At 56.2% G+C, this 114,602-nt stretch carries 118 protein-coding genes and 5 pseudogenes (1 of these 123 running past the window's edge); 63 read left to right on the forward strand and 60 right to left on the reverse strand.

Going from position 1 to position 114,602, the window contains the following annotated elements; translation table 11 throughout:
• Positions 1-49, forward strand: partial view of a glycoside hydrolase family 30 beta sandwich domain-containing protein gene (locus ACQ86N_RS03030; RefSeq protein WP_431213886.1) — the final stretch only. 1,781 nt of this gene lie to the left of the window's left edge; the window shows 49 of its 1,830 coding nt (coding positions 1,782-1,830); its start codon lies off the left edge, out of view; it ends in the stop codon at positions 47-49.
• Positions 50-131: 82 nt separating this feature from the next.
• Here the strand turns inward: ACQ86N_RS03030 and ACQ86N_RS03035 are convergent, their stop codons facing one another.
• From ACQ86N_RS03035 to ACQ86N_RS03045, 3 genes are read right to left on the reverse strand one after another with little or no spacing between them, the layout of a single operon-like run.
• Complete coding sequence (locus tag ACQ86N_RS03035) at positions 132-1,094, reverse strand: hypothetical protein (RefSeq protein ID WP_431213887.1); 963 nt, start codon at positions 1,092-1,094, stop codon at positions 132-134.
• A gap of 55 nt (positions 1,095-1,149) precedes the next feature.
• Positions 1,150-1,509 (reverse strand): hypothetical protein, encoded by a 360-nt coding sequence (locus ACQ86N_RS03040; protein WP_431213888.1) that lies wholly within the window; start codon positions 1,507-1,509, stop codon positions 1,150-1,152.
• Positions 1,490-2,356, reverse strand: coding sequence for a hypothetical protein (locus ACQ86N_RS03045; protein WP_431213889.1), 867 nt, complete (start codon positions 2,354-2,356; stop codon positions 1,490-1,492). The genes ACQ86N_RS03040 and ACQ86N_RS03045 overlap by 20 nt, the downstream gene beginning before the upstream one ends.
• Before the next feature lie 135 nt (positions 2,357-2,491).
• Between ACQ86N_RS03045 and ACQ86N_RS03050 the strand changes: the two genes are divergently transcribed.
• From ACQ86N_RS03050 to ACQ86N_RS03100, 11 genes and pseudogenes are all read left to right on the forward strand, one after another.
• A complete protein-coding gene (locus tag ACQ86N_RS03050; RefSeq protein ID WP_431213890.1) occupies positions 2,492-3,058 on the forward strand; it encodes an RNA polymerase sigma factor in 567 nt (188 codons plus the stop codon).
• Positions 3,059-3,101: 43 nt separating this feature from the next.
• A complete protein-coding gene (locus ACQ86N_RS03055) occupies positions 3,102-4,262 on the forward strand; it encodes a FecR family protein (protein WP_431213891.1) in 1,161 nt (386 codons plus the stop codon).
• Between the two features lie 37 nt (positions 4,263-4,299).
• Positions 4,300-6,789 carry a SusC/RagA family TonB-linked outer membrane protein gene (locus ACQ86N_RS03060; protein ID WP_431213892.1) on the forward strand — a complete coding sequence of 830 codons (2,490 nt, stop codon included), beginning with the start codon at positions 4,300-4,302 and terminating at the stop codon, positions 6,787-6,789.
• Positions 6,699-7,580 (forward strand): hypothetical protein, encoded by an 882-nt coding sequence (locus ACQ86N_RS03065; RefSeq protein WP_431213893.1) that lies wholly within the window; start codon positions 6,699-6,701, stop codon positions 7,578-7,580. The genes ACQ86N_RS03060 and ACQ86N_RS03065 overlap by 91 nt, the downstream gene beginning before the upstream one ends.
• A gap of 55 nt (positions 7,581-7,635) precedes the next feature.
• On the forward strand, positions 7,636-8,526 hold the full coding sequence (locus tag ACQ86N_RS03070) for a RagB/SusD family nutrient uptake outer membrane protein (protein ID WP_431213894.1): 891 nt from the start codon (positions 7,636-7,638) through the stop codon (positions 8,524-8,526).
• 16 nt (positions 8,527-8,542) lie between these two features.
• A complete protein-coding gene (locus ACQ86N_RS03075; protein WP_431217960.1) occupies positions 8,543-9,079 on the forward strand; it encodes a RagB/SusD family nutrient uptake outer membrane protein in 537 nt (178 codons plus the stop codon).
• A gap of 144 nt (positions 9,080-9,223) precedes the next feature.
• A pseudogene (locus ACQ86N_RS03080) lies at positions 9,224-9,865 on the forward strand (carboxypeptidase-like regulatory domain-containing protein); the annotation flags it as partial.
• Between the two features lie 191 nt (positions 9,866-10,056).
• A complete protein-coding gene (locus ACQ86N_RS03085; RefSeq protein WP_431217961.1) occupies positions 10,057-12,258 on the forward strand; it encodes a SusC/RagA family TonB-linked outer membrane protein in 2,202 nt (733 codons plus the stop codon).
• A 106-nt stretch (positions 12,259-12,364) separates the two neighbouring features.
• A complete protein-coding gene (locus ACQ86N_RS03090) occupies positions 12,365-13,846 on the forward strand; it encodes a RagB/SusD family nutrient uptake outer membrane protein (protein ID WP_431213895.1) in 1,482 nt (493 codons plus the stop codon).
• A 491-nt stretch (positions 13,847-14,337) separates the two neighbouring features.
• Positions 14,338-14,898 (forward strand): virulence RhuM family protein, encoded by a 561-nt coding sequence (locus tag ACQ86N_RS03095; protein ID WP_431213896.1) that lies wholly within the window; start codon positions 14,338-14,340, stop codon positions 14,896-14,898.
• Positions 14,846-15,112 (forward strand): type II toxin-antitoxin system death-on-curing family toxin, encoded by a 267-nt coding sequence (locus tag ACQ86N_RS03100; RefSeq protein ID WP_431217962.1) that lies wholly within the window; start codon positions 14,846-14,848, stop codon positions 15,110-15,112. Before ACQ86N_RS03095 ends, ACQ86N_RS03100 begins: the two co-directional genes overlap by 53 nt.
• A gap of 14 nt (positions 15,113-15,126) precedes the next feature.
• Here ACQ86N_RS03100 and ACQ86N_RS03105 read toward each other — a convergent pair whose 3' ends face one another.
• The gene (locus tag ACQ86N_RS03105; RefSeq protein WP_431213897.1) at positions 15,127-15,477 is read right to left on the reverse strand and encodes an energy transducer TonB; all 351 of its coding nucleotides are present in this window, start codon (positions 15,475-15,477) and stop codon (positions 15,127-15,129) included.
• 78 nt (positions 15,478-15,555) lie between these two features.
• Here ACQ86N_RS03105 and ACQ86N_RS03110 point away from each other — a divergent pair, with 78 nt between their 5' ends.
• The 5 genes and pseudogenes from ACQ86N_RS03110 (at position 15,556) to ACQ86N_RS03130 (ending at position 18,365) form a co-directional block, all read left to right on the forward strand.
• Positions 15,556-16,218, forward strand: a complete 663-nt coding sequence (locus ACQ86N_RS03110; RefSeq protein WP_431213898.1) for a hypothetical protein — start codon at positions 15,556-15,558, stop codon at positions 16,216-16,218.
• Positions 16,208-17,008, forward strand: coding sequence for a hypothetical protein (locus ACQ86N_RS03115; RefSeq protein ID WP_431213899.1), 801 nt, complete (start codon positions 16,208-16,210; stop codon positions 17,006-17,008). The genes ACQ86N_RS03110 and ACQ86N_RS03115 overlap by 11 nt, the downstream gene beginning before the upstream one ends.
• A 74-nt stretch (positions 17,009-17,082) precedes the next feature.
• A complete protein-coding gene (locus ACQ86N_RS03120; protein ID WP_431213900.1) occupies positions 17,083-17,286 on the forward strand; it encodes a hypothetical protein in 204 nt (67 codons plus the stop codon).
• A gap of 223 nt (positions 17,287-17,509) precedes the next feature.
• Positions 17,510-17,764, forward strand: a pseudogene (locus ACQ86N_RS03125) (lysophospholipid acyltransferase family protein); the annotation flags it as partial.
• 70 nt (positions 17,765-17,834) lie between these two features.
• On the forward strand, positions 17,835-18,365 hold the full coding sequence (locus ACQ86N_RS03130; RefSeq protein ID WP_431217963.1) for a lysophospholipid acyltransferase family protein: 531 nt from the start codon (positions 17,835-17,837) through the stop codon (positions 18,363-18,365).
• A 21-nt stretch (positions 18,366-18,386) separates the two neighbouring features.
• Here ACQ86N_RS03130 and ACQ86N_RS03135 read toward each other — a convergent pair whose 3' ends face one another.
• From ACQ86N_RS03135 to ACQ86N_RS03145, 3 genes and pseudogenes are all read right to left on the reverse strand, one after another.
• The gene (locus tag ACQ86N_RS03135; protein WP_431213901.1) at positions 18,387-18,815 is read right to left on the reverse strand and encodes a hypothetical protein; all 429 of its coding nucleotides are present in this window, start codon (positions 18,813-18,815) and stop codon (positions 18,387-18,389) included.
• Entirely contained in the window at positions 18,809-19,552 is a 744-nt protein-coding gene (locus ACQ86N_RS03140; RefSeq protein WP_431213902.1) for a carboxypeptidase-like regulatory domain-containing protein, read from the reverse strand. Before ACQ86N_RS03140 ends, ACQ86N_RS03135 begins: the two co-directional genes overlap by 7 nt.
• A 50-nt stretch (positions 19,553-19,602) precedes the next feature.
• Positions 19,603-20,093 (reverse strand): annotated as a pseudogene (locus ACQ86N_RS03145) (DUF3291 domain-containing protein).
• On the opposite strand from ACQ86N_RS03145, the gene ACQ86N_RS03150 reads away from it, so the two are divergent.
• Together ACQ86N_RS03150 and ACQ86N_RS03155 are read left to right on the forward strand one after the other, a co-directional pair.
• On the forward strand, positions 20,092-20,595 hold the full coding sequence (locus tag ACQ86N_RS03150) for a winged helix-turn-helix transcriptional regulator (RefSeq protein ID WP_431213903.1): 504 nt from the start codon (positions 20,092-20,094) through the stop codon (positions 20,593-20,595). The pseudogene ACQ86N_RS03145 and the gene ACQ86N_RS03150 sit on opposite strands and share 2 nt — an antisense overlap.
• A gap of 25 nt (positions 20,596-20,620) precedes the next feature.
• On the forward strand, positions 20,621-21,322 hold the full coding sequence (locus ACQ86N_RS03155) for a hypothetical protein (RefSeq protein ID WP_431213904.1): 702 nt from the start codon (positions 20,621-20,623) through the stop codon (positions 21,320-21,322).
• An 80-nt stretch (positions 21,323-21,402) separates the two neighbouring features.
• Here the strand turns inward: ACQ86N_RS03155 and ACQ86N_RS03160 are convergent, their stop codons facing one another.
• Positions 21,403-21,900 (reverse strand): hypothetical protein, encoded by a 498-nt coding sequence (locus ACQ86N_RS03160; protein WP_431213905.1) that lies wholly within the window; start codon positions 21,898-21,900, stop codon positions 21,403-21,405.
• Positions 21,901-22,056: 156 nt separating this feature from the next.
• On the opposite strand from ACQ86N_RS03160, the gene ACQ86N_RS03165 reads away from it, so the two are divergent.
• The 9 genes from ACQ86N_RS03165 (at position 22,057) to ACQ86N_RS03205 (ending at position 30,656) form a co-directional block, all read left to right on the forward strand.
• Positions 22,057-22,431 (forward strand): hypothetical protein, encoded by a 375-nt coding sequence (locus ACQ86N_RS03165; protein ID WP_431213906.1) that lies wholly within the window; start codon positions 22,057-22,059, stop codon positions 22,429-22,431.
• Entirely contained in the window at positions 22,428-23,147 is a 720-nt protein-coding gene (locus ACQ86N_RS03170; protein ID WP_431213907.1) for a hypothetical protein, read from the forward strand. The genes ACQ86N_RS03165 and ACQ86N_RS03170 overlap by 4 nt, the downstream gene beginning before the upstream one ends.
• Positions 23,148-23,434: 287 nt before the next feature.
• Entirely contained in the window at positions 23,435-24,724 is a 1,290-nt protein-coding gene (locus tag ACQ86N_RS03175; RefSeq protein ID WP_431213908.1) for a YdcF family protein, read from the forward strand.
• A gap of 85 nt (positions 24,725-24,809) precedes the next feature.
• Positions 24,810-25,046 carry a carboxypeptidase-like regulatory domain-containing protein gene (locus ACQ86N_RS03180; RefSeq protein WP_431213909.1) on the forward strand — a complete coding sequence of 79 codons (237 nt, stop codon included), beginning with the start codon at positions 24,810-24,812 and terminating at the stop codon, positions 25,044-25,046.
• Positions 25,019-26,950: a SusC/RagA family TonB-linked outer membrane protein gene (locus ACQ86N_RS03185; protein ID WP_431217964.1), complete on the forward strand. Its 1,932-nt coding sequence runs from the start codon at positions 25,019-25,021 to the stop codon at positions 26,948-26,950. The genes ACQ86N_RS03180 and ACQ86N_RS03185 overlap by 28 nt, the downstream gene beginning before the upstream one ends.
• Positions 26,951-27,065: 115 nt before the next feature.
• Positions 27,066-28,151, forward strand: coding sequence for a hypothetical protein (locus tag ACQ86N_RS03190; protein WP_431213910.1), 1,086 nt, complete (start codon positions 27,066-27,068; stop codon positions 28,149-28,151).
• A gap of 76 nt (positions 28,152-28,227) precedes the next feature.
• Entirely contained in the window at positions 28,228-29,937 is a 1,710-nt protein-coding gene (locus tag ACQ86N_RS03195; protein WP_431213911.1) for a RagB/SusD family nutrient uptake outer membrane protein, read from the forward strand.
• Between the two features lie 4 nt (positions 29,938-29,941).
• Positions 29,942-30,169 (forward strand): hypothetical protein, encoded by a 228-nt coding sequence (locus ACQ86N_RS03200; RefSeq protein ID WP_431213912.1) that lies wholly within the window; start codon positions 29,942-29,944, stop codon positions 30,167-30,169.
• Between the two features lie 22 nt (positions 30,170-30,191).
• A complete protein-coding gene (locus ACQ86N_RS03205; RefSeq protein ID WP_431213913.1) occupies positions 30,192-30,656 on the forward strand; it encodes a nuclear transport factor 2 family protein in 465 nt (154 codons plus the stop codon).
• A 26-nt stretch (positions 30,657-30,682) separates the two neighbouring features.
• Here the strand turns inward: ACQ86N_RS03205 and ACQ86N_RS03210 are convergent, their stop codons facing one another.
• Both ACQ86N_RS03210 and ACQ86N_RS03215 read right to left on the reverse strand, forming a co-directional pair.
• Complete coding sequence (locus tag ACQ86N_RS03210) at positions 30,683-31,270, reverse strand: Crp/Fnr family transcriptional regulator (protein ID WP_431213914.1); 588 nt, start codon at positions 31,268-31,270, stop codon at positions 30,683-30,685.
• A gap of 51 nt (positions 31,271-31,321) precedes the next feature.
• Complete coding sequence (locus ACQ86N_RS03215) at positions 31,322-31,669, reverse strand: nuclear transport factor 2 family protein (protein ID WP_431213915.1); 348 nt, start codon at positions 31,667-31,669, stop codon at positions 31,322-31,324.
• Between the two features lie 158 nt (positions 31,670-31,827).
• Between ACQ86N_RS03215 and ACQ86N_RS03220 the strand changes: the two genes are divergently transcribed.
• The 3 genes from ACQ86N_RS03220 (at position 31,828) to ACQ86N_RS03230 (ending at position 36,555) form a co-directional block, all read left to right on the forward strand.
• The gene (locus ACQ86N_RS03220) at positions 31,828-32,607 is read left to right on the forward strand and encodes an SDR family oxidoreductase (protein ID WP_431213916.1); all 780 of its coding nucleotides are present in this window, start codon (positions 31,828-31,830) and stop codon (positions 32,605-32,607) included.
• 320 nt (positions 32,608-32,927) lie between these two features.
• Positions 32,928-35,312, forward strand: a complete 2,385-nt coding sequence (locus ACQ86N_RS03225; protein ID WP_431213917.1) for an ABC transporter permease — start codon at positions 32,928-32,930, stop codon at positions 35,310-35,312.
• Between the two features lie 40 nt (positions 35,313-35,352).
• Positions 35,353-36,555 carry an exo-beta-N-acetylmuramidase NamZ family protein gene (locus ACQ86N_RS03230; RefSeq protein WP_431213918.1) on the forward strand — a complete coding sequence of 401 codons (1,203 nt, stop codon included), beginning with the start codon at positions 35,353-35,355 and terminating at the stop codon, positions 36,553-36,555.
• A 115-nt stretch (positions 36,556-36,670) separates the two neighbouring features.
• On the opposite strand, the gene ACQ86N_RS03235 is transcribed toward ACQ86N_RS03230, so the two are convergent.
• From ACQ86N_RS03235 to ACQ86N_RS03275, 9 genes are all read right to left on the reverse strand, one after another.
• On the reverse strand, positions 36,671-37,579 hold the full coding sequence (locus tag ACQ86N_RS03235; RefSeq protein ID WP_431217965.1) for a glycoside hydrolase family 130 protein: 909 nt from the start codon (positions 37,577-37,579) through the stop codon (positions 36,671-36,673).
• 164 nt (positions 37,580-37,743) lie between these two features.
• Positions 37,744-40,755, reverse strand: a complete 3,012-nt coding sequence (locus tag ACQ86N_RS03240; RefSeq protein ID WP_431213919.1) for a glycoside hydrolase family 9 protein — start codon at positions 40,753-40,755, stop codon at positions 37,744-37,746.
• Positions 40,756-40,789: 34 nt separating this feature from the next.
• Positions 40,790-41,257 carry a hypothetical protein gene (locus tag ACQ86N_RS03245; protein WP_431213920.1) on the reverse strand — a complete coding sequence of 156 codons (468 nt, stop codon included), beginning with the start codon at positions 41,255-41,257 and terminating at the stop codon, positions 40,790-40,792.
• A gap of 99 nt (positions 41,258-41,356) precedes the next feature.
• Positions 41,357-41,911 carry a hypothetical protein gene (locus tag ACQ86N_RS03250; RefSeq protein WP_431213921.1) on the reverse strand — a complete coding sequence of 185 codons (555 nt, stop codon included), beginning with the start codon at positions 41,909-41,911 and terminating at the stop codon, positions 41,357-41,359.
• Between the two features lie 124 nt (positions 41,912-42,035).
• Positions 42,036-43,025, reverse strand: coding sequence for a hypothetical protein (locus tag ACQ86N_RS03255; protein WP_431213922.1), 990 nt, complete (start codon positions 43,023-43,025; stop codon positions 42,036-42,038).
• Positions 43,022-43,375 carry a hypothetical protein gene (locus tag ACQ86N_RS03260; protein WP_431213923.1) on the reverse strand — a complete coding sequence of 118 codons (354 nt, stop codon included), beginning with the start codon at positions 43,373-43,375 and terminating at the stop codon, positions 43,022-43,024. The genes ACQ86N_RS03255 and ACQ86N_RS03260 overlap by 4 nt, the downstream gene beginning before the upstream one ends.
• Positions 43,321-43,629: a metallophosphoesterase gene (locus ACQ86N_RS03265; protein WP_431217966.1), complete on the reverse strand. Its 309-nt coding sequence runs from the start codon at positions 43,627-43,629 to the stop codon at positions 43,321-43,323. Before ACQ86N_RS03265 ends, ACQ86N_RS03260 begins: the two co-directional genes overlap by 55 nt.
• Positions 43,630-43,686: 57 nt before the next feature.
• Complete coding sequence (locus tag ACQ86N_RS03270) at positions 43,687-44,133, reverse strand: hypothetical protein (RefSeq protein WP_431213924.1); 447 nt, start codon at positions 44,131-44,133, stop codon at positions 43,687-43,689.
• A 73-nt stretch (positions 44,134-44,206) separates the two neighbouring features.
• Entirely contained in the window at positions 44,207-44,728 is a 522-nt protein-coding gene (locus ACQ86N_RS03275; protein WP_431213925.1) for a hypothetical protein, read from the reverse strand.
• A 271-nt stretch (positions 44,729-44,999) separates the two neighbouring features.
• Here ACQ86N_RS03275 and ACQ86N_RS03280 point away from each other — a divergent pair.
• From ACQ86N_RS03280 to ACQ86N_RS03295, 4 genes and pseudogenes are all read left to right on the forward strand, one after another.
• Positions 45,000-45,062: pseudogene (locus ACQ86N_RS03280) on the forward strand (hypothetical protein); the annotation flags it as partial.
• Between the two features lie 187 nt (positions 45,063-45,249).
• Positions 45,250-45,804, forward strand: a complete 555-nt coding sequence (locus ACQ86N_RS03285) for a helix-turn-helix domain-containing protein (RefSeq protein WP_431213926.1) — start codon at positions 45,250-45,252, stop codon at positions 45,802-45,804.
• Between the two features lie 18 nt (positions 45,805-45,822).
• The gene (locus ACQ86N_RS03290; protein WP_431213927.1) at positions 45,823-46,275 is read left to right on the forward strand and encodes a DUF4268 domain-containing protein; all 453 of its coding nucleotides are present in this window, start codon (positions 45,823-45,825) and stop codon (positions 46,273-46,275) included.
• A gap of 8 nt (positions 46,276-46,283) precedes the next feature.
• Entirely contained in the window at positions 46,284-46,580 is a 297-nt protein-coding gene (locus ACQ86N_RS03295; protein ID WP_431213928.1) for a hypothetical protein, read from the forward strand.
• A gap of 16 nt (positions 46,581-46,596) precedes the next feature.
• Here ACQ86N_RS03295 and ACQ86N_RS03300 read toward each other — a convergent pair whose 3' ends face one another.
• Positions 46,597-46,725, reverse strand: a complete 129-nt coding sequence (locus tag ACQ86N_RS03300; protein ID WP_431213929.1) for a hypothetical protein — start codon at positions 46,723-46,725, stop codon at positions 46,597-46,599.
• A 90-nt stretch (positions 46,726-46,815) separates the two neighbouring features.
• Here ACQ86N_RS03300 and ACQ86N_RS03305 point away from each other — a divergent pair, with 90 nt between their 5' ends.
• The 3 genes from ACQ86N_RS03305 (at position 46,816) to ACQ86N_RS03315 (ending at position 48,832) form a co-directional block, all read left to right on the forward strand.
• On the forward strand, positions 46,816-47,412 hold the full coding sequence (locus ACQ86N_RS03305) for a hypothetical protein (RefSeq protein WP_431213930.1): 597 nt from the start codon (positions 46,816-46,818) through the stop codon (positions 47,410-47,412).
• Positions 47,413-47,477: 65 nt separating this feature from the next.
• A complete protein-coding gene (locus ACQ86N_RS03310) occupies positions 47,478-47,867 on the forward strand; it encodes an STAS/SEC14 domain-containing protein (RefSeq protein ID WP_431213931.1) in 390 nt (129 codons plus the stop codon).
• 8 nt (positions 47,868-47,875) lie between these two features.
• Positions 47,876-48,832 carry a glycoside hydrolase family 5 protein gene (locus tag ACQ86N_RS03315; protein ID WP_431213932.1) on the forward strand — a complete coding sequence of 319 codons (957 nt, stop codon included), beginning with the start codon at positions 47,876-47,878 and terminating at the stop codon, positions 48,830-48,832.
• Here the strand turns inward: ACQ86N_RS03315 and ACQ86N_RS03320 are convergent.
• The 25 genes from ACQ86N_RS03320 to ACQ86N_RS03440 form a co-directional block, all read right to left on the reverse strand.
• Positions 48,829-49,041, reverse strand: coding sequence for a DinB family protein (locus tag ACQ86N_RS03320; RefSeq protein ID WP_431217967.1), 213 nt, complete (start codon positions 49,039-49,041; stop codon positions 48,829-48,831). The genes ACQ86N_RS03315 and ACQ86N_RS03320 overlap by 4 nt on opposite strands.
• A gap of 211 nt (positions 49,042-49,252) precedes the next feature.
• The gene (locus ACQ86N_RS03325; RefSeq protein ID WP_431213933.1) at positions 49,253-51,343 is read right to left on the reverse strand and encodes a TonB-dependent siderophore receptor; all 2,091 of its coding nucleotides are present in this window, start codon (positions 51,341-51,343) and stop codon (positions 49,253-49,255) included.
• Positions 51,344-51,566: 223 nt separating this feature from the next.
• A complete protein-coding gene (locus tag ACQ86N_RS03330; RefSeq protein ID WP_431213934.1) occupies positions 51,567-53,198 on the reverse strand; it encodes an FtsX-like permease family protein in 1,632 nt (543 codons plus the stop codon).
• The gene (locus ACQ86N_RS03335) at positions 53,171-53,983 is read right to left on the reverse strand and encodes an ABC transporter permease (RefSeq protein WP_431213935.1); all 813 of its coding nucleotides are present in this window, start codon (positions 53,981-53,983) and stop codon (positions 53,171-53,173) included. The genes ACQ86N_RS03330 and ACQ86N_RS03335 overlap by 28 nt, the downstream gene beginning before the upstream one ends.
• A gap of 50 nt (positions 53,984-54,033) precedes the next feature.
• Positions 54,034-54,687: a class I SAM-dependent methyltransferase gene (locus tag ACQ86N_RS03340; protein ID WP_431213936.1), complete on the reverse strand. Its 654-nt coding sequence runs from the start codon at positions 54,685-54,687 to the stop codon at positions 54,034-54,036.
• Between the two features lie 79 nt (positions 54,688-54,766).
• Positions 54,767-55,231 carry a hypothetical protein gene (locus ACQ86N_RS03345; RefSeq protein ID WP_431213937.1) on the reverse strand — a complete coding sequence of 155 codons (465 nt, stop codon included), beginning with the start codon at positions 55,229-55,231 and terminating at the stop codon, positions 54,767-54,769.
• Positions 55,232-55,301: 70 nt separating this feature from the next.
• Positions 55,302-55,838, reverse strand: coding sequence for a Crp/Fnr family transcriptional regulator (locus ACQ86N_RS03350; RefSeq protein ID WP_431213938.1), 537 nt, complete (start codon positions 55,836-55,838; stop codon positions 55,302-55,304).
• A gap of 23 nt (positions 55,839-55,861) precedes the next feature.
• Positions 55,862-56,299, reverse strand: coding sequence for a RagB/SusD family nutrient uptake outer membrane protein (locus tag ACQ86N_RS03355; protein ID WP_431213939.1), 438 nt, complete (start codon positions 56,297-56,299; stop codon positions 55,862-55,864).
• The gene (locus ACQ86N_RS03360) at positions 56,215-57,402 is read right to left on the reverse strand and encodes a RagB/SusD family nutrient uptake outer membrane protein (RefSeq protein WP_431213940.1); all 1,188 of its coding nucleotides are present in this window, start codon (positions 57,400-57,402) and stop codon (positions 56,215-56,217) included. Before ACQ86N_RS03360 ends, ACQ86N_RS03355 begins: the two co-directional genes overlap by 85 nt.
• Before the next feature lie 18 nt (positions 57,403-57,420).
• Positions 57,421-60,459: a SusC/RagA family TonB-linked outer membrane protein gene (locus ACQ86N_RS03365; RefSeq protein WP_431213941.1), complete on the reverse strand. Its 3,039-nt coding sequence runs from the start codon at positions 60,457-60,459 to the stop codon at positions 57,421-57,423.
• 308 nt (positions 60,460-60,767) lie between these two features.
• On the reverse strand, positions 60,768-61,034 hold the full coding sequence (locus ACQ86N_RS03370; protein ID WP_431213942.1) for an alpha/beta fold hydrolase: 267 nt from the start codon (positions 61,032-61,034) through the stop codon (positions 60,768-60,770).
• Positions 61,031-61,588 carry an alpha/beta fold hydrolase gene (locus ACQ86N_RS03375; RefSeq protein ID WP_431213943.1) on the reverse strand — a complete coding sequence of 186 codons (558 nt, stop codon included), beginning with the start codon at positions 61,586-61,588 and terminating at the stop codon, positions 61,031-61,033. Before ACQ86N_RS03375 ends, ACQ86N_RS03370 begins: the two co-directional genes overlap by 4 nt.
• Before the next feature lie 134 nt (positions 61,589-61,722).
• The gene (locus tag ACQ86N_RS03380) at positions 61,723-62,259 is read right to left on the reverse strand and encodes a DsbA family protein (RefSeq protein ID WP_431213944.1); all 537 of its coding nucleotides are present in this window, start codon (positions 62,257-62,259) and stop codon (positions 61,723-61,725) included.
• Between the two features lie 208 nt (positions 62,260-62,467).
• Complete coding sequence (locus tag ACQ86N_RS03385; protein WP_431213945.1) at positions 62,468-63,010, reverse strand: hypothetical protein; 543 nt, start codon at positions 63,008-63,010, stop codon at positions 62,468-62,470.
• Positions 63,011-63,050: 40 nt separating this feature from the next.
• The gene (locus ACQ86N_RS03390; RefSeq protein ID WP_431213946.1) at positions 63,051-63,224 is read right to left on the reverse strand and encodes a hypothetical protein; all 174 of its coding nucleotides are present in this window, start codon (positions 63,222-63,224) and stop codon (positions 63,051-63,053) included.
• A 68-nt stretch (positions 63,225-63,292) separates the two neighbouring features.
• On the reverse strand, positions 63,293-64,264 hold the full coding sequence (locus tag ACQ86N_RS03395; protein ID WP_431213947.1) for an arabinan endo-1,5-alpha-L-arabinosidase: 972 nt from the start codon (positions 64,262-64,264) through the stop codon (positions 63,293-63,295).
• Positions 64,261-65,130, reverse strand: coding sequence for an alpha-L-arabinofuranosidase C-terminal domain-containing protein (locus tag ACQ86N_RS03400; protein ID WP_431213948.1), 870 nt, complete (start codon positions 65,128-65,130; stop codon positions 64,261-64,263). The genes ACQ86N_RS03395 and ACQ86N_RS03400 overlap by 4 nt, the downstream gene beginning before the upstream one ends.
• On the reverse strand, positions 65,111-66,106 hold the full coding sequence (locus ACQ86N_RS03405) for a hypothetical protein (RefSeq protein ID WP_431213949.1): 996 nt from the start codon (positions 66,104-66,106) through the stop codon (positions 65,111-65,113). The genes ACQ86N_RS03400 and ACQ86N_RS03405 overlap by 20 nt, the downstream gene beginning before the upstream one ends.
• Positions 66,082-66,252, reverse strand: a complete 171-nt coding sequence (locus tag ACQ86N_RS03410; RefSeq protein ID WP_431213950.1) for a hypothetical protein — start codon at positions 66,250-66,252, stop codon at positions 66,082-66,084. Before ACQ86N_RS03410 ends, ACQ86N_RS03405 begins: the two co-directional genes overlap by 25 nt.
• A gap of 41 nt (positions 66,253-66,293) precedes the next feature.
• Positions 66,294-67,403, reverse strand: coding sequence for a family 43 glycosylhydrolase (locus ACQ86N_RS03415; RefSeq protein WP_431213951.1), 1,110 nt, complete (start codon positions 67,401-67,403; stop codon positions 66,294-66,296).
• Positions 67,330-67,740 (reverse strand): family 43 glycosylhydrolase, encoded by a 411-nt coding sequence (locus tag ACQ86N_RS03420; protein WP_431213952.1) that lies wholly within the window; start codon positions 67,738-67,740, stop codon positions 67,330-67,332. The genes ACQ86N_RS03415 and ACQ86N_RS03420 overlap by 74 nt, the downstream gene beginning before the upstream one ends.
• A 3-nt stretch (positions 67,741-67,743) precedes the next feature.
• Entirely contained in the window at positions 67,744-69,297 is a 1,554-nt protein-coding gene (locus tag ACQ86N_RS03425) for a RagB/SusD family nutrient uptake outer membrane protein (RefSeq protein ID WP_431213953.1), read from the reverse strand.
• Positions 69,298-69,315: 18 nt separating this feature from the next.
• Positions 69,316-70,455: a hypothetical protein gene (locus ACQ86N_RS03430; protein WP_431213954.1), complete on the reverse strand. Its 1,140-nt coding sequence runs from the start codon at positions 70,453-70,455 to the stop codon at positions 69,316-69,318.
• Complete coding sequence (locus ACQ86N_RS03435) at positions 70,445-71,353, reverse strand: hypothetical protein (RefSeq protein WP_431213955.1); 909 nt, start codon at positions 71,351-71,353, stop codon at positions 70,445-70,447. The genes ACQ86N_RS03430 and ACQ86N_RS03435 overlap by 11 nt, the downstream gene beginning before the upstream one ends.
• Positions 71,301-72,353: a TonB-dependent receptor plug domain-containing protein gene (locus tag ACQ86N_RS03440; RefSeq protein ID WP_431213956.1), complete on the reverse strand. Its 1,053-nt coding sequence runs from the start codon at positions 72,351-72,353 to the stop codon at positions 71,301-71,303. The genes ACQ86N_RS03435 and ACQ86N_RS03440 overlap by 53 nt, the downstream gene beginning before the upstream one ends.
• Positions 72,354-72,502: 149 nt before the next feature.
• Here ACQ86N_RS03440 and ACQ86N_RS03445 point away from each other — a divergent pair, with 149 nt between their 5' ends.
• Together ACQ86N_RS03445 and ACQ86N_RS03450 are read left to right on the forward strand one after the other, a co-directional pair.
• Positions 72,503-75,652, forward strand: a complete 3,150-nt coding sequence (locus tag ACQ86N_RS03445) for a ligand-binding sensor domain-containing protein (RefSeq protein WP_431213957.1) — start codon at positions 72,503-72,505, stop codon at positions 75,650-75,652.
• Positions 75,649-76,404 carry a response regulator transcription factor gene (locus ACQ86N_RS03450; protein ID WP_431213958.1) on the forward strand — a complete coding sequence of 252 codons (756 nt, stop codon included), beginning with the start codon at positions 75,649-75,651 and terminating at the stop codon, positions 76,402-76,404. The genes ACQ86N_RS03445 and ACQ86N_RS03450 overlap by 4 nt, the downstream gene beginning before the upstream one ends.
• 2 nt (positions 76,405-76,406) lie before the next feature.
• Here ACQ86N_RS03450 and ACQ86N_RS03455 read toward each other — a convergent pair whose 3' ends face one another.
• On the reverse strand, positions 76,407-77,870 hold the full coding sequence (locus tag ACQ86N_RS03455; protein ID WP_431213959.1) for a DUF6056 family protein: 1,464 nt from the start codon (positions 77,868-77,870) through the stop codon (positions 76,407-76,409).
• A gap of 224 nt (positions 77,871-78,094) precedes the next feature.
• On the opposite strand from ACQ86N_RS03455, the gene ACQ86N_RS03460 reads away from it, so the two are divergent.
• On the forward strand, positions 78,095-78,430 hold the full coding sequence (locus ACQ86N_RS03460) for a hypothetical protein (protein WP_431213960.1): 336 nt from the start codon (positions 78,095-78,097) through the stop codon (positions 78,428-78,430).
• Positions 78,431-78,892: 462 nt separating this feature from the next.
• Here ACQ86N_RS03460 and ACQ86N_RS03465 read toward each other — a convergent pair whose 3' ends face one another.
• The 7 genes from ACQ86N_RS03465 to ACQ86N_RS03495 form a co-directional block, all read right to left on the reverse strand.
• The gene (locus tag ACQ86N_RS03465; RefSeq protein ID WP_431213961.1) at positions 78,893-79,327 is read right to left on the reverse strand and encodes a helix-turn-helix domain-containing protein; all 435 of its coding nucleotides are present in this window, start codon (positions 79,325-79,327) and stop codon (positions 78,893-78,895) included.
• Between the two features lie 184 nt (positions 79,328-79,511).
• Positions 79,512-80,687 carry an epoxide hydrolase family protein gene (locus ACQ86N_RS03470; RefSeq protein WP_431213962.1) on the reverse strand — a complete coding sequence of 392 codons (1,176 nt, stop codon included), beginning with the start codon at positions 80,685-80,687 and terminating at the stop codon, positions 79,512-79,514.
• A 122-nt stretch (positions 80,688-80,809) separates the two neighbouring features.
• Positions 80,810-80,983 carry a hypothetical protein gene (locus tag ACQ86N_RS03475; protein WP_431213963.1) on the reverse strand — a complete coding sequence of 58 codons (174 nt, stop codon included), beginning with the start codon at positions 80,981-80,983 and terminating at the stop codon, positions 80,810-80,812.
• Positions 80,980-81,417 (reverse strand): hypothetical protein, encoded by a 438-nt coding sequence (locus tag ACQ86N_RS03480; RefSeq protein WP_431213964.1) that lies wholly within the window; start codon positions 81,415-81,417, stop codon positions 80,980-80,982. Before ACQ86N_RS03480 ends, ACQ86N_RS03475 begins: the two co-directional genes overlap by 4 nt.
• Before the next feature lie 154 nt (positions 81,418-81,571).
• The gene (locus ACQ86N_RS03485) at positions 81,572-81,727 is read right to left on the reverse strand and encodes a hypothetical protein (protein WP_431213965.1); all 156 of its coding nucleotides are present in this window, start codon (positions 81,725-81,727) and stop codon (positions 81,572-81,574) included.
• A gap of 45 nt (positions 81,728-81,772) precedes the next feature.
• Positions 81,773-83,023 (reverse strand): LamG-like jellyroll fold domain-containing protein, encoded by a 1,251-nt coding sequence (locus tag ACQ86N_RS03490; RefSeq protein WP_431213966.1) that lies wholly within the window; start codon positions 83,021-83,023, stop codon positions 81,773-81,775.
• Positions 83,020-83,847 carry a GlxA family transcriptional regulator gene (locus ACQ86N_RS03495; protein ID WP_431217968.1) on the reverse strand — a complete coding sequence of 276 codons (828 nt, stop codon included), beginning with the start codon at positions 83,845-83,847 and terminating at the stop codon, positions 83,020-83,022. Before ACQ86N_RS03495 ends, ACQ86N_RS03490 begins: the two co-directional genes overlap by 4 nt.
• 344 nt (positions 83,848-84,191) lie before the next feature.
• Here ACQ86N_RS03495 and ACQ86N_RS03500 point away from each other — a divergent pair, with 344 nt between their 5' ends.
• Positions 84,192-84,476 (forward strand): VOC family protein, encoded by a 285-nt coding sequence (locus ACQ86N_RS03500; RefSeq protein ID WP_431213967.1) that lies wholly within the window; start codon positions 84,192-84,194, stop codon positions 84,474-84,476.
• Between the two features lie 81 nt (positions 84,477-84,557).
• Here the strand turns inward: ACQ86N_RS03500 and ACQ86N_RS03505 are convergent, their stop codons facing one another.
• On the reverse strand, positions 84,558-85,727 hold the full coding sequence (locus ACQ86N_RS03505; protein ID WP_431213968.1) for a PQQ-binding-like beta-propeller repeat protein: 1,170 nt from the start codon (positions 85,725-85,727) through the stop codon (positions 84,558-84,560).
• A gap of 255 nt (positions 85,728-85,982) precedes the next feature.
• On the opposite strand from ACQ86N_RS03505, the gene ACQ86N_RS03510 reads away from it, so the two are divergent.
• From ACQ86N_RS03510 to ACQ86N_RS03530, 5 genes are all read left to right on the forward strand, one after another.
• Positions 85,983-86,660 (forward strand): response regulator transcription factor, encoded by a 678-nt coding sequence (locus ACQ86N_RS03510; protein WP_431213969.1) that lies wholly within the window; start codon positions 85,983-85,985, stop codon positions 86,658-86,660.
• Positions 86,660-87,919: a sensor histidine kinase gene (locus ACQ86N_RS03515; RefSeq protein WP_431213970.1), complete on the forward strand. Its 1,260-nt coding sequence runs from the start codon at positions 86,660-86,662 to the stop codon at positions 87,917-87,919. The genes ACQ86N_RS03510 and ACQ86N_RS03515 overlap by 1 nt, the downstream gene beginning before the upstream one ends.
• 108 nt (positions 87,920-88,027) lie before the next feature.
• Positions 88,028-89,482, forward strand: a complete 1,455-nt coding sequence (locus ACQ86N_RS03520) for a hypothetical protein (protein ID WP_431213971.1) — start codon at positions 88,028-88,030, stop codon at positions 89,480-89,482.
• A 195-nt stretch (positions 89,483-89,677) separates the two neighbouring features.
• Positions 89,678-90,235, forward strand: coding sequence for a nuclear transport factor 2 family protein (locus ACQ86N_RS03525; protein ID WP_431213972.1), 558 nt, complete (start codon positions 89,678-89,680; stop codon positions 90,233-90,235).
• 149 nt (positions 90,236-90,384) lie between these two features.
• Complete coding sequence (locus ACQ86N_RS03530; RefSeq protein WP_431213973.1) at positions 90,385-91,401, forward strand: TonB-dependent receptor plug domain-containing protein; 1,017 nt, start codon at positions 90,385-90,387, stop codon at positions 91,399-91,401.
• A 496-nt stretch (positions 91,402-91,897) separates the two neighbouring features.
• On the opposite strand, the gene ACQ86N_RS03535 is transcribed toward ACQ86N_RS03530, so the two are convergent.
• Positions 91,898-92,026 carry a hypothetical protein gene (locus ACQ86N_RS03535; RefSeq protein WP_431213974.1) on the reverse strand — a complete coding sequence of 43 codons (129 nt, stop codon included), beginning with the start codon at positions 92,024-92,026 and terminating at the stop codon, positions 91,898-91,900.
• 356 nt (positions 92,027-92,382) lie between these two features.
• Between ACQ86N_RS03535 and ACQ86N_RS03540 the strand changes: the two genes are divergently transcribed.
• From ACQ86N_RS03540 to ACQ86N_RS03575, 8 genes are read left to right on the forward strand one after another with little or no spacing between them, the layout of a single operon-like run.
• Entirely contained in the window at positions 92,383-93,501 is a 1,119-nt protein-coding gene (locus ACQ86N_RS03540) for a TonB-dependent receptor domain-containing protein (protein ID WP_431217969.1), read from the forward strand.
• A 54-nt stretch (positions 93,502-93,555) separates the two neighbouring features.
• Complete coding sequence (locus ACQ86N_RS03545) at positions 93,556-95,208, forward strand: RagB/SusD family nutrient uptake outer membrane protein (protein WP_431213975.1); 1,653 nt, start codon at positions 93,556-93,558, stop codon at positions 95,206-95,208.
• A 46-nt stretch (positions 95,209-95,254) separates the two neighbouring features.
• The gene (locus tag ACQ86N_RS03550; protein WP_431213976.1) at positions 95,255-96,265 is read left to right on the forward strand and encodes a GntR family transcriptional regulator; all 1,011 of its coding nucleotides are present in this window, start codon (positions 95,255-95,257) and stop codon (positions 96,263-96,265) included.
• A complete protein-coding gene (locus ACQ86N_RS03555; RefSeq protein WP_431213977.1) occupies positions 96,265-96,507 on the forward strand; it encodes a hypothetical protein in 243 nt (80 codons plus the stop codon). The genes ACQ86N_RS03550 and ACQ86N_RS03555 overlap by 1 nt, the downstream gene beginning before the upstream one ends.
• A complete protein-coding gene (locus ACQ86N_RS03560) occupies positions 96,504-97,685 on the forward strand; it encodes a solute:sodium symporter family transporter (protein WP_431213978.1) in 1,182 nt (393 codons plus the stop codon). The genes ACQ86N_RS03555 and ACQ86N_RS03560 overlap by 4 nt, the downstream gene beginning before the upstream one ends.
• Positions 97,682-97,864 carry a hypothetical protein gene (locus ACQ86N_RS03565; protein ID WP_431213979.1) on the forward strand — a complete coding sequence of 61 codons (183 nt, stop codon included), beginning with the start codon at positions 97,682-97,684 and terminating at the stop codon, positions 97,862-97,864. The genes ACQ86N_RS03560 and ACQ86N_RS03565 overlap by 4 nt, the downstream gene beginning before the upstream one ends.
• A gap of 4 nt (positions 97,865-97,868) precedes the next feature.
• Positions 97,869-100,145 carry a hypothetical protein gene (locus tag ACQ86N_RS03570; RefSeq protein WP_431213980.1) on the forward strand — a complete coding sequence of 759 codons (2,277 nt, stop codon included), beginning with the start codon at positions 97,869-97,871 and terminating at the stop codon, positions 100,143-100,145.
• The gene (locus tag ACQ86N_RS03575; protein ID WP_431213981.1) at positions 100,082-101,227 is read left to right on the forward strand and encodes a hypothetical protein; all 1,146 of its coding nucleotides are present in this window, start codon (positions 100,082-100,084) and stop codon (positions 101,225-101,227) included. The genes ACQ86N_RS03570 and ACQ86N_RS03575 overlap by 64 nt, the downstream gene beginning before the upstream one ends.
• Before the next feature lie 69 nt (positions 101,228-101,296).
• Here the strand turns inward: ACQ86N_RS03575 and ACQ86N_RS03580 are convergent, their stop codons facing one another.
• The 4 genes from ACQ86N_RS03580 to ACQ86N_RS03595 form a co-directional block, all read right to left on the reverse strand.
• On the reverse strand, positions 101,297-102,730 hold the full coding sequence (locus tag ACQ86N_RS03580) for a nucleotidyl transferase AbiEii/AbiGii toxin family protein (RefSeq protein ID WP_431213982.1): 1,434 nt from the start codon (positions 102,728-102,730) through the stop codon (positions 101,297-101,299).
• Positions 102,731-103,041: 311 nt separating this feature from the next.
• The gene (locus ACQ86N_RS03585) at positions 103,042-103,224 is read right to left on the reverse strand and encodes a DUF4884 domain-containing protein (protein WP_431213983.1); all 183 of its coding nucleotides are present in this window, start codon (positions 103,222-103,224) and stop codon (positions 103,042-103,044) included.
• Positions 103,225-103,294: 70 nt separating this feature from the next.
• Positions 103,295-104,158, reverse strand: coding sequence for an SDR family NAD(P)-dependent oxidoreductase (locus ACQ86N_RS03590; RefSeq protein WP_431213984.1), 864 nt, complete (start codon positions 104,156-104,158; stop codon positions 103,295-103,297).
• A gap of 65 nt (positions 104,159-104,223) precedes the next feature.
• Positions 104,224-104,811 carry a TetR/AcrR family transcriptional regulator gene (locus ACQ86N_RS03595; protein WP_431213985.1) on the reverse strand — a complete coding sequence of 196 codons (588 nt, stop codon included), beginning with the start codon at positions 104,809-104,811 and terminating at the stop codon, positions 104,224-104,226.
• A 105-nt stretch (positions 104,812-104,916) separates the two neighbouring features.
• Here ACQ86N_RS03595 and ACQ86N_RS03600 point away from each other — a divergent pair, with 105 nt between their 5' ends.
• The 3 genes from ACQ86N_RS03600 to ACQ86N_RS03610 are packed head-to-tail and all read left to right on the forward strand — an operon-like array spanning position 104,917 to position 107,223.
• On the forward strand, positions 104,917-105,414 hold the full coding sequence (locus ACQ86N_RS03600) for a DinB family protein (RefSeq protein WP_431213986.1): 498 nt from the start codon (positions 104,917-104,919) through the stop codon (positions 105,412-105,414).
• A 14-nt stretch (positions 105,415-105,428) separates the two neighbouring features.
• The gene (locus tag ACQ86N_RS03605; RefSeq protein ID WP_431213987.1) at positions 105,429-105,986 is read left to right on the forward strand and encodes a DMP19 family protein; all 558 of its coding nucleotides are present in this window, start codon (positions 105,429-105,431) and stop codon (positions 105,984-105,986) included.
• Positions 105,987-106,026: 40 nt separating this feature from the next.
• Entirely contained in the window at positions 106,027-107,223 is a 1,197-nt protein-coding gene (locus ACQ86N_RS03610) for a glycoside hydrolase family 76 protein (RefSeq protein WP_431213988.1), read from the forward strand.
• A gap of 297 nt (positions 107,224-107,520) precedes the next feature.
• On the opposite strand, the gene ACQ86N_RS03615 is transcribed toward ACQ86N_RS03610, so the two are convergent.
• Entirely contained in the window at positions 107,521-109,308 is a 1,788-nt protein-coding gene (locus ACQ86N_RS03615; protein ID WP_431213989.1) for a prolipoprotein diacylglyceryl transferase family protein, read from the reverse strand.
• Between the two features lie 520 nt (positions 109,309-109,828).
• Here ACQ86N_RS03615 and ACQ86N_RS03620 point away from each other — a divergent pair.
• The 5 genes and pseudogenes from ACQ86N_RS03620 to ACQ86N_RS03640 all read left to right on the forward strand — a co-directional run bounded on the left by ACQ86N_RS03620 (position 109,829) and on the right by ACQ86N_RS03640 (position 114,071).
• On the forward strand, positions 109,829-111,016 hold the full coding sequence (locus ACQ86N_RS03620; RefSeq protein WP_431213990.1) for a RagB/SusD family nutrient uptake outer membrane protein: 1,188 nt from the start codon (positions 109,829-109,831) through the stop codon (positions 111,014-111,016).
• Positions 110,992-111,407 (forward strand): annotated as a pseudogene (locus tag ACQ86N_RS03625) (RagB/SusD family nutrient uptake outer membrane protein). Before ACQ86N_RS03620 ends, ACQ86N_RS03625 begins: the two are co-directional and overlap by 25 nt.
• Positions 111,408-111,420: 13 nt before the next feature.
• Entirely contained in the window at positions 111,421-111,843 is a 423-nt protein-coding gene (locus ACQ86N_RS03630) for a DUF5004 domain-containing protein (RefSeq protein WP_431213991.1), read from the forward strand.
• Between the two features lie 334 nt (positions 111,844-112,177).
• Positions 112,178-112,813 (forward strand): DUF4961 domain-containing protein, encoded by a 636-nt coding sequence (locus ACQ86N_RS03635; RefSeq protein ID WP_431217970.1) that lies wholly within the window; start codon positions 112,178-112,180, stop codon positions 112,811-112,813.
• Positions 112,814-112,829: 16 nt separating this feature from the next.
• Positions 112,830-114,071, forward strand: coding sequence for a carboxypeptidase regulatory-like domain-containing protein (locus ACQ86N_RS03640; RefSeq protein ID WP_431213992.1), 1,242 nt, complete (start codon positions 112,830-112,832; stop codon positions 114,069-114,071).
• The last annotated feature ends 531 nt before the right edge of the window (positions 114,072-114,602 follow it).

Genomic DNA, 114,602 nt, shown 5'->3' on the forward strand with positions numbered 1-114,602 from the left:
GGCAACAACGCAAAATTTGTTTCCTCCGAAAATGGGCAGCAGGCCATGACCTGCAACCGGACCACCGCTTCGGGGTGGGAATCGTTCAAAGTAAACCAATAAGGACCGTGGGGCCCCTGTCGTGGGGCCCCCTACCTCCACTCCAGCTTCACCCCCACCCCATCCGGGCTATTGGGAAAACCAATAAAACTCGTCTTCCCAACCCCATCCCACGACGTCTTCACTTCACTCACCGGCTTACCGGCCGAGTCAGTCACCACAATCCTCCGCGGCTGGGAAGGCAGCAACACCCGCATCACATTCGTCGTATTCACCGGACCCTTCGCTACAAATGAATATGACTTCCCCGAGACCTTTTCCTCATATACCCGCGACGCCGACGCCAGCACCTGCGGCCGACCCGGGTCGGGCACCAGCGAGATATTATACAAACAGGCCTGCTGCCCGGGCGACACCGATTTCTCCGTCAACACCGGCAGTGAAGGATCAAACAGGTCGATCAGTTTCCCCCGGAGCGTATACGGCTTCTTATCCTCCCCCTCATCCAGCACCGACACGATCTCATAAGGCCCGCGCCGCAGATACAGACTATTCTTATAGTCCACAGGAATAAACTGCCCCACCCGCGCCCGCAGCACAGAATCACCGCCCGCCTCCAGCACATACTCCTTTGGATCTCTGCGAAGAACACAAACACTCCCCTTCCCAACCGTATATACCCCCTCCTTCGGCGCTCGGCCAAGACCAAGAAGAACAAACAAATCATCCGCAGGGCAGGCAAAGTCCCTGCCACCGGAATTCCACCACTCCTTCACCGTCTGAAACGGGTCGTCGTCCCGTCCCGAATAAACGATCACCCCTCCATTCTTCACCCACCGCGCCAGCGCCACATGCGCCTTGTCATCCAGCGGCTTCATATTCGAATACGACATCAGCAACAGCTTCGTATCGGCGAACGCCTTCTCATACCCCACATTTTCCAGATGAACGATATTGACCGGCACACCCCGCTTCAGGAAGGGCAACGCCTCCCCATAAAAATTGGACAGCAACGGATCGGACAATTTCGGATTGGTTGCATAACGATGAAACATCCCCGAAGTCTCATAGAAATTGGAAAAATAGGGATCCTCAAAGGCCTTCCCATTGTCATGCGTAGGCAGCCTGCTGGAACATCAGCGAATTGCCCATCAGCACGCTGATACCCTGGGTCCCCGAAGTCTTGTTCGAAGAAACGGGCATCTTGTTCAGCACATTGATCATTACCAGCAGCTGCGTCGAATACGACTTCGGCATCGGCGCCTTCTCACTACTGGTTCGATTGACAAAATACTGCCCGTCGAAAATGCGATCCGGCCAGGGCATCACCTCATAATTGTCGATATCGGGATAGAACAACTCCGCCGTAAAGGTCGTCTCATAGTTCTTTTTATAGTCACTCCAGTCGCGGCGTACGTCTTCGACCGGATCGTTCTCAAAAAACAGTTTCCTACCGGTCGGTACCGTCATCGATCGCATACAGCCATACTCCAGAAAAGCGGTTTCGAACGTCCGCTCCACTGGCAACCCCGTTGAAATAGTTCGGCTCCCGCGCCGTACCCGTCCACGACTGTACGATATATCCATCCACCACCGGCAATGAGGCGAGACTCGCCTCAGGACTCACGATCTGCCACAGCGAATAATTCAGCAGCGAATGCGTAGGCACATAACAGCGCACATTCATGCCTTTGGTTTTTCCGTAAGCCTTCGCGTAGGTAAAGGCTTCCTCCAGCGCGCGGTAATACAAATGATATTTCAGCCTGGCCGACAGCCAGGTATTCTCCGGCGACTCGTGCTGCGGACGCCAGTCCGATCCATAATAGTCCTTCCATTCCTTTTTGAACGCCTCGCTGTAACCCGCGCGTGCCCAGTATTCCGGCTCCTCGAGATAGATCGCGTCGATGCCCGCGTCGATCACGCGCCTGATGACCTTCTCCTTGAAATAACTCAAAAAATTCATCGTCGGCACAATGTAAGGCGTCAGATGACCATGCCAGATCGTATCGCCATTCTGCTCTTTCTGCCCCTCGTCAAAATGGGGTTTGCCATCCCATTTACCCGTAAAGTAGTCCTGATATCCGCCCCAGGCGATACCGGTCATAAAAGCCGCTTTATAACCCCGGTCCCGCCAGGACTGCACGCGTTGCTCAAACCTCATGCCCGGCCGGTCGGAAACACCATATACGATCGCCACGTCGGACCGCGTATCCGTAGTCGGCTTCCACGCACCACCCGTTTGAAATGTCGTCTTCTCCAGCGGCTGGCCAACGGCCGCCACCGCATACATCAAAAGAACAAAAAGAGTTATCCTCATACCAACACATGAGTCGCGCGACATCGAATTACCCTTAGTACGAAACCCTCTTTTTACAGTTTAGCAGCGTTTTAGCGAAACAGCGCCTTTTGGCGGGGCATTTTTTATTGTCTACATTTGGATAGTTTTGTAGACATGAACGATTGCACGGCATTCGACGATAATGAGCTGCTGCGCTTGCTACAGCAGGACAATGCCTCCGCTTTCCAGGAGCTGTATGACCGCTATTGGAACAAACTTTACTATATCGCGCACAAACGCCTCAAGTCTTCCCAGGCCGCCGAAGAGATCGTCCAGAACGTCTTTCTTACCATCTGGCGAAAACGCGGGACACTCCGGATCGATGAGCCCGCCCCCTATCTCGCCGCCATTACCAGATACGCCGTCTATCGCTACATGGCCAATGAAAAGCGCCGGACAAAGAAAGAAGAGATCGCCGGCAGCCGCCAGACGGAAGGCGTGGCCCTGGAGATGCTGATCGACGACAAGTTGCTGCTGGAGATCGTCAAACAACAGGCCAACGAGCTGCCCGAGAAATGCCGCCTCGTATTCATTTACAATAAATTAGAGGATCAACCAATACCCGAGGTCGCCGAGCGGCTCAATATTTCGGTCAAGACCGCGGAAGCCCACCTGACAAAGGCGCTACGCCTGATCCGCAATAGGCTGAAAGACCATGCTTTTTTTATTTTTTCTGACTAAGGGTAAAGCTTTGCTGTACAACTCAACTATAAAAAGGACCGCCGTGGATAAAACGCAATTGGCTGAACTGGCTCACCGTTTCGTTTCGGGCACTGCTACCGAAGAGGAGAAGGCGTTGTTGCACCAGTGGTTCGATTCAGCGGACAAAGACGAAGTCGAAGAGGTGCTCCTGCCCGAGCGGGCTACGGAAGACGATGTCCGGACCCGCATAAAGACCCGGCTACTGGCCGCCATCAACGAGGAGACTCAGGATCAACCCGAGGACAGATCCCGTCCCATTGGCCTATATATCCGGTGGATGGCCGCGGCAGCAGCGATCATCGCCGTCAGCATTACCGGTCTGTATCTCTGGAAAAACAACAAAGCGCAGCGCACACCCGTCGCCGCAACGCCGGTCACACACAACGACCTGCTGCCCGGCACCAATAAAGCCACGCTGACCCTTGGCGATGGCTCCACGATCAACCTTGCGGCGGCAAAGAACGGGATCATCCAGAAACTAGCCGGCACCCTTATCGCCAAACAGGATAGCCAGCTCCGCTATAATATCGCCACAGCCAACCCCGCCGCGGAAATGAATACGATCCAGACGCCCCGCGGCGGCCAGTACCAGGTCGTCCTGCCCGACGGCACCAAAGTATGGCTCAACGCGGCTTCGTCGCTGACCTACCCCACCGCATTTACAGGAGCAGAAAGAACCGTCAGGCTCAACGGCGAGGCCTATTTCGAGGTGGCCGCCAACGCCGGCAAACCCTTCAGGGTCATGGTGGGCAATATGCAGGTCAACGTTCTTGGCACGCATTTTAATGTAATGGCCTATGAAGACGAGGGCGAGATCCGGACAACCCTTCTCGAAGGCAGCGTCAGAGTGACGAACGGCGTGGTGGCACACCTGCTAAAGCCAGGACAGGCCGCGCGTCTCGACAGGTCATCGGAGTCTTTCAGACTGCTCGACGTAGACCCCAGTGAGTCGGTAGCCTGGAAGAACGGCGTTTTTCAGTTTGGAGGCGTTTCGATCGAAACCGTGATGAGAGAAATAGTCCGCTGGTATGACGTAGACGTGGAATACCAGGGAAGACCAAACGAACATTTCAGAGGAACCATATCCCGTAGCGCCAACGCGTCCGAGGTGTTCAAAATGCTCGAACTCACCGGCGCCGTTCACTTCACCATCGATAAAAAGAAGATTATTGTAAAACCATAAGCCAGTGATTCCCGTGCCGGTCAAATGATTGCTGATTATGAAACTAACTGCTTTCCTGGTCCTCGCGGCCTGCCTGCAGGTCAGCGCCAGGGTTTACGCCCAAAAGGTCTCTCTGTCTATAACAAATACACCCCTTGAAAAAGTCTTCAGGGAGATCACCCGGCAAACCGGATATTCCTTCCTGTACACGGACGAAGTGCTCAACAGCACGAAGAACGTCGATATCCGGATAAACCATCTCCCGCTGGACCAGACCCTGGAACAGGTATTCAAAAACCAGCCGCTCACCTGGTCCATCGTCGCAAAGACAGTGGTCGTGCAACGCAAACAGGATAGCCCGCCGCCGCCCACCGGCACGGACGTACACGGCCACGTGACGGACAGCAGCGGAAGACCCATGGCAGGAGTGACGGTGACGCTTGCGGGCAGCACCAGGGCAACCGCGACCGACGCCAATGGCGATTTTACCCTCAACGTGCCCGAACACGCCCGGCTTCATTTTAGCAGCGTAGGCTATGAAGGGACCGAGGTCCAGGTCGAAGGGCGCCGGGATCTCAAAATAACCCTGCATCTCACCGACACGGCCCTCGACGATATCGTCCTCATCGGCTATGGCTCCCAGCGCAGAAGAGATATCAGCTCCGCCATTTCCACCGTCGGGGTATCGGACGTAAGCGTACGCCCCGTGGTCAGCGCCGCCGAGGTCATCGCCGGCAAGGTCCCCGGCATCCAGGTGCTTCTGCCATCCGGCAAACCCGGCGCCGACTTTACCGTATTCGTCCGCGGTATCGCCTCTCTTACGGGCAACACACAGCCGCTATACGTCATCGACGGCGTCGTCTCCTACGACACGCATATGCTCGACCCCAACACGATCGCCTCGATCAGCATCCTGAAAGACGCATCGGCCGCCGGCATCTATGGCGCCGCGGGCAGCACCAACGGCGTCGTGCTCATCACGACAAAGAAAGGCATCCGCGGGAAAGCCAGGGTAACGCTGAACACCTACACCGGGGCGCAGGAGATCACAAAAAAGATCAGGCTACTCGACAGCCGCCAACTGGCCTCCCTCTTAACGGAAGAGCAGGTTAACGCCGGCAATATCAATTTTTCGATCCTCGACTCCCTGGTCGACGCCAACAACAACAACTGGCAGGACCTGGTCTACCGCCGGGCGCCGATGACGGGTATCAACGCCGGATTCTCCGGCGGAGGGGACAAGGGCACGGTCTATTTCGGACTGGGCTACACCGACCAGGACGGTATCGCCGTCACGTCCAACTACAAACGCTATTCGACCGCCCTCGATATCGGACACCAGATGACGCCCTGGCTGTCGGCCGGCGCGCATATCTCCTACAACCGGACGGGCTACCACGACGTATACGACAACCAGCGCGCGCAGTACAACGGCTTCGTCCTCTCCGCCCTGAACACGCCGCCTTTTAGCGCCGTTTACAATACCAACGGGGACGGCACATACGGTTTCAGCGCCTTTTCACAGGCCCTCCCCAATCCAATGGGCGATATCTACGGGACCAACAACTATACCATCGGCAACAACCTGCTCGGTACGGGTTATGTCCGGGCCAGACTGCCATTCGATCTCAGCTGGCGGTCGCAGCTGGGCATCACGCTGGAGAACGGCTACCAGACCGTCTATCAGGACCCCCGGCTCTCCGAGGTCGCCCGGCAACTCGGCGGTATCGCCAGCTATTATACGGCTGAGGGTTTCCGTTATATATGGGACAACACCCTGACATTCGACAGGAAGACCGGTAAACACGCGGTCAACATCATCGCCGGCACCAGCGCCTCCAAACAGCAGGACCACTCTTCCTCGCAGAGCGGCTATGGCTTCCCCAGCTACTCCATACAAGTGCTGAGCGCGGCTTCCACCTATACGCTGAACCAGACTTTTTCCGACGCCTGGACCCTCGAGTCCTTTTTCGGCCGGCTCAACTATGCCTACGACGACAAATACCTGTTCAGCGCCAGCGTCCGGAGAGACGGTTCGTCCAAACTCGGGATCCGCAATCAATGGGCGAACTTCCCCGCCTTCTCGGCCGGATGGCGGGCGTCGCAGGAGAATTTCCTCAGCGACCTGACCTGGCTCAGCGACCTCAAGATCAGGGCAGGGTGGGGGGCCACGGGCAACCTCCCCGCAGACCTGTATCCCTCGTACAGCCAGCTCAACGGCGGCAATAACTACGCTTTCAACGGCGCCAACCCCGTCACCGGGACCGTACCCAGCGGCCAGGCGGGCAATCCCGCCCTGCTATGGGAGGAGACCAAACAGCTCAACACCGGTCTGGACATCGCCGTGCTCGGCAACCGCGTCAGCCTGTCCGCGGACTATTATATCAAACGGACGCACAACCTCATCCTCAACGTACCGCAACCCCAGTCCACCGGCGTCAGCACAAAGAAGAGAATATGCCCGGCTATGTCCAGAACAGGGGTTTTGAGTTCCTGCTTTCCGCCGACGTCGTCAAAGGCAAACGATTCAAATGGACCAGCAGCCTGAACATGTCCTTCAATACGAATATCGTGAGCCTGCCGGTCGGTACTTCGCCTATCCTGACCGGTTATATCCAGGACATCGGGGGCAACGCGGGCATCGTAAAGAGCGGCCTGCCGCTGGGCTCCTTCTGGGGCTATATCAACGACGGCGTCAACCCGCAGACGGGCAACATCAATTTCAGGGACCTCAACAAGGACGGGAGGATCGACCCGGACAACGACCGCACCTTTATCGGCAGCGCCCTGCCGAAGGTTACCTACGGGCTGTCCAATATGCTCAGCTATCGCGGTTTCGAGCTGAATCTGCTCGTCGACGGCGTACACGGCAACAAGATCTTCGACGCGACACGGATGGAGACCGAGGATATGACCGATATGATCAACCAGACCACCCGGGTGCTGAGGCGCTGGAAAAAGCCTGGCGATATCACCGATATCCCGAGGGCAATGTATGGCAGCGGGGCGCCGGCCAATTCGGTGCCCAACTACAGCATCTCCTCCCGCTGGGTGGAGAGCGGGTCCTTCCTGCGTTTCAGACAGATCACGCTGGCGTATAATTTCAACAGCAAATTGGTCCGGTGCGCGGGTATGAGTGGCCTGCGCCTATACCTGACCATGCAGAATATGTGGATCATCACCGGATACAAGGGCTATTCGCCCGAGCTGAATGTGGCCACGACCCCCAACGTCGTAAGTGCGGCGACGACCGCCAACCTGGCCACGCAGCAGGGGTTCGACCATGGCACCTATCCTCAGGCGAGATCGATAACTTTTGGTTTGAATGTATCGTTATGAAAAGATATATCGTGGTGCTGATGCTGATTGGAGCCTGCGCCTGTAAAAAAAGCTTTTGGACCAGACGCCGCAGAACGCCGTCTCCTCGGGGGATTTCAAAAATGCTTCCGACGCCGAGGCGGCCATCGTAGGCGCCTATTCGCTGATGGCCAACAGCGTCTACTGGTACTATAACTGGAACTATCTCCTGGACGGCGACGTCCGGGCCGACAACTGCTATTCCGGCGGGAGCGCCCCGGATATCGACGCGATCGACAATTTCACGTCCGTAGCGACCGACAACCAGCCGATCTCCGAAGACTGGTACGAGCTATATATGGACATCGGAGCCTGCAACAGCGTCCTCGACAACGTTCCGGCGATTACCGATGCTTTGCTGACGGCAACGCGCAAGGCGCAGATCCTCGGCGAAGCGAAGTTCTTAAGAGCCTATCACTATTCGCACCTCGTTCGCAACTACGGCGCCGTCGTCCTGCAGCTGCACACCATCGTCAGCGATCAGCATACGCTGAAGGCCCGGAGCCCCGTCGACAGCGTGTACGCGCAGATCATCGCGGACCTCAAAGACGCCGAAGCCGCGCTGCCCGTGACCTATGCCGACCGGGCCTCCAGCCATAGCCGCGCGACAAAAGGCGCCGCCGAGGCGGTCCTGGCCAAGGTCTATGCGCAAACAGGCGACTATACCAATTGTCTCGACTACTGCAACCGGGTATTGCCGCCCTCTTATGGCGGCACGGGGACGGCCGGCTATCGCATCGCTCCCCAATTTCGACTGGCTATTCGACAGCCAGCACAAGAACAGCGCCGAGTCCATCTTCGAACTGCAGCATACCGCTGGCACCATTACCCACGGATACGCCGAGGGCCTGATCCTGCCACCCTCTCCACTGACCCAGTACTGGACGAAATTCGCTCCACCCACCCAGGACATCGTAAAAGCCTTTAGGGCGGCGGGCGATTCTATTCGCTTCGCCTCCTCGGTCACATGGGCCTACAACGGTCCGGGCACGGCCAACCCCGTCACGAGTCCCGCGCACTATGGAGCAACAGACACGATACCTTATATATGGAAGATCGGCCGAAATTTTACCGGAGGCTGGAGTGGCGGCAGCGGAGACAACCTCGTGCTGCTTCGTCTGGCCGATATCATCCTGCTGAAGGCCGAGGCCCTCAACGCCCTGGGACGCACCAGCGATGCCATTCCGCTGGTCAACGCCATCCGCGCCCGAGTCAGCCTGGCGCCGGTCACCGTAAGCTCGCCCTCCGACGTGGCGCTGGCCATCCTCAACGAGCGGAGACTCGAGCTGGCCTTTGAAGGCGAACGCTGGTATGACCTGTTGCGTTTTGGCGCACAGTACACGATTGACCTTATGAATGGCCAGGTCGACGGCAAAGGAGTCTCCCTCGGCTATCAGGTGACCCCGAACCGTCTTCTCTATCCCATTCCCCAGGCAGACAGGGATAACAACCCGAATCTCTCGCAAAACCCCGGATACTGAACGCTCCAGGCAGTTAAAAAAATTTACAAACCGACTAAGGGTAATTACTCTTCACGCGGCTCAAGTTAGAAATAAGCAATTTTTTTTAACCAATTGAGCTGCCATGTCAAAAAGCGATTTGCATTTTTGCCGCTACAAAGGAAGTTGTTCTTCCTTTTCTTCCTCCTTCTAAGTACATCCCATTATCTGTTTGCGCAGGACAAGCTGACCGTCAGCGGTAAGGTCCTCTCCGATAGCAGTGCGCCGCTGTCGAACGTGTCGGTAAGCATTAAGGGCGAGACGGGAGGCACCACTACGGATGCCGGCGGGGCATTCACCATCCGCGTCAACAGGGGCGCTACCATCGTTTTCTCTATTGTTGGATATGAAGACAGGGAGATGAAGATCGAAAAAGAATCGGCCGGTCTTTCAATAACCCTTAGCTCGAAAGCTACCGGGCTCAACGACGTCGTCGTCATCGGATACGGTACGCAACGGGCAAAAGACGTCACCTCCTCCATCGCCACCGTCAACCTCAGCGATACCAGAGGAAGACCCATCGTCAACGTCATGCAGGAGCTGGCAGGCAAGGCCGCCGGCGTTCAGGTCCAGCAGTTCAACGGCGCGCCGGGTCAGGATTTTCAGGTCCTCGTCCGCGGTTTTACGTCTCTCAGCGGCAACGCCAACCCGGTGTACGTCGTCGACGGCATCGTCGGATATAATATCGCTACCCTCGACGTCAACAATATCGCCAGCATATCGATCCTGAAAGACGCGTCCGCCACGGGCATCTACGGCGTCGCAGGGTCCGCCAACGGCGTCGTCCAGATCACGACAAAAAAAGGCGTAGGCGGCTCGCCGAAGATCGACGTCGACTTCTCGCAGGGCTGGCAGAGCGTCACAAAAAACTCCCAGTTCTCACGGGCGTTCAGCTGCATGACCTGCAGATCGACGAGTATACCAACGCCGGCCGCGCAAGCGATACCGCGGGAATCAGACTGCCGGCCAACTGGCAGAACATCAACAACAACTGGCAGGACCTGCTGTTCCGCACCGCTCCCATCACGAAGGCCAGCGTCAGGGTATCCGGCGGAGATGGCAAGGGCGGCAATTATGCGATCAGCATGGGTTATCTCAACCAGGACGGCATCCTGCCGACCATCGGCTCAAAGAAATATTTCGCGGGGATCACGGCCGAGCAAAAACTCAACGGCTGGCTGACCATCGGAGGCCGGGCGGACTATGTGCGGCAGATCACCAGCAATATGCCGGCCGGCACGCAAAATACGACGGGTCATGGCGGGGGCGGCTCGGGTGCTGTTACCGGCGCGGCTATTGCCTTCTCGCCATATGCGTCTCTGAAAGATCCCACCACCGGATTTTATGCGGTGGATAACAGCAATGGACAGGCGATCCCCAATCCCCTCGCCCAGTTGTACGGCACCTCGGACAAGACGACCTATAATATCATCAACGCGGAAGGGCATATCAATATCAACCTCCCCTTTGGTATACGGTACACTTCCCGGATCGCGGCCAATATTTCGGACAATTTCGAGAATATCATCCAGGACCCGACGATCACGTCCAGCGCCAATGCCGTTGGCGGATCGGCCGACTACCAGACCTTTCAGAATTTCACCTGGCTCTGGGACAATATCCTCGAATACAACAAGACATTCGGCAAACACAGTCTCAATGTCGTTGCGGGTATTACGGCCAGCAAATATTCGACGCAGTTCTCCGAGAACGGTGGCAGCGGATTCCCGATTGCGGGCATCTATTCCATCTCCAGCGCCGCCAACCGGCCTACCAACCAGGACAACGGCGGACACGACTACTGGTCGAAATACTCCCAGTACGGCCGGCTGATGTATAACTACGACTCCCGCTATCTGCTGACGGCTACGGTCAGAAGGGACGGCGCCTCGCAGCTGGGTATCAACAACCAGTATGCGACATTCCCCGCCGGTTCCGTCGGCTGGAGGATATCGAACGAAGAGTTCATGAAGGACCAGACCCTGTTCAGCGACCTGAAGATCCGCGCGGGTTACGGCGCGACCGGAAACCTGCCGTCTTCGCTGTATCCCTCCTATAATGTGCTGAACGTCGCGGGTGGTCAGTATACCTATGATCCGGGAGGCGCGGGCGTGCCGGGGCTGGGACTCAACGGGACTGCCGCCAACCCCAATATCAAATGGGAGCAGACGAACCAGCTGAACATCGGCGCGGACCTCGCGGTTTTCAGGAACAGGCTGCGCGCTACGGTAGACTACTACAGCAAGTCGACGACCAACCTCATCTACACCAGCAACCTGCCGCCTTCTTCGGGCCAGAGCAACGTCGTGATCAACCTGCCGGGCAAGGTCCTGAACCACGGCGTGGAAGTCACCCTTTCGGGTGATATCCTCACGCATACCGAGGTGAAGTGGACGAGCACGTTCAATATATCGTTCAATACGAATAAGATCAAGGCGAACATCACGCCTATCTCCGGCGGTGGCGTGCCCTCCGGCGCCGTGTCCTGGCTGAGGAATGGCTATTCCATCGGGTCCTTCTTCGGTTATATTTCACAGGGAGTCGATCCCCAGACGGGTTATATCAAGTATGCCGACCCGGACCGGACGGGAGCTGCCGAGAACAATCTCTATCTGGGCAAGGCCCTGCCTACGGGCTTTGGCGGGTTCGGCAACAACCTGAGCTACAGGAATTTTACGCTCGACGTGCTGATCGAATACGCGTTTGGCAACAAAGTTTTCAACGGCAACCGGTATGAGGCAGATGGTATGTATGATCTGACCAACCAGTTCACTTCCGTACTGCGCCGCTGGAGGAAGCCCGGCGATGTCACCGATATGCCGCTGGCGAGGCTGGGGGAGAACTCCTCGAACCAGGCGAGCAACCCTTTCGAGAACGGGAATAACAATGTATCCAGCCGATATGTTGAGAATGGCTCCTTTGCGCGGCTTCGCAATGTGACGCTGGCTTATGATCTGACAAAATTCAACATCGTCCGGACGCTGGGGCTAAAGAACCTCCGGGTCTATGCTTCAGGGGAGAACCTCGTCACCATCACCAAATACAAGGGCTATTCTCCTGACCTGAATACGGGTGGGACCTCGCCTAACACGCAGGGGCTTGACTTTGGCGTCTATCCGCTGGCACGGACGATCACCTTTGGTCTCAATGTTGGATTCTAAACTTACCTAAATTATTAATGAATATGCTTAGCAAAAATATTTCACGACTGGTGCTGGGGGTCTCGGGTCTGATCCTGGTGTCGGGTTCGGCGTGCAAAAAAGTTTTTTGACCATTACACCACCCAATCAGGTGTCGAGCGAGTCGGTCAATACGCTCGCCGGTCTTCAGTCCATTTCGAACAATACCTTCGAGCAGATGGTAGACGCCGGGGGCCATTTCTACCAGTGGTTCGACCTGACGAATGAGGACGTCCGTTCAGACAACAGTTACGACGGGCAGACCGATAACAACAGCAACGAGGCGATCACCCAGTGCGATAATTTCACGGATAACGCCACTACCTCCGAGGGAAGGGGCTGGCCGGAACTGTACGGCATGATCGGCACCTGCAATCTGCTGATCGACGTCGCCGCCACGCCCAGTAAGGATCCCAAGCTGACCGACTCGGCACGGAGTCAGCTGGTCGCTTCGGCGAAATTCCTGCGCGCCCTGCACTATTTCAATCTCGTGAAGGCCTATGGTCCCGTAATCCTGGCCCTGCATACCTATTCGGGCGATACCGCCGTCAGAAAGCCCCGCGCTGCGCTGGCAGATTGTTACAAACAGATCGTCACCGACCTGACGGATGCGATCGGCTCATTGCCGATGAGCTACCCGGGAATCACCTATCAGCATACAAGGGTCACCAAACCCGCCGCGCAGGCGCTGCTGGCAAAGGTATACGCGCAGGAAGGCGACTATGCAAACTGTCTGGCTACCTGTAACGCCGTGCTTCCCGCGGCCTATGGCGGATCGGGAACGGCGACGCAGAGTCTGGTGGCCAATTTTGCCGACCTGTTTGATGACAACAAATCCGCCAATACGACGGAGTCCTATTTTGAGATCCAGCACCTGGGCGGCACCAATGCACCCACGCGTAATTTTGCCACCTGGCTGATCGCGCCGTCGGATTTCAACCTGACGATACCCGATCCGTTCACCAAGTTTGTAACGCCGACGCAGGATCTGGTCAACGACTACAAGAATTCCGGCGACCTGATCCGTATGAACGGGGTGATGGTTTTCGAGAACAACCAGACCGACTTCAACGGCCGGACCTTCCTCGACAATCCCAATCACTATCCGACTACTCCTACTACGCAGATCCCCTACCTGATCACGCGCGGTCAGCACGTCCAGGGCGGTTCATATGCGGCCGGCGGCAGCCAGGCCATCATCATCCTTCGTCTGGCGGATATTATACTGCTGAAGGCGGAGGCGCTCAACAAGACCGGCAACACGGCTGCCGCGATCCCGCTGATCAACGCGATCCGCGCCCGGGTGAGCCTTGCGCCGACTACGGCGAGTACGCAGTCGGACGTGGCCCTGGCCATCCTGCACGAAAGAAGGCTGGAGTTTGCGGGCCAGGCGCAGCGCTGGAGCGACCTGAGAAGGTTCGGCTCCGACTATACCATCAGTCTGATGAATGGTTTTAAAGACTATCTCGGGAATAAATTGTATAACATCAATGCGAATATGCTGTTGTACGCGATTCCTATCTCGGAGTTGAATAGCAATCCGGCGTGTACGCAGAATGCAGGATACTAGGCTCGTCGCCGGCGAAATTTATGAAGCCCCTGGAGACAGGGGCTTTTTCTTTCTACAACAGTCGCGGACACCTGAGATCGTCTGTTTGGGCGACCAGGACTTGGCCACACCTAGCCCGATACTGGCCGGCGAAATCGCCCATAGGGACGGCGGGGCCTAACGTCAGGCTTAATACGCCGTGGGACTGGGCGCCGGCATGGAGGGATAGTAATGCCAGGAGGTGGCATAGGATTGGGGTCTTTTTCATAGGTTGAATTTAGTAATTATTTTATCTAACCCCTTCTCATCAACGGCGCGGCCGGGATCCACGAATTATTTGACAAACTCTCGGCCGGCGGCCGGATCCCCGATCCGGTGGAGGGGAAGTTTTTCCCTTGAAAATTTTTTGTAGCTAAAATTATTAGTAATTTAGTGTTCCCGCTCATCTGTCTCTTTTTTCATGACGGTTCATTGGTTATGGGTACCAATTGGTTAATTTTAAAAATCTAGTTATGAAAGAGAAAGGAGATATTATTTTTTATGAGTCCGGCTCCGATAGTGGACGAATTGAAGTTAAGCTTGAAAATGAAACTGTCTGGCTTTCGCTGAATCAGATAGCGGTTTTATTTGATAAAAATAAGTCGGTGATATCCAGACATTTATCTAATGTTTATCGCGATGGCGAGCTGGATAAGGCGTCAACTGTTGCAAAAAATGCAACAGTTCAAAATGAAGGCGGTCGGGAGATAACCAGAGATATTGAGTATTATAATTTAGATGCAATTCTCTCTGTCGGCTATAGGGTCAACTCTATCAGGGGGACCCAATTCCGCATTTGGGCGAATAAAGTCTTGAAAGACTACCTTACAAAAGGCTACGCCATCGATCAAAAGCGCTTCAAGGATCAATCCCGTCAACTTGATGAACTAAAACAAACAGTAAAACTACTGGGAAATCCACCACCCCAAAGGAATTTTTTCAGATCACGCCGCCATTTACCAGACTTTCGGCGAAAAGGATCTGTATCCCAGTGTCGAGGAAAAGGCCGCACACCTCTTATATTTCGTCATTAAAAACCATTCCTTTTCTGACGGGAACAAACGGATCGCCGCTTTCCTGTTCGTCTGGTTCCTCGAGAAGAACGCAATCTTATACCGCGCCGATGGATCAAAGAAAATTGCGGACAATGCCCTTGTCGCACTTACGCTGATGATCGCAGAAAGCAAACCCGAAGAAAAGGATATGATGATCAAGGTTGTGGTCAATCTGATCAATCTGAAGAATTAAATGGTCGCTACGCACTATTTCATCAATACGAATTTGATCGGCTCCTTCCTGTGAGCTTCCACCGGAGAACCATTCTTAACCGCAGGCACCCATTTGCCGCTGGCGGTAATAACGCGTATCGCTTCCTCCCGCAGGCCACCCTTTTTCGGGCCACTGACAGCGTGGATATCGCTGACGGTACTGTCCAGATGGACGATAAAGTCTACGATGACCGTGCCGGAAACGCCGTTTTCAATGGCTTCAACCGGAAAATGAAGGTTGTGATTGAGGTAGTCGGTCCAGGCCGACGGTCCGCCGGGATACCCGGGCTCGCTGGATTGTAGAGATAGCAGGAAGAACGAAGCAAGCAGGATGGTCAGTTTCATACGGAGAGTTTGTAACTGCCAAGATACGCATTTCCGATAGTGAAATATGTGTACCTTCCACCCAAATCCCTAACGACAATGAAAAAGGTAGCCGTACTGTGTACAACGATAGCCGCTTTCTTGCTGGCCGCGGCTATAACTCCCCGAAAAGCATCCCCGTCGAGAGCCAACCTAACGGCCCTGAAACTACGCTATTCATTGTCCTGCCGCGTCGCGCCAAACCTGGCCCCCGATGCAGGCGACATCCCGCCGCTGAAGGGGTGGGGGCCACACCGCTGGAAAATAACCACGAAGTCAGACAGCACCCAATTCTATTTTAACCAGGGGATCAACCTCTACTACGCCTTTCACACCCTCGAGGCCAGGGCGTCGTTCAACAAGGCGATCAGATTCGATTCGACCTGCGCGATGGCGTACTATGGAAAGGCCCTGGCGCTGGGACCCACCATCAACTATGGCAACGGATATCGCGCGGAATATGCGGCCTATGAAGCGGCGCTAAAGAGCAAAAACTTATCCGACCAGTGCACACCCGCAGAAAAAGGGCTGATAGCGGCGATAGCCAAACGCTATTCCGCAGACTCGACATTCGACCTTAAACAACTCCAGACAGACTATTCAGCCGCCATGCAATCATTGGCAGCGCAGAATCCGAATAATGCAGACATCATCACCCTCTACGCCGACGCCCTGATGCTCGAACATCCCCTGGGACCTCTACGGCATCGATATGACCCCTAAACCCTGGACGCCGCAGATAAAGGCGATCCTCCACAGGGCGCTTGCGATCGATTCCCTCCACCCCGGCGCCCTGCATTTCATGATCCACACCACGGAAGGCTCGCTCAACCCGGACGAAGGCCTGTCCAGCGCCGAGCGTCTCGCGACCCTGATGCCCGACGTAGCCCATGTAACGCATATGCCTTCGCATATCTATATCCGTACGGGCAACTACAAAAAAGGCATTATCGTCAACGACTCCGCCGTCCTGAACTATTCAAAATATCTCAAGGCTTACCAGCCTGTGGAACAGGACGCAGGACTTTACCTCCTCCACGCCATTCATCTAAAGATCACCTGCGCCATGATGGCCGGGAACTATTCGATCGCGCTGGCGGCAAGCGACACCCTGCGCAGCCTGATCCCCACCGAATTGCTGCTTGGCACGCCGGGCGGAATGGGCAACTTCTTTCAGTATGTCTACGACGCCCGCCTGTTCACGCTGATACGGTTTGGAGCCTGGGACGAGATACTGAGCGACAAAAACCCGGACACGGCCCTCTACTATTCCGGCTTTCTGCATCATTTCGCCCGGGGAATGGCATTTAGCCACCAAAAGAAGTTCGCCGAAGCCGAACGCGAGTTGGAAGCATTAAAGACAGCCCATCAAAACCCTGCCCTAAAAGCTTCCTACGACCCCTTTAGCGACGCCTACTCGGCCGGCCAGGTGGCCGAAGCGATCCTTACGGGCACACTGGCACAACGAAAAGGCGACTATGGCGCTGCGAAAAAGCATTCCAACAGGCCGTAGCCGCGGAAGATGCCCTGGTCTACGACGAACCCCGCGACTGGCTGCTGCCGGCCAGACAATATCTAGGCGATCTGTTGCTGAGGACAGGAGACAACACCGGCGCAGCAGCGGTCTTCCAGCGCGATCTGCAGATAAATCCCCTCAACGGCTGGTCACTGACCGGATTAAAACAAGCCTATACGACCCTAAAAAACAAAAAAGCACTCGAAAAGGTCAACAAAGACCTCGCCCTCGCGTGGCAGATCAAAGACAATGAAATTGGAAGGGCCGTGTACTGAAAGCAAAATAAATGCGTTATTGAGAATAATTACCTCTACCTTTAGCGCGATCGCCGGCGCCTGAAAAAAGGCGCCCCAATATACCTACAGACGAGCTTAAGTCGCCGACGAACCAAAGGCCTATTTCTTAACCAAAGATCCATGGTCCTTCCATGGAAATCCCTTAAGCTCTGCCATGTACTATATAATTTATGGGCTCTTCTATCTCGTCTCTCTCCTTCCGATGCGGGTACTTTACTTTATCTCCGATATCATTTACGGGATCGTTTATTACCTTATCGGCTATCGCAGAAAAGTCGTGATGGACAATCTAAAACAGGCCTTCCCCCAAAAGTCGGAAGCCGAACTCACCACCATCGCAAAGAAATTCTACCATAATTTCATCGATTCCTTTGTCGAAGTGATAAAATTACTATCCGCCAGTGACCGCTGGCTGCACAAACGCTTTACCGTCGACACAAAGGCGCTCGACGAAATATACGCGACCGGGAAAAGCTGCCAGATGCACCTGGGCCATACCTTCAACTGGGAATGGGGCCAGCTTCGTGATGACGGCGCTGACGCAATTCAAGATCCTGGTCGTGTACATGCCCATCGGCAGCAAAGTATTCGAACGACTGTTCTACAAGCTTCGCACCCGCAGCGGCAACGCCTTTCTGCCGGCCCCCCAGATGAAGGAAGCCATCATTCCCCATCTTCAGTCCCAATACCTGCTGGGCCTGGTGGCCGACCAATGCCCCGGCAATATGCATTCCGCCTACTGGATAGACTTTATGGGCCGCCCGACGCCTTTCGCCAGCGGTCCGGAGAAAGGGGCGCGCAACGGCGAGCTGCCCGTAGTTTTTGCTTCGATCGAGAAGCCGAAACGCGGTCACTACCACGGAAAAGTGCAGCTGGCCTGTATGAACGCAGCGGAACTCCCCGAGGGTGAGCTAACCCGTATGTATGTACGCTATCTGGAGTCCGTCATCCATGCCCGGCCGGATATGTGGCTGTGGAGCCACCGCAGATGGAAACACGCCTGGAAAGAGGACTACCAGCCGATGCGGATCGACGAGGGAGCCATGGCGCTGGCGTAAAGCCCAACTGTTGCAAAACCACTAGGGTATCGGCACATTGATGTCATAGTCCCGGGGTAATAGATTGGAGATATTCTGGGTGATGCTCCAGGTCTGGAGATTGAGGACCTCATTCTGGGGGTAGAAGCTGCCGTTCTCGTCGATGGCAATTGGCTGCTGGTTCATCAGCCGGATCGAGGATTCGGCATAGGCGACCCCTCTTTTCGGGTTGCCGTAAATAACGGTGCAGTCGTCGTAGAAGAACATGACATGCGTTTGGTCCGTTTCTATCGTCATCAGTCCGCCGGCATCTGTAGTGGGTTCCATGAAAAAATCGGGCTCGCGCAGCACTTCCCAGTAGTGGTGGAGGGTATCCATGGGAATGCTATCCGTTTTGGTGATATTGGGGCGGTAGATCGCTGCCACCCTTTTCTTTTCGATATTCGGCACCGGCGTCTTGTATTTTACCAAAAGCCTTCTTCCCTTACCCTGCTGCTATAGACGCTGCGCATGAAATGCATGATCGAACCCATATAGGCCAGCTGGCGGTTGTTCTCCCATTTCTTCTTTTTATCCGGGTCGTCGGTGGGCATATCCCGAAAGAGGGGATAGCCGTAGTAGGAGATGATATGCGAGGAAAAATCGCAGACGAAGCGCTCCAGCCGGTATTCCAGCTGATAGCCGAGCGCCTTGTTCTCGATCAGCAGCGGCTCGATCGCAGTGACGGAAAGCTGATTGCTCTTCAGATAAAAATGAAACCGGAGGACCTCTTTATTCTTGATAGTGCACGACGAGGCATTCTCCGTTGTCCCGATAAAATATTGCCAGAAGGTCCTTCCATATCTTTTCCATCCGTCTTTGAGATAGGGCTCTACGGTGACGGAAGCCAGTTCGTCCGCCTTGTTATGCAGGGTGATCTTTAAAGAGGCGGGAAGGTTGCGGCTATTGATCTCTTTCAAAAAGGTGGCGTATCCGATGGCGGACGCGATCAGCTCGTAACGGCCCGGGGGAACCGCCAGTTCAAATCTTCCGTCGTTGCGGGTGACCGTCCCCTTGCTCGTGCCATTGAGGAACAGGCTGATCCCCTGCCAGGGCTTTCCGCTGGTTGAGTCGTTGATAACACCGCTCAGTATGGTGTTTTGGGCGCCCGCCCTTTGAGCGGCAAGGCAAAACCAGAGGATCAGAAGGGGCGATAGGATCTTTTGCATTCAGCTGAATACCCGATGGGGGTGGTCGCCAAAGATAATGGATCTAAATGTTATTGTTTTGTTAGCCGGGATGCCGCGCCTCTGTCAAATCTCATGGCCTCCTCCGGACTAAACCGCTTTTTAAAGCTAAAAGCGTACGGGCTGTCGCCGTTCTGCCGCAGCCAGGTCAGGCGTTCCTCGGCTTCGGCGACACCGGGCTGGTGTCCCGCGGGTACCCACCAGAGCACCATATGCATGTCCGAGAGCCGGTCAAACCATTCTTTTTCCGCCGGAAGAAATCGGTGTGCTCGGTCCTGTAGGCAAACTGAAACAGGTCTTCGACCGATCGCCAAACGGACAAATTGACGATGATGGAATCGTCGTTGTAGATGCGTATGTCCGTGGCGTTATTGTTGTCTTCTTTGAGACGCCAGCAAAACCCCTCGCTGCTTTCCGCGAGCTGATTGATCCTGTCCAGACCATTGACAAAATCGGCCATTGAAGGATGATCCAGCGGATACAACACCCGGGCGATATTCAGTTCGGCTAAATGAAACTCCATGAATTTTGATTATTTTTATTTCCCAGGCAAAGCTATCCAACCATTCAATATGAAACAAGAAGTTACCAAAAGGTTACCGGCAGAAAATTTGGCTGAGCCGGCCCGGTGCAGCGTGGTCGCGACTTTACGACTCTTTGCGACCAAGTGGAAACCCTGCATCCTCTGTTATCTGTCCGCCGGGTCGCTGCGCTACAACGCACTGCACAAGGCGATCCCCAATATCAGCCGGAAGATGCTATCGGAGCATCTGCGCGAGCTGGAGCAGGACCAGCTCGATCATCCGGCGCCAGTACGACCCAAAGAACCAGCGGGTGGAGTATGCGCTGTCGGACCTCGGGCGTTCACTGCTGGGAATCCTTACACAACTGCAGGACTGGGGAATGGAACACCTCGCCGGCGTAACCTCGATCAGGGATATGTTGAACCTTCACCTCCAATCATAGAAAATCTCCTGCCAGTGATTGAATTGATTTTACCAAAACCTCCGCCGGACCTATCTTGACGCATCAACCAAATCTATTCCACCCATGCGATCATTGTTCGTCCTCCCGTTGCTTATCCTCACAGCCGCTTCCGTAAGAGGCCAGGAAACCGTCGAACCCGGCAGCAAAAGCATCAACCAGGCCTATTTCAAACCCGCAAGCGTTTTCCAAAAACTCAGCTGGATCGACAAATACGGCACCATCACCCGCCAGGCCACCCTCAACTGCGTCACAAAAATCGATTCTGCCAATAAGCGGCTGATCTATCTCCAGCTCCGCAATGACGGCAAGAGGGACTCCACCATCGTCGAATGGCCGTCCCTCAAACCCATCTATACCGCCACGTTCGTCGGCTCCAAAGAATTTATCTACGACTATCGCGGAGGCTCCGCCGTTAAAAACACCACCACCCAAAACGGCCACGTCGAAAAGGACACCAGCTTCACCGTGCTGTCACCCTATTTCGACAGCTACCTGACCGACTATCTCTTCGGCGCCCTGCCCCTCAAGCCGGGCTATCACGGCCAATTCCGCATCGGCTCCGGCGCCAGCGCCACGGTCTCTATCAAAGACGTTTTCACCGACGTGCTTTCCACCGGCAGCACGGCGACGCTCCAGGCCTATGTAGTCGTTGTGGATTATAATGGGTATAAGGTGACCTATTGGATCGATAAAGCCACCGCGACGATGCTGAAATCCATCTATCAGGGACCGGACGGCAGCATCTTTATGAAATCGGGGATTTAAAGGGGGCTCCGTCGCTTACCAGTTCCTTACCGTCATGCGAAGGCTCTTTGGTTTGATATTCATTTTGCGACGATGTTAAATCAATTGTTTATCTTCTTTTCAGCCTCATAAGCTGACGCCAACGCGTTGCCAAACCCGAGGGAGACTAATTGACAATATGCTGTTGTTATTTGCTTGTCCCAGTTATTCAAATCGGAGAGGTATCTGTTTGCCAGTTGTTCGTTTCCATGTGGAATGCACATATAATATGTCTTATCCCATATTTGTGAATGTGTGATTATGAGAATTCCAGCTATCTCATTACTCACATCTCTTATCAAAGCTTTAGCGGTGAATGTGTAGTTGCTGATTTTTGTATCGAATAAATTGGCAAAGTGGTACCCTTTTTTCATATCAAGTCCTTGCGATACCTGGGTTTGATATCCTCTTGTTATGTAGTTGTATTCTTCTTCTGTTGTCGGGGCAGGTAAGGCAGCAAACCGTTTAGTGCCCTGTCCGATGGCATTGGTAGTCGCGAGAGCAAAAATAGCAGTAGTGTGACTAGCTGTTTCATGGATTTGGTTTTGGGTTATGGTCATATGAACGCATGTAAATTTATTTTAGTATCAAACTGAGGGGTAAATGCAGTAGTGATCAGGTGCTGATTATCAAAGGCTCCTGCAGGACCGCTCCTTGGGGACCTTAACCTCAAAATTGAATCAAAGGGGAAACAGATAGTTCTTTTACCTTTAACCATGCCCGTCCGCAAAGACTTCCTCCTTGACCAGCTACACGAGTTCTTCGACGTCCTCCAGCAGATCGCCGCGAGGCTGATGGAGCGCAACCTCGACAAGGCCGAAGAGAAGATCAACGAACTCTGGTCCGCGGAGACGATCGCCAGGCTTACGGCGGAGGGCGATGACCCAGGTTTGCAGCAGGAAAAATTTTCGTTCCTGCGGTTTCAGACTGAACTGCTGATGCTGAAGATCAAATTGGAGGAGGCAAAAGGGCGCGACACGGCCCAACTGCGCCAGCAGGCGCGCGTCGCGGTAAACAGACTCATCCGGCTCCGCCCCAATGACTATGACCTCGAACTGCAGCAACACCTTCAAAACCTATCCTCGCCATGACTTCCAGACCTCCATCCCCCGCGTTGCAGCGCTACTACGATGTAGTCAACGCAGTGATCGAGTTCCAAATCGAAAAATTCTGCGGCCAGTTCGTATGCGACGGCTTTGACGGCGTGCTACATTTTTTCACCCAGCAGCAGGCTCAGGCGGACAGGACATTTCAACTGAGGAGGCTCAGCGCGCTAAAGTCGCAATTGGCATCGAGGCTGAAACATCTTCGGATGGACTATCAGACCCCCATGGCCGATCATGTCATGAACCGGACAGGCCATGTGCTGGAGACTTTTCCCGAATGGGAGGGTCGAATGACCCTCGAAAAGATAAAGGCAATCCGTCCCTCAAAAGGCTACACAGAAACAAAAGAAATAATCCAGCCCGACGGCACCGTTGTTCAACGCATCAGGGTCTCGACCGGTCCCCGCCCCGACTTTATGGAAGAACAGGAAGCCATATCACCCGATGGCCGACTGCGACTGCTGGTCACCCAATACCGAATAAAAGACCACTCCTCCACGAATGTCACACTGATCACCCCCACCGCCTCCGGGCCTATATATGGGGTTCAAGGTCTCCGGCCGGATATTAAGGCGGCCTGGATCGACAACCAAACCGTGCGGCTCGAAATGCAAAAGGACGACCGCAGCATTGTCCGCCACCACGAAATCCGCAGCCTCAACGATACCATCCACATCGAATACCACCAAACCGACATCTAACCCGCCGCTAACCCCTAAACCCCTCACCGCGGGCAATCCCCCCCACCCGCGGCTAACCCCCAAAAAACTACCGCCTCCAAAAATCCCCCCAACTCCCCCCAAAAAAATCCAAAAAAAATTTATCAACCCGAGTAGTTCGATCTGTTGATTTCACAGACAGTAGGAAAGATTATATTCAAAACAAATTAACAAACAGTAAAGCAAACGATAAGTAAATATTAATTCGTGTCTCAAGGGGTTAAAGGATTGTTAAACGAACGCAATTTTGCATTCGTTAATCGCCACACATGCAGAATATTCGTTTGGTTTTTGGGTTCACTCTAATTAGTCTACTAGCCGCTCCTTCACTGAGCAACGCGCAGGACAAACATCCCGATGTACACTACAAGCTGCTGAGCAGTAACAACTACGTTCAGGCAAAGAACTACTATCTCCTCACTCTTTTCCACGAGCTGCCCGACGTAAAGCAATTCCTCGCAGCCGACCCCGGGCTAAAAACCATCGGCGACAAAAAACTCGACTCCCTCAAATCCGCACTACAGACCTGCCAGCGCGACGGCGCCTGCTATATACAGGCCCTGCGTTTTAGCAACGACGAGATCACACAAGTAGCAGAAAGACTCAAGACCCTCTACAAACCCGACAACGCCCTCGGCCGCCTGGTCAAAAAACACCTCATCCCCTCCGGAGCCTATGTCCTCTTCCAGGGACAAAACGAACCCGAAATGCTCGCCAAAGCCTGGACCCAGGACGCAGAAGGCGTCAACTTCGCCATCGGCGTCTATGGCGAAGGCAAAAAACCCAATTACCCCGCCATCGACTCGATATCCTTCAATGTCCACGACCCAAAGGACAGCACGAAATATCGCCTGGGCTATATCGGCCTGCTATACAACACGGCCGAACTGATCGCGGCGGAGCCGAAAGCCGACTTCTTCGACATCCCGCTAAACGCAGCCCTCCACTTCATCGAAATGAACGAAAGAGACCAGGCCGCCGACTACGAGCCGATGCAACAAACGGAGAATAAATCCGCGTACGACCGCATTCCCACCATCAAATGGGCCGCCTACCCCTACACGGTCATCGAAATACCCGGCGCCGGACCCGATGAGCCAAACGTCGCCCTCAGCGCCGAAGGAATGATCCGCTGCCGCCTCGCCGCCATCCAATACCAGAAAGGCCTCGCGCCATTCATCGTCACGAGCGGAGGCAAAGTACATCCGTACAAAACGAAATACTGCGAGGCCATCGAAATGAAGAAATTCCTCGTTGAAAAACTACATATAGCAGCCAACGCCGTGATCATCGATCCGCACGCCAGGCATACCACCACGAATATGCGAAATACCGTTCGCCTGATCTATCGCTATGGCATGCCGTTCGACAAACCAGCCATTACCTGTACCACCCGCGGACAGAGCACCAGCATCGAAAAGAACCAGATCGACCGGTGCCTCCGCGAGCTCAACGAAGCTCCTTATGCCAACGGCAAGCGCCTCACCGACACAGAGGTGGAATTCTATCCGAAGATAGAGGCCCTGCAGATCAATCCGCGCGAGCCCATGGATCCGTAAACCGGCCCTAAAAATTTCTTAAAGCACACTGTAAAGCAACTAAAAAATGCAAAACAACATGTTTCGCACGGCCATACTTCTGGTCATGGCACTATTCTGTTATTCAATTCCGTCATTTGCGGCGGGCGATCCCGGCAAGACCGGCGATCCGGGCAAGACCGGCGCCCCCGGCAAGAACTTCGGGCGCGTTTCGGGAACCGTCACCGACTCCACCGGTAAGCCGATCGAAGGCGTAAACATCATGGTAAGAGGCGGAAAAAAGGCGTCTCCACCAACGCCAAAGGCGAGTTCGCCATCGAAGCCAACGCAGGCAGTACACTAGTCATCTCCGGCGCGGGCTACCTCGAGCAACAGATAAAGGTCACAGGCGAAGTAATGACCATCAGCCTGAGAGAAAATGCGAGAATGCTCGAAGAAGTCTATGTCGGCTACACCCGCCTCCGCAAAGCAGACGTTACCGGCGCCATTTCCAGCGTCAAGGCCAGCGAAATGAATCTGAGCACGCCAACCATCGGCCAGGCCCTCGTAGGCAAAGTAGCCGGCGTCCAGGTATCGCAGGTCAGCGGCGCGCCATACGGCGGCGTCAAGATCCGCGTACGCGGCACTGGCTCTATCAACGCCAGCTCCGAGCCCCTGTATGTCATCGACGGCTATCCCGTCGGCGGCACGATCATGTCGGGTGCCGGCAACAGCACCAACGCCACCAACGGGTACAACCCCAACCAGAGCGGCAACGACGTGTTCATCAACCCCGACGATATCGAGTCCATCGAGATCCTGAAGGACGCCGCCTCCGCCGCCATCTACGGTTCGAGGGCATCCGGCGGTGTCGTCCTCATCACTACCAAGAGGGGTCGGGCGGGGAAAGGCACACTCACCTACGACCTCCAGGTCAGCAGGCAGCAACTCGCCCACAAGGTCAAACTGCTCAATTCCTCGCAGTTCGCCGACCTCTTCGTCGACGGCCGCAACAACAACTATAAGGATATCCTCATGGCGAACGGCACCGGCTGGAACGACAGCTATCTCTCCGACGACAACGCGACGCGCGTAAAGAAATCCGGACAGACCGCTACCGGCTGCTCGGTTTGTATCATCTCGGACCTGTATGACTTCCCCACGCGCACCCTCAAGACGCCGAAATACAACACCGACTGGCAGGACGTCCTCTACAGCAACGTTACCACGCAGCGTCACAACCTGTCGTTCACCGGCGGCTCCCAGAACACCCGCTATCTCATCAGCGGCGGCTATCTCGACCAGCCCGGTATCCTGAACAGCACCTACCAGAAACGCATCAATCTGCGCGCGAATATCGACGCCGATGTGACCCCCAAACTCAAAGTCTCTTCCAGCGTCTTCGTAACTAATACGGTTAACCGCGAAGTAGAAGAAGGCCGTTTCGACCATGGCGTGATCCTCGGAGGCCTCGTCTATATGCCGATCTTCCCGGCTTTTAACCCCGACGGAACCGTGCAGACCGCGGATCAGGGCGCTTCCAAACAATTCGATGGCTACACCTATTCTTTCCAGGGTATCGAAAATCCCCTGGCCCTGGCGCAGCGGAACAAGATCACCCGCAACGGAACGAGAGCGATGTACCAGGCCAGTGCTTCCTATGAGATCATCAAGGACCTGGTCGTCAAGGCCAACCTGGGCGGCGAGACCTATCAGGAAAAATACGAATACTACTACCCGACCAATCTGAGCAACGGCATCAATCCTCCGGGATCGCCCCAGTCGATCCTGGCCGCCAACGCTTCGGCGCAGGCGCTGACCACACAGGATAAGCTGGCTGAGTTCACGCTCAACTATAAGAAGACGTTTGGAAAGCACCGGTTCGATTTCCTCGCGGGCTATACCGCACAGGAATCCAAGCAGGATATCCTCGCCGTAAATGCAAAGGATTTCACCAGCGACAATATCCCGGATATCACGGCCGTCGGATCGACCCCCGGCGACTTTACGCAGCAGAGCAATACCGGCAAAACGTCCGCGACCCTGCTTTCCTATCTGGGACGTATAGTGTACAGCTTTAATGACCGCTATTTCTTGACGGGTTCCTTCCGTGACGACGCCAGCAGCCGCTTTGGCCCGCAGAACAAATGGGGCAAGTTCGGATCCGTTGCCGCAGGATGGACCCTTTCGAACGAGTCCTTCTACCACGACTGGCTGGGCGAGAATTCCCTCCTGAAGCTGCGCGCCGCTGCAGGGCCTCACCGGTAACAACAACCTTCCCGGCAACTTCCTCTACGAGCAGGATGTTACGGGAGCCGGCGGCGTCATCATCGGCAATACCGTTAATAACAGCAACTGGGCAGGTGGTCTTGCCGATCCGAAATTGGGTTGGGAGTCTACTTCGCAGTTCAACTTCGGGCTGGATGCCGCAACCTGGCACAATCGGCTGGCCTTTAACGTTAACTATTATATCAGCCGGTCCTATAACCTGCTGATCAACCGGCCGCTCAGCGCGACGGGTAACACGAGCGGCGCTACGACCATCTGGACCAACCTCCACGACGCCAATATCCATAACGAAGGGATCGACCTGCAGGTAGACGTAAAGGCCATCCAGTCAAAGGATTTCAACCTGAGCATCGTCGGCAATATCACCCACAACCAGAACAGGGTCGTCAGCCTCGGCGGCGCGAGCCCCATACCCTACAACGGTGGAGAAAGACCCTATCAGACCCACCAGACCCAGGTAGGCAGCCCCGTCGGCTCTTTCTATGGCGTAAAAGTAGGTGGCATGGTCAGGGAGAAAGACCTTGCGGCCGTCAACTCCGACCTCGCAGTGTACAAGGCCAACAAGAACAGCTTCCCCACGGGTTACAAGCTGCAGGCCTTCCCCATCTCTTCCTACTCTTCCACGCCGCTGGAAGCCGGGGACATGTACTTCAGGGATATGAACGGCGACGGCGTGATCAACGAAGCCGACAAACGGGTCATCGGTACCCCCTATCCCGATTTCACCTACGGGTTCAGTCTCACTGCCAACTACAAGATGGTTGATTTCAGCGCTTCCTTCAACGGTTCGCACGGCAACCAGGTCCTCGACGCGCAGGACTACTATATCCGCAACATGGAAGGATCGGGCAACAACTATGTTCAGGTCGACCAGCGCTACCGCAGCGAGGCAAGACCGGGGAACGGCCATGAATACAGGGCTTCCCGCGGCGGCACGCAAAGCAACAGCACGCGTCTGTCCGACTATTATCTGCAGGATGGTTCCTACTTCCGTTGCACGAATATGACTCTGGGCCTCAATCTGAACAAGCTGGTTGACCTGAAGAAGGCCGGGCTCTCCGGACTGCGCTGGTACGTGTCCGTGGACAATGCCTTCACGATTACCAGATATCTGGGCTACAATCCTGAAGCTGGACTACGACAACGGCACCAACCTGGCGCCGGGCGTCGACTACGGTAAATATCCGCTGATGAGGTCCTTCAATACGGGTATCAAGGTTGCTTTCTAATCAATGCGTCACTCTAAAAAATTAATTATGCGAAGGAATATATCAGGAATTTTAGGGCTTGTTCTGCTGATCGGTCTCGGCGGCTGCAGCAAGACATTCATCAACCAGAGCAATCCGGAGGCCGTCGCCGTGGATGCGGGTTATAAGACCGAGGCCGACATCACGGCCGGAGTGTACAGCGTTTATCAGGCCCTCCGCAGCAGCAACTGCGTCGGCGAAGGCGCCTCGACCTGGACGGACGACCGTTCGGACGATATCAATACGACGGACAACCAGTCGAATAATGGTGAGCCGTTTCAGTTTACGGCTTTTGCCCTGGTCGCAAGCAACAGCTATCTGAAGAGCCACTGGACCGCGCTTTATACGCCGATAGGCCGTGCCAATATGATCCTTTCACTGATCGACGGGATCTCTTTCGCCAATGCCGATACGAAAAAGCAGTTCATAGGCGAAATGAAATTCGTCCGCGCGTATATGTATTTCAACCTGGTCCGCGAATTCGGCGATGTGCCGCTGGTGACCGAAAGAATAACGACCCTTTCCCAGGCGGACCAGCTGACGGCGCGCGTGAAAAGAGACACCGTTTACGCGAAGATCATCGCCGACCTGAAGGACGCCCTCAACAGCGGCCTGCCCAACGTGCAGCCTGCCGCCACCAAGGGACGGGTATCCATGCAGGCTGTCAACGCGCTGCTGGGACAGGTGTACCTGACGATGGGCGCCAACCTCGACGCCAACAAACCGGACAACCTCGCCAACGCGAAGGCCTATCTGCTGGCCGCCTATAATCTGAAGACCTTTGCCAACCTCTCAGACGTAGCCTACGCCGACGTGTTCGACGTCAACAAGAAATCGACCAACCCCGAGATCATCTGGCAGATCCCCTACAAACAGGGCGACCTCACCTATTCTTCCTCCCTCGCGAAGAACAACCAGCCCAAGGGTGAGACCCTGATCTCGACCTTCCTGTCCCAGGGCAGCGGCAATACGCTCACCAATGACCTGCTGAAGGAATACGAGACAGGCGACCTGCGCACCAATTTCTCCATCCACTTCGGCGCGTCCATCAACAAGTACTATATCTCGAAGTTCAGGGACATCAATCCCGGCACCGTGGTATCCAACCAGGGCGGCTATGGCGGCAACGACTGGATCCTGATCCGTTATGCGGATATCATCCTGAATATCGCTGAAGTGTATGACCTGCTGGGGGACGACGCCACCGCGATCACCTATATCAATATGGTTCGCGCAAGGGCGCAGCGCCCGGACTACGCCACGATGATGGCAACGGATGCGGGATACGCGTCGAAATACCCGACCGTCAAGCTGGCGATCCTCCACGAGAGAAGGGTAGAGCTGGCTTTCGAGCACCATCGCTGGTTCGACCTGATCCGCTTCTTCAACGCCCAGCAAGCTCGGTGGACTATTTCCATACGAAGAGCCAGGCCGACTACGACAACTCTCCGCTGTCGAACATTTCGACCAAGGATATTTATTACCCGATACCCCAGTTCGAGTACCTTCTCGATCCGCAGAAGATGTACCAGAATCCTGGGTACTAGTTGGCCCAAAGCCTTGACCCAAAGCCAAAGCCACGATCAAAAGGTCGTGGCCTTTTTTTATTGGTCGGCACGCGCGGCCCCTCGCGGCTCCCCGCGGCCCCTCGCGGCTCCCCGCGGCCCCTCGCGGCTCCCCGCGGCCCCGGTGGCACAGCTTTTGAACCGGGCTATCTAAAAATATGCGAAAATACCCGAACGACGGCGCCCCATCCCAGTCAACCAACGGCCACCCGGCCCCACCGATCAACGACACCGATCACCTGGTTCCCCACGCCAACCGCCTGCTGGCGTTTGCAGGCAGAGCGGCGTGGAAGGGGATCAGGCTTCTGGCGGGTATCGTCATACTGATACCGCGTTGGTTCGTCCGGGCCAACAGACGGCCGCGGCATATCGATCCAAATCGCTAACTTACCGGCCAAACCTGCATACATGCCGACCAAAGCGCTTCTTCTTGCCCTGCTTCTCCCGACCCTCGCCTTCGCCCAGAATCCGGACGTCTACACCTACAAGATCCCCTCCCAGGCCCTGTACGACACGATAGTCCATATGGACAGCGTCTATTTCAACGCCTACAACCACTGCGATATGGCTACACAGGCCGCACTATATGCGGACAGCGTCGAGTTTTACCACGACAGGGGCGGCCTCGAGACGAACAAGCAGAAACTCCTTGACGCCATCCAAAAGAATATTTGCGGTAAAGTGACCCGGGTACTCGTGAAGGGTAGCATAGAAGTGTATCCGGTTGGGGACTGGGGCGCGGTGGAGATCGGCTTACACAGATTTATCAATCACCAGGAGAGCGAGACGCCGTCCAAGCCGGACAAATTCTTCCTGATCTGGCGGCACCGGGATGGTAAATGGCAGATCACCCGCGTGATAAGTTTGCACTGAAGGCTGCGATCTGCTCCGTCAATAGGTCAGCCCTTTTTTCTGTAACTTTCCTTGCGGACCCTGCTGAGGGTTTCCGGCGTTATCCCGAGGTAGGAGGCGATCATCGACTGGGGTATCCGGGTGGTGAGCTGGGGGTACTTATCCAGGAACTGGAGATACTTCTCCTCCGCACTCAGGCTCAGAAAGTTCTGGATCCGGTTCTGAGAGGCGATAAAGCTTCTTTCCAGGATGCCGTTCACCATCGCGCCCAGCGCCGGAATGGTTTTACAAAGCAGATCGAAAGGCTCTTTCGCGATGAGCACCAGCTCCGAATCTTCCACTGCATCGATGTTGAAGCGTGACGGTTGGCCGGACAGAAGGCTTTCCCGGTCGCCCGTCCACCAGTTCTCGATCGCAAAACTCTGTATGTGCTCATTGCCCTTCTCGTCGACCGAATAGGTTCGGACACAGCCTTTTGTTACAAAAGCATTGTTTTTCCAGACGTCGCCTTCCTGCAGCAGATACTGCCGCTTACGGAGCTTTTTCATCTGGCTGACGGCCTCGACCCGGCGCAGGTCTTCATCCGAAACCTGGCTTTTCTCTTTTATATATTGCGCGAAGACCTCAAAACCCATTTGCTTCCTGGAGGGAAAGACCCTTCCTCGGCAAAAGTAGAACAATCGGGCCTAATGACCGTCGATAAAGATCAGCAGCTGGCGGATGCGGGAGTCCTGAAAGACAAAGACGTCCTGGCCGGTCTCCTGCGCGGGCTCTTCGGCGGTTCCGAATTGCCAGAACAGCCGGCCCACATTATGATGTCCCTCGATTGGCCCGCGCGGCGTAAAACGCCGGTCCGGGAACTTCGCCTGGAGGTTAGTGATCAGCTGCTGAAGACCAGCGTGACCATGAGCTACAAAATGAGGGTCCACAACCTCGACGTCCGGGGCATAGACCTCAGGTATCATGGCGGCCCTTTTTTCTGCGTCCCGTTCGGACCAGATGGCGAAATGGCGTTCCGCGAGTTGAATATCCATGGTCATGATTTTTCAGTGCAAAGATGGCACTTCATCACTCTTTCCCGATTGATAAATGATAAAAGACCGCATTGATAAATGTCAACACCATTACTTATCTGATATCAAGATCCAGGAAGTATCGCCGCACGAACTTTGTGTCATCAAATTTTTCAACAATGGCACAGACAATCGTAATTACAGGGACCAGCACCGGGTTTGGAAAACTCACGGCTACAACGCTGGCACAGGCAGGATATACCGTGATCGCGGGGATGCGCGGGGTCAACGGTAAGAACGCCGCCGCGGCGGCCGAACTCGGAAAGCTCGACAATATCGAGGTAGTGGAAATGGATATCTCCGACGACAATTCCGTCAGGGATGCATTCGACTCCATCCGGAAAAAGCACGGGCGTATCGACGTCCTCATCAACAATGCGGCCGTCAGCGGATTCGGACTGTTGGAAGCCTACTCGACCGATCAGTTCAGGCGGATGTTCGAGGTCAACGTCTACGGCGTACTGCGAACCTATCAGGCGGTGTTGCCCATCATGCGGGAACAACGCCATGGCCTCATTATCAATATTACGTCGGGCGCCAGCGGCCACACATTGCCCTTCATGGTACCCTACTTCGCGTCCAAATTCGTAGTGGAAAGCATCACCGAAGGCGCGCAGGCCGAGCTCGCGGACTTCAACATCGAGAACGTCAGTATACAGCCCGGCGTATATCCGACGGAAATGAACAATGGCTCGAAGGCAGGCGTCAATGCAGACCGCCCGGACATCGCGGAACTTTACGGGTCGCAGGCACAGGAAAGATTCAACGCTCTCGGCGCCGCTCTTTTCGGTAAAATGGCCAAATTCGAAATGAATCCGCAAACCATCGCCGACGGCATCCTTCAACTCGTAAAAATGCAGCCCGGGACAAGACCCTCCGTTACCCGCTGGACGCAATAGCACAGGGCACCGACAAAGAGTTCATCACAGCACGGGCGGAGATAAAAGCGAAATGGCTGGCTGCCTACAGCGAATAGGTCGTCTTCGGGGCCATGGGGAGCAACTGATCGCTGAATGTTCGCCGGTTGCAGGCGATCGTTGAGGCTGGGGATCCGCGCGGGGATCGTTGTATCGGAACCGTACACCTCCTGTATCGGAAACGATCCTGTCGCGCGGATTTTCCCGTGCCAGCCCTTGTAAATCAGCTGCTTTGCTTCCGGCATATTGTTCGCCATCCAAACCAGGCATCTGCAATCAGTAACCTTTTCAATCGATCCTGCATGTTGAAAAATTACTTCCTCATCGCCTGGAGGAACCTGCTGAAGAACAAACTCTACTCCCTGGTCAATATCACCGGGCTGGCAACGGGGATGGCCGTAGCCATGATCATCGGACTCTGGATCTATGATGAGGTCAGCGCGAACCGGCATTTCAAGAATTACGGCGAGTTGTACCAGGTGATGATGCACCAGACCTTCGACGAATTTCGCGGCACGCAGTCGGCCTTACCTTATTCGATCGGAGAAGAGCTGAAAAATAAATTTCCCGCCCTAAAGGCTGTGGCCATGTGCGACTGGGGGCAGCCGCGCTCGCTCGTCTACGGGGAAAAGAAGATCAGCAGATTCGGACATTTTATCGGCGAAGAGGCCGTGAGCATGTTCTCCCTCAGGATACTCGAGGGTGACAAGAATCCGTTGCACGACCCCTATTCCATCGTACTCACAGACGAGACGGCGCATATTCTTTTCGGAAATGAAAGCGCCATCGGCAAGGTTGTCCGACTGGACAATGCGACGAACCTAAAGGTTACGGCAGTCGTGGAGAGACAACCCAAAAATAGCTCTCTCAGTTATGACTACCTGATACCATTTCACCTGCAGGACCTGATCTATACCTGGGTCAAACAATACCATAAGGACAACTGGGCGAATAATTCCTGGCAGGCCTATGTCCAGCTCAATCCCAATGTCAGCCCCAAAGAAGTGAATGAGAAGATAAAGAACGTGGTGATCGCCCATTTCAGTGATGATAATATGCTGAAACATATAAAGCCCGAAGTATTCATTCATCCGATGTCGAAATGGAGACTATACAGCGATTTTGACAACGGCGTCAACACCGGAGGCTTTATCAAATACGTACGGATGTTCGGGATACTGGGCTTTATCGTGCTGCTGATCGCCTGTATCAACTTCATGAACCTGAGCACCGCGCGTTCTGAGAAACGGGCCAGAGAAGTAGGCGTCCGAAAGGCAATAGGCGCGGGGCGGGGACGTCTGATCAGCCAGTTCCTCGGCGAATCCCTGTTGATCGCCGGAATTGCCTTCCTTCTGGCGCTGGGTATCGTACTTCTCTCGCTGCACTATTTCAACAAGCTTACGGACAAGGATATGAGCCTGCAGGTCACCAACCCCCTGTTCTGGATCATCATGCTGGGCTTTACCATTGCGACCGGTCTGCTGGCCGGCAGCTATCCCGCCTTCTATCTTTCTTCCTTTAACCCCGTACGCGTGCTGAAAGGGAATCTGCGGGCGGGAAAGAGCAGTTCGCTGCCCCGTAAGATCCTGGTGGTCCTGCAGTTCGCGAGCTCGGTGGTGCTGATGATCGGCACGATCGTGGTCAACAGACAGATACAGTTCGGAAAGAATCAGCCCATCGGCTTCAACAACAAGGGTTTGATCACCGTCAACTGGTCGGACGACATCGCAAAGAATTTCGACGTGATCAGAAACGAGCTGCTCCGGACGGGAACCGTTATTTCCGTAACCCAGAGCAATTCGCCGCCCTCTCAGATATTCAGCAATAACAATGGCTGGGAATGGAAGGGGAGCACTCCCATCGAAAAGACCAATATATTCTCGACGATCGCCACGGCCTACGACTATACCAAAACAATGGGTATTAAAATGCTCGCCGGACGGGACTTCTCCAGGGATTATGCCGATAGCAACGGCGTCATCCTGAATCAGGCGGCGGTGAAAAGGATGCGTCTGAAAAACCCGGTAGGGGAGATGCTGAAATGGAACGACAAGCCGATGGTCGTCCTGGGCGTGATACCCGATATACAGATGGAGTCGCCGTATCGTCCGGTCTCCCCGCTGACGATCATTTTCAACAGGGGCTGGGCCGGCTATGTCGATATCCGCATCAACCCGAACATGCCCGTATCGAAGGCCATCGCCGCCATCAAGCCCGTCTTCGACCGCTACAATCCCGCGTATCCGTTCGAATATAAGTTTGCCGACGAGGAGTATGCCAAAAAATTCAATTATGAAGAGCTGGTGGGAAACCTTGCGGCGATCGTGGCCCTGCTGGCGATCTTTATCTCCTGTCTCGGCCTCTTCGGTCTGGCGTCCTTTACCGCGGAACAGCGCGTCAAGGAAATAGGCGTCAGGAAAGTGCTTGGCGCCAGCGTGTTCAATTTGTGGCGCCTCCAATCGAAAGAATTCGTATTCCTCGTGCTGATCTCCTGCGCTATCGCGAGCCCGGTCGCCTGGTTTGGCATGAATGAATGGCTAAAAGACTACAAGCTCAGGACGGATATAGGGATGGAGATCTTTATCGTCGTAGGCCTGGTCGCGATGGTGATCACGCTGGTGACGGTAAGTTACCAGGCGGTGAAGGCCGCGTTGACCAATCCGATCAAAAGTCTCAGGACGGAATAGCGGGTATGGGCGGACGGGATCGATTTCGTATCTTTCCAACATGCGAATCAACCGATCTGTCACTCTCGTCGCCGCCCTGCTGTTCATTACCACCGCATTTGCGCTGGGAGGCAAGCCCAAACCCATCGTTACCGGCGCCGATCAGACCGCGCTCTATCTTCCCCTGTTGAAGGGAAAGCGCGTCGGCATCCTTGGCAACCCGACAACGATCATCGGCAACCGCCCGCTCGTCGACAGCCTGCACGATCTGAAAATAGACATCAGGGAGATCTTCGGACCCGAACACGGCTTCCGCGGCAAAGCCAGCAACGGCGCCAAAGTCGCTGACGAGACCGACTCTGCCACCGGGATCCCGATCATCTCGCTCTATGGGCCCAAACGCAAGCCGTCAAAAGAAGATATGGACGCCATCGATATCATGATCTTTGACCTCCAGGACGTCGGATGCCGCTTCTATACGAATATCAACGTCCTGCGGAATATCATGGAGGCCTGCGCGGAATCCGGAAAGGAGCTGCTGATCCTCGACCGCCCCGACCCCAACGGGTACGTCGACGGGCCGATACTCGACATGTCGCTGAAATCGGGTATCGGACAATTCCCCGTCCCCATCGTTTACGGCATGACCATCGGCGAATTCGCACAAATGATCAATGGGGAAGGCTGGCTGGCCAACAAAGAACAATGCCGGCTGAAGATAATCCCCGTCAGGAACTACACTCATGACCGGTACTATCGGTTGCCGGTGAGCCCGTCTCCGAATCTCAATACCCAGCAGTCGGTCCTCCTTTATCCATCGCTCTGTCTTTTCGAGGGGACGGTCATTAGCCAGGGACGGGGGACGCATATGCCCTTCACGGTCCTCGGCAACCCCGACCTGCCGAAGTCCTATACCTTTTCTTTTACACCGGTGAGCATTCCCGGGATGTCCGAGACGCCCCTCCACCAGGACCGGGCCTGCTATGGCCTCGATCTGCGTACAGTCGACGCCGATAGCCTTCGGAGAACGGGCAGGATCAACATCAGCTGGATGATGCAATTCTACAAAGCCTACCCCTACAAAGAGAAATTCTTCGACTATCACCAAAGCAAACAGATGGGCGATATCAACAAGCTCGCAGGGACGACCGCCTTTAAAGAGCAGATCGCCGCGGGTATGAGCGAAGCGGCTATCCGCAACAGCTGGGAACCCGGCCTGAGTAACTACAAACAAATGCGGAAGAAATATCTTTTATATCCCTGAGCCCGTAATTCAATAGCCCGATTTGGAGGAATGCTGAGCGCCGCCAGGCTGCCGGATGAGGAGGCAGGCTAAAAGAAGACCTATGATCCTGGCTGGTATCGGGAGTTGACTGGCCTTAGGGTAGTGGATCGGGGCTGGTAGGATGCGCCGGGTCATAGACCGCGACCGCCACATAGCTGTCCGCACAGCCATAATAAAGGTACCATTTGTCTTTGAAGTATGCCATCCCTTCGATAAAGACCGTCCCTGCCGCGTATTGCCCCGTCTTTTCGAACGCCTCCATTGGCCTGAAGAACGGTGCGTCCAGCCGGGCGAGCAGCTTTGCGGGATCGTTGCTGTCAAAGAGCGCCTGGCCCGCGCAATAGGTATTTGCGGGATAGCGCTGGTCCGAGGCCGCGCCCGACTTGTTCTTGCCGTTATAGAAGAGCAGAATTCCTTTTTTGGTCAGTATCGCCGGCGGACCGCATTCGGTAAGGTCGCTGTCAAAATAGCCCTTTCGGGGAGACATTAATTCGAGCAGTTCGCCTTTGGCGTCGACCAACGGCGTCCAGTCAGTGAGGTTCTCCGAAGTCGCGGCGTATACATGCTGTTCGCCCCAGTACATCCAGTACTTACCCTTTACTTTGGCGATGACCTGTTTTCCGTTCCCGACCTTCGTCAGAATGCTGGCCGATTTGTGGGGCCTGTTGCAGAATTTGCCGTTATAAGCTTTTAAGAACGCGGGACCGGTCTTGGTCCAGTGTTGCAGGTCTCTGGAAGTGGCGACGCCGAGCCGGGGCACCTCCCTGTTCCATTGGGTATATAAGATAACGTAGAGGCCGTCTTCTGTGACTGCGACCCGCGGGTCTTCACATCCCCCGGGCCATTCGTATTTTTTCTGGCTGTCGTCGCCGGGGAACAGGACGGGTTGTTGGTTGCGCTGGAAATGTATCCCGTCGCTGCTGCTGGCGTATCCGATACGGGAGGTCCGGGTCCCGACTTTCGCAGTACCGGTCTTGTCTTCGGCACGATAGAGTACGACTATTTTGCCGTTGTGTACGGTCGCCGCCGGATTGAATGTAGTTCGCTTCCCATGCTACGTGCCTGTTGGTCATCGGGTCCAGGAAAGCACTGTCCGCCGCCGGCTTTATAACGGGATTCACGCCGGCGGGTCTTGCAAACCCTCCCCAGGCCCAGTCGGGCAACACGTTAGGCTTTTGCGCAATGGCCGGGGCGGCCGCGACGAATGCTGCTATGAGGGGGAGGGCAAGCTTTTTCATGGGTTAAATATAAGATTTTAAGGTGCAAGCAGGTCGGGGATAGTGACACAATGGTAGCCTTTTTCTTTAACCAGCGGATGGTCTCGTCCAGCCGGTCGTATAGCTTGTCTTTCCGCCGTGGGTCCGTACCGGCATGTATCAGGATGATGGCCCCGTTGAGACCGCCTTTCCTTGTGGCTTCATATTGCTGTACGGACTTTATTATCGCGTCGCTGGGCAGGTAGGCGCGGCCCATCTCCGGATAAGTATAGTCGGCATTGGTCCTGATGCCCGGCGTAAAATTTACCAGCTGCCAGCCCATGGACCGGCTCCATGCCGCTACGGTATCATTCCACCATTCATAGGGTGGTATAAAGTAGTGGGGTGCGTCAGGTCCCAGGGTGTGCATGGCGGAAAGGCTTTTCTGCAGGTCCGTACGGAAACTGTCGGCGCTTACAAGCGTACTATCCCTTTTCGTCCAGTCGGCGTACAGCAGGTGTTGGTCGGAATGTGGACCCAGATAATTGCCCTGGTCATGCAGTTGTCTGATCACCCGCTTAACGGCGGGATTGCGGTATAGGCGGCCGGTGAAGAAGAAAGAGCCTTTGACTTTTTGCTTGCCCAGGGCCTTCGCGATCGTGGTCAGCCCTTCGCCAAATTCATCGGCGGTAAACACCAGCGCCACGTTTTTGCGGCTGGAGTCCCCTCTGACGATCGCGCCGTGTGAAACGGTCCTTTTGTCGGCCTGTGCCTGCTGCGCCGCGAGTAAATAGACCAGCGAGGCCGTCCCGTCCATCGTAGGCTCGTTCGTGCTATAGTCGCCATAGTCGTCGTGGTAGACGGCCAGTCCGCTCTGGAATTCTTTATAGGCGTCCTCGTGGGTCAGCCGGATGCCGATCAGGTGGTCGTAGATGCTCGTATATACGGGGCCGTCTACCAGGCCGCCGTCGATGGGGTAGTTTTTCAGGTGCGTAAAGGCCGAGTGGGGATCGGATGGCGTGTCGCCGTCGGATGGAAGCCCATAGACCATGCTGGTGCCCCAGGGATTGCAGCCGAAGATCCAGTCGAAGCAGGCCTGCTCCATCGGCCGGTATGTCCGGTCGCCGCTAAGCTGGCGGTACCAGTAGCACTGGATCGCAAAACTTACGGTGAGATTGTTGCTGCACCAGATGAAGGGGATATGACGGTAGAAGGCATTGGTCTTTGCTTTTTGCCAGACCCGGTCGATGCCTTCTCTGTACCATGCGAGAATGCTATCTCTCCGAACGCCTTTCATGATCTTCGCCAGTTCGTAGTGTCCAACATTGATAAAAGGATACCACTGATAATGCCTTGCCGTATCACCGCCGAGCCAGGGCGTGATCTTCTCCTGCCGCGCATAGTCCCAGGCTTTATCCGGCTGGTTCAGGGCAGCCGCAGCCAGCTCCATATCGTCCGTCCAGTTGTCTTCGGCATAGATATAGGGGGACAGGACCGATGCGGTTTGACAGACGCCGGGTTTGTCGAGGCCCAACTGCAGGGCGGTGCGAGCCTTTTCCCCGAGCCTCCGGGCATAGGCGCTATCCACCGCCGCCAGCTCCTTATTGCCAAGCGCAAAAGCCGCGGCGAATTTTCCCGCCGTGGAGGCGACACCGGTAGTCTGGTTCATGAACCTGCCCCTCACCTGCGGCTGGCCCGTGCAGAAATAGACCGGCCGCTCGAGGCCGCGGCCATAATAGTTGGTATCTTCTTTCGGGATCCGCATCCCGCGGTGGTCGCGGTCGTCGCCGAGCTGGTTGAAAAGCCAGTCGGGTTTTGGGTGCATCTTCAGCAGCCAGTCCAGGCCCCATTTCGCTTCGTCGAGGACGTCGGGGATCTTGTTGGCGCCGTCGAGACCGTTGGCCTGCTTTTGGTCTCCAAACGCTCCAGGAAAATCTCGCCAGGCGGCCAGCAGGTGAAAGACGGCGTTCGCGGTCGTTGTGGAATACTGCAGATAGTCGCTGGCGTCATGCCATCCGCCGACTACGTCGATATGCGTGCTGTCTTTTACAGGGGCATATAGCGTATACCCATCATGGGTATGACAGGAGTCTTTTAGGAAAGGGTTGAAGCCGCTGCGCTGCTGCCGGAGATAGCGCAGACAGAAGTCGGCGGCGCCGTCATAGACCCCCGGGCCGATCAAAAATTCCGCCGATACCACGGTACCCGCGCGTATAAAATATCGGCCCGGCCTTCTCACTGCCGGGAAATCCAGGCGGCGCGTATCCGCGAAGGGACCATAGCTTCCAAAGGACCGGCCCAGCGCCGCCTTATAGACCGTCTGATGCGAGTTGGCGTCTATCACCTCAAATTCCTTCGCCCCGATCGCGTCCTTCGCCGCCAGCACGGCGGTCTTGAGGCCATCCGGCGCATAGCCCAGCTGGTTGATACGGATCCAGGCCGGGGGCTCCTGATGCAGCTTCAGCCTAACGTCAATGCGATTACCCTTACTTCGAATAATTAGATTCTTGTAAATACCGTTCCTGTTAGCAAAAACAGCCGGCGATATCTCGTAGGACATTCGTTTGTCAAACAATACGCTGTAATTATACCCCAGATACCGGACCCCTATATCGCCTTCGCTCACATGGCAGTTGCTTTTGGTGGTACCATCTGACACCAGCAGGGGGACCACAAAACAGGTCGAGTCAACCGCGGCGTCGACCGACGACAGAATGGCGAGTTCATCTCCGGTCAGCGTGTAGCGCTGGCTCACTCCAAATCCTCCTCGCTTATACTCCACGCTGAGCCCAATCGTATCGGGACTTAGCCGGTCAATAGTTGTATGATGACTGTAACCACTATCCGCGGCCAGCGACCGCCAGACGGATCCACTCTTCCACCCAGGCCCGATCGCAACCGGCTCCCGCGGCCTCAGGCTATCGGCCATGCGATAGTTCGGATGCGCGGAGAAAGGCATACCCAGCCCCAGTTCCACCGGCACACCCTTCACCTGAAACCTGCCCAGACCCGTGGCGTCATAGGTGCGGATCGGCCTCGGTATCTATCTCGATCTGGCTGCTTGCCGTAGACGCGAATACCTTGTGAAAGGCAGGAGACAACTCGAGCACATACCCGCCAGTCTCCGACGGACAGGGCGCTTCTTCGATGCTATCGTCCGCATACAGTGCCGCCAGTCCGAGCACAGACGAGCAGTATAGTGAATACACCGAATACTTGCCGTACTCGTCGATCCCATGCAGTGACCCGGGCGGGAATCCGTTCTTGATATGCCGCAGCGGCTGCATATCCATGACCCAGCGCCGGATAGACTGCGCGGAAAGGTGCGCCTGCCGCCGGAAGGCGCCGGCCAGTTGTATGTCCGTGGTTTTGTATCGTTTTGCCTCCAGCTCACACAACGCAGCGATGATCCCTTCCTGGAAATTGAACTGTGACGACCTTCCCCCAAAAGGAGCCAGCCCATCCGGGGACGTGAAGTGAAGCATCGTCAGGCCCCTTTTCTTAAAATCTCGTCCAGCCGTTCCCTCAGCGGGCCGTCATATCCGAAACTCAGGGCGTTGGCGATCTGTAGCCTTGTGGTAATATCATAGGTGATCGGGTCGTTCGGGTCCCGGTACATCCCCTCGGCAGTAAAATGGCTCAGCTGCGGCCCCATATATTTGTCGAAGAAAGCCTGCCCCTGGAGCCGAGTGGTTATTGGGGTCGGTCAGCCCAAGGGCCTGTCTTACGTATTCGCCGCCGCTGGAGTATACTGCCCAGTTATGCAGGTTCTCCATTCCCTCTCCCGACTTGCTGACCACTTTATAGACATTCTCCGGATCGACGCGCCGCAGCAAGCCCTGCCAGCGAAGCACAAGCTGTGTATCCGCAATAGGTTGCAGGCAGTAATAGGCGGTCGTCAGTTCACGCATCCAGAAGTCGGGGCTCTCCGCCATTCCGCCGGACAGCCGCGAACAGCTGTAGGTCATGGCCCGAAAGACTTTCTCCTTCAGGTCCTTTATATATCCGAATTTCAGCAGTATCGCGGCGGAAGAGACAAACCTCGGTGTCGTCTGTCCATACTCGGCCTTGTAATAAGGGTCGAGTACGGCCCCCGTACTGTCCACCCACGGCGCCGCCGCCCTCACGATCCTTTCCATCGAGCTGCAGGTAATCTCTTGACGAGGCGCCGGTCTTCTTCCAGCCCACGGGCACGGGCTGACATATTCCATGGATGCTTATGCACAGGCACAAGGCAAGGATCGTTCGTATCATGCCCGGAAATTAGCACAAAATTACCGCAGGACGGCAAGTTCCTGCTGCAGAACGTCGGACATCAGCCAGTTGGCCCAGAGGCGCGTATACCAGTTGAATGGCGTGTTGATGGCGAACCGGCTTTCGAGCGTTAGCCCCGGTGCGGCCGCCGGGCAAGGGTTCCGGGCTGTAGGCGTCACCTTCCATGTGGATATGCTCGCCGCCGATAACGATATGGTCGTCCATGATCGCTTTGGAGATCGTGGAGGGATCTGTATGGATGTCCAGTTCGAGGCGTTTGTTAGGCTCGAGCCGGGTGATGGTCTCGAAGAAGACCAGTCCTTTCTCATAGCTCGCCGTTCTGTGACCGCCGATCTCGGGGCTGCTCACGGTGGTGCTTAGGTGATTCGGGAAACCCATTGTGCTGCAGATGGTTGGCGTGTGTGGTTTTGCCGCTGTGCGGGTCGGGGCCATCAGTGCGGTCCATACCTGTTCGGGTGTGGCCGCAAGCTCGACCTGTCTCCTGATCGCCAGATGCTCATAGCTGGAACTGCGCTTCCCTTCCAGCAGACCGGTGAAGAGAGGGAGAAATAGCAGCAGTGAGACGCTCAGTCGGTCCTGGTCTTTTTTATCGAAGTCCCATTCCTCGTTCCTTTCGGCGCGTCTCTTCTTTCGGTGGAAAGCGGTGACTCCGCCAAATCCGGCGATCAGTAAAAAAACGGGGAATGCCATGAACCAGCAGACCATTCCCTCGATGTTCAGGTAGTAGGTAACGATAAACACCGTGAGACAGCTGAGCCAGGGCTTGAAAAACGCGCCTTTTGCCGTTTGACCTTCGCGGTAGGGGATCAGCAGGATGGTGAGATAACCGACCAGCCAGGGGAGGAGGAAGAAAAGGAAATGCTCATCACCTGAAGTGTCTCGCCAAAGGAGGAAAATAGCATCCGCATGCTTACTCCGTAGACTGCCGCTAGCGAAATGGATAGTAGTAGTTTCATGGTTGTTGGGTTGGTGGTTCAAGGTCGACGACGATGATGTCCCCTGGGGCAGGCGTATCTTATCGGGAGCGTGTCGCCGAGGCCCTTGCTGATAATATAGCGACAGGAGCCGTGGGTCATATCCAGCTGGTTCAGCGGGTATCGCCACTTGACGGGATAGAGTCCTTTCTCGTTTTGCCAGAGTACGATCTGGCCGCCGTGGAGATGACCGGCGAAGACGAGGTTGTACCGGTGGGCAATCGGGCTGATATCGATAGGGTGGTGCAGACAGAGGATGGAGAGATCGGCGCCAGTCGATTCGGCCGGTCGGGTGCCGTCTATCTGTATGCGCAGATCCCCCAGTGCAGCATGCCTGTCACGTTGTGGATCCATCGGGCTCCCATCTGTTCGACGATCGTCCGGATGCGGCGGATATAGGGGCTGTCGTGGTTGCCGGCGATGGCGAATACGGGCATGTCGCCGATGGAGGCCATGAAGCGCTGGAAATTTGAGAGCCCAAAAGGCGTGTCGACATAGTCTCCGCCCAGCAAAAGGAGGTCTGGCTCAAGCTGCCTGATCTGTCTGGCGTGTTGTTCGACGCGTGTGCGGCTGACCCGGTGGTAGTGCAGGTCCGATATATAGACGATGCGCTTTTCCGCGAGGGCTTCTGACGGGTAGGTGTAGTATCTGGCCTCGGGGGATTTTTATAGCCTATTTCTAATTTCATGTTTATACCAAATTATGATGGCGAGACAGCCGACATACCAGTTGGTAAGGCGGTTCTTTTTTCGTAACAGGCCGGCGAGCATATAGAACGCGATGGGGATCACGGTGACGAGGCAGCGCCACGGGCCGATTTTGTAGGTTGCTTTGAGGCTCGCCAGCAGCGGCCGGGGCGCGCCGTCGACCAGCAGGGGGAAGAGGAAAAGGAAATGGATCTCCGTCAGATAGAATGTCAGGACCGCCGCCGGAAGAACCGCCAGCCCATTTCCAGACATTCCCAACCCTGCCAGCCCTGCGGTGATCAGACAAATGCCATACTTCAGCAGCCCGTAAGCCGTATACCCCGCGTGGCTATCGAAACCACCCATCCCCGCCGGCTGCAATTCCCGCAACCGCTCGTACATCCAGCGGGCGCCAAGCGGGAACACCGTGGCGGGCCGGAGTCGGGGGCTTGCGTTTGCCCGAGATGAAGCTTACTCATTGTAATCAGTTGCCGGTAATTCATGCGCAGTAGATGAAATGGAACCAGGCGATCCAGGCCAGGCCGTTGCCGAAGACCAGCATGCGGTGGTAGGTATGCTCGAGGGGTCCGCAGCGTTTGATATGAAAGACGAACTCGTCATAGCTGATGGCTGCCACGGTATAGATCAGGACGACGAGGATGGGGAGGAGGAAATTGGAGGGCTGGTTGCTGAGCATGGCAAACCACATCAGCAGGAACATGGGAAGTCCGCCGAGCCCTAGCGCCGCGGCTTCGGCAGCGCGTTCCTTCTTCGGGAGCTTCATGCCGAGGTTATTGCGGTGGAATCGCCAGTCCAGGACCCCGCCGGCGGTGGCAATGATACCAAACAGGGCGATGGCCGGGAACTGCCAGCTGACCCACGGAAAGGACGGGCTCAGCCTTAACTTGCCGTTGTCCCGGTAGAGGACCACCAGTGCACCAAACAGGACGGCGGGCATAAAGAGCAGGGTGAGGGAGAGATAGTCTCTCCACGATGGTTGTGCGGGGATAGATCGGGTCATATATTTGTATATAAAAGTGCTTTGTGTTACAAAGTAAATTTATTGAATTTAAATTTCCAAATTTTCCGTCCCGCCAATTCCACAGGCGTCCCGTCCCCCGCGGTTCACGCGCGGTTCACGTCCGCCTCCGCGGTTCACGCCCATCCCCGCCAATTCCCGCGGTTCACATCCTGTCCGCTGCAGGACAAATTTTTACCTCTTTTGGGGGTATCTTTGCTCCATGCAAAAAGACCATCTGCGTGAACCGTTTGAACTGGTTCTCAAAGAGTTGATGGACGAATGTCCCCGCGGCCGCCACACCCATTCCTTCTTCGAGCTGATCTACATCGTCGAAGGCGAGGGCCGCCAGCGCATCAACGACAACGAGTTCGGCTACAAGCACTGGCAACCTTTTCCTCGTCGCGCCCGACGACACCCATACCTTCAAAATCGAAAAGACGTCGAGATTTTTCTTTATCCGGTTCAACCAGCTGTTTCTGCGCGCGTCCAAAAAGGATCACGTCAGGACGCAGCGGTTGGAAATGATCCTTCAAAACGCCAGGCACGAACCGGGCTGTATCCTGAAGAAGGAAGACGACAAGACGTCGGTGGTCCAGCTGATGGAGATCCTGATCCGCGAACACCTCAACCACGACCTCTACCACGAGGAGCTCATCAGCCAGCTGGTCGATACGCTGCTGACCATCGTCGCGAGAAATATCACTCAGGCCTTCCCCTCAGTCATCGACGAGACCAGCGAAGAAAAGACCGTCGACATCCTCGAATACATCCAGGCCAATATCTACTACCCCGACAAGCTGCGCGTAGAAACCATCGGCACCGCCTTCGGCCTCTCCCGCAACTACCTTGGACGATACTTCAAGAAACAAACCAATGAGACCCTGCAGGAATATATCCTGAAGTACAAGCTCCGCCTCGTCGAGAACCGGCTCCTGCACAGCAATATGCGCGTATCCGAGATCGCCGACGAGTTCGGCTTCACGGACAAGAGCCATCTCAACCGAACCTTCAAACGCTACCGCGGACTGAACCCAACCGATTTCCGCCGCTCGGCAAAACCGCAGCCGGTGGCGTAGTGGGCCGCAACCAACACCATGTACACCAAACAAGATATATCCCGCCAAAAACAAGCCTTCTGGACGGCATTCGGCCGCTACATGAAACCCGTCCTCTCCGCCGACGGCGAAGAGATCAGCTGGCTCAACTACAAGACGGGCAACAAGCACCTCGGCTTCAGAATGGACGTCGACACCCGCCGGGCCATCCTCTCCATCGTCCTCGACCACCCCGACGCAGCAACAAGAAAGACATACTATGACCGGCTACAACAACTGCGACCCATGTTCCCCGATACCCTCGAAGAATGGACCCGGCAACCCAGCACCACCGACGAACACGGCCGACCGATCAGCACGATCCACAAACAACTCGACGGCGTCAACCTCTTCCGCAACGAAGACTGGCCGGCGATCATTTCCTTCCTCAAGCCGCGGATCATCGCGCTGGACGCCTTCTGGAGTATGGTAAAATATCAGTTTCTTTTGTAGCTTGGGGCATGAAATACCTGTTCCTTATCCTCGTCGCCGTACTGCCGCAGGCAATGACCGCGCAGTCGCCCCCCGCAAAAGGGCGTCAGCCCCTCCCCATAATTAAGGCCAGCTCCAAAAAAGTATCGATAAGGGACGACGGCTTCCTCGACATCAATGCCCGGAGCCTGTCCCCATCCGCTCGTCCCGACGTCTACACCGCCGACCGGACAAGAAAGACAAAATGGGTGACCTTCTATACCGACATTGACTCCTTCCGCGTCCAACTAAAGCCGGGTCAGAAAAAGATTTCATCATCCTTCTGAATGGCAAAGACTCCTGCTACACCCAAATCGCCAGCGCAATACGATCGGAAAAACCAACAGGAACCACAGACACCATTCCCTTCACCCTCACCGAATACAACGCCATCGCCGCAACGGCCATCATCAACGACACCGACACGATCAAACTACATTTCGACGTCGGATCGTTCAGCTTTCACCTCACAAAAGATGCCCTGACCCGAAGGCCTTCCATCAAAAACCCCACACCCTGCAGATGGGCACCCGCATCTGGCGGGACCCTGAAGTAGGCGTCACGGGCCTTAGCTCCCATAATATGGACGGTCGCTTCGGCTGGGACCTCTTCGAAAGCCGGCAGGTGGAGATCGACTACGACCATCATCTGCTGATCATCCGCCCGCGACTGCCAAAACACCTCAAAGGATACGTAAAAAGGAGGCTGATATTCCAGCGGGGCTATGTATGTATGGAGGCCGCCTTCGGAAATGACGGATCCAGCTTCCTCCTCGACACCGGCTCCGACCAGGCCGCCGTCGTCGACAGCGCCTGGGCCGCAGCACACCATTTCACGACCGGCCTCAGGATCATAAAAACGTCCAGTATCCAGGACCCGCGCGGCGTGCGGTACGAGACAAAGACCGTCGAAGCCCCTGAACTCAGCCTGGGCGCCGATATCCGCCTGACCAACGTACCCGTCTTCGTACTCTCCGGCAGAAATCCCGCGGGCTTTTCACTCAATATCCTGGGCAATGACGTGCTGAAACGATTCAATATCATTCTCGATTTTCAGCATGACAATATCTATCTGAAACCCAACCAACTGATGGACGCGCCGTACAGGGCCAATTCATGAGGAGTCCCCCGAGCCGCGCGGCCCCCCGAACCCGTAAATTCATTATATTTATTACAAAAACTCTTATGACAACCCAGCAGCCGGCAGCATACAATATCTATTTCGATCAGGACGCCGACCTGGTCGTGATGGTCTGGAAGGGATATTCGACCAGCGAAGAGTTTCGGGAAGGGACCGAGCTGATGCTGAACGAACTCATCAGCAACGGTTCTTCAAAGGTCCTGGCCGACGTCCGCGAAATGATCCTGATCGGATTGGAAGACCAGCGGTGGCTCGAGGCGAGATTCCTTCCGCGCGCGATAAAATTCGGATTCAAACAGATTGCCATCATCACCCCCAATTCCTATTTCAACAAGGTAGCCATCGAAAGCATATCCTATAAGGTCGACAAGGAAAAGATCTCGATCCAATTCTTCGACACCCGCGTGGACGCCGTCGCATGGCTCAACGCATAAGCCAGCATATGAAAAAGATCCTCCTTCCCGTCTTATCCGTCGTAGCCCTGGCCACCGCCAGTGCGCAACCCGTAAAAATACACGGCCACCTGAAAGTTCAGGGCACCCGTCTGCTCGACGAACACAACCAGCCGGTGGCGCTGCACGGCATGAGCCTGGGGTGGAGCTGCTTTCACCCCCGATTTTATACGGCGGGGACGGTCGACTGGCTGTACAGGGACTGGAACTGCTCCGTGCTGCGAGCAGCCATGGGCGTCGAGCCGAAGGGTGGGTATATCGACGACCCCGCCCCGTCGACAAGACTGGTCACCACGGTTGTAGACGCCGCTATCAGGGACGGCATCTACGTGATCATCGACTGGCACAGCCATCATATCAACCTCGAACAAGCCAAATCTTTCTTCGCCGAAATGGCGGCTAAATACGGGAAACACCCCAATATCATATATGAGCTCTACAACGAGCCGGCAGGCCCGACATGGCCCGAGGTGAAAGCCTATTCCGAAGCCATCATCAAAGTGATCCGGGAAAAGGACCCCGACAATCTTATATTAGTAGGCTGCCCCAGATGGGACCAGGAGATAGAGCAACCCGCCGCCGATCCGATAAGGGGCTACAGCAATCTGATGTATACCATGCACTTTTACGCCGGCACCCATAAGAAATGGCTGCGCGACCGCACCGACTCGGCCATCAGCGCCGGCCTCCCCGTTTTCATTTCCGAGTCGGCCGGTATGGAAGCTAGCGGCAACGGCCCGATCGACTACAAGGAGTGGCAGCTCTATATCGACTGGATCAATAAGAACAATCTCAGCTGGATCACCTGGTCGGTGTCAGACAAGGACGAGACCTGCTCGGTGCTGCAACCCTCGGCGGGCTCCGACGGCCACTGGAAGGACGCCGACCTCAAGGAGTCGGGCGCCAGGACAAGGGAATATCTGAAGGCCTACCCGCCGGTAGACTAGGAAAAATTCCTATCGTCCGCCGACGGCCCATAAATAGAAGGTACCGCAATATCGTTCAACCGCATATAAACGGTCAACTGCCCCCGGTGGTGCACCCAGTGGTTGATGGTCGAACCGATCGTCTCCAGCTTGGGCGAGCTCATCAGCAACTGCTCCCCGTGTTTCAGTTCGAAGGGCCGGGCCAGCTGCTCGTCCGTGATATTGGGCAGTCAGTAAGACCCAGCGCGGGATCTCCGCCACCAGCAGGGTCAGGTAGCCCATCGCCATCGATTTTTCGTGCGGCTTGAAGTCGTATACATTCTCGGGGATCTGCCGAAAATTTTATGCCAATCTGACGTCGTCAGGGTGGGAAATCGCTGAATTTCCTCTCATTTTATGAGAATGCCCCCTCAGCTGAAGTAACGCGCCGGCGTCTCCGCCCTAGAAATGAAAAGCCGCCGTCGCGATCAGCGCCCGCGGCGCAATAGGATTAATACTGTATCTGTCATGCCCCAGATAGGCCAACGTATTGGTAATATTTGACAGCTTCACCTGCAGGCTCAGCTTGCGGTACGTGTACCCTGCGGAAAGATCGGCCGTCCAGAAACCCGGCAGCTGGATCTGGCGGTTATACGCCGGCGTTTGGCCTACCGTATTCTGGTTGCCGCCCCAGCGCTTGCCCGTGTAGAAGGCCGAGGCTCCCAGCTTAAGTCCGTGCAGAACGCCTTCCGTGAAGGTGTAAAAGACGGTTGAATTGATCGTACTCTGCGGATTGTTGTTCAGCTTTTCCCCTTCCACCGCCGTGCCCTTGCCACCGGGGGAGTGGGTGTACCGCGCGTTGTTGAGGCCATAACCCGCGATGAAATAGACGTTCTTCGAAAGGCTCCCCGAGATATCCACGTCGAAGCCGTCGCTCGTCGTCTGTCCCGTCAGCTCCTTGATCGCCGTGTTCGTATTGGGGGTCCCGTCCGCCAGGGTAACCGCCATCTGCGCGAGATTGCTGTTCCGGATGCGGTAGACGCTGAAGTTGGCGGCGACCTTCTTGTCGAAGAAATAGTTCTTCCAGCCGAACTCATAGTCGTTGATAAAAGAAGGCTTCAGCGGATTGTTATAGATATCCGTCCCCGTATTGACGGTAAAACTATTCGCGAACCCTACGTACAGCGACATATTTTCCGTCGGTTCATAGATGATCGCGCCCTTCGGAGAGAAGGCGTTGTTATACGCCGACACGCCGTATGTAACCGAATTCTTGGTATAGTTGGTGGTTGCGGGCGCCTTTGTCCTGAGATAGGACCAGCGGATCCCCGCCAGCAGTTTGAGGTGTGGAGTGATCGTGATCAGGTCCTGCACATAGTAGCCCGTATTCATGATGGGAGCGACGGTCTTTCCCGTATCCAGCGCGTTGGGGATATCCATCCGCTGCACGCGCGATCCCATGTTCAGGATATTGATGGTGTCATACGCCGTGCCGATCTTGCCGTTGCTGCTGGTGAGGCGGAAGACATCGCTGCGCGTCTTGTCCGTGAAATAACTCGCGCCGATCAGCACCTGGTGGCTGATCTTGCCCGTTGCAAACTTGCCCGTGAGGTCGGCCTGAACGGTGGAGTTGGCCTCCCATGTCCTGGTGCGGCTGAGCGCACGCGCCCAGTTGCCAGATCCGTCGATATTGTTGGGAAGACCCGCACCGTAGGAGTCGATATTGACGATCTGTCCGCCCGCGATAAAGTTCAGGTTCCAGTTGTCGGCGAACTGGTGGTTCACGATGACCGAGCCGCCGGAAGTTTTTGAATGATAGTAGGCCCAGTTCGTGTTGATATACCGGGACCTCGAGTCGGGGATCACCGCGTCCATATTGAGATTGAGGATCCCGATGCCCGCGTCGGGTGTGAAGTTCGCGTCGAGAAAATCGCCCTGCAGGCGGACCGTCGTCTTCTTTCCTATCTTGTATAACAGCGAAGGGTTGATATATTTTCTGTTGGTATGGACCACGTCGCGGTAGCTGTTGCTCGTTTCATAGCTGCCAACCACGCGGAAGGCCAGGTCTTTGCTGATCGGCCCGTAAAGGTCAACGACGGGTTTGAAAAGCCCAAAACTTCCCGCGTTCGCGGATACCTCACCGCCCCAGTCGAAGCGGGGCTTCCTCGTGACCATATTGATCAGCAGACCCGCGGAAGAGTTGCCGTAGAGCAGCGCCGTGCTTCCCTTCATCACCTCGATGGACTCCAGCGTGCCCGCTTCGGGGAAACCTGCCGTGTTGACCAGTATTCCGTCCTTGTAGATGCCGCTGATATTGCCGGCGACGCCGATGCTGTAGCCGCGTGCGCTGAACGTTTCAGCGACGCCCCCGCGCTGCTGTGTCAGAGCTACGCCGCTGACATTGCGGATGACGTCGCCCAGTCTGAGGGCCTGCTGGTCGGCTATGACCGTCCTGCTTACGATGCCTGTCTGCTGGGGATTATCGAGCGGGGCCAGATTGGCTTTTCCGAAGGAAGGGCTACGTTTGCCGGCCGTGACGATGGCTTCGGCCAATTCCCTGGCGGTGGTGTCGGTTTTGGACGATGAAGTGTCTATAAGAGTGGTCTCAGCTTTTAAATTAGTAGCTTGACCATATGTAATACCAGAAATAAAAAGGACTAAGACGGTTAGCAGTCTGTTTTTCATTTGTCAGCTTTTTGAAGCGCGACAAAATTACTCCGCCCCCGCCAGGAGGCGTCCCTCTATCGGGAAACTCAGTTTACGAGATCGGTAAAACCTACTCGGTTTTCAACACGTCTGTCGTTTTGATCCGCGCCAGATACCACACCCTCGATCCGATGACGGTGACGCTCACCGATGCGACACCTAAAAAACTGAATATCAACACATCGAGCCTGACCCCTGCGTTGATCCGGAAGATCATATTCATCAGCTGACGCGCCATCAGGAACCCCACCGACCCCCCGACAAGGGTAGAGATCGTCAGAATCTTCCAGTAACCTACTCCTACCAGCCAGAAGATATGCCTCCCCCGGGCGCCGACGATTTTCCGGATTGCGATCTCCCGCATCCGTTTCAGCACTGTCAGCGAGATCAGTGCGAACATCCCCGTCCCGGCGATAAAGATCGAGATCAGGGCAAAACCCGAGAAGATCCGGGCGACGATCGAGTTGAGCCGCATCGTGAAGACCGACACCTCGTCCTGGAAATAGCTGTTCAGCGGCGTCGCGGGATAGAGCTGGGCCCAGACGGTCCGCACCTGGTCATAGACCTCGCCAAGATGACCCGGCCTCGCCCTGATCACCCACTGCGAAGCCTGCCGGGAGCCGATCAGACACATAGCGAGTGGCTGGATGGGGTCGCTGAAGGAGTTTTGGGTAAAGTCTTTCAGGACGCCGACGACCAGACAGCTGTTGTTGGCGTCCTTGCGGATGGTGCGGCCGATGGCATCGGCGGGTTTCCAGCCCATCGCGAACGCGAGCTTTTCGTTGATCAGCATTTTTTGCTGTGAACTATGTGAACCGCCGTCCCCGGGGCCACCATCCGGTGAACCGCCATCGCCCGCGGACGCCGGCACGCCTCCGGCCACCAACCTCAACCCCATAAGTTCAGTATACCCCGTTCCAACCTCCAGATACGTACATTCCGCCTTCCGCCCCTCCGCCTCCAGCGGCCAGCTATGATAAGAGAAACCTATCTGGTCCCGCACCCCCTCCAGTTGCTGCACCCCAGGGATCCGGCTCAGCTCGTCGTGCAGCGCCTTCCCGTCTGTCCCCTGCGGCAGCCATACCCCCATGATATCCGCGCGCCGGTACCCATAGTCATAGTCCCGCTGAAAGGCCGCGTTACGGACAAACGCAAACGAAACGATCAGCGTAACAAAAGTGATCACGATCTGCAGTCCCAGCAGACAGCGGGAGAACAAATTGCTGCCACCGAAGCGTACTGCCCCGCGAAAAATGGAAGTCGCGTTGAACCGGCTCACATAAAAGGCGGGATATGCCCCCGCCACCAGGATCACCAAAAAGAACAGCGACACCAGCACCAACTGCAGCACATGATCGCTCAGATAAGGCGCCCGGACATCGGAATGGATGATCATGCCGTTGTAGAAGGGCAGCCACCAGCGGTCCAGCAGCATCGCCAGCCCGATCGCGGGTACGACGATCAAAGCGCATTCCATCAGTTGCTGCAGGATGATCTGCCGGTGACTGCTGCCCATCACCTTCCTGATGCCGATCTCCTTCAGCCTCCGGCGGCTCTGGGCCACCGTGGTATTGGCAAAGTTCAGACAGGCCGACAACAGGACCAGCATCGCCAGTATCAGCGGGGCATAGACGGCCGCGTCGCCCGGACGCTCGAGCATCGCGTTCTTGTCGATCACCGCCGACTCCGACGCAGTCTGCACCAGCGACTGAAGGGAAAAGAAGTAACACGCAGGTCCTGCCGCGCCGCCTGCTCCAGCGGAATATATTGGCTGAACGCCTTCCCCAGCTGCGCCGCCTGCCGCGGGTCGGCCAGCTTCAGAAAGATAGCGTCCGTTATATGACCCCAGTCGTCCCGCTTCAGCTGCGACCCGTCAAAGTTTAAATAATTCTCTACGGCCGTCAGCGTCTCGAACTGAAAAGAAGAATTCACCGGGGGATCTTTCAGGATACCGGTTACTGTCAGGGGCTTTTTAAAAGACTGGTCGGAATACAGCACCAACGTCTTACCAAGAGCATCGCCGGCGCCGAAGAATTTCCTGGCAGCCGTTTCCGTGATCACCACCGTCGACGGATCGGAGAGTCGCGCCTGACCCCGCGCCATTGGAAAACTAAACATGTCGAAGAATGACGCATCCGTAAAATGCACCATGCCGGATAAAGGCTCGTGACCCGCCGCCTGGATCGACAGCCCACGACCCTCCCAGCGTACGGCCTGCTTTACCACGGGATAGTCCCTCATCGCCGCCGCGCCCAGCGGACCCGGACAGGGCCCCTTGATCCCTTCCCCGCCGGCTACCGTTATCAGCACACGAAAGATCTGCTCCCGGTGGGAGTGCCAGGCGTCATAGCTCGTATTAAATCGGTATACCTGCACGCCCCAGATGATCGCGGCAATGCCGATGCCGAGGCCGAGGATATTGATAAAGGCATAGAGACTGGTCTTCCGGAGGCTTCGGACGACGATACGGCAGTAGTTGAGGAACATGGCTTGCTGTTTCCGCGTAGACGCGAACCTTTTGCAATTCCATAAAAATTCTAGACGACAGCCCGCACCAGGCTGCAGTTGCGTGGAGGAGGCAGGGCGACTCCGCCGCTGGCCCAGTACCTGTCCGCGGCCCCTTCGGCCGTCAGCCATTCGACCCGGCTAAAGCCGCAGGCTTTCAATTCCTCCTCCAGTTGCGCGGGTTTGAAATAGGTCAGCCAGGGCTCTCCGGCGGAGGCGACCCGGGCGGCGAACAGAAAGAAAAAGGGATTCCATCGTCTGACCGACGCCGTGAAAACGAATTCGCTTCCCTTTGGCAGACCACCCAGCCAGCGGAAGATGCGGCTGACCGTCGGACGTGTCAGATAGATGAGCACACCCAGACAGGAGACGAATACCGGGGCGGTCAGATCGAGCGGGCTGCGGGCGAACACCGCGGGCAGATCGTCCGTTTGCAGGTCGACCGTCATAAAGGAAAGGTTGGGTGGTTTGGAGAGACCCGCAGCCCTGAGCAGCCGCAGCTTGCCCGCCTGGCTGGCGGACTGATCGGCCTCGATGATCCGGAGGTCACCCGCCCAGGCCGGCTGACGCCACGCGAAGGTATCGACGCCGGCGCCGAGCAGCAGGTACTGACGGACCCCACGCCAGTGCGCTTCGTAGAGACAGTCCTCCGCAAAGCGGCTCCGGAGAACGATATGCGTGCGCATGGCGACGCTGCCGCGCCGGAAAAATCGTCCCGGCGTTCGTGCAGATGGTCGATGCTATCCTGTCCGAGGAGCTTTACAATCACCTCGTCGCGGAGAAGTTTCTCGCCTTCGTCGAACAGTTGGTGCGCCGCGCGGAATGCGGCGGCCCCGACGGCGGTGGCGCTGCCGGCCTGCCTATCCATTGACCGCCTGTTGGATAATCACACAGACGTCGGACGCGTCCTTTAGGGCAAACTCGCGGAGGCCCCAGTGGCTGGGTCTTGATGAGGTTGGAATTGGGATGCAGCAGCTGCGGATTCTTTGCTTTTACTTCGGCATACAGCGCCTCGATATCGTCGGTGGAGATGCGGATCTCGGGCCTGTCGAGCCTGGCGATCTCCGGCTCCTGCGAAAGTATCAGCGTCGCAGTGTCGCGCCTGAGCACATAGAACGGCGGATTCGGCTCGTGCCAGCCGACCTCGAATCCGAGGGTGTCGACAAAAAGTTCGAGCCCGTGACGGACGTCAACGTAAAAGATCTTGGGGATGACCTGTAGGAGTTTCATGTCTCAAAGGTCAGAAATGTCCGCGACATCCCACTTTACAAATGTTAAGAAATCGCGCGGCGGAGTGCCCTCACACCCTGTTCCTTATCCTGCTGAGGCTGACCGGCGTGATCCCGAGATACGACGCAATATATTGCAGCGGCACCCGCCGAACGACCTCCGGCTGATCCCTGACCAGATTCTCATACCGCTGCTGCGGGCTATCCCGCAAATAAGAAAAGAAATGGCGCAGAAAAGCCGCCTGCTTGTCCGCCGCGCCTTCGATCAGCAGCGGATAGAGTTCGAGGTCCTGCCGCACCAGCTGCATATCTTCCTGGCTCAGCCAGCGCAGCACCACCGGCTCGATCGTCTCGATGCTGTAACAACCCGGGACATTCTTCCGGAAACTCTCCGAAGAGTAAACGACGTCTCCTTCAAAACAGAACTGGAAGCTGATCTCCCTGCCGTCGTGATTGAACCAATACCGGACGCATCCTTCCGCTATCACGTACATCCTTCGGCAGATCTCGCCCTCCTTCAGCAGCAGCGTCCGCGGTCCGGCGGTCTCTGTTTTCCAGAGGTGGTGGTATTTCCGCCAGGCGGTATGTCGGTCGGTGAGTTCGGACATGCCATGAAGGTAGAGAAAAATTCTCACCACCCCGGCGTCTGATAAAATCCCCTATTATTATACCCCTTCGCAATATCCACCTCCGACTGCGGCACCGGCCACAACGTGTCCCTCAACGGAAACGTCCGGAACGCATTCGTCGGGTCCTTCACCTGCGGGATCAGCACCCTGTCCAGCCGCCAGCGCCTGAGGTCGAAAAAGCGCTGACCCTCCATAGCCAGCTCGATCCTCCTTTCATGCTGGATCCTGCTGCGCATGTCCGTCTGCGAGAGCCCGGCCGGCAACACCGGCATACCCACCCGCTGCCGCACCGAGTCGATCGCCGCATGGACGCTGGCGTCCGGACCCACCGCTTCATTCTGCGCCTCGGCGTACATCAGCAACACCTCCGCATACCGTAGAAAAACCCAGTTCTGGTCGCTCTGCGTGGCGTACGTCGTTGGGAATCTGGTCGAGTCCACCCCTTCTTCGGCAAAAACCCGCTCGGCACCGGCGGACTCGAGGTCGCCGGGTTGAAGGAAGTATTGGCCGTGACACCGCGGAGAACCCCCGGCACCAGGATCGTAGCCGCCAGACGCGGGTCGCGGTTCGCATAGGGCTTCGCGGCGTAATACAAGGGCGACGAACCGATCGGCAGCCCGTCCGTACACTCGTAGTCGTTCACCAGCGGCTGCAGCACCTGTATCGAATTCACATAGGAATACAGCCAGTCCGAGGGACTATAGAGATTCGGCGGCAGATAGTTCGCCGAGAACATGATCTCGGGATTGCCGTTCTGTCCCGCCTTGAAGAACAGATTGCGATATCCACCCGCATACAAGCCAAACCTGTGTTCGCCAACGATCGTCTGCGCCGTCGCCGCCGCCTGCTGCCACGCGCCTATCGCCAGCTGCACCTTCGCCATATACCCCAGCGCCGTCCCCCGGACGACATGCCCGTTGTAGGAAGTATTGGGGAGATGCGCCGCCGCAAAAGCCAGGTCGGACAGGATCGTATCGACCACGACCGCCTTCGCCGTTCGCGGCAGACTCGCGCTTGCATTGTCATTGGTCAGCGGCTGCGTCGTCAGCACACAGTCGCCGTACAGCTGCTCCAGCAGAAAATAATAATACGCGCGGAAGAACTTCGCCTCCCCGCGGTACCGATTCATGGTCACACTGTCGATAGGCACCGTCCCGATATTCGCCAGCAGCCTGTTGCAGGCCGCGATCGCCTGATAAGAGACGGTATAAGCCTGCGACTGCATACCTCCCGTCGTCGCCTCGATCACCCCCGTCGAGATATTGCCGAAGGACCCGCCGCTGGACTGCGTATAGGCATTGTCGGAAATGGCTTCCCAGAACATATAGCCGCCGCCCCATCCCGCGCCCGCGTTGCTCACGCTGGTCGCGTTGTTCCCGATCACCAGAAAATTATAAATGCCCGCCAGCGCCAGGTCCGCCTGCGACTGCGTCTTCCAGAAACTGCCGGAAGGTATCGTGGACAGCGGGTTCTTGTCGAGATAATTCTTGTTACAGGCCGCCAGCACCGCAACAACGAGCAGATAGATTATCGGGAGTTTCATGATGATTTCATTTGATGATTAAAAAACGGCTTTTACGCCAAAGCTGAACACCTTGTTCTGCGGATGCGCCACATACCTTGAATTGGTGACGACCCTCTCCGGATCCAGACCCGGGAATTTGGTGAAGGTGAACAGGTTGTCGGCCGCGAAATATAGTCGCAGACTGCTCATGGCCGCGTACCGCGCAAGACGCGAAGGCAGATTGTAACCCAGCTGCACATTCTTGATCCGCAGGAAGGAGGCGTCCCTCAGGTAATAGGTGGAGGGAGTGCTGATATTGCTGCTGGCATTCCCCGTACCCGTGATATAGATTAGCGGCATGGTCGTGCTGTGATTCTGAGGCGTCCAGGCATTCAGCCAGTCTTTGGTAGGGACCGAACCCTGATTGAAAGGCTGGATCCCCCAGCCCGTGACGTATTGTTTCTGCCCCTGCGAACTGTACAGATAGACGGTAAGATCGAAATTCTTCCAGCCCGCATTGAGGTTGAACGAATATTCGTATTTCGGAAAGATCCCCGACGCCACCGCCCGGTCATTCGCCGTGATGGAATCGTTTCCGTCGAGGTCCTTGAACCTGAATGTCCCAGGCACAGGTTTGTACGGCTGATAGGGCGCCTTGCTGATCTCGTCCGCAGACTGGAAAATGCCCGCGTACTGATAGAGGAAGAAGCTGCCGTAGGGCTGACCTTCTATATTGATAGTGCTGGTGCCGATATTGGGCGGACCATATTTGACCAGCATATTCTTGTTGGCCTGGAGATTCCCGCCGACAGAGTAACTGAAGTCCCCGATCTTGTCGGAGTACTGCACGGACAGCTCGATGCCGGTATTCCGCATCTTCCCGTTATTGATGATCGGCGCGACAAGCCCTACATAGGACGGCAGCACCTGCTGCGCGAGGATGCCATAGGTCAGCTTGTTATACCAGTCGAAGGTAAAGGAGAGGCGGTTATTGAGCACCGATAGATCCGTACCGAAGTCGAACACGCGCGTAGTCTCCCATTTTATACTCTGGTCCGTCAGGTTGGTCTGAACGGCGCCCGAGGTAAGGCCGGAAGAGGTATAGGGATAAGGATAGTTGGGTACATACACGTTCTGGTAGGGATAGTTGCCGATATTCTGGTTGCCCAGCTGGCCCCATGACCCGCGGAATTTCAGGTTGCTGAGCCAGTCGGCCTTGTCGAGGAAATGCTCCTTCGAGGCTACCCATCCCACCGAGACCGATGGAAAGAACGCCCACCGGTTGCCGGGTGGGAAACGGCTGGATGCATCATACCTGGCATTCGCCTCCACCAGATATTTGTCCTGATAGTCGTAGTTCAGCCGGCCATAGAACGAGAGCAGCGACCATTCCGTCGTATTGCCCGTATTGGACTGCGCGCCCGGGCTGCCGGCGTTCAGCTGCTGCAGGCTATTGTCGGGGAATACCACGCGCGCGCCGCTGAGCTGCTGTCCCCTGAAATATTCCGTCTGCGAGCCGCCCAGTAACTTGAAATGGTGCTCGCCGGTATTCCGGCTATAGGTCAGCTGCGTATACCCCACGGGGTAGAGATAGTTGCTATCCGCGACCGAGAGACCCTGACCTCCCACGTCCAGCGTCCGCACCGACGGATCGTTGGGCCCGGCAAACCAGGAATACTGTGGGATGACCGGCTTGTAGACCGAGGTCTTCAGGTAGTCGATATTGATACCCCCGCTGGTCTTCCACTCGAGACCTTTCAGGACTTTTACCGTGAGGAAGACATTGGCCTGCTCGAAGAATTCATTGACCGTCGCCGGCGAGTAGCGCGCCACGGCCACCGGGTTCTTGTTCGGCGAGATATTGGGATAGGCATAGGCGGTGACCCGACCCGATCCGTCCGGCAATACCGGTCCGTACAGCGGCGCCTGCGAGAGGGTGGACAGGAAGAGGTCCTGACTCCCGTCTTCGGGGTAGTTGCGGATGCTGTAGTTCGCGGTCAGGCTGGTACCGAAGGTGACGTTGTCGTTGAGCTTCGACGTGAGATTGAACTGCAGATTGTATTTCCTGTAGCTGAAACCGATCATGATATCGGGCTGGTCGACATAGCCGAGCCCGACATTATAGGTTGTCCCGTTGCGGCCGCCGGTGAGTCCGAGGTGGTGGGTCTGTACGTTGACGGTTTGCATCACGGCATTCAGCCAGTTATAGCTGGGGTATAGCGTCTTGCTGGTGGGGTTGGTATAGGCCGCCAGCTGCGCCGGGGTGAAGAGGGTGGCGGATCCCGAGTTGGTCGCGGCCTGGTTGTACATGGTCATGTAGTCCGGTGAGTTGTAGTCCAGGTCGGGCAGCGCGGTCGCTTTGGTGATACCGTCGTTATAGGCATAGGACAGCTGGAATCTGCCGTTGGACCCCTGCTTTGTCGTCACCAGGATGACGCCATTGGCGCTGCGGCTGCCGTAGATAGCGGCGGAGGCGGCGTCTTTCAGCAGGGTCACCGATTCGATGTTCTGCGGGTCGAGGGCGGTAAGGCTGCCGGGTAGTCCGTCGACGATCACCAGCGGCGCGTTCGACGACCCGTAGGAGCTATATCCCCTTACCAGCAGGGTGGGGCTTTCATTTCCCGCCTCGCCCGAGGCCTGGGTCAATGACAGTCCGGGTAGTTTCCCCTGCAGCAGCTGCGTCGGGTCGGTGGCGATCCGCTTGTTGAGGTCGGCCCCGCTGACCGTTGCGATGGCGCCCGTGAGGTCCGCCTTCTTCTGCGTGCCATAGCCGATGACCACGACGTCATTGAGCGCGGCGCCGCTGGGCTTTAGCGTAACGTCAATGGCTGACCGATGACCAGCCACGATCTCCGCCTTCTCATAACCCGTGTATGAGAAGACCAGCACCGACCCCGCGCCGGGCACGTTCACCACATATTTTCCGCTGCTGTCCGTCATCGCGCTGATCGCGGTCCCCCTGACGCTGACCGTGGCGCCTCTCATCGGGACACCGGCCTCGTCTTTCACGACGCCGCTGATCTTCAGATTCTGTGACCGGGCGGTCACGACGATGGTCAGTTGGAGGAAAAGAATAACCGGGAGAATTCTTGCCATAACAATCGTTTTACAGTCGTTTCGACTGCAAATTGGACGAATTGTCTTATGGCCTTCCTCTCCCGGTTGGCAATATTGTAAGCTATTTTGGCTCCCCGGCTTTTCCGTACGCTGCACGAGGTGCACGGTCTCAGCTATTCCATTAAAGCGATAAAGAGATTGCAGAGCAGCTATTTCCTGGCGTTAGGTCGGTCGAAAAAGAAGGCAGGACCTGAAAGAAAAACTGAATATCAAATCGACCGTCGGCCTCCTGAAAAAGAAGCCGTCCACTTTACTTTTGGGACGGCCTCTTCCTTTGTTTATTCCATTTAAGACCTGATAAAGGCCAACAAATCTTTATTGATCGTCGCCGCCTCAGTCGCCGGCATCCCGTGCGGGAATCCGGGATAAGAGATCAGCTTGCCGTTCTTCACCAGTTGGACCGCCTTTACGGCCGAGTTAGCGAATGGGACGATCTGGTCGTCTTCGCCGTGCAGGAACAGGACGGGGACGTCGACCGCCTTGAGGTCTTCCGTGAAATCCGTTTCCGAAAAAGCCTTGATCCCTTCATAGTGAGCTTTTACCGAGCCCATCATCCCCTGACGCCACCAGTTGTCCCTGATCCCCTGCGAGATCTTTGCGCCTTCACGGTTGTAGCCATAGAAGGGAATGGTGAAGTCCTGATAGAACTGTGCGCGGCTGAAACCGGTACCCATGCGGACCTCGTCAAAAAGGGCGAGGGGAGACCGTCGGGGTTACCCGCTGTCTTTACCATTAACGGCGGGACCGCGCTGATCAGCACTGCCTTGGCGACCCGGCCCTTGCCGTATTTGGCCGTATAGCGGATGACCTCGCCGCCTCCGGTAGAGTGGCCGACGTGGATGGCGTCCTTCAGGTCGAGCGCTTTCGTCAGCTCGGCGACGTCGGCCGCGTACGTGTCCATATTGTGGCCCTCGGACACCTGGCTCGAACGTCCATGACCCCTGCGGTCGTGCGCGATCACCCTGTAGCCCTGCTGCTGGAAGAAGATCATCTGATTATCCCAGTCGTCTCCCGATAAAGGCCAGCCGTGGTGGAAAACGATCGGTTGCCCGGTTCCCCAATCCTTGTAATAGATCTCTGTTCCGTCTTTTACTGTGATCTTGCTCATATGTTTTGTTTTTAATTGTCGTGTCTTCATTAACTGTCGTGCATTTTCAAAACTAGGCAAGTTTTTCGTCAGAAATTTGTCCTCCGGCCGTCTTCAGCGGATATCGACAACAAGTCCCATAATTCGGACAAAAATTATACGCCCACTCCCGCGCGAACTCCCCTCGGGTACTGCAGCAGATTGTCGCCGGTCCAGTCGCCGTCGAACTTCCGGCCGTTGATAAAAAAGGTCGGTGTCCCGTTGACCCCGCTGCGGAAACCGCCGTCCGTGTCTTTCCCGACCTTTTCGGAGAGCGCCTTTTGTTGTAGGTCTTTTTGAAAGCGTCCGATGTCGAGCCCGATCCTTCCCGCGAACAGAAGAAGATTCTCGATGGCCAGTATTGGCTGGAGTTCGAAAATGATATCGTGCATCTCCCAGTATTTGCCCTGCAGACCGGCCGCTTCCGTAGCGATGGCAGCCATAAAGGCGTGCGGATGGATTGTCGTAAGCGGAAAATTCCTGAAGACGAATTTGATGTCCGGGCCAAGTCGCTCAAGGATATTTTTTACGATCGGGTAGGCATGGCCGCAGTGCGGGCATTCGTAGTCGCCGTATTCGACCAGTTCGAGCGATGCGGCGGGGTTGCCGAATAGATGGTCATTGCTGCTGACTGTAGGTTTTAGCTGACTCATGAGGCGATCGATTTTACGTTATCCAATGTTTCGAGCGCGTCGAGGATTCCGTCTGCGCCGGGGTTGATGCCGACGGGTGACAGGTAGTGCCAGCGTCTGATTCGGCGTCGAGTACAGCCGGAAATCAGTCGCGCCGCCGCCGCCGTTCACCATATTTCGTGAAAGCACGAAATGTTTCACTAAAAGAAGTGCGTTGGTTCCGAGGCGTCTATTGCTTGCCCGTCCTCACGGGCGCAGCGGGATACACCGGATAGCTGCTGCGCTCCACGTGTACGCTCCCGGAGATAGAGAAGGTCTTGTCCTGATTGGTATACATCAGCCCGCCCTGGATACCCGTACTGATACCCAGTCCATAGCCGCTGCTAAAGGGAGAACCGTGGTAGTTGGGGTCGTTGATCGGAGCCGTCCACAGGCGATTGCCCTGTACGGCGACCGGAGAGATCGTCGCGGCGCCGAAGAGCGTCCAGTTCGGATTCAGCGGACGAAAAGCCGCCACGCCGAGAGGGGCGGAGAGATAGGACATACCGCCGCCATTGTAGAAGAGATAGCCCGCCGAGAGGCTCGCGAATGTTTTTAGCTGCCAGCGGTTGGGACGGCTGGCGTCGTAGGAAGGGAAGGTTACGAGCGTTGGAAGGGGAGCGAACATCGGAGAATAGGCCGGAGCGAACACCGGAGAGTACGCCGGGATGGGCGTCTGCGCCCCCGCCGCCAACCCCACCATCAGTAATATTAAAGTAAATACTCGTTTCATAGCGGAAGTTCCTCGTATAAGTTATGGATTTTTCAGCAAACTACCTCCACCAGTTCGCGGTAAAATAAAAATAGACCGACACGTACGGCCCTCCCATACGGTAAGGCGCCATATGGATATTGACCGGACCGCCGATCTTCAGGCTGTTGCCGCCCGGTGGCGTCGGTGCGGCCTCGATGCCCGAGGACATGAACGGTCTTGGTAGGGGTAGCATACCCGAAAGGTCCGCAATGCGGCGCGAATCCCATGTTTATGGCCGGTTAAGCATTAGTTGCGGAGTTGTTAAGGCCCCGCATCCACCACCGGCCAGCCATCTACCCACTTCACCTCCGCCAGTATCAGCCTCGACTGCCCCTTTGCAGAGACATCATAACCATGACAGACAAAATAGTCCTTCCCATCGGCGCTGTACACCGCATTGTGGCCCGCCGCATACCACCTGACCCCGTCCCCCTGAAGCACCAGACTGCCACCGCCCTGCACCAGCGAAACACCGGAACGATCCAGGTAAGGCCCGCGAACGTCCACACTCCTCCCTACCACCACCTTATAAGTACTTTTCTCCGCGCGGCAACAATAGTCGTAGGAAACGAACAGGTAATAATATCCACCATGACGGAAAATGAACGGGGCTTCTACCGCTGCCGTCCCCGCCGAACTATCTGGCTCATTAAAATCCCTTGGCCGACGCGCGATCGTATGCCACTCCTCAGGCCGGGCGACGGCCTCCAGTCCCGGGGCCAGCCGAACCAGCTTGATCCCATCCCAAAAAGACCCAAAAGCCAGCCAACCCACACCCGCACTATCGACAATCAGATTCGGATCGATCGCATTCCACATGTCGCGGCCCGGCACCGACTGCACTACCTTACCCTTGTCCTCCCAGTGGAAGGCAGGGTCGGCCGCATCAAGCGTTCCATTCACCGCCACCCCAATACAGGACGTATTCTTGCCAAAAGCCGATACCGCATAGTATAAATAGTATTTACCATCGTGATAACTGATATCCGGGGCCCAGATATGCCCTTTAAATCCGGGAACCGCATCCAGCGCCCACTGTGGCGGCTGGCTAAAAACAGGCCTCTCCCTGTTCCAGTGCTGCAGGTCCCCCGAAGAAAACACGGAGATCCCCATACCCGTACTAAAGAGATAAAAGGTGTTTTTTTCCTTTATCATAACGGGATCGTGTATCGGCAGCTGGGCTCGGGCGGCTACATTGGCGAAGAAGGTCAGGAATGCCAGGAGCCTTCTCATTTCCCAAGTTTTACACGAACCACACTGACAGAATACGGCTCCAGCACAACCGCCAGCCGCCGTCCATCCACCCGCAGCGCAGACTCCCGCGGCGCCACATTCGTCGGCTGATCGAAATTATTCGTCTGGCCCAGGTCTGCCCCCCGCAACACCGTCAGACGCCCCTGCGGCATCACCTTCCTGCGACCATCGAGAGCGAGGCTACAAGGCCGCGAAACACCGGAAACATTCACCAGCTTGATCACCAGCTCGTCACTTCCGTCCATACAGGAGGAAGCATAAAGACTATCCTGACCCTCGATCACCTTATCATTCATTTCGACGGGAACCACCTGCGTCCCCTTATTCGTCGAGAACAGCTGCTGCACATAATAATCCGGCGTCCCGTACGACCGCAGATTGTCCACCCAGATCAGGTCCGGCGTCCACTGCCAGCCATCGATATGCGCAAACAGCGGTGCATACGAGGCCATCGTCACCACGTCCGCATTCCGCTCGAGCCCCGTCATGAACGCGGCCTCCGCCAGCGCCGTCTGCCAGGTATTGCGGTTGTCCGGACTCGTCGTCTTCACGCCCTGCGCCGCATACTCTCCGGCAAAAATTCGGGAACCAGTCCTCGGATAATTATCGTACCGGCCCGCGTTCTTCAGGAACCAGTCCGGACTCCTATAGTAGTGCTCGTCGATAATATCCGCGTGCATGGCGCGCAAATTCGTATTCAACAGATCAAACCGCTCGCCCTCCGGGTCCGTCCCCGACGAATTGACCAGCCTGATCTCCGGATAGCGGGACTTTAGGGCAGCCGTGAACCGCCGGAGGCGCTCCAGATACTGCGGACCCCAGTTCTCATTCCCGATACCCATCATCTTTCAGTCCAAACGGCGCCGGGTGCCCCATCGACGCCCTGACCCGTCCCCATTTCGTAGTGGTATCGCCGTTGGCAAACTCGACGAGGTCGAGCGCGTCCTGGATATACGGACCCAGCTGGTCCAGCTGCACCAGCTCAGCCGAATTGAACTGACAAGCCATCCCGCAATTCAATATCGGCAGCGGCTGCGCGCCGATATCCTCGGCCAGCTGGAAATATTCGAAAAAGCCTAAACCGAAAGTCTGAAAATAGTCCGGCGTCGCCCGGTGCGGGAACTCTACGTTCCACCGGTTGATGATCAGCTGCCGGTCTTCGATAGGACCGATCGTCTTCTTCCACTGATACCGGTTGGAAAGATCCATCCCCTCCACAATACACCCGCCCGGGAATCTGATAAAGCCAGGTTTCAGATCCGCCAGCTTCTGCACCATATCCGCCCGCAGCCCGCCCGGCCTGTTCTTCCAGGTATCCGAAGGGAACAGCGAGACCATATCGAGGTCGATCACGCCCGAACCCTCGAGCCAGACCATCATCTTACCCTTTGCGTCGGTCTGCGAGGAATGAAGACTGACCCGGCCCTTATGCCAGGCCGTATCTCCACCAGCCGCCACCAGCACGGTATCGCCGATCACATCCCCGCCCGCGCCAAGCAGCTGCACGATGCAGCCGCACACGCCAGCCACGGGCTGCCGGTACATCACCGAAAAATCATATCTGAGTCCCTGTTTAAAACCCATCGCCCGAAACCCTTCATTCAACAGACCCACAGGCGTCCCCGAGAGGCTCGCGTGCAGATAACGAGGATTCGCGGCGTCAAGCCCCTTCCTGTTCACCACCAATACATCCCCTTCCTTAGCACCTTTCACCGTCCAGCCCATCAGCGGCTTATTAAATTCAAACGAACGGTTCTTCACCAGCTCGGCATAGATCCCGCCGTCGGCTCCTAAATTTATGTCCTCAAAAAAACACCCCACATCGTCGGGTCGATCTTCGGCCCCGGCTGGTCCATCCGAACCCTGATCACGTCTGCGGCCGCCACAGGCTGCCTCTTCACCAACGGCTGAGCCCCCGCTACCCCCACTAAAAAAATCATCCATACCGTACAAACCTTTCTTTTCATGCTATTTGCTTTTTTGCCCCAAACGGCAGTTCCTTTATTATTCAAACCCGTAAACACATACCCATTCCGCTGATTCTCCCAGTCCCGCCCCCGCTGTACATACACCTTATCCGTAAAACCATTGCTCCAGTTAAGCTGCAACCATCCCCCGTATAACTCCACTTACTCCCGGCGTCATTGTTGAGCGTCCCGTCCGCCGAGACCACCAGCGGCACCGCCACCTGAATATCGGGCGAAACCTGCTCCGCCTGGTATCCCGGAACAACACGATATCCCAAATTGATCTGCTCCCAGTTGCCGATCAGGCTATCACGAGGCACTGTGTCACCACCCTCCCACGCGTACCGCTCAGGCGAGGCCACAGGCCATCCATCAGCCGTCCAAAATAACTTTCTCACCTGAAGGTCCATAAAATATTTGTTCACGCCCGGCCTTCCCTGGTTTGCAATATAATACTGTCCGCCGTCATCCTGAAATACACTGCAGTGCGAGACCCCCTGCCAGCCCCCGTGCCCGCTGAACTGATAGGGAGCCACGATCATCGGCCCGTGATCCGCGTCCGTATTCGCGTCCGCCCCGTCGAAATCATAAAAAGGCCCGTCCGGTGCGTCCCCCCGCATCACCCGCGTATTGTACTTCGTCTCCAGCCAGTCATAAGCTATAAAGAGAAAATACTTCTGCAGCCCGCTATTATACACTACCTCCGCCCCCTCGATATTCCCGTTGTACTTCCCACCCGTAAACCCCCTGTTGGCGATCCGGCGGCCGCGATCCCCGCTGTTCAGAGCCAGCCCGGTCGCAGGATCCAAATGCAGCACATAGATCCCGTCCCAGGCCGAACCATAATACATCCACTGGTCGCCGCCAGGCGTAACCACCACCGTTGGGTCGATCGCGTTCGTCTGCCTGCTGCTGTCCGCCAGCGAAGCGACCACGATCCCCTTCTCCGTCCACGGCCCTTCGGGGGAATCCGCCACCGCCAGACCGATCACACTCAGCCTCCCGATATCACAGGCCAGCGAATAATACAGACGGTACTCCGAAGCAACCTTCAGAACAAACGGCGCCCACAGCGCATTATTCGGCTTCCCCGCGGGCGCTGATAAAGGCGGAACCCTGCGCCGGCAACCCACTAAACACCCATCCCACATAACTCCACTGCACGAGGTCTTTCGACTTGCGGATCTGTATCCCCGGTCTTACCGAAGCGCCGTAAGCCACGTCGGTACTGTAACAATAGTAGTAGTCTCCGAACTTCCGGATCGACGGATCGTGTACATTATAGGGCCCCCACTGCGAGACATAGTTGGGAGACGCAATATTCTCATAGGTATCCGTGATGCTGTTGATATCAAAGGCAGCCGGTGGGGGTGGGGTAGCGCTCGTATCGGAGCCTCCGCCGGGCGAACTGCCAGCGGATTTGCTGCAGGCGACGAGCCCAAGGCAGCAGCAGCCCGCCACCACAAAAAATTTCTTATACCACGCCATAGTCTAGTAGGTCGGATTTTGTTTGAAACCGGGGTTGTTGTCTATCTCGCCCTGCGGTATCGGATATAACTCCTTACCGGGTACATAGTTGTTGAACTCGGGGTCGCGCACCTTCAGCGTAGCCAGCCGGCCGGCGTCCTGCAGCCAGCCCCAGCGGCGGATATCGTCGAATCGGTGGCCCTCCAGACAGAATTCCAGCAGCCGCTCGTGCGACAGCTGATCGCGCATCTGCGCCTGCGTCATGACCGCCATCTGCGCGGTGATATCGGGCAGGCTCACCCGCGTCCTTACCTGCTGGATCAGTGGCGCCGCCTGTGCGGTCTGCCCCAGCTCGTTCAGACATTCGGCATACATCAGCAGGATATCCGAATAACGCATCAGCCTTTCGTTGATACCCGACTTCCAGTCGAATTCGTTGACCTTGTTGCCGTCGCCGTTCTCGTACTTCCGGCAAAAGATATCGTTCAGATACGAACTATTCGCATATATCGTCGAAAACGACTGGCCATAGATCGTCTCGCGAGGCTTATTGTAGAAGATCGTGGCGTCGAGGCGGGGATCGACCCGGCCACCCGTCGTCTTCTCCAGCTGAAATTCGTTGAAGACCGAGAAGGAAGGCTGCACGTCCGTCCATCCGAAATTCGGCGCGCCGTAGGTGATCGCCCTGGCCGAGGTCTTGGCCCAGGTCGATGAAGGGATGCCCTGCCAGCCGAGATCGGTACCGCCCACGGTCGTCGAGAACTGGATCTCGAAAACCGACTCTATATTGTTCTCCTTCGCCTCTGTGAAATTGTCCTTATAGTTCGGCATCAGGCCATAGACGCCGAGATTGATCACCGCCTTGAACTGCGCTGCCGCGTTGGTGAAGTCTTTAGTGAACAGATAGGCCTTGCCCAGATAGCCCAGCGCGGCGCCCTTTGTCGCGCGGCCCAGCTGGTTGGCGTCGGGGCCGCTGACCGTCGTATAGGTCACCGGCAGCAGATCCGCCGCCGCCTTAAAATCTGCGATCACCTGTTTCCATCCCTGATCCGGAGTCGTCTGCGGCGCAAAGAACTCGCTGCTGCCCTTCGGCGTCGTGGTCGGCAGCGCCACATTCCCGAACAGATTCACGAGATGAAAGAAATACAGCCCGCGGAGAAAATACGCCTGCCCCAGCACCCTGTTCTTCAGACCCGCGTCCATATTGATTTTAGGAACATTGTCGAGTACCCGGTTGCAGCGCGACACGCCCTCGTAGTATTCGTCGAAGGCCCATCCGTAGCCCGAGGGATCGGCCGTGCCCAGAGCGAATTTACCCACACCCGAGATAGCCGTCCACGGACTGTTGCTCCGGATATCGTCGCCCCGCACGTCCAGCAGGATGGGGGTGAAGCGCATATAGGCGCCGTCGAGTAAGAAAGGGGCGTAAGCCGCCGTCACGCCCTGCAGCGCGTCGCTGCTCGTCTGCCAGAACGAAGAGGCCGTCTGTGCGTTGGGGTTTATCTGTTCGAGTTTCTTATTACAGCTTGTATTGAAAAGGCTGACAGCAGCCAGAGAGAGCAAAAGGAAATTCTTCATAATGATGCATTTTATCGTTTATAATCCCAGCTGAACACCGACCATGATCGTCCTTGGATTGGGGAACGAACCGTAGTCATAGCCGCGGTTGAACAGGCCGTCACTGATAAAGTCGGGATCATAGCCCTTGTATTTAGTGATCGTCAGCAGATTGAGCCCCGAGAGATAGAATCGTAGACTCCGGATGGTCTTGGTCCTGCCCAGCGTGGATTCGGGGATCGTATAGCCGATCTGGGCGTTCTGTAGCCTGAGATACGACCCGCTCTGGATGAACCTGTCCGAGAACTTTCCGTTGTTGATATCGTTGATCAGCGGCCTCGGTACATTCGTGTGCGTATTTGCCGGCGTCCAGAAATTCAGCTCGTCGGCATGACTGTTGCCGTACTGCCCGGCCATCAGCCCCGCATAAACGCCGTTGTTCACCTTATTACCCGCATTGCCCTGCCAGAAGAAGGAGAGATCGAAATTCTTGTACGACGCCGAGAAATTCAGGCCGTAGTAAAATTTCGGGATCGTCGATCCGAGATAGGTCCTGTCCGAGTCGGTGATGGTCCCGCTGCCGTTGAGGTCCCTGTACTTCAGGTCGCCGGGTGCGATACCGCCGGCCTGCGGCTGCGTAGCGTGCTTGGCAATATCGTTGGCGTCCTGGAAGATCCCCTCCGTGACATAGCCGAACAGCTCGCCCACTTCCCTGCCTACAGCCGTCTTACTGCCTGCGCCATACACGGGGTTGTCGGTGCCGCCCAGCTTGAGCACCCTGTTCTTCAGCGTATAGGCATTCGCGGAAATATTGTAGTTGAACGCCCCGGCGCTGCCGTGGTAGTTGACGGTCAGCTCGATGCCCGTGTTCTTCAGCGAAGCGGCATTGGTCGTGATCGTCTGCGGGAAGGAACCCACGGAATAGGGGATGGGCAGGGACGTGATGATGTCCTTCGAGACGCGGTTAAAATACTCAACGGTAAAGCTCAGTTTCTCGTTGAACAGACCCATATCCATCGCTGCGTCGGAGGTCCGGGTGGTCTCCCATTTCAGCGCGGGATCTGCCACCGATACGACCGTGGAACCCAGCGCGAGCGCGTTGTTGAAGAGGTAATTGGTGGAGTTGTTGATATAGGCCTGATAGTCGTAGTATCCGAGAGAGGATTGATTACCCAGCACGCCGTACCCGCCCCTCGAGCTTGAGACTGCTGATGAGTTCGGGCAGGTGCATGAACTTCTCGTTGCCGATATTCCAGGCCGCCGCGAAGCCGGCGAAATTGCCATAGCGGTGATAGGGACTGAACCTGGACGAACCGTCACGCCGGAAATTCGCGGTCAGCAGATATCGGTCTTCGTAGTTGTAGTTGACCCTTCCCAGCAGCGAGAACAGCGTGGCCGTGCCCTTCCAGCTGGTGACACCCTTGGCGCTGGGATTGGAGACCGCGCCGAAGGTCTGATAGGGGAGGTCCGTCGTGTCCTGCGCCGTCGCAGCGATCCATTCGTTCTTGTCCTCCTGATAGGTCATACCCGCGAGAAAATCGACCTTGTGTTTCCCGGCCTTCAGCTGATACGTGAGGGTATTCTCCACCAGACCGGTGCTGTTGTGGCCGTCCTGCTCGTACATATAGTACTGCGTATTGAGATAGTAGTAACCCATATCGAACCGGGGCTCGAAATGGAAATTCTTGTAGTCGGTGCGGTCATAGCTGACGTTTAACTTGTACTTCAGATTTTTTACGATCTCCAGTTCGCCCCAGGCGTTGCCGAACATCCTGTTCCGGTTGGAATAGTCGTTGACGAGCTTGTTGATGCCGACCACATTGGCGGAGATGGCCCGGTTCTTCACCGCGTCGCTGCCCCCGTAGCCGCCCAGACGGCCCGAATCATAGACCGGCATCGTCGGGATGGCCGTCAGCATGCTCGTGACGGTGCCTCCGAATACCGCGTGTCCGTTGGTCGCGCCGTAGTTGCCCTTGTGCGACTGGGTATAGGCCGCTTTTACTCCCCAGGCAAACCGGCCCTTTTTACCCTGCACACCGCTGTTGAGCGTATACCGGTTGTAAGCCTGCGGTCCCACCTGCGTCCCCGTCTGATTGAAGTAACCCAGAGACGCATTGATAAGATACGTTCTCCGAGCCGCCGGAGATCCCGAGGTTGTGGTCCTGTATGAGCCCGCTCTTCAGCGCGGCCTTCTGCCAGTCCGTATTGATATTCGATACATAGGAGGGATTGGACGGATCGTTGGCCGGCGCCAGCGTCAGCTTTGCATTGGTCTCCGCCGCGCTGACGATCTTCTGATATCCTGCCCGGTCAGTGACAGGGATGCGTTTGGCGATATCCTGCTTTCCGATATAGTCCGTGAACGTTATCCGCGGAGGACCGGCCTTGCCCTTCTTCGTGGTGATGATGATGACCCCCGTGGCCGCGCGCGATCCGTAGATAGCCGCGGCGGACGCGTCTTTCAGGACCTGCAGGGTCTCGATATCGTCCGTCGGGAAATCATAGGGGTTGTCCACGGGGACGCCGTCGATGACGAACAGGGGACTGTTGTTTCCGAACGTACTCGTGCCCCTTATCTTGATCTGGACAAAGCCGCCGGGCTCGCCCGAGCCGTGGACGCTGATGCCCGCGGCCTGGCCCTGCAGCATCTTTGCCACGTCATAGGACGCATTCTTCTTCGCGTCGCCGACGTTGACCACCGCTACCGACCCGGTCAGGTCTTTTTTACGGACCGCGCCATAACCCACCACGACGACGTCGTCGAGGTTGCCGGCCAGCTGGTCCATCCGGATCATGAGATTCCCTTTCAGGGTCACGGTGCGGGGTTGGTAGCCAATGCTGCTGACCACGACGGTGCTGCCCTCGGGCGCTTCGATGGTAAAATTCCCCTGCGCGTCGGTGCTGACGCCCCTGCCGCTCTTCAGGGTGACGGACACGCCTTCCAGCGGGGTATGCTGGGCATTGACGACCGTTCCGCGGTACGTCACGTTTTTACGCTGTGCGAATGTGGGAAAGAACAGACAGGCGAAGAGAAGGAATAGGACGCCTCTCTGCAGGTGAATGCAAGTCAATCTCATAACTGTATTGTTGGTTAAGCAATCGAATTAACGACGGTATGAAGTTGGGAAGAATAATTTTCTTTGTAGCGCCCTTTCCTCTCATAATTTCAGCAAATCATCTCATTTTTGTAGCAATATGACCGAGGACGACCCTGCTTGCGTTGTTTTTGCTCGGCTGCGTGAAGCCGGCGCTGCCCCAGCCCTACTATTTCCGCCACTATCAGGTGGAACAGGGCCTGTCGAACAATGCGGTCATCTGCAGCATACAGGACAGAAGAGGCTTTATGTGGTTCGGTACCAAGGACGGACTCAACCGCTACGACGGCTATACCTTCAAGACCTTCCGCTACAGGCCGGACGACAGCAACAGCATCGGGAGCAATTTTATCCACGCGTTATGCGAGGACCCTTCGGGGAATATGTGGGTGGGGACGGAGAACGGGCTGTATGGATACGACACGTCTACGGAACGCTTCCGGCTGGTGGCGTCGGCTCCGGCGGGACAGATCAGGGCCGTGCAGGCGGACAAGGCGGGCAATCTCTGGTTCGTCTCGGGCTTCTCGCTTTTTAAATATACGCCTGCCAGCGGCAGACTGCAGTACTACGATATCTCACACTATTTCGAATCCAGCTCGATATGCCTCGCTTCGGACGGCAACGTGTGGATAGCTACTACCAATGGATTTTTGGAGAGATACGATTCGTATACGGATAAGTTTACACCTTTTGACGTTTTCGGGCATTCTCACAGGACGGGGTCGAGATGGATCGAGAAGATCTACGCTACTTCGGACGGACAGATCCTCGTCGGTACTTCCAATCAGGGCGCGAAGAGTTTCCGGATCGCGACCGGGGATTACACCGATATACTCACCTATAACAGCGACGGGACCGAGATCTTCGTTCGGGCCTTCCTGCAGACGCGCGACGGGGAGTATTGGATCGCGACCGAGTCGGGTATCTTTATATACAATGGGACCTCGGTGGTCAATCTCCACAAGATGTACAACGACCCATATTCCATTTCGGACAACGCCGTCTATACCTTCTGCAAGGACAGGGAGGGCGGCATCTGGGTCGGCACCTATTTTGGCGGGATCAACTACTATCCGCGGCAGTACACGCCCTTTAAGAAATATTTCCCGAGGACCGGCGAGAACTCGCTCGGCGGCAATGTCGTGAGGGAGATCCGCGAAGACCAGTACCACAATCTCTGGATCGGGACGGAAGACGCGGGCCTCAATAAATTCAACACCGCTACCCAAACCTTCACTCACTACCAGCCCGACGGGACGGCTACCGGTCTGACCTATGCGAATATACACGGGCTGCTACCCCGCGGCAACGAATTGTGGGTGGGTACATTCGAACACGGACTCGACGTACTCGACGTCCGCACGGGGAAGGTGATCCGGCGCTATAACGCCGCGTCGGGCCGATCTTCGCTGAGGAGCAATTTTATCTACTGTATCTACCAGCCGCCGGGCGGACAGCTCATGCTGGGGACAACGATCGGCGCGTATAAATATGATCCCTTAAAGGACGATTTCGACAGCCTGCCGTACCTGCCCTTACACTGCTGGTATTCCAGCCTTTTGCAGGACCGCGGCGGCACCGTCTGGGCGGCAACCTACGGCAGCGGGCTCTACAGCTACAACGGAAAGACCACCAACAATGGGCACGGTGGCGGGACCACCAACTACCGCTATAGCAGGACGGACAGCACATCCCTCTGCAGCGACCGGGTCAACAGCATCTTCGAGGACAGCCGCGGCTGGCTCTGGTTGGCCACGGAAGGCGGGCTGTGCCGGTTCAACAACGGCCGTTTCATCCGCTATACCACGGCCGACGGCCTGCCGAGCAATTTCATCCTCTGCCTGCTGGAGGACAAAAAAGGCCGTCTCTGGATCAGCACCTCGCGTGGGTTGGTCTGTTTGGATCCCCGGGACCGCGCTGTCAAGACTTTTACCCAGGCTAGCGGGCTGCTCAGCGACCAGTTCAATTTCAATTCCGCCTACGAGGATAGCGCGGGAACGATGTATTTCGGCAGCGCGCGTGGTTTTATCAGCTTTAATTCCGGGCATTTTACTGCGAACCAGCTCGCATCCAGGGTGTATATCACCGGCTTTCAGGTACACAATAAGGAGCTTCCCATCGCGGCGGCGGGCTCGCCCTTACGTCAGTCCATTACCAGTACCACGGCGATCACGCTGCCCTACAACCAGTCGAGTTTCAGCATCGACTTCGCCCTGCTCAGCTACACGGCCCCGGAGATTTCCGAGTACGCGTACCGGATGGAAGGCCTCGACAAGAACTGGACCGAGCTGAAGACCAACCGCAAGGCCTATTTCACCGAACTGGCGCCTGGCACCTATACCTTTAAGGTCAAGGCGTCCAACAGCGACGGCGTTTGGGACCAGAAAGAGACCCGGCTGACCATCGCTATACTCCCGCCCTGGTGGCGCAGCTGGTGGGCATATCTGCTGTACGCGCTCGTCGTGGGGGCCATCGTGCGGTACATCATCTACAGCTATCACGTCAGGACCGAAGAGAAGAACAGACGAAAAATGGAAATGCTCGAGGCGGCCCGCGAGAAGGAGATCTTCAAGAGCAAGATCGAATTCTTTATCAACGTGGCCCACGAGATCAAGACGCCGCTGACCCTGATAAAGGCACCGCTGGAAAAAGTGATGCGCGTCGCCGGTGGACAGGATGCCATAAAGGACAGCCTCTCCATCATGCACCGGAATACGAACCGGCTGCTGGACCTGACCAGCCAGCTGCTCGACTTCCGGCAGGCGGAGCTGCAGGGCTATTCCCTCAACTTCGTAAAGGCCAATATCACCGCGCTGGTCGGGGAGATGTGTCAGGGTTTTATCCCACTGGCAGAGCAGAGGGGCATTGCATTCGCCGTTGCGCTCCCGCCCGGGCCGCTCTACGCCTATGTCGACAAGGACGCATTCAGCAAGATCCTCAGCAACCTGCTAAGCAACGCCGTCAAATACGCGCACAGCAGGGTAGAGCTGACGCTGGTTCCGCAGGACGCAACCTTTACCATCGCCATCGCCAATGACGGCTATATCATTCCGCCCGAAATGAAGGAGAAGATCTTCGAACCCTTCTTCCGGCTGAAAGAGACGGAGAAGCAGAAGGGCGCGGGTATTGGGCTGGCGCTGTCCCGGTCGCTGGCCTCCATGCACAAGGGTAGTCTCGTATTGGAGGCGCCCGCGCCTGGCGAAAACGGCGACCGGGTTAGCGACCGCAACACATTTATACTCACCATCCCCATTCACCAGGAGATAGAATTTGATCTATGAAACCTACTTTATTACTGGTAGACGACAACGAGGACATCCTGAGTTTTCTGGGCGAAGAGCTCTCGGAGAAGTATTCGATCCTCAAGGCCCGCGACGGCGAGGAGGCGCTGCGATTGCTAAAGCAGGAAGCCGTCCATCTGGTGGTCAGCGACGTGATGATGCCGGAGATGGATGGCTTTGACTTGTGCCGGGCCATCAAGTCTTCCTTCGAGTTTTGTCATATCCCCGTGATCCTGCTGACGGCGAGAAATACCCTTCAGTCAAAGATCGAGGGGCTCGAGCTGGGTGCCGACGCCTATGTGGACAAGCCGTTCTCGACCGAGTTCCTGCAGGCGCAGATCGCCAGTCTGCTGGTCAACAGGTCGAAGCTAAAGGAATATTTTGCGCACTCACCACTGGTACATATCAAGACCATCGCCTATTCGCGCGCGGACGAGGTCTTTCTCGATCAGCTGACCGAGGTCATCCACAACAACCTCGAGGACGCCGACCTGGATATCGACAAGCTGGCCAGGTTCATGAACATGAGCCGGCCTACTCTGTACCGCAAGATCAAGTCCATCTCCGACCTCACTCCCAACGAACTCGTGACCCTAACGCGTCTGAAGAAAGCAGCCGAGCTCCTCCGCCAGGGCGGCTACAAGATCTACGAGGTCGCGGAGATGGTGGGCTATCATTCGCAGACCAATTTCGGCCGCAGCTTCCTGAAGCAGTTCGGGATGACGCCTTCGGAGTATGTGGAAGGGCGATGAGCCTATTTCATCATCCGCTGACGCAGGGTTCTGCCAATATCTCTCAGCGCCTCGATATTTCGCGCAGGCGCCGGCGCAGCCTTATCCGGCACGACAAACCCGGCATTGAGATACTTCGAATAGAAATCGTTCACCCACAGCCCCGAAGGCTCGGACAATGGATGGATATCCGTAAAAAAGATCGTGGATGGCACAACCGTCAGGGACGGAACCCGGCAGCTGTCCGAATGACACTGGGAAACGATGACTTCCCTTTCTTTCAGGTCCCGGTCGTATGCCTCGGCCTTGCCCGCGACGATATCGACATAGGCAGTGGAGACATTGTTATTGACGTCGAGCAGCAGCGCCAGCAACAGGGTCAACCCCAGCCAGCCAAGTGCGGACGAATATTGCGTTGCCGTCCTCACCAGTTGTTCGTTCCTGTTCAGCACCAGCTGCAGGATAAAAAAACAGCCCAGCAGAAAAAAGAGATAGATCACGTCGAATATCCTTCCCAGATTGCTCCCGCCCGCCGTCCAGACAACGAACAACAGCAGCAGGCCCAGCGTGCAAACAAAGAACCAGCCCCAACTCTTTACCGATGCCTCAGGGTACTGATCCGCGTTCTTTATTTTTTGGGCTATCGGTGCTCCGAACAGCGGAACGTATACGAGGAACGCGACCAGGACCGGCGCGATCCACTGACTGAAATGCACGGCGCTGATCGACAGCGCGCCGGCCACCGTCCAGCTGAGCGATTTCGAGAACTGTTCACCGCCATTGAGCCGGTTGTAATTCCCCGGGGCGGCTATTTCGGCCAGTGCGGCTACTATACAGACGATGCACAGGGCGGCAAGCCAGGGGTCCAGCCTCCTGCTCCTGAGATACTGCCCGATCGTATAGAAATGAATGAACAACACTGTAATGATCAGAGATACTTCGTTACAGCCGATGATCGCTATGCACAGTATCGCGCACAGCAGAAAACCCGGCACCGATGGCCGGCGCAGTCGCACCACGGCGACAAGCAGCAGCATCGTGAGAACATTGGCCAGCTGATAGATCGAATAGCTCGAGAACCAGTAGAATCCTTCAGAGATAGCGGGCGCCTTTGAAAAATACAGGCCAATGAGCAGGGCGCTGAGGGCGAGGGCCTGCCGGGTCGATAAAAGCCCCCGGGTCAGACCTCTTATCATTATGATCACCGAGCCCGCAAACAATAGGATCATCAGGCCCGCGGCGATCCGGTAGTCCTGTAAGGAGTGATAGCGCGTAGGCGTCAACCACCAAATGATACGGGAAAGATATCTCCCCGACCAGTTGAGATAGTCCTGTTTGACGACATACCAAATCCCGTGTTTGGAGAATTCCACGCTATATAGAAAATCCTCCGCCGAAGGGTGGTCATACCTCGCGATATAGAGGAAGGGCAGCAGGACATAACCCGCTGAGATGATCAGAATATTGTAGATGGTTTTCCTGGCCATGAGCCCAAAGATAATGGTAAAAAACTAATCGTTATACACCCGTCGTATGACTAACGGATATCCCTAGTGCTTCTCTTGCATTTGTCGCTACGGCCTGACCATGGAGTACAACGGCGTTGGCAGCATCACCCGCAAGACGCAGACCAGCGACAAGAGCCCCAACGGCAACAACAAATGGATAGCACAGCGACGGAAGATTCACGTATAATCCCGGTTCCGACTCGGTGAAGTTCATTATCAACAACCCGATCGAGCAGCAATTTCATAGATACAATTCCGAAGGCGGCGACCTTATCTACACGCTGTCCGTGGATGGTATCACCAGCATAAGTCTGACGATCCAGCCGCAGTGCAGCGTCTTTGTCAAAAACCTCGTCGTCCGCGAAATGAATACCGACTCCTATACGGTGAAAGACAAAGAGGCCAATGTCTTTGAGATCACCCTGCCGCAGCTGAGCTATGGCTTCATCAGCTGTCAGCGGCTCGAAGGGGTCTATACGAAGATACTGGACAAGGACAGGGTCGTGTGGAAAGGGAAGGAATTCGTGAAAGCGAAATAGCAGGCGTACCCGGACCCACGGGGAGGTCAGCCTGGACGAAAAAATTATCCATGTGGACTATCGGGATCACTCAGCGGGGGACCTGGATGTTCGGGTATATCCGGGTCGTGATCGGGGTTGGTGCCCGGTATTTCGGGACGTTCCGCCAGATTTGGGTCTGGTTCCGCCAGATTTGGGTTGGGTTCGGCCAGATTCTTGTCCGGTTCCCCGGCGGGACGATCGGAATGTTGGGGCGGTTGGGGTGTATCCGGCCCTAATGGCGCCGGTTTGGGGAGCTCCCCATGTCGTGGACTGCGGGATGGCGTCGGTGGGGGTGTCGTATTTGCCATCGTGTGGCTGTTTTTCTCTTACTACCGAGAATATTGTGCCAGGGCAGACCGGCAAACGATCTCCGCATCATCCGTGTCAACCAGTGTCCCGGTCCCGTCATAGACCTCCTGACGGACCCTGACGTCAATGGAATTATCTCGTTGTGTCACAATAGACAGATCGATCGTCCTCTTCCTGGAGTTGCGGTGGATGACGGTACACGAAAATATCAATGGTGGAATAAGGACCATAAAATGGAAGATTTAACGAACCCACTAAGTTATCGCTACCAGGGGACGGCACTTGTATGATCTTGCTATATTCGGAATCCTGGTACTGGCGCGGGGAAATACCCGCAATTTTCTTAAACGTCCTGGAAAAATGAGACTGATCAGAGAAGCCAAAATCGTAGGCGATACCGGTCAGCGAGCTATTCCTGTTCTGAATGGCCTGCATGGCGCGGTGTATCTTCATATGGATGGCGATACACAGCCCCAGAGACTGGTACAAAAGCCTCCCCGGTCCCGACGGCGACTGCAATTCGTGCCTGAGCCTGAGCAGCAGCTGTAACAACATCTTATCCTGCACAAAATTTTGGAACTCCGTTCATCCAAAAGTCGGGCCCGGTTGCTCAAGCCGGGCCCTGCGCTCACGCCTAGCTCTTCAGCTGGCTTCTCAGCGTCTTAAACGACTCGCGCATCTCTTCCGTAAAGACCTTCGGCTGCTCCCAGGCTGCGAAGCTGGCCGCCTTTCTCGAGCCTGTTGTAGTGGATCAGCTTTGGAAAAGCTTTCTCCGCCCAGTGCGCGGCGCCTGATAGATCTCGTCCGGGAAGGCGCTCACCGCCACCGGAATAGTGATCCCCTTGATATCGAAAAATGCCAGCTTGTTCTCCCAGTAGAGACGGGCCGAAGAGACCGCCGTATTGGTCAGCCAGTAGAGCGTGACGTTGTCGAGGACATCGTCCTTACTGAGGCCTTCGGTCTGTCCGTCGAAGACACGGGATATCATCTCGAAACTTTTTTCGTCGTGGTCGAGCATCCATGCTGCCAGACCGATGGGGGAGTCGGAAAGCCCGTACAGCGTCTGGGGACGGTTCGCCATCTCGCTGGCATAGCCGAGACCGTGCTTCCAGAAATAGTCCAGCTGCTCCCAGGCGTGCTGCTCTTCGGGCGTCGACAGTCCGGCGGGAGTGGAACCGCCCGTCGCCAGCGCCTTCGAAACTTCCGCCGGCAGCGTAGCGGCCATATTGGTATGGATCCCCAGCAGCCCCGGAGGCGCGATCAGCGCCATCTGCTCCGTCACTGCGTCGCCCCAGTCACCGCCCTGGGCTACATACTTCGTATACCCGAGGCGTTTCATCAGCGTGATCCACGCGCGTGCAACGCGCTGCGGGTCCCATCCCGTCGTCGTCGGCTTGCCCGAAAAGCCATATCCCGGTAGCGACGGTATCACCACGTCGAACGCGTCCTCCTCCGTTCCCCCATAGGCCGTCGGGTCGGTCAGCGGTCCGATCACCTTCATCTGCTCGATGATCGAGCCGGGCCAGCCGTGCGTGATGATGATCGGCATGGCGTTCTTGTGTTTCGATCGGACATGTATATAGTGTATGTCGAGACCATCGATATTGGTGATGAACTGCGGCAGCGCGTTGAGCCTGGCTTCCACCTTGCGCCAGTTATAGTCCGTCGCCCAGTAGTGCGCGAGCGCCTTCATCGTCTCCAGCCTTACGCCCTGCGTGTAGTCGTTCACCGTCTCTTTTTCCGGCCACTGGGTTGCCAGTACGCGTCTCCGTAAGTCCGCCAGCTGTGCGTCCGACACCTTTACTTGAAAAGGCCGGATCGTCTCGCTGGATTCAGCCTTCATGGTTCCACCGCTCTGCGCATTACCCTGTAGGGCAAGCGCGCCGGCTACCACGGTGCTTGCTATGATACTTTTACTCTGTTTCATGGTCAAATTTTTTAAAGATTTCTGTAAAAGTATCGAGCGTCCCAAGGCTTCTCAATGTGAAATCCCGCTGAATGGACGAAATCCGGCCCGAGACAGGCATTTTCAAAGGTGAAATTTTGGGGTTATTTGCCCCTCACCCGCGGCCCCCGCGGCCTTGCAGCCGTGACGATCAGCCCCGGCACAGCCACCAGCAACAGATAATACCATCTCTCGTCATGGACGAACCCGTTCTCGACGATCACGACATTCAGGAGGACCAGCGCCAGCACGATCACTCCGCGTAGTTGTGTTTTCATGCGACCAGAATTTTGGACAGCATCGTTTCCCAGCTGCGGACCCGGGCTTCCAGCTCCGCGATCTCGTGCACGCTGTTCTGTTCGTTGCGGTAAAAGAAGACCACGACCGGATCCTTTTGGGTCCAAAGGTCCAGCTCGAGCGCGATGGACTTCAGGTAGTCGTCGGGCCGGTTCTTTTTGTAGTCGCTGCTGTGTATCGCCGTATACACCTTCTTTATTCTGCAGGTATGGACCTCTTCCAGATCGATCACCCTCGGGTCGTAGGTCTCATTCTTTTCTTCTACTATTACCAGTTTCCTCTTCGGACCGTCGAGGCCGATCGCCAGGGCGCGTAATATCTCCTGACCGGTAAAGGACAAATTGTGTACCGCCGCGATGTCCCGGAAAAAGGAAAGCATGCTGCGCCGGCTCGATCTTATCTGATTGTTATGCATGATGACAAGAGTTAAAAGGATCCCGGCTATTGCCAGGACAATGAGTAATGCAATGAATATATGTGACATGGATCAGCTATTCATACAGGTGATGGGACAGCCAAAAGGGCTGACGCGTGAATAAGATACACTAACGGCCTTCGCCGGGGACAGGCTAAGCCTTAACCAAAGTGCTGAAGTCTTTGAAATTGGAGATAAAGTAGAGCTCTTTGCAGAAGGGTAGAAACTCCGTAAACGAATCGACATAACTATCCCTCGTGTCGAGGACCACACACCGGGAGGTGTTGCTATGATGGTAGTTGCCGTTCATGCGACAAACATAGTAAATAAAGCAAATGGATAACTTTATGTTTTGTTAAAGCTTGACAAATCGAAGCGTCGTCGCTGCCCCGTCGGACCAGACCCGTAAAAAATAATACCCCGGCTTCAACCACCCCACATTCTCACTGATAAGGCTATTCGAAGAATTACAAACCCTGTTGACCAGCACCCTTCCGGAAAGATCGGCGACCTGAAGTCCCCGGACCATCTGCTGCCGGGCATTTACAAGGGCGACTGTCGAGCCCACAGGATTACTCCGGAGAAAGAGCCCTGCGGCGGACGTTATGTCGACCTCCGCAGTAGTAGACCAGGAATACCTTCCGTCGATATCCACCTGCTTTATCCTGTAAAGAACGACGCCATGCCCGGGCGACGCATCGGTATAACTATACGAGCCGGAAACGCCGCCCTTGTCGGGCAGCGACCCGATAGAAACAAAATTGTCACCAGCCGCGGAGCGTTCAACCTCGAAATGATCGTTATTCGAAACATCCGCCGTTGTCCATTTCAGGTCGACGCCTCCATCTCTGATCTGCGCCGTAAAAGAAGCCCACCTCAGCGGCAGCGCCGTCGCACTGTAAAAATTATAAAGATTGGCCACCTCCGTACTGCTCAGCGTACGGCTATACGCGATCACATCGTCCAGACTTCCGGTATATACCCCCGTCGAAACGCAGGGGTTCCTTCCCATACCGATCAGGGTGGGGGCCGTCCTGGCCGTGGTAGCGGTCCCCGTCGTAGTTGCAACCTGTGCCCCGTCGACATATAAGGTGATAGCTCCGGCGGCTTCGTTGCGGGTCGCCGTTACAAAATGCCAGACGCCGTCATTATAGGTAGCGCTCGTCGACTTGATCGTGATATCGGGATTGCCGATTCCCATGCTTACCTTGCCACCGTCGATCAGCGCCGTGCCCCAGTCATCCGTACCGCCGCAGACCTCCGCGTCCAACAGCGCGGAACCACCGTACCACTGCGTCGAGCTCGGCGCCGTCATCGTGGTCTTGAACCAATAGGCGATCGAGAAATCGTCCTTCAGGGCCGTTACAAGCCCCGATGGGAGCGTACCAGTGGATGTGGACGCCGTAAATGAAGTAGCGTTACCCGCCGTACCAAAACGATTGGTCGTCGCCGTAGTTAGCGTCAGCGTGCCGTTGTATCCATTGCTGCTGACGTCGTTGGCGGTATTGTTCATCGGGTAAAAAGCCACGCCACCGGAAGGCAACTGGGCGGCGGCCGCAAAAGGAATGGCAAAGAGAAAGACTACAAGCATCGTTGTCCTGGTCATGGGGCTTTTATTTGGAGATACAATAATACCGGAGCACTGTTGGCTGCCGGACTGCGAAGGAAGTAGCGGGTATTATAAAGATAGTGGATTTCCGGAAGTTTTGTACTTTTTCCGGTAGTCCACGGGGAAAGGTCGGTATAGCGACGGAATACTTTCCGGAATGCGTCCACGTCATTATATCCGACCTCGTAGATCACCTCGTTGATGGTCTTGCGGTCCGACTCGAGCTGCTTCTTGACGAACTCCACCTTTACCCGCTGGACATACTCGGCGATGGAATTGCCGGTGGCGGTCCTGAATCTTCTCTCGAACGTCCTCCGCCCCACGCCCAGTTTCGTACAGATCTCTTCCACTGAGAAACTGTCGGTGGGATTCCCCTCGATCAGCTGCTGCGCGGCGAGGACCTCATTGTCTCCGTGTCGTTTTTGGCCGAGGAAGATGGCGAAAGGATTCTGACTCTTCCGCTCGATATCGATCTCGAACATCTTCGACGCCAGTACCGACATCTCTCTTCCCTGATATTTCTCGATGATATACAATAGAAGGTTCAGATACGAATATCCTCCCGCGCAGGTGTAGACGCCTGATTCGTCGGTGATGATATTTCCGTCCACGGTCGATACATCAGGGAACATAGACCTGAACTCGTCCCTGGCCGCCCAGTGGATGGCGCACTGCTTTCCGTCCAGCAAGCCGGTCGACGCAAGAAAGAAGGAGCCGACGCAAAGCGCCGCGACCTCCGCGCCCTGGCGATACTGCGCCAGTACCCATTCGCGATAGCCTTCGTTGGCCCGAATGGCTTTGGGGAAGTCCCCGCATAGCAGGGGAGGACGATCAGGTCGGTCTTTGTCACCTCGCCGATCGTCGTATTAGCGTTGATGTTATAGAGTCCGTTGTTGAGCTGGATACTTCTTTCGATACCCACGATATCCACCGTAAAATAAGGCTCCTTCTGCTGGTAACGCAGGAAGTCGTTCACCCTGGTCAGCATCCCCTGGGCGCTGTCGATAGAGTTGATCGTCGCATAATGCAGCGGAAGAATGGATACGTGTTTCATATCCTAAAGATAACCATCTCTTCTGTCGCGATCAACAGGTAAGAATGGCGTTTTTACCCGGTGTCCGGGCAGGGCTGGCTCCCTAGCTTTGTGCTATCAAAATGTAAGAATATGAAAACAGCAGAGATTATCATGATCCCCGTGACGGATCAGCAGAAGGCCAAAGAGTACTACTCCAAACTCGGCTGGCGGGTCGTAGTCGAAGCCCCCGATGGCCATGGCGGCACCTGGCTCCAGATGGCCCTTCCCGGTGAGAACACCACCCTCTCCCTGGCCAGATTTCACGGGATCATCTTCGAGACGGACGACATCGAAGGCGAAATTAAGGCACTTGCCTCCAAAGGTATCGACGCCGGCAAGATCGACGACACCCCCGGGGCCGCTTCGCCTGGCTGAAGGACCCGGACGGGAACGGTCTGTGCCTGCATCAGAAATGAGCGCCTGCCGCGGCGTCCCGCTGCGCCGTATAAACACCTTTTATGGCCGCTGCTGGTACCAGGCCTTGCCCGCACCGTCGACGACTACCGGCGCGGCGCCATGATCCGTAAATACCGGATACTGCTGTACCAGCGCGCCCGTCGCCTGGTCGAGGACGTTCATGGCCCTTGCGCCGGGTTCATCGGGGCCGTAGGTGGAGATACAATATATGAACTGGGGCGTGGTGACTATTCCTTGTCCAAACTCCCCGTCCAGGGCCTTTGACCAGAGAGTCGTCCCGTCTGTCAGTAAGTGTTTGCTGAGCCGGGTAGTTGCGCGGCCAGGGGCAGGCGATTCAAAAACATAGAAGTGCTGGTCGTGATAACCGACTGCGCGTATGGCGCAGGGATACATATATTGACTGACCAGCTGACCCGTGCGGGCGTCAAATACGAGGATCGTCATGTCGTAGTGCGCGCTCGCGTCATACTCGTGGGTGATATAGATCCTGTCGCCGTGATAGTAGGGGTTTCGGATGCAATTGATCCCGAAGAGGCTCAGGTCTGCTTTCCAGAGAAAGCCGCCGTTCTCCGCGTCAAAGGCATATAGCGAGCGCCCGGCCTTTGAAAAAAATAGCGCTCTGTTGTCTGTACAGGCCCTGTGGCAGGCGGTAAGTTTGGCGTATTCAGTAGCCGAATAATTGGTCCAGACCAGCCCGCCAGTAGCCTTTGAGAAGCAGGCGGGACCTTCGATACCGGCTACGATGATGGTCCGGCCCGTCCGGGCCGTCGTCGGAAAGAAGCCGTCGGCGTACCCGCCAAGATTGGTATTGGTCTGCCAGATGGTGTTTCCGGTGGACTTGTCGATGCAGTAGAGATCGGAGCCGCAGTAGTTGTAAAAACACTGATACAGGTGCGGGCCCTCGATAATAGGCTGGCAGGCGCTGGTGGCGCTGTAGCCGTGGGAGAAATACCTGGCGAACTGTACGTTGCCGGTAGCGAGATCCAGCGCCAGAAGGCCGTCCTCCGACGCCTGATATGCCAGACCGTTATCGATAGTTGTATTGTTCGGAGCATTCCCAAAATGGATGCCGTATGGTCCCGAATATAGGCGCAGCCGGCCATTGGCGGCGTCATAGACCCGAAAGGAGTCGGTTAGAAAGACGAGCCTTTCGTGTTCGGCGGCGCTCTTTGGCCGTTGGGGCCTGCGGAGTAGGGGTGATTTTTCCAAGGGGTAAATTAAGTATCGCCGACAAAATTAGACGAGAATCCGATTGGCCGACCCTCCATCTGACCGGCGTGCAGATTTTGCCGTTAACTGTGTCGATATGGGGGATAGGCGTGTAAGCCGCCGGGGCTCCGGGGCTCCATTTGCCGGAGCCGGCGGGCTCCGGAAGAAAACTTTATAAAAAGATAACATACCCAACCCGCGTACCCGCAAAATCCACGCTATCATTGCACGCAATTTTTCATAAACTCTACCTGCTTGAACCTGCTAATCATCGAGGACGAACCCGAGCTGTCGCGCAATATCAGCAGCTATCTCCTGCAAAGTCTCTACACCTGCGAGACCGCGGCCACATTCTCTACGGCAAAGGAAAGACTGGACAGCAACCAATATGACTGCATCATACTGGACATCAACCTGCCCGGCGGCAGCGGCCTCGAGCTGCTGAGGCAACTGAAAAACAAACAGCAGTCCGACGGCGTTCTCATCATTTCGGCGAAAAATTCGCTGAACGACAAAGTCGAGGGCCTCGAGCTCGGCGCCGACGACTACCTGGTCAAACCCTTCCACATGGCCGAACTTTCGGCCAGGGTGGGCGCCATCATCCGCCGGCGGGCCTTCGAAGGGAATAATATCCTGGTGCTGGGCCTGCTCACCGTAGACCTCGTGGCAAAGGCCGCCCGCACGGACAGCGGCGACCTCAACCTCACCAGGAAGGAATATGAGCTCCTGGTCTATTTTGCCAGCAACAAGAACCGGGTCATCACGAAGGAGTCGATCGTCGACCACCTCTGGGAGTCTTCGGTTCAGATGACCGACACCTACGATTTCATCTACTCTCATATAAAAAACCTCCGTAAGAAACTGTCGGACGCAGGTTGTCCCAGCTATATCAAATCCGTCTACGGCATGGGATATAAATTCTCCATCGGCTGATGCGGCGTAAGATAAAATTAACGACACTCTACTATCAGCATATCATTCCCGTCGTGCTGGTCCTCCTGCTCGCGGGCATCGTCAGCAGCTTTTTCCTGGTCCGACGGATCCTGCAGGGCGAGCTCGACGCCATCCTCGTCCGCAGCAAGTCGCGGGTTGCCAACTACATTCGCGTCAACAACCGCCTGCCCGAGATCAATACCTTCGACGACCAGCTGATCCTGTTCAGGAAGGCAGCCGCGCTGAAGGACAGCGTCGTCAGTGATACGATGCAATTTATCCCCGAGCAACGGAAATACCATATCTCGCGGAAACTCACGTTCACAACGATGCTCAACGGACAGCCCTGGGAAGTGACCGTCATACAGCCGCTGGAGGGCACCCGGCACCTGACCATCCTGATCGTCCAGATGGCGATCGTCACGACCTCGGTGACCCTTATTCTCTTCATGCTGATCATCCGTCGGATCCTCTCGAAGATCTGGAAACCCTTCTACCAGTCCCTGCAGCTGATCGAATACTTCAAGATCGACGACCCCAACCGGCCGGCCTTCCCCGACTCGAATATCGAGGAGTTCCGGCTGATGAACGCCCATTTTACAAAGGCGGCTGAGAACGCCAACCGCGACTACCGCAACCTGAAAGAGTTCAGCGAGAACGCGTCCCACGAGCTGCAGACGCCGCTGGCCATTATCCGGTCGAACCTCGACATGATGATGCAGGAGAGGATGACGGAACGGCAGAGCCAGCTGCTCCAGGGCATCTATGCATCCGTACGCCGCATGACCCGGCTCCAGGAATCGCTGTTGCTGCTCACGAAGATCGACAACCGCCAGTTCAGCGCTATCGACGATATCCGCGTCGACCTCGTCCTTAAAGACAAGGTCCAGCAGCTACAGGAGCTGCTCCATGCCCGCAATCTTCAGTGCCGGCTAGACCTCTCCGAGACCTCCATACCAGCCAACCGGGAGCTCGTCGATATCCTGCTCAACAACCTGTTCAGCAACGCCATCCGCCACAACGTAAAAGACGGCGAGATCCTCGCCCGGCTGCGGCCCAATCATCTGCGCGTCAGCAATACCGGCGCCGCCGAAGCCCTCGACAGCAGCCGCATCTTCCGCCGCTTCTACAAAAACCCCGACCAGCCCGGCAACCACGGACTCGGACTCTCGATCATCAGACAGATCTGCGATACGACGGCCATGCAGGTGCAATATGAGTTTACTGACGGCCGACATTCGTTTACTATTCACTGGTAGACACGACTATTGCCCAAAACGACACGGCTATATGGAATTCCTGCACGTCTAACCATTCTAATGCTAGGAGAATGGTAACCCATATATATTTACGGAAATTAAACCACAATGCTGAATTATTTTAAACCTTTCCCTGCAAGACTGCCGCAGCCGTATGTCTTTTTCCCTGCCCTTTTGTTGTTGCTCAGCCTTTCCTATTTCGCCTGCCGTAAATCGTCGGAAACTCAGCAGACATCTGCGACGACGAATATCGTTGAGTCGTACCGCAGCTATTTCGAATCGACCATCAAGTCGTCTTACAATCCCGACCAGGCTCCTCTTTCGGCAAGTTTGAAGGCCACTCTTCATAAGAGTCCTGATTGGAGCCGTGCGCACGTTCTGGACCTTAGTTTTGGAAAGACAGTCGTTGTTCCTTTAGTCTATAAAGAGAATGTATCATTTCAGACAGTAATGGGAAATATATCTCTTGACTCCACTTCAACTTTGCTGCTCTATCTTGACAAACAGGACAGCATGCACACCGAAGTAATCACCAGAATGGCCGATGAGGCGTATATGTACCGGCCCATCGGGAAATTTACCGGGGTTATCACTGTTGAGAACTGGAAAGGTCAACTCCAGGCAGCTTATAGATACGGCAGTACGTCGGCTCAGGCACTCCACCTGATCGATCAGCCGGTCATAGACCACGCGACCAGGCAGGTCACAGACAACAGGGATGCTACCTGCACGGACTATACATATTATATATGCGTGGATAACAATTGCTCGTTTATTGACACTTATGGCGACGACGGCTGTTCGGCCGGTGGGGGTACAGGCGTCCCGGGAGGGACCATTGCGCAAAAAGTCATCTACGACTACAATGACATAAGCAATACCACTGGCCTGACGCTATCACAGATACTGGCATGGGACCGCGCATTTACCTTTGCGCCACCTTCAAGTGCTATTTCCGACATTCCTGCCTATACACACTGTTTTGATGCCAACGGGAGCAGCTATTCAGTAGCCTTGCTGGTGAATTCGCCGGCGCCTGGTCAACAGGTGGCATTCACCCAGAACGCCCCCGGATCAGTTCCTCTGTACAATACCGGGCACACATTCCTGCGTTTTGCTGAAACCTTGGCTAACGGTGCCATGATCACCCGCTGTATCGGTTTTTATCCCACGTCGACTGTCTCGGCTTATACGCAGGCAACGACTTCCAGCCTTGGTAATGACGGAGGACAACACTACAATGCAGGTCTGACCATCCCCGTCACCGCAAGTCAGTTTTCTGCAATTCTCTCCTATATTACCAATGTCAGCGGAGTTAATTTTGCAGTATTTAGCGAAACCGACACGGAGAGGGCATTGGAGGCACTGCAACAAGGCGGCATTAATATAACACCACCGCAGGGAATCTATTTTGATCGGAACGCTTCCCTTGAGAACTATGAGGACTATGTATATGAGTCTGGCGACCTGGCCTGGTATATCATTAGCTCCAGCTGGCCCGCGAACTATACGGTGGTCAATGGATCGATGACGGCCGACCCCAACGTCGGAACTTGTAACTGAGCGTAAATATTGTCTATTCAAAGCCTGGCCATTAAGCCAGGCTTTTTTGTGCCATAGGCCTTGACAACCAAAAATATATTTGGCGAGCCAAAACGTATTACATACATTTAATATCCGATCCCCCCTCCGCCTTATCTCCGTGAATTAGGCCGTCGCACCGGTACTTTAATTTTTCCTAAACCAAAAAGCTTCGCCATGAAAAAATCTCTTGCATGGGCAGTTGGATACTGCCTGCTTTTCTCCTGCACAAACCCTTCCTCCGGACCCGCCGCCAAAGACACGACCGCCGCAGCAACCGCGACCCCCGCTGCCCCGCCGCAGAGCGAATTTGCCGACGCCCGGTATACGGAAATGGGCAAGAAAGTGATGTCCCGGCTGTCATCCGGAGACATCAAGGGAATGTTGGACAACTACGCCGATGACGCCGTCTACAGCTGGTCCGCCGGTGACAGCCTTGCCGGCAAGGCGGCCATAGACAACTACTGGACGATGCGTCGCAGCAAGGTCATCGACTCTCTCCAGTTCTCTATGGACATCTGGCTACCGATAAAGGTCAACCGCCCGCAACAGGGGCCGGACGTTGCCGGCATCTGGCTGCTCAACTGGTCCATGGTGCATGTGAAATACAAGAATGGTGCGAAGCTCGCGATGTGGGTCCACACCGACTATCATTTCAACCAGGCCGACAAGATCGACCGGCAAATAACATATATAGACCGCGCGCCCATTAATAAGGCGCTGGGAATGCACTGATAATCCCTACACCCCTCTATCCAAAGCGTCGGCCACCGGGCCGGCGCTTTTTTTTCACAAAACTATTGCCGGATCAAAAAAACTGTTTTACATTTGTTTTACCAGACTAGACCAGACTAGTAGGAACAAAACGCCAAAAACTAACGAATATGCTTGCAAGAATCTTCTCAAGAGTTTGCCTCCTTGTCCTCGTCGCGGGAGGCGTAGGAATTTTCACACCCGCCAGGACCCACGCCCAGGCAACAACCAAAGCCCAGACCCGCCCCGTCACCGGCCGCGTAACGGACTCCTCGGGCGCCTCCCTCGGCGGGGTCAGCGTAGGTGTCCGCGGAATGAAACACGGCGCCACCACCGACTCTTCCGGCTACTTTTCCCTCAACGTCCCCGCATCCGGGAACATCACGCTCACCTTCTCCATCATCGGCTATCAGGACCAGCAGGTCGCACTCAATGGCCGATCGCATATCGAGGTCTCGCTAAATGGCGGACAGAAAGACCTCGGCGAAGTGGTTGTCATCGGCTACGGCACGCGAAAGAAGGTCAACCTTACCGGCGCCGTCAGCGACATCTCCGGCGGCGAGATCGCCAAATCGCCGGTAGCCAATATATCCAACGCCCTCGCGGGCTCCATGCCCGGCCTCATCGTCAACACCCGCAGCGGCGAACCCGGCGCGGACGACGCAGCGTTCTTTATTCGCGGCGTAGGGACGCTCGGCAATACGGCGCCGCTGATCGTCATCGACGGCATACCCGACCGCCAGGGCGGCTTCAACCGGCTCGACCCCAACGACATCGAATCGTTCACCGTGCTGAAAGATGCCACCGGCGCCATCTACGGCGCGAGAGCCGCCAATGGCGTGGTCTTAGTCACGACCAAGAGGGGCATCAGCGGACGCCAGCAGCTGGCCTTCAACGCCAACGCATCGGTCACCCAGCCCACCCGCACGCCGAAGATGCTCAGCAGCCACGACTATGCACAGTCCGTCAATGAATACGACCAGCTGATAGGCCAGCAGCCGACCTACTCGGCCGGCCAGCTACAGAAATACCAGGACGGCTCCGACCCCTGGGCTATCCCAACACCGACTGGTGGAAGACCGTCATGCGCCCCTGGGCCTTCCAGACGAATGACGTCATGTCCCTCCGCGGCGGCTCCGACAAAATGAAATACTACCTCTCCGGCCAGTACCTGCGCCAGAACAGCATGTACAAGGGAGGCTCTGATTTTTATACCAACAAGAACGCCCGCGCCAACGTCGACATCCAGGCCTCGCCGACCCTGCGCATCGGCCTCGACGCCGTATACCGCAACGAGTACCGCCTCACCGAAGGCCCGCAGTACGGCAGCGCCGGCGACATCTTCAACGAACTCTGGAGCGCATACCCGTACCTGGTACCCCGCTATCCCAACGGACTGGTGGGTGTAGGCATCGGCGGCGGACCGCAGAACAGCATGGTCTACGTCCTCAACGGCCAGCTGGGGAATTCGACCTATAACTACGACTTCCTTCAGACCAAAACCTCGCTGAGCTGGAACCTCGACCGCATCACGCAGGGCCTGCACTTCGACGCCTACTACGCTTATGACCTCTTCTTCTACGGCTATAAGGGTTTCAACGCCCAGCCGCCACCCGCATACAGCTACAACACGACGACTAAGACCTACACCCAGATCTCGTCCACGATACCTCCGAACCTCAACGACTCCACGGCAAGGACCGAAGACCAGCTGTTCAACGCACGCATCGGCTGGCAGCGGAAATTCGGCAAGAGCTCGCTCGAAGCTTTCATCGCCTATGAGATGTCGAAGCAGACCTACACCGGCCTCGACGCCTTCAAGACGGGCTTCCTCAGCAATGGCGTACAGGAGCTCTTCGCCGGCAGCACGATCGGCGCCACCAACAACTCCGGCACCCTGCAGACGGCCCGGCAGAACTACATCGGACGTATCTCCTACAACTACGACGACCGCTATCTCCTCGACTTCAATATGCGCGAGGACGGGTCGCCCAATTTCCCGGTTGGAAAACGCTACGGCTTCTTCCCCGCCGTATCCGGCGCCCGGCGCGTCTCCAACGAGTCCTTCTTCCGGTCCAATACCATCGACGAGCTGAAGGTCCGCGGCAGCTGGGGCAAGACGGGTAATGATGCGGTCTCCCCCTTCCAGTACGTCCAGACCTACCAGCCCGCAGGCCGGTCAGATCTCCCAGTACCTCGCCGCCGGCTATTTCTACGGCGCCAGTCCCTCGCAGGTGCCCGGCTTCGTGCTCGGTCCCACCCCCAACGTAAATATAACGTGGGAGACGGCGACCACCACCGATCTTGGTCTCGACATGCGGCTCTTCAGGAATCTTACCTTCGGCCTCGACGTCTTCCGCAGCAAACGGACGCATATCCTCGTTCCGCCCAACGAGATCGTTCCGCTGTATACTGGACTCAGCCTTCCCGACGAAAATCTGGGCGAGGTTCTCAATCGCGGCATCGAATTCCAGCTCGGATGGCGCAAGACCGTCAACAAAGACTTCTCGTATTTTATCAACGGCAATTTCACCTATGCCGTCAACAAGGTGCTCTTCGAGGCGGAGCCCGCCAGCGTTCCGGCCTACCAGCGCATGACGGGCCACCCTATCGGATCTTTCCTCCTCTATCAGTCCCAGGGCCTCTATCAGGATACCGCTACCGTCAACAAGACGCCGCACCCCATCGGATCGGGCGCGGGCGATATCCGGTACAAGGACGTCAACGGCGACGGACAGATCAACGCCCTGGACAAGGTGCGAACCAATCAGTCCTCGACCCCCCAGATCATGTACGGCATGAGCCTCGGCGGCCGCTACAAGGGATTCGACGCGACGATCTTCTTCCGGGGACAGGCAGCCGCTCAGGCCCTGCTCCAACCCGGCGGTCTCAATATGGCGCAGCAGTTCTTCGACGGCCGCTGGCTCCGGTCCGGCGACAGCAAATACCCCCGCACCTTCAACGGCCCGACCAACGCGACCTACGGCTCCAATACCTATCAGTCGAACTTCTGGCTGCTCAACGACGGATTCCTGCGCCTGAAAAACGTCGAGATCGGCTATACTTTCGGTCGCGAAGGCCTGCTCCAAAAGCGAAGATCTCCTCCGCGCGCATCTATATCAGCGGGAACTGTCTGTTCTCGATCGATAAATGGGGTCCCTCCTTCGATCCCGAGTCGCCGGCTACCACCTCACCGGGTCAGGTGTCCGGTACTACCGGTCGCTACTACCCGCAACAAAGAGTGCTGAACCTCGGTCTGTCGGTCAATTTTTAATTCGCCCACCATCAAAACAAGATCAATCATGAAAAAAATAGCAATCATCATAGGGCTGGCGGTGCTGACAGGCATGTTCTCCTGTAAGAAAGTGCTGGACATCGAGCCCACCAGCAGTTTTTCCACGAACACCGTATGGAGCAGCCCCGCGCTGGTCCAGGTATTTGTCAACCAGATCTATGCCGAGGCGGTATTTGGCTTCAAGGACGCGGGCTTCGGCTGGGGCTCGCAGACGGACGAACTGCTCAGCAATTTCAACTGGTGCAACGAGAACCAGTACGTACAGGGACAGGCAACGCCCGACAACCAGAACAGCTCCTTCCCGCTGAACTATAGCTCGACCATCAATTTCTGGTCGACCCTCTACAACACAATACAAAAGACCAATACCTTCTTCGCCAGCATCGGCCAGCTGGACACGCTCGGCAACGGGGCGGCAATCAAGTCGATGACCGCTCAGGTCCACTTCCTCCGTGCGCTCTGCTATTTCGAACTGCTCAAGCGTTTCGGCGGAGTGCCCCTCATCACGAAAGTTTATACGGCTAACGACACGAAATTCAGCAACCCCCGCGCTTCATGGGACGATACCGAAGCCTTTATTCTTGCCGATATAGCGGCGGCCCTTCCGGGTCTGCAGGCGGCGGCGCCATCGGGTCAGGAAGGCGTTGCCACCACGGGCGCGGCGCTAGCGCTGAAGGCGAGACTGCTGCTCTACGCGGCAAGCCCGAGATTCAACACCGCCAACGATCAGGCCAAATGGCAGGCCGCGGCCGACGCCGCGCTGGCCGTCATCAATATGAGCCAGTACTCGCTGTACGGCACTTCTACGACCTATGGAAAGATCTTCACCGATTTCTTCAATCCGGAAGTGATCTTCGCCCGCGTGTACGGTAACGTATTCCTTGACCGGTACAATACGGTCTATCGCGACCTGAGCCCGAACGGCTACAACGGGTACAGTGCGTATAATGTCCTGGGACAAATGGTAGATGCATTTCAAATGAAGGATGGCAGCGCGTTCAGCTGGAACAACCCCTCCCAGGCCTCCAATCCCTATGCCAACCGTGACCCCAGACTATACGCCGACGTGCTGACGAATAATGCGTCCTTCCAGGGAAGGCCAGCACAGTTCTGGCTCGGCGGTCTCGATTCGAAGCTGAGCTCCCTCTCGCCATGGAACGCTTCGAAGACCGGCTACACCGTCCTCAAAATGGTCGACTCTACCTATAATTTCAACGTACAGCCCTACAGCCCCGCGCAGTGGATCGTCTTCCGCCTTTCGGAGATGTACCTCAACTACGCTGAGGCCGAGGCACAGCTGGGGCAGACGGCCACGGCGCTGACATACCTCAACAAGATCAGACAACGGGCGGGTATGCCGGACATCGTCTCGGGCGGAGGCGCGGACCTGATCGGCAAGATCATGCAGGAGCGCCGCATCGAGCTCTGCTTCGAAGGCCACCGCTTCTTCGACCTCCGCCGCTGGAATATCGCGGACCGAGGGCGCGGGCGACGCACTGGGCATCATCATCACCCCGACAAATCCGCCCCAGAATACGACGTTCATTTATCAGGTCGATACGGTCCAGAAAAGGGTATGGCTGCCGAGCTTCTACAACTATCCGATCCCGAGGTCCGAGACACAGGCCGATCCCAGCCTGACCCAAAGCCCGGGGTATAATTAAGATAAGTTAACGTATCTTAGGTCGGTTCAAACCTGCATGCGCATGAAAACTGTTTTTGGTGAAATAAGGAAGCTGGAAGCTGTCCCGTCCTTTTCAAAGCACGACCGCCTCGTCAATGGCATTATCAACGCCATCGAGGAGAAGGTGCTGATACCGGACGAGATGCTGCCCTCGCTGAACGAGATGATCCGCGAGCTCGGCTTCTCGCGCGATACCGTGGTGAAAGGATATCAGGAGCTGATCAACCGCGGCCTCGTGGGCTCGACGCGCGGACGGGGCTACTATATCACCAACGACAACACCGGCCAGACGCTGCTGGTAGCGCTGCTGATGTACAATATGGACACCTTCGAAGAGCAGTTCTACCGTAGTTTTCGGGCGGAGCTGGGACCCAATGTTCATTTGAATGTATTCTTCCATCACGGGAATATAGAAGTATTCGAGACGATCCTGACGCAGGCAAAAGGAAAATACGGCATGTACGTGGTGGCGCCGATACCGCACCCGAGGACAAAGCAATTGCTGGAGACGATACCGCGCAACCGCTTCCTCATGGTCGACCGGTACGAGCCCATCGACGGAGAGTTCAACCATATCACGCAGGAGTTCGCCAGGTCTTCCTATCAGACCTTCATGGAGCTGGCGCCCGTGATCCGGGAATACGACGAGATGATCTTCTATCACTCGGACGACTCGCTCGACCCGAAGGAGATCGTGGGCTCGTTCCGGAAGTTTTTAAAAGACGCAAAGATAAAAGGCAGGATCCTCCCGGAATACAAGCCGGGCTGTATCGAGAAAGGAAAGGTCTACTTCACCCTGGACAACTTCGCGATGTTCGCCATGCTGAAGGAGTGTCGGGAGAAGAGGCTGAAACCCGGCAAGGACGTAGGCGTCCTCTCCCACAACGACGAGCCTGCAAAGGACCTCATCGGTATCACGACCTACTCGGCGGATTTCTCGCTGATGGGGAAGAAGGCGGGAGAATTTGTCATGCGGAGGGAGATGGTCAGGGAAACGATGCCGATGGTATTGTGGAGGAGGAACACGTTGTAGTGAGCAACAATATAACCATAGCCAGTTTCCTCCTGTTCACGGGGATCATCGCTTTCGTGGCCTGGCGACAGTCGCGGAAGACGAAGATCGACACCCTTAGCGGGCTCTTCCTTGCCGGGAGGAGCCTCGGCTTCCTGGTAGTCGGCGGCGGGCTGCTGTTCGCCAATATCAACACCGCTACGATGGTGGGCGAGAACGAGCTGGTCTATACCAATAATATGACCGTCATGGCCTGGGGATGACCTCGGTGCTCGCGATGCTGGTGGTCTCCGAGTTCATCATGCCGATATACCTGCGGACCGGGATCGCGACGACGCCGGAATACCTGGCTAAGCGGTACGACAGATCGACGGGCAAACTGGTCTCGATCATTTTTTTGGTGAGTTATGTCGTGAACTTGTTGCCCACCGTACTCTACAGCGGGGCGGTGGCCTTCAACGGGCTCTTTCATTTGTCCGACACGCTGGGCATCGGCTACTGGCCGACGATATGGGTGCTCGTCTGGGTCATGGGCGCGACAGGCTGTCTGTATAGCGTGCTGGGTGGGCTAAGGGCGATCGCGGTCAGCGATACGCTGCTGGGGATGGGTATCTTTGCGGGTGGGGTGCTGCTGCCGTTCTTTGCACTCCGCTACGTCGGACACGGCGATTTAATGGCCGGCCTGCACACCGTCCTGAGCACGCACAAGGACCACCTGAACAGCATCGGCCGGCCGGCGGACGCGATACCCTTTCCGACCCTGTTCACGGGGATGATCCTGGTCAACCTCTACTACTGGGGCACCGAGCAGTATATCGTACAGCAGGTGCTGGCTTCCCGCGACCTGAAGACCTGTCAGCAGGGTATCGCCGTGGCCTGCGTGGGCAAGCTGGTGTCTCCGTTGCTGCTGAATATACCGGGCCTGATAGCGGTACACGTCTTTACACATATGAAGAATACCGCCGAGGTGTTTCCGGCCTTGTCGGCACTGGTGTCGCCGCCGTTCATATCAGGGTATTTCGCGGCGCTGATCTTCGGGGCCGGGTTGAGTACGTTCAACGCGGGGCTCAATAGTAGTAGTACACTGTTCGTATTGAATATCTACAGGCCGTGGCGGGTTTCTAAAGGACTGAGCGTGGAAGAAAAGGCGATGGTTGGCGTGGCCAAACGGTTCGAGCTGGTTATATGTTTTTTCGCGATGACGATCGGGCCCTTCCTGGTGTTTGCGCGCAGCGGATTTTACACCTATGTACAGACCGTGAATGGGTTTTTCAACGTCCCGATCTTCACGGTGATCTTTGTGGGGATGGTGACGCGGCGCGTTCCGCCTCTGGCGGCGAAGATCGGACTGGTGTTCTTTATCGTCAGCTATGGGCTCACCAGGACGCTGTTTCCGGTGCCCATGCATTTCTTGCACGTGCTCGCGATTCTTTTTTGGTGACGGCGGCGCTCATGCTCGCGATCGGACGCCTGTGGCCGATGGCGGAACCCTACCGGCAGCCGGTCAACAACAAGGTGGAACTCACGCCGTGGAAACACAGGCATATATATGCGATACTTCTGCTCGCAGCGATGACAGCCGCATTTATGCTGTTCTCGCCCGCGGGTCTTGCAAAATAGAAATATGATCAGACAATGGATAGTTGGGGGCATTGCCCTTTGTTCTTGTGTTGCCGCCCAGGCTCAGTCGCAGACGCCCCGGTGGGCCTTAGCCGGGGACGGAGGGATCAGGTGGGAGGTGCGTTCAGCCGCCCATGCAGACCATATCGAAATGGCCGGGAAGGGAATTGCCGCGATCGTGAGCTATGGGACGGATTCCCGCGGCGGGCTCGTACTGAGTCAGCATTTGGTTTTTCCCGGGTTGCGCAAGTTGCCCAATAATACGCGCGGCAGTTATACGGTGAAGATCGCCGACCACGTGGCCGATTCGATCCTTGTGGACGGCGTTGCGGCTGTCGAACGGCCCTCCGCCTTTTATATTCGCGGGTTATTGCGGGTGGAAAGCCGGACCCGGACGCCGCTGACGATGGAACGGACGATCTTTCCTTCGGTGGATAAGCGGGCTTATCTGGAGAGATATCTGTTGCGGAATAGCGGGGTTACGACGCTACATGTACACCTGCCCGTAGTTAAATCCGACAGCGTGACGAATGGCGCCCGTGAAGTGGGTGGCCCTTTCGTGGTGGTGCGGCGCTCTTATGACGGCGGGGACTTTGTACTGGCGCCCGGCAACAGCATTTCTTTTTCTTATGTCGTGGCGGTTCGCCGGGCGTCGGAAGAAGGGTATGTTTTCTCGGTCGCTTATGAGTTGCAGCGGCGGGAGGCGATGGTGAATAGTGTTTTTGGTTCGCTCGTTCTGCGGACGCCCAACGATACGATCGACCGGCTGTTCGCTTTTTGCAAGCTGCGGGCGGCCGAGAGTATTTACGATACCAAGGCGGGGCTGATGCACGGGCCGGGTGGGGGAGAGTACTATGCGGCGATATGGGCGAACGATCAGGCGGAGTACGCGAGTCCTTTCTTTCCTTTTCTGGGCAATGCGGCGGGGGACGAGGCGGCGGCAAATACGTTCCGGCTGTTTGCGTCCTATATGAATAAGGGTTTTCGGCCGATACCCAGCTCGATCGTCGCGGAAGGGGACTCGGTTTGGAACGGTGCGGGAGACAGGGGAGATCAGGCAATGATCGCCTATGGCGCGAGCCGCTATGGCCTGGCCAGCGGCGATACGATAGAGGCGCGGCGGCTCTGGCCGCTCATCGACTGGTGTCTCGAATACCTGCGGCGGAAAACAAATGCCCAGGGCGTCATCGGGAGCGACGCCGACGAGCTCGAAGGCCGCTTCCCCGCGGGAAAGATCAATCTCTCTACGAATGTGCTGGCCTATGGCGGATTTCTTTATGCTTCGCGCCTGGCGGCTTCGCTGGGAGATGGGGAGGTTTCTTTGCGACTTGCTGCCGAGGCTTCCCGGCTTCGTTCGGCGATCGAAAGCTATTTTGGCGCGCGGGTCAGCGGGTATGATACCTATAGATATTATGACGGTAATACGGTGCTTCGTTCGTGGATCTGTCTGCCGCTGGTGATGGGCATCTTCGACCGGGCGCCGGCCACCGTGAAGGCGCTGCTGTCGCCTTATCTCTGGACGAAGAACGGCATCCTGACGGCTGCGGGCGATACTACCTTCTGGGACCGTAGTACGCTGTATGCGTTTCGCGGGCTGTTCTATGCCGGTGTAACGGATACCTGTAACCGATATTTCTCGTATTATTCTCGCGTCCGGCTGCTTGGCGAGCACGTGCCCTATCCGGTGGAGGCCTGGCCCGAGGGCAACCAGCGGCATCTCTCGGCCGAGAGCGCACTTTATTGCCGGGTAGTGACCGAGGGGTTGTTTGGGATCGACCCGATGGGGCTGGGGGAATTTTCCCTGCTGCCGCGGCTGCCGGCGGGGTGGGGGTCGATGTCGCTGGAGCACATGAAGGCCTTTGGGGCGGACTGGGGGATCTCCGTGACCGGCAGGCACGTAGTCGTTTCGAGAAATGGGGTGGTGGTGAGGGATGTGGATTGGGATGGAGTGGAGCCGATCGTAGTTGGGGCTGCTGGCTCCCGGGCTGCGGGGTCTCCCCCTCCACCGGCGTCCGCTTCGGCTCCACCGACACCGCGCTGGCCCGGGCCTTCAACTGGGCAAAAGCCCAGGCGCTGGCCTACAAAGGCAAACCCTCCGATGCCGTCGGACCCTGGTACGAGTCAGCTCTACCTCCGCGCGACGCCTTCTGCATGCGGGACGTATCCCATCAGGCGATCGGCGGGGCCATTCTGGGCCTGGACGCCGAAAACAAAAACATGCTCACCCTGTTCGCGAGGAATATTTCGAAGTCGAAGGACTGGTGTTCCTACTGGGAGATGAACAAGCACGGCCAGCCCGCTCCGGAAGACTATCGTAGCGACAAGGAGTTTTGGTATAACCTCAACGCCAATTTCGACGTGCTGTCCGCGGCCTGGCGCCTTGCGGCCTGGACCGGCGACAGCAGCTATTATATGGCGCCGGCCTTCCGTGCGTTTGGTCGGGCCTCTGTCGGACCCTATATCCGGAGCTGGGTGCTTCAACCCGATGCTTTGCTGACGCGTCCCGCGCATCCCAACGCTCCAGTTCCATACAATGACCAGGACGCCTTCGATCGCTGCCGCGGCCTGCCGTCCTATTCCGAGGGGATCCCCAATATGAAGCTGGGTGTCGATCTGATCGCGGCCCTCTACCGCGGGATGATGACCTGGTCGGATATACAGCGCCGTCAGGGCAACGCGTCCTCCGCATCCGAATTCGCCCGCCGCGCGGAGCAATATCGTGTCCGTCTCGAAAAGGACTGGTGGAGCGACTCCCTCGGGCGCTACTTCACCTGGTACAGCAACGACGGCCAGTTTGGTATCAGCGAAGGCGAGACCTTTCTCCTCTGGTTCGACGCCCTTCACGACACAGCCCACGTCCGCCGCACCATCGACCACCTGGCCTCTGTCCGCTGGAACGTCGAAAACACTTCTTACCTCCCCTATATTTTTTACCGCGAAGGCTTCCCCGACACGGCCCGCCGCACCATCCTCTATCTCGCCGATCCTTCCACCGGTCGCCGCGAATATCCCGAGGTCTCCTTCGGCGTCGTTCAGGGCATCGTCCTCGGCCTCATGGGCGTCGACCCCCTGCCCGGGACCCGGACCGTCACCACCCTCCACCGCGTCACCGCCGCCCACGGCCCTGCCCACACCGCCGCCAAAGACCCTGCGCACCCCCGGGCCCTCAGAACCCGATGTTTCCTGGCTCGAAGACCTCCCCATCCTCGGCACAACCCTCACAATCAAACATACCGGTACCCTCCAATCCTCCCTCTCCAACACTGGCCCCCGCCCCATCACCTGGCGCGCCACCTTCACCGGAACCCACACCCGCGCCACCGTCGGCTCCCGCACCGTCACCTTAAAACACCAAAAAGATAAATGGGGACACACGACCTCGTTCATCGACGTACCGGTCCAGTCGGGTCAGGAAGTGGTAGTGAAAGTATTCTAACCTTCGATCTTCAATCTCTCCACCAGGTCGTGAAAATATTTCGGGGACCATATCGCAATTAGCCGTTCATCAGGTATGAATCGTCTTATATCATCCTTAACTCTTTCCATATTCACAGCATCTATTTTTTCATTCAACAGGCCGCGAAACTCTTCCTCCGTTATTGAATCCGTCTTCCAGTCACCACTTGCAATGGCCCGCTTCATAAAATGCGATAGGTTGAGCGGTACGCCCTTTTTGATATACCATTCCATATCGTACCAGTCCCGCCCCTTGACATTGTTCTGCCATTTGCGAAAGAGTAACGCATGCATCTTTCCCGCAAAAAGATCGGGAAGAGAAAAACAACGGACATAGAAAGAGAACGGCTGCGTGAGAAGCTTTTCTTCGGTGACAAAACCCGGAGGAGGCAACTTGTCCACTTCTATCTTGATCTTTATATTGGCTACCTGCCCCATCCCCTGCTGCGGCAGTATTCCATCGAGGATCAATTCCTTCCAGATAGTTTCCGACTTTAAAAAAGCCGATTCTATGCCGGATTTGATCTTCTTATCCTTTTCCCGGACGGACACCTGCATTCCCTGGGAACCAAATTCAGCGATGATCGCTTTAATATAGGGCTGAAAGGAAAAGTCCGGATCGTCAGCCAAAAGAGAAAAGTCCAGGTCCTCGGAAAAACGGTCCAGGCCATAGAATATCCGCAGCGCCGTGCCCCCATAAAAGGCCGCTTTTTCATAAAATCCGGCGCGATAAAGCCCGGCAAGCGCCACCTGTTGCATGATTTCCCGCAACGCGGCTGACGCCTGTTCCCTGTCAACGGGATTATATGACTCGAGCCATTCCCTGATCATTGCCGCCGGATGGTTTCGATCAACAAGCTTAGTGATTCCTTTTTGGGTGCAGCAGGTATCCAGCTTCTCCATTCCGGAGATATCCAACTTCCTGAGCGCATCTATATCAATGCGCAGATCGTCTTCCAGATAACTCAGGACACCGGACCTGCTCCTGAAATTGACTCCCGCAGTACTAATAATCTTGTCGAACAGCGCCTTGCCGGGAGTCGCAATGAGGAAGCGCTGCTGCTCGTCTATTTTCACACTCTGTATGCCGTAGCTATAATATGGTAAAGACAGACGAGTATAACTATAGACGCCAAGAGGAGTCGAAAATCTGCGGCTGGGCTTTGTAGTCATCGAGCTGACTTCAAATACTTTTTCGGGTATCAGGCCGTGATAAGATAGGGCACTTTCCTGCGAAACATAACTCGGCCCCAGAACATGGTTGGCTATGAGAAATGGATCAGGCCGCACCTCCGTGATCCCCGGACCCGCGATATATAACCCCCGCCTCACCTGCGCCAGTGTCCCCTCCTTGATAAGATTGTGGATCTTGTCGTTTGGTTGGCTATATTCCTTTAAAAGCCAAGTCATTACATGGTGAGGAATCGGATTGGAGGCATATTGTCGTATATTTTGATCTACTCCCACACTCCAAATGTACGATTTTCTTAGGATAATCTGAATTTATTCGGTTTTCCTCTTAAATATTCACATATCGGTGTAAAAAAATACCACATAATCTGATATTTTTCGGTTATCTTATTAGATTTTACCCCCCCTTCAACAAACAATCACACAACGCGGGGTTTTTCTTTTAAAAGATCCGGCCGGCGCCTCAATGGCGGGACAACCGCGTCTCATTCTTTACGGGGAGGCTGTCCGTTCTTGTGATTGCTTCCCCGTTACAGTTGGTAAAATAGACATAGCAGCCGTTGTCCGAGGAACCGGTAGACCTTGCAGCCTTCGTGTTCGAAGAGGTATTCTACCTTATAGTCGTGATTGTTCACTGCCGGTTGCTTCGAGATGGGGTGCTGAACGGCGCAGCCTGCAAGCAGCAGCAGCAAGAGAGGGGTCAGGTGTCTCATAATTTAATTTTTATAAAAGATACCTAACTCCCCTGCCGCGTTTAGACCTTTGGTGGATTTTAATGGGTTCTTAAATGGATTTTAACCGGCCATTAATTAGTGATTGGTACTGTTGGAAACCGCTTCCCATTCGTCCAGCTTCCTTCGTCATTTCAGCGGTCTTCTTGCGGAAGTTTTCGACCGAGTCCGGGCCGATGGGCAGGTGCAGCGGAGGGTTTTCGCTGGCGGCGAGTTTGACGATCACGTTGGCCAGCTTTGCCGGGTCGCCGGGCTGGTTGCCATGGATATGCGTGGTTGCATTTCTGATCGCACCGACGGTATCCTTATAGGCGTCGAGGATCAGCCCCGAGCTCTGGTAGCTGTCGGTCGAGACGAATTCCGTGCTGAACAGGCCGGGGGCGGCGGCTATAACGTGGATGCCCAGGGGTTTCAGTTCCAGCGCGAGTCCTTCGGTGATCCCTTCAACCGCGTACTTGGTCGAACCATACAGCCCAAATCCGGGTACGCTGTTCAGGTAGCCAAACAAAGACGAAATATTGATGATATGTCCCGAACCCTGCTTGCGCAGATGGGGGAGTACGGCCCTGGTGACGTTGAGGAGGCCGAAGACGTTGGTGTCGTATTGTTTCTTCACCTCTTCGTTGGTCGCTTCTTCGGTGGCGGCCGGGAGGCCATAGCCGGCGTTGTTGACGAGGACGTCGATGCGGCCGAAGGTGTCGATGGCTTGTTTTACCCCTGCTTTTACCTGGTCTTCATTGGTGACGTCGAGGGTTACAACGAGCGCTTTTTTGGGGTCACCGAGGCTTGCGGCCAGGTCTTCGGCGTTCCTGCGGACCGTGGCGACGACCGTGTCGCCGCTGGCGAGCGCTGCTTTGGCAATTTCAAATCCAAATCCTTTTGATGCGCCGGTGATGAACCATACTTTGTTTTTCATGACTTTTATTTTTTAATGTTGTTATTGTATATTTGACCGATCGGTCACATTTTTGATAAAAAAATTTATAGGGTTTGTTCCCCGATCATTTTTTTCAGGTTACGGCTAATGATCGCCATTTTATCACTTTTCTTCGTGTTGCGGGTGATCATTACCCCGCCTTCGATGAGTGCGAACATCAGGGTAGCGAATTCCTTGTAATTCCAGTCGGGATTGAAGACACCCCGGGTAATCCCCTGCCTGATAATATCGATCAGCAGCTGCTGGCTCTTGTCGACATTCTTTGCCACCTTGACCCTCACGGCCTCGTTCATGTCGTCGGCCTCCACCCCAAAATTCATCATGGGGCACCCGCCGGTGACGGGCGGATTCAGCGGGTCTTTATACATATCGATGAAGGCAAAGAGTTTGTCCTTTGCATTGTCATACCGCCCCAATTCCGCGGCGACCCTTTTGCTGAGGAGCTGCAGATTGTAGTCGACTACCGTTGCCGCGAGCGTGTCCTTGTTGTCGAAATGGACATAAAGGCTACCCTTGGACAACTTTGTCGCTTCCATGATATCGCTCATCGCCGTCGCCGCGATCCCCTTCATATTGAAGATGGGCGCCGACCGCTCGATGATCATCTGTCTTGTTTCTTCTCCTTTTGTCATGGTTTTTCTCCTGATTACACTCCAAAGGTAAATGACCGATCGGTCATATCCAAATTTATTTTTTGATCTTGGAAATTGCGGATATTCGTTGAAATATTATCCTCAATGGACAATCCCGGATTTTTGATCGAATACCATTTATGGGCACACAAGAAAGTATTTGGACAACTGGCCGGGCTTACGGCCGAAGACTGGAATAAGAACACCGGTGGCAGTTTTGCTTCGTTGAAGGCATTGTACCAGCACCTGCTGGAGGCGGACTACCGCTGGCTGCAGCGCTGGAAGGGCGTGCCCTTCGCCGATATCCCGCCGCATTTTGTCGTCGATGGCGCTGAGAGCCTGGAGAGGCTGTGGCTGCCGCAGCTGGACGAGATGCTGATCGTGGCCGCCGAATTTATCGCGACGGGTCCCGCGCAGCTGGTGCATTTCGTCACGGGGAAGGGGCTAAAGGTCACGCAGCCCTGGTGGCAGACCCTCTACCAGGTGGTGAATCATGGTACCTATCACCGCGGGCAGGTGACTACCGCGCTCCGCTTACTGGATAAACAACCGGTGGGGACGGATATATTTTTATTCTTTCTGGAAAAGGAGAAGGCGCAATGAGTTGGCAAAGGTTAATGGCGTCCTGCACGGTGGTCCTGCTCGTCGCCTGCGGGCAGGGCTCCTCCGACAAGGGGATCAGGATTCCGCCGCCGATCGATTCATCCGTACTGGTGGCGCGCCATGCGCTGACGGAGAAATTTATCGATACGGCCGCGGATGAAGTATTGATGCAGGCGGTGATCGACGACATGTCGAAACGACTGGGTAATTCTTCCACGGAATATGCGACCATCATGACCTGGAACAAGGCCCGCCGCTCGGTATTTGTGGCCTGGCAGCTGGACGCAGAGGTCAGCAATGGAGGGTTCAGTCAGTTCTTCTACAACCCCAGCGGGAAATTCTACCCGCTCGTGCCCGAATCGCTGAAATATGTCGGGGCCTCGCTGCTCGCCGATCTGACGAGGCGGGCAAACAAGACCTATGAGCAGCAGCTCGAGAACAGTAAATCATCCAAAGGCGATTCTCTCAACGAGTACGACAAGGCGTACCACCAATTGACAAAGAAGGAAAGCCTGGAAAAGATGCTGGTCGATTTCGTCAGGGCCCACAAATCCGCATTTGTGGAGTGGTAGACCGCGTCGGGAATAAGGCTTAAGCCTTAACTTCGCCTGCATGATAAGGCAATCTGTTCTCCTCCTCCTCTGTCTGACGCCGCGCGTGAACCAGCCCGCGCCGCGCGTGAACCAGCCCGCGTCCCACATGAACCAACCCACCCCCGGCGTGAACCAACTACGGGTAAACGGCGACGTTAGACCCGACTATAGCGCGCGGATCCAAAAGTTGTACCACGCCATCGAGACCCGATTAGCCGATAAGAAGACCGGCCTGTACATCGAGACCACCGACAACACCCACAACGAACACCCGCACTCCTATATGTGGCCGCTTTGCGCCTATATCCGGGCGGCCAACGAGATGGAGGCGGCGGAGACAAACCCGGCTCACCCAGCCAACCCGGCTCAACCCGCCAACCCGGCTCACCCCGCAAAGTCCTACATGGCTCCCGTCCTAACAGCCATCGACCAGTACTACAACGACGAACCACCAGCCCCCGGCTACGGCGCCTATGTGACGAAGGAAAAGAAAGATACCCGCTATTACGACGACAATCAGTGGATCGCCATCGCCGACCTCGACGCCTATAACCGCACGCACCAACAAAAATACCTCGACCAGGCCGAACTGATTGACCGGTTCATGATGACCGGCCTCGACACGGTCAGCGGCGGCGGATTCTACTGGAGGGAAGGGGATAAGTCGTCCAAGAATACCTGCTCCAACGGCCCCGGCATCCTCATCGCGCTTCAACTGTATAAGATCACGCACAAACAAGAATACCTGAACACGGCGCTGGCCGTCTACGCATGGACCAACAAATGGCTGGAGTCACCGGAGGGCGTTTACTATGACAATATCCGGACCCCTTCGCTGAAGATCAGCAAGGCGACCTATACCTACAATACCGGCACCATGCTGCAGGCTAACGTCCTGCTGTACGGGATAACGAAAGACGAGAAATACCTGACCGAAGCCAAACGCGTCGCCGCCGCGGGAAAACAACATTTTTTCAAAGACGGCCGCCTGCCGGGGAATTACTGGTTCAACGCCGTATTCCTCCGCGGATACGAGGCCCTCTATCGGGTGGACCACAACCGCGACTGGATCGACTTCTTCGTCCAGGACGCCGAAGCCGTCTGGAATACCCGCGACACAGCCACCGATATGGTCGGCCCCAAACCCGCCAAATCCCTAATCGACCAGGCGGCCATGATCGAGATCTACGCGCGGCTGGCGGCGATTAATTTGTGAACCGGCGGAACATGGCGGGACGTCTAGCGACGCTGGGCAACTGAGTCCGCCATAAATAAGGAAACCGGCACCCGTATCCCCCTCGGCCGGTAATGGTCCGGATCATATTCCCCATTGACACAATCGGCTACGCACGGATTATACCCATTGATATCATAGGTGATCAAAATCTCTCCCTTTGCGTTGATATACTCCGGATGGATCGCCGGCCCATAAAAGAATGGCGAATGCCCTCCCACCTTATCCGGTATCGTATACAACAACCGCCGCGGAGAAAATGGCCCTGTGATCTTGTCGCTAACGGCAAAAAGATCCGCGTTCCCTGGTCGCAGGCCACGCTGAACTCCGTGCTGATGAGCACATACCGGGCTCCCACCTTTGCCACATACGTCCCATTCGACGCGCCCGCGCCGATATCCGCCATATGAGCAACAGCCGTATCCCAGCCGCTGCCGTTCCAGAAACTCCAGGGTGCCCGCGGACGAGACCGCAGCAGCCGCGCCACCACGACCCGGCTCTCGATATACCCGCTCCTGATCCCCAGGTATAGACATAGTCCCCTTTTTCTTCGTTGTCAAAGCCAAGACCAAAGACCGCGCCGTTGAACCACGGCAAAGAATCATAACCCACAGGCGTCAGATCCGGCATCCGCAGCCGCGCCAGAAAATCGCTGCCGCCACTCGCAAAGCCGAGGCCGCCGCTGGCATTGACGATGTTGTTCGCATAGACATAGACGGTATCACCCACCTGCCATCCCCCGGTGGGCCAGAGCAAATGACTGTCCCGCGGGTCGTTGCGTAAAAAACCCGAAGGACCAGAACCCACGAGCGTGGAGGTCGCAGAAGGCCGCCAGTCGCCCAATGGCTGCAGCAGTGCACTATTACGGACCTGAAAAAGACAGCCGACCGTCCCGCGTGCTTTGTTATAATTGTCAATATAGCTGTCGCCCATCATCCACAATACCCGACGGTCAGAGAGCGGAATGGAGATGCAGCCGTCACTCGCGATCCATCCGGTGTCGCGCTGAAAAAACCGACTAATCATCGTGTCCCGACGGACGCCACTCTGGCTGCGGCCGTTGACTGGCAGTAAGACGAAGAACAAAGCGATCCATTTAACCCGGAGGAAAAGGAAGGTCCCGATAACCACCAACCCCACCGCAATCACCTGGGCCTGACTCACCCTCAACCCCCAAACCTCATACCTCGGCGTCACCCTGATCATCTCCACAAGGAATCGTTCGCACCCATTCATCACCGCATACAAGGCAAACAGCAACCCCGGCCTCACGATCCGCCGCCTCACCGCCCAAAGCACCCCAAACAACCCCAGACAAACCACCGCCTCATACAACGGCGTCGGCCAAACGCCATGCACCAACCGGGTACAATATCCACCGCTGCAACCCGGAATATACTCACCCTGCCTTACACTATTGTGCGGATAGCGCCAGGCCCAGGCCCAGTCCGGCAGCCAGCCCAGCCACGCAGGCCGCACGCGGAAATTCGCGATCCCCCAGTCCCCGTCCCCCGAAAAATGACAGCCCAGCCGGCCGACCGCATAGGCCAGCATCATCCCCGGGCTGCCGATATCGAGAGCCGTCAACAACCCAATGCCATGCCGCCTGTTGATATACAAAAAGGCCGCCGTCCCCGCGATCAGCGCCCCATAGAAATTGAATCCGTGCAGACCGATATGACCCGGATCCTCAAACATAGCAAACAACAAAGCCCCGAATAAACCGGCAACCCCGCAGCACAACAACAGCCCATCCATCAAGCCCAGCCGACGCCACCCGGGCCGGTACAGCACAACAACCAGCACAGCAACAGCCAAACCCACCCACCAGTCACCCTGTACTGACACTAAAAAATCTGCCGGACTTCCGACAAACTCCGCCCAATGGCGGAAACGATACGTCAACTTCGCCGCAGTCACGCCGGCCACGCCACCGACCATAACCCGCACGACCCAGGGCCACACCGCCACGGCAAAATTGATCCCCCGCCGGCGGTACTCCGAGCCAAAAGCCAAAAAAGCCCCGGCAAAAGCCAACACCAAAAACAATCCAAAGCTTGCAATCATGATACTATTTTGACATGGCGAATTTCAATGCTGTCAAAAAAATATGTAAAAAATTTTCACTAAAACGATTTATTTCTACTTTTAAATCGGCCGCCCGGGCATCCCAACCACCAGCAAAGGCAAGAGATCACCCCGGAAATGCCGCCAAAATTAACATCTAATTGCTTGAATATGAGAATGAAAAAACATCCTCTCCCATCCACGGGCAGCTTCCCCGGTGATATCCTCCCGGCCCGGCCGCCTTCCAACGCTAAAAGTTCTCTATCGTCCGGCTTTATGGTCGGGTCAGTCCGCCCGGACGCCGCACGAAAAAAATATTTTTCGCACAATTCCGGCCCAAAAACGCATACAATTCTAACATGCCTGGGTCTGATGGCTGCTATAATAATCACATCGACGGCCTGCCAGAAGACCGGTTTCCTCGACCAAACCGTAACGACCAGCCTCGACGAGACTTCGACTTTCACGGACAGCTCGAACGCCATGCAGTTCCTGAACAACATCTATTCAAACATTGGCTTTGCCAGCGATCCGAAAAAGATTCAACGCCATCGGCCAGATCTACGCGGCGGGGCTCGAGGCAGCCTGCGACGAGGCGGAAGGACCGGCCTCCCCCTCCAACTACGGCAATATCCAGTTTGCCACTGGCTCCGTCAACCCTACTGTCGTACCCTCCGACGCATGGAGCATCAGCTACTCGAATATACGCGCTGTCAACCAGTTCATCCGGCACTTAACTATCATCCCCTTCAACAAGGCCCTAAAGACGCAGGTGAAAGCCGAAGCCAGATTTCTCCGCGCCTGGTACTACGCCATGCTGCTCCAGCACTACGGCGGCGTGCCCCTGATCGGCGATACCGTATACGCAAGCGCCGACAATATCGACGTCAAACGCAGCGCCTACCGCAGCTGCGTCGATTATATCCTCTCCGAATGCGACTCGGCGGCGACGGTGCTCCCCGTGTCCTGGTCCGGCGCCCAGTACGGCCGGATCACAAAGGCCGCCTGTCTGGCGCTGAAGTCACGGGTACTGCTATTCGCCGCGAGCCCGCTGTTCAACAACGGCGGCCTGGCGGCCGGCAATTCCGGGCTCGATACCGTCGTCGCCTATCCGGACAAAGATCCTAACCGATGGCAGCTCGCCGCCGACGCCGCAAAGGCGGTGATCGCACTCGGGGCCTACAATCTCTACGTCGACTCGACCTCGCGTCCCAACCAACCGGGCTTTGGTTTTCAAAAACTATTCACCCAGCGCTATAACGCCGAATACATCCTCTGCCGGATGATGGGCGACAACAAATACCTCGAATCCCTCTGGGACGTCCCCTCCCGCGGCGGCAGCGGCGGGTCGTTCGCCTATCAGGACCTCGTCGACGCCTTCCCGATGAGCAACGGCCTCGACATCACCGACCCGGCCTCGGGCTATGACCCGAACCATCCCTATCAGAACAGGGACCCCCGGCTGGACTACACCGTTATCCACGACTCTACCTTCCGCGTGACCTTCGGTACGAACCAGCCCTCGCCCGTTGAACTGTATATCGACGCCAGCGTCAACCCTCCGGTGCCCTCCAGCGGCGACGCCGTCTACAAGGGGACGCCGACCGGATTGTATATCTTCAAGATGATGGACCCCAACGTCATCAACAACAGCCTGAGCACCACGCCGCGGGTCTTCCCCTCATCCGCTACGCGGAGGTCCTGCTGAACTTCGCCGAGGCCACCAACGAAGCGACGGGACCCACCTCTCAAGTATATCAGGCCGTAGAAGCCATCCGTCAGCGCGCAGGCCTAAGACCATACCAGCTGCCCGCAGGCCTCGACCAGACCGCGATGCGCGCCGTCATCCAGAAAGAGAGAGGCTCGAGCTGGCCTACGAAGGCTTCCGCTTCTTCGACGTCCGCCGCTGGATGATCGCCGAGCAGACCGACAACCAGACGATGCACGGCATGGAAGTCGACCGCGGCCCGGGCGCGACGGTCACCTACAAGACCTTCAACGTGCGCAAGCACAATTTTACCAAAGCAATGTATCTGTGGCCGCTGCCCCTCGCCGAGATCGCCAAGTCTCCCTCGCTGCTGCAGAATCCATTATACTAACTATTGTAACCATATGCAAAAGACATTTCTTCTCTCCGCCATCGCAGCTGTGCTGCTGCTGGCCTGTAAGCCCGAACGCCTGGTAGCGCCCGGCGAGCCCGTCAAGGCGCTCAGCGGCAGCTGGCAGATCATCAAAGCGACCCGCAACGGGGCCGACCTCACCAACCGGTTCGACTTCAGTAAATTTCGTATCAGGTTCACCGACAGCAGCTACTCCATCGATAGCCTGGTGCCGTTCATCGTGAGTAAGAGCGGCAAGTGGGCCTTCGACGACCCGACCTATCCGTTCCAGCTGAGCTTTACACCGACGGATAGCGGCAAAAAATCCTCGCCGCTGCTGTATCCTGTGTCTGCGGGCCAACGGAATATCATTATCACGTTCAGCCCGGGATGCAGCCTCAACTCCTATCAGTACACCCTCCAAAAAGCGAATTAATGAAACGAAATAAATTCTGGTCCTGGGCACGGAAGATCGGCGGAGCCTCCCTCCTGCTGGTCATCGCCGCCTGTAGCATGACCATCGACAGCGTGGTCCAGCCTTCCTCGGTCAACGGCGGCGACATTCTGCCCGTGACCCTCAACGTTACCATCACTACCAACACCACCCAGACCTCCAACTTCATGGTGGCGGTACTCGTTCCCAAAGTCTGGAACTCGTCGAAGAACGCCACCATCACCTTTACCAGCGATATCTCCTCGGGTGACCAGGGCATGACCCTGATACCCGCAGGTACCCCGCGCCACAGGGCGGAGGCCTCGACTGGCCGACACTGCTCGCCACCAGGCTCGGTAACGGAGGCAACCTTCTCCCGGACTACGAGTGGGTCGCCTTCTATTCCAACTCCAGCTATTCCGTCGCCGGCAACGCCACCATCCACGCGACCGTCAGCATAAAGATCAAAACCAGCCCGGACAATCTGAGTTTCAAGCTCGGCTACTGCGTCGCCAACAGCACCGACGGCCTCAGCGGCAGCGGCCGGTACGGATCCTTCTTCAGCAGCTGCTTTCAGGTCAACGGCACCGGCGACCTCATCGACTTCTGCAACCCGCAGCTGGCGAATATCGACCCGCGCACTTCGCTGGACAACGATATCATCACCCTAACCTTCGACGGGGGCGTTACGCCGACCCCGCTGGACAACGCCGCCAGCGTATATCTCTGCGTATCGGGCCTTACCGACACAGGCGACAGCCTCTCGGTCTGCGAACAGACCAACAGAACGAAGATGCGGTCCCTAGGCCTCAACAAATGGCAGATCGACCTCTGGCCGCGCAAACTGTTCAACCTGCCCGACAACAAACACCTCACGGGTCTCCGCTATTTCTTTACCGACGCTGCCGGCGGCAGCAGGGTCGGATATGGCGGCGGATCGCTGCCCTTCACCTACACCTTCAAATGCCAATAACACCAAAATGATTGCTATGTTCCATTTTAATCGATATACGGCCGGTACCCTTCTGCTGGTCCTGCTGTATATGCTGGCGCCACGCCAGCTATCAGCCCAGACGCCGCTTCGCGGCACAGTCGTGGATGACTATGGCTATCCGGTGCAGGCCGCGGTCGTCCGCGTCAGGGGCACGCAAACGACAACGATCACCGCAAAGGACGGCAGTTTCCAACTCAACACATCAAAACCAGCCGTCCTCGTCATAGAAAAGCCCGGCTTCAATACCGCCGAGGTCAAAGCAACACAGGGGCGCGCACTGATCGTGCGAATGCCGCAGTCCTATATACAACTCCCCGCCGAGCCGCGCACCATCGGCGATACGATCCTGGTCCCGAATACGCCTGCCTCCACGCTGAACGTCCTCTACGGCCAGACGAATCAAAAGTCCTTCCTCGGGTCGATCGCCACCGCGGGCTCCAGCCAGCTGAGCTCCACGCCGGCCCCCGGCTACCTGTATGCGCTGCCCGGCCGTCTCGCCGGTCTCAACGTCATGCAGACCAGCGGCCTCTATTCGCCGCCATCCAGCTCGCTGACCAGCGTAGACATCTTTGTCGGTAATATCCCCAACAATACCAGTGGCGCGGGCCCCACGGACAATACGGAGTTCAGCGTCCAGCTGCGGGGGCACAACGCCAGCGCCGGTCAGTCTCCGATAGCGGTCGTCGACGGCGTACAGCGCGAATGGTATTCGCTCGATCCCGAAAGCATCGAGTCGGTGAGCGTCCTCAAGGACGCCCTGTCGACTATGCTGCTCGGCCAGAACAGCGCCCGGGGCGCCCTGATCGTAACGACAAAGCAGCCCGTCACCGGTCCGCCAAGGGTCTCCTTCACCGCCGAGACAGGAGTCCAGACGCCCATCAACATGCCCACTCCGCTGCCGGCCTACCAGTACGCCTACCTGCTGAACGAAGCCCTGCTCAATGACGGCAAGGCCCCGGCCTATACCGCCGCGGACTTCAACGCACTGGCGCAACCATACCGACCCCATCGGCCACCCCGACGTCAACTGGTACAAGACGATCCTTCGCGACAACGCGAGGCTCACGCGCTACAACCTCAACGTCACCGGCGGCGGCGCCGCGGCCCGCTATCTGGTTTCATTGAACTATATGAACCAGGAGGGACTCTTCGTCACCTCCGACGCGAACTCCTACAATACCAACGCCGGTATCAAAAGATATACGGTCAACTCCAAGGTCGACATCGACGTCAATAAAGACTTCTCCATCGGCCTCCAGATCTTCGGCCGCCTGCAGGACGGAAATCAGCCCGGGACAGGCACGCAGACGATCCTGCAAAATCTGCTCACCACGCCGAACAATGCATATCCCGTTAGTAACCCCGACGGATCCTACGGCGGCACCAACAACTATACCCAGAACCTGCTCGCCCAGACCATCAACTCGGGCTATCTGGCCGACCACCTGCACGACGTCATGGCCAACCTCGACCTGCGCTATAAATTCGACAAATGGGTGAAGGGATGGTGGGCGCGTGCTGCGGGAAATATATCGGTACAGGAAGCCAGCCTGCTGAACAGAAGCAAACAGTCGCCGGTATTCAGCCAGGCTATCTCGGCCGGAGGCGACACCAGCTATCACCGCTACGGAAACACCGTCAACCAGAGCAATTCGTTTACCAACACGGACTGGGCCCGCTACCGCTATGTACAGCTGTCTACGGGCTATGACCGTAATTTCGGTGAGCACGCGGTGAGCGCCATGCTCTTCTTCGACCAGAAGAACGT

The sequence above is a fragment of the Puia sp. P3 genome, from assembly GCF_050632245.1.
Taxonomy (GTDB): Bacteria; Bacteroidota; Bacteroidia; order Chitinophagales; family Chitinophagaceae; genus Puia.

Coding starts and splice junctions, on each gene's coding strand:
- ACQ86N_RS03640 (WP_431213992.1), top strand. CDS start 112,830: ATGTTCCATTTTAATCGATATACGGCCGGTACCCTTCTGCTGGTCCTG.
- ACQ86N_RS03375 (WP_431213943.1), bottom strand. CDS start 61,588: ATGAGCAAGATCACAGTAAAAGACGGAACAGAGATCTATTACAAGGAT.
- ACQ86N_RS03060 (WP_431213892.1), top strand. CDS start 4,300: ATGAAACTAACTGCTTTCCTGGTCCTCGCGGCCTGCCTGCAGGTCAGC.
- ACQ86N_RS03595 (WP_431213985.1), bottom strand. CDS start 104,811: ATGACAAAAGGAGAAGAAACAAGACAGATGATCATCGAGCGGTCGGCG.
- ACQ86N_RS03245 (WP_431213920.1), bottom strand. CDS start 41,257: ATGCTTCACTTCACGTCCCCGGATGGGCTGGCTCCTTTTGGGGGAAGG.
- ACQ86N_RS03130 (WP_431217963.1), top strand. CDS start 17,835: ATGACGGCGCTGACGCAATTCAAGATCCTGGTCGTGTACATGCCCATC.
- ACQ86N_RS03310 (WP_431213931.1), top strand. CDS start 47,478: ATGACAACCCAGCAGCCGGCAGCATACAATATCTATTTCGATCAGGAC.
- ACQ86N_RS03500 (WP_431213967.1), top strand. CDS start 84,192: ATGAAAACAGCAGAGATTATCATGATCCCCGTGACGGATCAGCAGAAG.
- ACQ86N_RS03205 (WP_431213913.1), top strand. CDS start 30,192: ATGCCGACCAAAGCGCTTCTTCTTGCCCTGCTTCTCCCGACCCTCGCC.
- ACQ86N_RS03180 (WP_431213909.1), top strand. CDS start 24,810: ATGGCACTATTCTGTTATTCAATTCCGTCATTTGCGGCGGGCGATCCC.
- ACQ86N_RS03210 (WP_431213914.1), bottom strand. CDS start 31,270: ATGGGTTTTGAGGTCTTCGCGCAATATATAAAAGAGAAAAGCCAGGTT.
- ACQ86N_RS03215 (WP_431213915.1), bottom strand. CDS start 31,669: ATGGATATTCAACTCGCGGAACGCCATTTCGCCATCTGGTCCGAACGG.
- ACQ86N_RS03415 (WP_431213951.1), bottom strand. CDS start 67,403: ATGTGGGATGGGTGTTTAGTGGGTTGCCGGCGCAGGGTTCCGCCTTTA.
- ACQ86N_RS03425 (WP_431213953.1), bottom strand. CDS start 69,297: ATGAAGAATTTCCTTTTGCTCTCTCTGGCTGCTGTCAGCCTTTTCAAT.
- ACQ86N_RS03050 (WP_431213890.1), top strand. CDS start 2,492: ATGAACGATTGCACGGCATTCGACGATAATGAGCTGCTGCGCTTGCTA.
- ACQ86N_RS03275 (WP_431213925.1), bottom strand. CDS start 44,728: ATGACCCGATCTATCCCCGCACAACCATCGTGGAGAGACTATCTCTCC.
- ACQ86N_RS03035 (WP_431213887.1), bottom strand. CDS start 1,094: ATGTTTCATCGTTATGCAACCAATCCGAAATTGTCCGATCCGTTGCTG.
- ACQ86N_RS03535 (WP_431213974.1), bottom strand. CDS start 92,026: ATGAAAGCTTCGAGCGAGCTCTTGCCGAATTTCCGCTGCCAGCCGATG.
- ACQ86N_RS03550 (WP_431213976.1), top strand. CDS start 95,255: ATGAAAACTGTTTTTGGTGAAATAAGGAAGCTGGAAGCTGTCCCGTCC.
- ACQ86N_RS03295 (WP_431213928.1), top strand. CDS start 46,284: ATGAAATACCTGTTCCTTATCCTCGTCGCCGTACTGCCGCAGGCAATG.
- ACQ86N_RS03200 (WP_431213912.1), top strand. CDS start 29,942: ATGCGAAAATACCCGAACGACGGCGCCCCATCCCAGTCAACCAACGGC.
- ACQ86N_RS03545 (WP_431213975.1), top strand. CDS start 93,556: ATGAAAAAAATAGCAATCATCATAGGGCTGGCGGTGCTGACAGGCATG.
- ACQ86N_RS03260 (WP_431213923.1), bottom strand. CDS start 43,375: ATGGATCCACAACGTGACAGGCATGCTGCACTGGGGGATCTGCGCATA.
- ACQ86N_RS03175 (WP_431213908.1), top strand. CDS start 23,435: ATGCAGAATATTCGTTTGGTTTTTGGGTTCACTCTAATTAGTCTACTA.
- ACQ86N_RS03520 (WP_431213971.1), top strand. CDS start 88,028: ATGCTGAATTATTTTAAACCTTTCCCTGCAAGACTGCCGCAGCCGTAT.
- ACQ86N_RS03515 (WP_431213970.1), top strand. CDS start 86,660: ATGCGGCGTAAGATAAAATTAACGACACTCTACTATCAGCATATCATT.
- ACQ86N_RS03105 (WP_431213897.1), bottom strand. CDS start 15,477: ATGAAACTGACCATCCTGCTTGCTTCGTTCTTCCTGCTATCTCTACAA.
- ACQ86N_RS03385 (WP_431213945.1), bottom strand. CDS start 63,010: ATGAAACGAGTATTTACTTTAATATTACTGATGGTGGGGTTGGCGGCG.
- ACQ86N_RS03475 (WP_431213963.1), bottom strand. CDS start 80,983: ATGAAAACACAACTACGCGGAGTGATCGTGCTGGCGCTGGTCCTCCTG.
- ACQ86N_RS03530 (WP_431213973.1), top strand. CDS start 90,385: ATGCTTGCAAGAATCTTCTCAAGAGTTTGCCTCCTTGTCCTCGTCGCG.
- ACQ86N_RS03455 (WP_431213959.1), bottom strand. CDS start 77,870: ATGGCCAGGAAAACCATCTACAATATTCTGATCATCTCAGCGGGTTAT.
- ACQ86N_RS03140 (WP_431213902.1), bottom strand. CDS start 19,552: ATGCAAAAGATCCTATCGCCCCTTCTGATCCTCTGGTTTTGCCTTGCC.
- ACQ86N_RS03560 (WP_431213978.1), top strand. CDS start 96,504: ATGACCTCGGTGCTCGCGATGCTGGTGGTCTCCGAGTTCATCATGCCG.
- ACQ86N_RS03220 (WP_431213916.1), top strand. CDS start 31,828: ATGGCACAGACAATCGTAATTACAGGGACCAGCACCGGGTTTGGAAAA.
- ACQ86N_RS03115 (WP_431213899.1), top strand. CDS start 16,208: ATGACCCCTAAACCCTGGACGCCGCAGATAAAGGCGATCCTCCACAGG.
- ACQ86N_RS03315 (WP_431213932.1), top strand. CDS start 47,876: ATGAAAAAGATCCTCCTTCCCGTCTTATCCGTCGTAGCCCTGGCCACC.
- ACQ86N_RS03360 (WP_431213940.1), bottom strand. CDS start 57,402: ATGAAACTCCCGATAATCTATCTGCTCGTTGTTGCGGTGCTGGCGGCC.
- ACQ86N_RS03350 (WP_431213938.1), bottom strand. CDS start 55,838: ATGTCCGAACTCACCGACCGACATACCGCCTGGCGGAAATACCACCAC.
- ACQ86N_RS03410 (WP_431213950.1), bottom strand. CDS start 66,252: ATGAAAAGAAAGGTTTGTACGGTATGGATGATTTTTTTAGTGGGGGTA.
- ACQ86N_RS03420 (WP_431213952.1), bottom strand. CDS start 67,740: ATGGCGTGGTATAAGAAATTTTTTGTGGTGGCGGGCTGCTGCTGCCTT.
- ACQ86N_RS03630 (WP_431213991.1), top strand. CDS start 111,421: ATGCAAAAGACATTTCTTCTCTCCGCCATCGCAGCTGTGCTGCTGCTG.
- ACQ86N_RS03110 (WP_431213898.1), top strand. CDS start 15,556: ATGAAAAAGGTAGCCGTACTGTGTACAACGATAGCCGCTTTCTTGCTG.
- ACQ86N_RS03250 (WP_431213921.1), bottom strand. CDS start 41,911: ATGGAAAGGATCGTGAGGGCGGCGGCGCCGTGGGTGGACAGTACGGGG.
- ACQ86N_RS03610 (WP_431213988.1), top strand. CDS start 106,027: ATGATAAGGCAATCTGTTCTCCTCCTCCTCTGTCTGACGCCGCGCGTG.
- ACQ86N_RS03575 (WP_431213981.1), top strand. CDS start 100,082: ATGCTCACCCTGTTCGCGAGGAATATTTCGAAGTCGAAGGACTGGTGT.
- ACQ86N_RS03400 (WP_431213948.1), bottom strand. CDS start 65,130: ATGATGGGTATCGGGAATGAGAACTGGGGTCCGCAGTATCTGGAGCGC.
- ACQ86N_RS03485 (WP_431213965.1), bottom strand. CDS start 81,727: ATGAACGGCAACTACCATCATAGCAACACCTCCCGGTGTGTGGTCCTC.
- ACQ86N_RS03195 (WP_431213911.1), top strand. CDS start 28,228: ATGCGAAGGAATATATCAGGAATTTTAGGGCTTGTTCTGCTGATCGGT.
- ACQ86N_RS03540 (WP_431217969.1), top strand. CDS start 92,383: ATGCGGTCTCCCCCTTCCAGTACGTCCAGACCTACCAGCCCGCAGGCC.
- ACQ86N_RS03395 (WP_431213947.1), bottom strand. CDS start 64,264: ATGAGAAGGCTCCTGGCATTCCTGACCTTCTTCGCCAATGTAGCCGCC.
- ACQ86N_RS03045 (WP_431213889.1), bottom strand. CDS start 2,356: ATGAGGATAACTCTTTTTGTTCTTTTGATGTATGCGGTGGCGGCCGTT.
- ACQ86N_RS03340 (WP_431213936.1), bottom strand. CDS start 54,687: ATGCGCACGCATATCGTTCTCCGGAGCCGCTTTGCGGAGGACTGTCTC.
- ACQ86N_RS03170 (WP_431213907.1), top strand. CDS start 22,428: ATGACTTCCAGACCTCCATCCCCCGCGTTGCAGCGCTACTACGATGTA.
- ACQ86N_RS03290 (WP_431213927.1), top strand. CDS start 45,823: ATGTACACCAAACAAGATATATCCCGCCAAAAACAAGCCTTCTGGACG.
- ACQ86N_RS03305 (WP_431213930.1), top strand. CDS start 46,816: ATGGGCACCCGCATCTGGCGGGACCCTGAAGTAGGCGTCACGGGCCTT.
- ACQ86N_RS03390 (WP_431213946.1), bottom strand. CDS start 63,224: ATGCTACCCCTACCAAGACCGTTCATGTCCTCGGGCATCGAGGCCGCA.
- ACQ86N_RS03590 (WP_431213984.1), bottom strand. CDS start 104,158: ATGAAAAACAAAGTATGGTTCATCACCGGCGCATCAAAAGGATTTGGA.
- ACQ86N_RS03380 (WP_431213944.1), bottom strand. CDS start 62,259: ATGAGTCAGCTAAAACCTACAGTCAGCAGCAATGACCATCTATTCGGC.
- ACQ86N_RS03490 (WP_431213966.1), bottom strand. CDS start 83,023: ATGACCAGGACAACGATGCTTGTAGTCTTTCTCTTTGCCATTCCTTTT.
- ACQ86N_RS03155 (WP_431213904.1), top strand. CDS start 20,621: ATGCGATCATTGTTCGTCCTCCCGTTGCTTATCCTCACAGCCGCTTCC.
- ACQ86N_RS03615 (WP_431213989.1), bottom strand. CDS start 109,308: ATGATTGCAAGCTTTGGATTGTTTTTGGTGTTGGCTTTTGCCGGGGCT.
- ACQ86N_RS03585 (WP_431213983.1), bottom strand. CDS start 103,224: ATGAGACACCTGACCCCTCTCTTGCTGCTGCTGCTTGCAGGCTGCGCC.
- ACQ86N_RS03480 (WP_431213964.1), bottom strand. CDS start 81,417: ATGCATAACAATCAGATAAGATCGAGCCGGCGCAGCATGCTTTCCTTT.
- ACQ86N_RS03150 (WP_431213903.1), top strand. CDS start 20,092: ATGAATTTTGATTATTTTTATTTCCCAGGCAAAGCTATCCAACCATTC.
- ACQ86N_RS03345 (WP_431213937.1), bottom strand. CDS start 55,231: ATGAAACTCCTACAGGTCATCCCCAAGATCTTTTACGTTGACGTCCGT.
- ACQ86N_RS03065 (WP_431213893.1), top strand. CDS start 6,699: ATGCCCGGCTATGTCCAGAACAGGGGTTTTGAGTTCCTGCTTTCCGCC.
- ACQ86N_RS03365 (WP_431213941.1), bottom strand. CDS start 60,459: ATGGCAAGAATTCTCCCGGTTATTCTTTTCCTCCAACTGACCATCGTC.
- ACQ86N_RS03165 (WP_431213906.1), top strand. CDS start 22,057: ATGCCCGTCCGCAAAGACTTCCTCCTTGACCAGCTACACGAGTTCTTC.
- ACQ86N_RS03580 (WP_431213982.1), bottom strand. CDS start 102,730: ATGACTTGGCTTTTAAAGGAATATAGCCAACCAAACGACAAGATCCAC.
- ACQ86N_RS03600 (WP_431213986.1), top strand. CDS start 104,917: ATGGACAATCCCGGATTTTTGATCGAATACCATTTATGGGCACACAAG.
- ACQ86N_RS03230 (WP_431213918.1), top strand. CDS start 35,353: ATGCGAATCAACCGATCTGTCACTCTCGTCGCCGCCCTGCTGTTCATT.
- ACQ86N_RS03605 (WP_431213987.1), top strand. CDS start 105,429: ATGGCGTCCTGCACGGTGGTCCTGCTCGTCGCCTGCGGGCAGGGCTCC.
- ACQ86N_RS03570 (WP_431213980.1), top strand. CDS start 97,869: ATGATCAGACAATGGATAGTTGGGGGCATTGCCCTTTGTTCTTGTGTT.
- ACQ86N_RS03095 (WP_431213896.1), top strand. CDS start 14,338: ATGAAAGAGAAAGGAGATATTATTTTTTATGAGTCCGGCTCCGATAGT.
- ACQ86N_RS03285 (WP_431213926.1), top strand. CDS start 45,250: ATGATCCTTCAAAACGCCAGGCACGAACCGGGCTGTATCCTGAAGAAG.
- ACQ86N_RS03225 (WP_431213917.1), top strand. CDS start 32,928: ATGTTGAAAAATTACTTCCTCATCGCCTGGAGGAACCTGCTGAAGAAC.
- ACQ86N_RS03160 (WP_431213905.1), bottom strand. CDS start 21,900: ATGACCATAACCCAAAACCAAATCCATGAAACAGCTAGTCACACTACT.
- ACQ86N_RS03470 (WP_431213962.1), bottom strand. CDS start 80,687: ATGAAACAGAGTAAAAGTATCATAGCAAGCACCGTGGTAGCCGGCGCG.
- ACQ86N_RS03525 (WP_431213972.1), top strand. CDS start 89,678: ATGAAAAAATCTCTTGCATGGGCAGTTGGATACTGCCTGCTTTTCTCC.
- ACQ86N_RS03370 (WP_431213942.1), bottom strand. CDS start 61,034: ATGATGGGCTCGGTAAAAGCTCACTATGAAGGGATCAAGGCTTTTTCG.
- ACQ86N_RS03040 (WP_431213888.1), bottom strand. CDS start 1,509: ATGACGGTACCGACCGGTAGGAAACTGTTTTTTGAGAACGATCCGGTC.
- ACQ86N_RS03450 (WP_431213958.1), top strand. CDS start 75,649: ATGAAACCTACTTTATTACTGGTAGACGACAACGAGGACATCCTGAGT.
- ACQ86N_RS03335 (WP_431213935.1), bottom strand. CDS start 53,983: ATGTTCCTCAACTACTGCCGTATCGTCGTCCGAAGCCTCCGGAAGACC.
- ACQ86N_RS03440 (WP_431213956.1), bottom strand. CDS start 72,353: ATGAGATTGACTTGCATTCACCTGCAGAGAGGCGTCCTATTCCTTCTC.